Here is a 106,486-nt window from a genome sequence, read left to right on the forward strand (position 1 = left end):
AGTTCACCGGGGGAGGGCTGGAAATCTTTCAGCGGATCTTCCGCGTAAATGCGCACTTCCATGGACGCGCCGTTCAGTTCCGGCTGGAAGCTGGCCAGGTCCGGGCTTTCGCCGGCGGCGATTTTCAGCATCCACTCGATCAGGTCCAGGCCGGTGACAGACTCGGTCACCGGGTGCTCGACCTGTAAGCGGGTGTTCACTTCCAGGAAGTAGAATTCGTCCCGGTCGGCGTCGTAAATGTATTCCACGGTACCGGCAGAACGGTAATTCACCGACTGCCCGAGCGACACCGCCGCATCCAGCATGGCCTGGCGCGTGGCGGCGGGCAGATTCGGCGCCGGGGTTTCCTCCACCACCTTCTGGTTGCGCCGCTGCAGGGAGCAATCCCGTTCGCCCAGGGCCACCACATTGCCCTGACCATCACCGAACATCTGCACTTCCACATGGCGGGCCCGGGCGATGAAGCGTTCCAGGAACACGCCGCTGTCGTTAAAGAAGCTCTGGCCCTGGCGGCGCACGGTTTCGAAGGCATCCCGCAGTTCGTTCTCGCTATTGCAGCGTGTCAGGCCGATGCCGCCACCGCCGGCGGTGCTTTTCAGCATTACCGGGTAGCCCAGGCGCTCGGCGGTTTGCAGGGCTTCGTCCAGGGTTTCCAGCAGGCCGCTGCCCGGGGCCAGGGGTACGCCGGCGGCTTCCGCCAGTTCCCGGGCCCGGTGTTTCAGGCCGAATTCGCGCATCTGTTCCGGGGTGGGGCCGATGAACACAATGCCTTCGGCCTCGCAGGTTTCGGCGAAGTCGGCGTTCTCGGACAAAAAGCCGTAACCGGGAATGATGGCTTCCGCGCCGGTTTGCTTGGCCGCTGCCAGAATCTGGGCCTTGTCCAGGTAGGTTTCGCTGGCACCTTTGCCCACCAGCGCCACGGCTTCATCGGCGGTGGTTACGTGCAGGCTGTGGCGGTCTTCATGGGAGTGAACGGCAACGCTGCCGATGCCCATGGCTTTGAGGGTGCGGATGGTGCGGACGGCGATTTCGCCTCGGTTGGCGATGAGGACTTTTTTGAACATTTTGTTTGGTCTCCGGAGTAGGTGGATCAGGCCCTGGATTTAATGAAAGCTCGCCAGCCGCCGAATTCGGTGACGTCGCGGGCGCCGGTGAAGCCGTAGCCTTCGCAGATAAAGCCGTTCACCCAGCGGCCATCGGCCAGCTCGACGTTGCCGATGCCGAGGGGCGCGGGTATCAAGTCGACGAAGGAGCCGAATTCCGAGGCGGCCATTTCCCAGACTTCCAGCACAATTTCGGCGCCGCCGTCTTCCACCCGCTTCAGGCCCGGTTTGGGCGGAGTGGTGTTGGGCAGGGCGTACAGGCGGTAGTTGGGGGTGGTGGTGGTTTGCTCCAGCAGCCGGGCCTTGCGTTCGGTGAGCTGGGTGTTCAGGGGCATGCCAGACAAATGGGCGCCCACCACTGCCACCTGAATGGTCGGAACGGCCGGTTGGTAAGTAACCACTTCCTCCGGGCGGGCTTTGTCTGTGGCGCCCAGGGGTGTTGGGTGGGCATTCAGCCACTGGCTGGCGAGGGATTGCAGTTCCCGGTCTTTCCAGGCGCCGCTTATCAAGGTCACGCCAAAGGGCAGGCCGTCGTCCCGGAAGCCAGCGGGCACCGCCAGGGCGCACATATCCGCCAGGTTCACGAAGTTGGTGTAAGTGCCCAGCTGGCTGTTCAGTGCTACCGGGTCGGCATTCACCGCTTCAATGGTCGGGGCGATGGGCGCGGTGGGCACCAGCAGGCCGTCTACTTCTGCCAGGAGGCTGTCGATCTGCCGCAGCAGCTCTTCCTTGCGGTACTGGGCGTTGAAGGTGTCGGTGGCGGTGAAGCGTTCGGCTTTGCTGATAATGGAGCGCACCGTCTCGTTCATATCGCCGGCGTGGCCTGCCATAAACCCTTTAACGGCCGCGTGGCGCTCGGCCACCCACGGGCCTTCATAAAGCAGCGCGGCCAACTCCAGCAGCGGGCTGAAATCCAGCGGCAGCAGTTCAACGCCGGTGGTATCCAGCTGGCGCCACTGGCTCAGTGCGGTATTCCAGGCCGCTTCCGCCCGCTGGTCACCAAAGAACTCGGGGTGTTCAGGAATGGCCAGGCGCTGCACCGGGCCGGGGCGGCGAAGGGCAGGGGCATCGAGGGGCAGGGCGCTGGGTGCTTTCCGGGAAAAGGCATCGGCGGCATCAAAGCCCGCCATCACCTCAGCCACCAGTGCGGCATCGCCAATGGTCAGGCCGAACACCGAGACACAGTCCAGCGACCGGCAAGCCGGCACCACACCGTTAATGCTGAACAGGCCTTTGGTGGGTTTCAGCCCTACCAGGTTGTTCAGGCCGGCGGGCACGCGGCCGGAGCCGGCGGTGTCTGTGCCCAGGGCAAAGGGCACCAGGCCCCGGGCCACCACAGAGGCAGAACCAGAGCTGGAGCCGCCGCTGATCACCCTCGGGTTAACGCTGTTGGGTACCGCACCATAGGGCGACCGGGTACCTACCAGCCCGGTGGCGAATTGGTCCAGGTTGGTTTTGCCAATCACCACGGCGCCGGCGGCTTTCAGTTTGCGCACCACGGTGGCGTCTTGCTCGGGGGTGTAGGCAAAGGCCGGGCAACCGGCGGTGGTTTCAAAGCCGGCTGCATCAATGTTGTCTTTCACCGCGAAAGGAATGCCATAAAGCGGCAACTGCTCCAGATCACCGTCAACGGCTTCCAGCTGGTCTGCCAGTTCGGCCATGGCCTGGTGGAAGCCGTTTCCGTTCAGCCGGGAGATCCAGGCGCTGTCATCACCTTTCAGGTAATCCAGCAGTTTGCTGATCAGGGCTTCCGGCTCGGCGCCTTCTCTGTAGGCCTGTTGCCAGTCTGCGATCGTCCATCCAAGGGTGGTTGGCATGGGGTGGTGTCCTCATGTGTGGTCAAACTTGTATACATGAGCAATGGCAAGCTGCGTGCCAGACACCGGATAAAAGTCACTATTTCAATAAAAACAGTTAGTTAATGGTTTTTGTGTGATGATTGGGAAAAACCGGCGTGCACCAGTAAGGCGCAGAATCGCGCCAGAAGGCACCAAAATCAGGCCTTAATCCGGGTAAATCACCGGTCCTGGCGTCCTTTGGTGAGCTTGTATACTAGATAACTTGTTGGTTTCTCGTGCTTTTTGTAGGAGTTGGAACGGCAGATGCAATCACCCCGTTGCGTTTGACGACTCATAACCCAACGAAAAGGACGCACAACATGAGCATCAAAAAACACGTGAAAATGGGCCTATCTGCACTGGCACTGTCTGTCTCCTTCCACGCCATGGCGGCGGAAGACCCCATCAAAGTGGGCATTCTGCATTCCCTCTCCGGCACCATGGCGATCAGTGAAACCGCACTGAAAGACACCATGCTGATGCTGATCGAAAAGCAGAACGCCGAAGGCGGTGTACTGGGCCGCAAACTGGAGCCGGTAGTGGTAGACCCCGCCTCCAACTGGCCGCTGTTCGCTGAGCGGGCCCGGGAACTGCTGGAAAAAGAAAAAGTAGACGTGATTTTCGGAAACTGGACCTCGGTGTCCCGTAAATCCGTGCTGCCGGTGGTGGAAGAGCTGAACGGCCTGCTGTTCTACCCGGTGCAGTACGAGGGTGAGGAATCTTCTGAAAACGTCTTCTACACCGGCGCTGCGCCCAACCAGCAGGCCATTCCGGCGGTGGATTACCTGAAGAACGACCTGGGCGTTGAGCGCTGGGTACTGGCCGGCACCGATTACGTGTACCCGCGCACCACCAACCGCATCCTGGAAACCTACCTGAAAGACCAGGGCGTGGCGGATGCCGACATCATGATTAACTACACCCCGTTTGGGCATTCCGACTGGCAGTCCATCGTTTCCGACATCAAGAGCTTCGGCAGCGCCGGCAAGAAAACCGCCGTGGTTTCCACCATCAACGGCGATGCCAACGTGCCTTTCTACCGGGAACTGGGTAACCAGGGTGTTTCCGCCTCCGACATTCCAGTGGTGGCCTTCTCCGTGGGTGAGCAGGAGCTTTCCGGCATCGACACCGCGCCGCTTGTGGGCCACCTGGCTGCCTGGAACTACTTCATGAGCGTGGATAATGAAGCCAACTACGACTTCATCGACGCCTGGGTAGAGTTCAAGGGCGACGAAAAAGCCGTCACCAACGACCCCATGGAAGCCCACTACATCGGCTTCAACATGTACGTTGAGGCAGTGAAGAAAGCCGGCACCACCGATGTCGACGCCATCAAAGACGCGATCATCGGCGTAGCCGTGCCCAACCTCACCGGCGGCATTGCCACCATGATGCCCAACCACCACATCACCAAGCCGGTACTGATTGGCGAGATCCAGGACAACGGCCAGTTCTCCGTGGTCTGGGAAACGGCGTCTACCGTAGCTGGCGATGCCTGGTCTGACTTCCTGCCGGGTTCCAAAGACCTGATCAGTGACTGGCGCGCCCCGCTGCGTTGCGGCAACTTCAACGTAGTGACCGGCAAGTGCGGTGGTTCTGCGGAAGTGGCTTCCAACTAAGCGAACCAACCGGGCAGGTGAGCCTGCCTGCCCGGCTTTTCCACTCTCATTTCAACGCCAACAGGAATGAACCATGAGCATCTTCCGACTGCTCGCCGGGCTCGCTTTGGCCTGGTGCCTGGCCCTGGGGCCGGCGGTGGCCACTGCCCAGGTGCAGGACGACACCGCCCAAACGCTGTTGCAACGGCTCGCAGAAGCCAACAACGCCGAGAAAAGCAAGGTACTGAAACAGATTGCAGAAAGCGGCGACGAACGGGCCCGCAGCTGGCTGGAAGCCTTTGCCGGCGGCCGCCTGGCCACGGTGAAATCCTCCGGTTATGTGGTTCTGGTTACCAACAACACCGGGCGTAACTGGCAAGTGGCCAGCGCCGTGACCGGTGACAGCATGGGTGAGATGTCTCGCCGGGAGCTGGACAGCATTCGGGTGAACAACGCCCTGCGCAGCCAGGTGGAAGGCATTCTCTCGGTGGTAGACCTGACGGTAGCCGACCACCGCACCCGCCGCGCCGCCGCCCGCCATTTGTTGGGCCGGGTAGATGCGGTAACCGCGCCGTTGATTGAAGAACGGCTTGAGGTGGAAGAAAACGACCGGGTGCGCGATTTGTTGGCTAACGCCCTGGCCATCCACCAACTGGAACAAGGCGACATCAACGCCATCGAACAACTCTCTGGCAGCCTGAACTCCCGCGTGCGGGCTGCTTTGAACAACGCGGCCAGCAGTGACGACCCGGCCATCGCCGCGGCCGCCGAAAAAGCCCTGGCCAGCATCGAACAGAAACTGAAAATGAACCGCGCCGCCGAAACCCTCTACTTCGGCCTCTCCCTTGGTTCCGTACTGGTACTGGCCGCCATTGGCCTGGCCATCACCTTCGGCGTAATGGGCGTGATCAACATGGCCCACGGCGAACTGATCATGCTGGGTGCCTACACCACCTGGGGCATGCAGCAACTGTTTCCCGGCCAACCGGGCCTGGCGCTGATTCTGTCCATCCCCGCCGGCTTTATGGTGGCCGCGCTGGCGGGCATCATCATCGAGCGCAGCGTGATCCAGCACCTCAAAGGCCGCCCGCTGGAAACCCTGCTGGCCACCTTCGGCATCAGCCTGATTTTGCAGCAACTGGTGCGCACCGTCATTTCCCCGCTCAACCGCACCGTGGTTACCCCGGAATGGATGAGCGGCTCCATCATGATCAACGAAGCGTTGTCCCTCACCCTCAACCGCCTGTACGTGATCGGTTTTGCCCTGGTGGTGTTCGCCGGGCTGATGCTGATCATGCGCAGAACCCGCCTGGGCCTGGAAGTGCGCGCCGTTACCCAGAACCGCGCCATGGCCCGCTCCATGGGCATCAAGGCCACCAAAGTGGACATCATGACCTTCGCCCTTGGCTCCGGCGTGGCCGGGCTGGCGGGTGTGGCGCTTTCCCAGATCACCAACGTAGGCCCCAACCTGGGCCAGAACTACATCATCGATTCGTTCATGGTGGTGGTGTTCGGCGGCGTGGGTAACCTGTGGGGCACCTTAGTGGCCGGGCTGACCCTGGGCACCATCAACCAGATTCTGGAACCCTGGGCTGGCGCGGTACTGGCCAAGATCATGGTGCTGGTACTGATCATCCTGTTCATTCAAAAACGGCCGCGGGGACTCTTCCCGCAAAAGGGCCGCGCAGCAGAGGGTTAAGTTATGGCTTCATCACAAACCTGGCTGCTCCGGCCCCTGCAGGAGCGTTCCACCCAGATCTTCCTGGGCGTGCTGTTCGGCGCTTTGATAGTAGTCACTTTTCTGCACCTGTTCATGCCACAGGACAGCGCCCTGCACGTAAGTGCCTACACGGTAACCCTGCTGGGTAAATACCTGTGTTACGCCTTGCTGGCGGTGGCGGTAGACCTGGTGTGGGGTTACCTGGGCATTCTCAGCCTGGGCCACGGCGCCTTCTTTGCCCTGGGCGGTTACGCCATGGGCATGTACCTGATGCGCCAGATCGGCGACCGGGGCGTGTACGGCGACCCGGTACTGCCAGACTTCATGGTGTTCCTGAACTGGGACACGCTGCCCTGGTACTGGCAGGGCTTCGACATGGCCTGGTTTGCCTTCATCATGGTGCTGCTGGCCCCGGGCCTGCTGGCGCTGGTGTTTGGCTTCCTGGCGTTCCGCTCCCGGGTAACCGGAGTGTACCTGTCCATCATCACCCAGGCGCTCACCTTCGCCCTGATGCTGGCCTTCTTCCGCAACGAAATGGGCTTTGGCGGCAACAACGGCCTGACCGACTTCCGCGACATCCTCGGCTTCAACCTGCGCACCGACGCCACAAGGCTGGGGCTGTTCATCGCCACCGGCATCGCCCTGGCCATTGGCTATGTGATCTGCCGGGGCATTGTCACCAGCAAACTGGGCCGGGTAAGCGTGGCCTGCCGGGACGCCGAAGCACGCACCCGCTTCCTGGGATACCGGGTAGAACGGGTGCAGCTGTTCGTGTTTGTGGTGTCCGCCATGCTGGCGGGTGTGGCCGGGGCCTTGTATGTGCCGCAAGTGGGCATCATCAACCCCAGCGAGTTCTCGCCGCTGTTCTCTATTGAAATCGTGGTGTGGGTGGCCCTCGGTGGCCGTGCAACGCTTTACGGTGCTGTGATCGGCGCCATCCTGGTGAACTACGCCAAAACCGTTTTCACCGGCGTGATGCCAGACGCCTGGCTGTTCGCCCTGGGCGCGCTGTTTGTGCTGGTGACCGTGTTCCTACCCAAGGGCATTGCCGGCCTGTTGCAGAAGCGCAAAAAAGCCAAAGACGACGATGACCCCGCCACCGCCCAGGAGGCCACCGCATGAGCATGTTCGAACAACTGGCCAACCGCGACCGGGTATTTGAATTCCTGGCCCCCGCCGCCTCCCCGGTGGATGTGCGCCACGGCCCCATCCTGTACCTGGAAGACGTGAACGTGAGTTTTGACGGCTTCAAAGCCATCAACAACCTCAACCTCACCATCGACGACGGCGAGCTGCGCTGCATTATCGGCCCCAACGGCGCGGGTAAAACCACCATGATGGACATCATCACCGGTAAAACCCGGCCGGATACCGGCTCCGTATGGTTCGGCAGCCGCCACAACCTGCTGACCATGACCGAGCCAGATATCGCCAGCCTGGGCATCGGCCGCAAGTTCCAGAAACCCACGGTGTTTGAAGCGCTCACCGTGTTCGAAAACCTGGAACTGGCCATGGCCGCCGACAAGCGCATCCTGCCCACGCTGACCGCCATCATGAAACCCGAATACCGGGACCGCATCGACGAAGTGCTGGAGATGATCAAACTCAAAACCCTGCGGGACAAACCCGCCGGCATCCTCTCCCACGGCCAGAAACAGTGGCTGGAAATCGGCATGCTGCTGATGCAAAAACCAAGGCTGCTGCTGGTGGATGAACCCGTCGCCGGCATGACCGAACAGGAAATGGAACGCACCGCCGAACTGCTCACCAGCCTGGCCGGCAAACAGTCCGTGGTGGTGGTAGAGCACGACATGGGTTTTGTGCGCTCCATCGCCCGCAAAGTGACCGTACTGCACCAGGGCAGCGTACTGGCCGAAGGCACCATGGAACAGGTCTCCAACGACCCGGAAGTGATCAAGGTATACCTGGGGGAGGAGGCGTAATGCTCAAGATCCAGAAGCTCAACCAATACTACGGCGAAAGCCACACCCTCTGGGACCTGGACCTGGACATCCCCCAGGGCCAGTGCACCTGCGTAATGGGCCGCAACGGCGTGGGCAAAACCACCCTGATGAAATGCATCATGGGCGAGGAAACCACCAAAAGCGGCAGCATCGAATTTGCGCAGGACGTGGAACTCACCAAAAAGAAAATCGAAGACCGATCACGACTGGGAATCGGCTATGTGCCCCAGGGCCGGCAGATATTCCCGCTGCTGACCGTGGAAGAAAACCTGCGCACCGGCCTGGCCGTGCGCAAAGACGGCAGCAAGAAAATCCCCGAGCGGGTGTATGAGCTGTTTCCGGTGCTGAAGGAAATGAAGAACCGCAGAGGCGGCGACCTGTCCGGTGGGCAGCAACAGCAACTGGCCATTGGCCGGGCGCTGGTGATTGAGCCCAGGCTGCTGATTCTGGATGAGCCGGGGGAGGGGATTCAGCCGAACATCGTTGCTCAAATCGGAGAAGTGATCCGCAGGCTTATCGAGGAAGATGGACTGACCGTTCTACTCGTAGAGCAGAAGTTGCCGTTTGCGCGGAAGTATGCGGACCGGTTTGCGATTTTGGATCGGGGGCGGCGGGTTGCTGAGGATGAGATTGCGGGGCTGACCGATGAACTGATCAAGAAGCACCTGACCGTTTAACTGCTTCGGTACACTCATGCCCTGGCAGGCATAAAAGCCCAATCTTTCAGAACTCTGCGCTGAGCGTTGCTCGGTGCGGAGTTTTTGTTTTTTTGTAACCGCAGCAGGAAAAGGTCGCCTAGATGGGCTAGTGTAGGTAGCTATGCGATGCACACGCCGATAGTTAGGGAAGATGCCCGATGCGCCCGTCAGTGCTGTTCAAGCCTTTTCTTTTCTTTCTGCCGCTGGATGCTCCTTATTGGTGAAGTTAGCGATTAAATTAATCAAAAGTTTAAGGATTGTTTAAAATATGGATGGCGAAGAAGAAAGATTAAAGCCCGATATGCAGCGTAAGATAGACGCATTAGGTGGGTTTAAAGAGGACGATTTAACAAAAAGAATTTTGGTGCCTCTATTTCAAGCAATGGGCTATACCAGAGTTGAATTCAATGGCGGACCGAATGAACGCGGAAGAGATTTGATTGCGCAAAAAGATAATCCACCCTCGCCAAACCCTAAAACTATTTACGTACAAACAAAAAGGATTGATTCGGCGACAAAGTCTGCTGGTGGAGCTAAGTTTGATAAAATGGTTTTCCAAGTTCGTCAGTGCCTTAATGAGCCAGTAACAGACATCCACGGCAAAGAATATCGAGCTGATGAGGTGTATCTGGTATGCCCTGAACAAATAGGTTCAAGATTTATTGATGAGATTAAAAGTTCCTTCTTTGCGTCCGAGAATAAAAGCATACACCTGATTGATGGTGTTAATATTTTGGGATTAATTGATAGGTTTAAGCCAGATTTAGTGAATATTTTGTTAAACATAGAAGATAAAATAATCAGTAAATCTGGTTTTTCTCCAGGCAATAGCGATCTGCTGGAGGCAATCAAACAAGTTGGCCATAAAAATATTGAGAAGCTGTATAACGATTTGAGCTTTTTTGTTGGCTCCATTGATAGCAATTTATTGTTGCATTTCGAAATAAAGCTTTTGAAGAAAGTGCTTCCCGTCGAAGAAGAAAATTGGGATGAGATAAAAAGGCAGTTGCAGGGCTTTTGCGACCGACACAACGTTAAAATTAACCAGCGCTCTTTGTCTGAGGTTGAAGAAGAGTTTGTGAAAAAACTCAGTGAATTTAATTCTGAGGCCAATCAATCATTGATTTCGGAAAAGGTTTTTTTACAGGGTGCTGTGACCGATGCACGAAAAGGTATTGATGAGCTCTACTCTAATCTCATTTCAAGAGCGGAGAAATTAACTAAAACCAAAGAAATATCTGATGATGAAGCGAGAGAGTTAAAGAGATTGATAAAGGATGCATCTGAGGGTGCAAGTGTAGATAAGTTTGTGCATGAAGAGTTTTCAAAGGGACTAATATCTCTTGGTAGCTATAACAAAAAACTAAAAGAGTCCGAGAATCGATTGAGTGTTATAAATAAAAAAATAATACAAAGACCGAAGTATATTCTTGATTGCAATTACGAAGATGTCAAATCAAACATTAGTGAAAGGATAAATCGATATTTTTCTTCGATTGAAGATATAAATTCTGGAGAGATAACTAAAATTGAACTTAAAAAGTTCCTGTTAGAAACCGAGGAAACCTTAGCGCTTATTGATGAGTTGGTAACTTCTTGGATAGCTAAATGCTTCTTTGAGTTCTCTTTTTCCAGAGAAAAGCAAGATCGCGTTGCAATTTCGGCGCATGATATTTTCGAGACAGGGCACGATATTGCAGTATACGGTAGTGCTGGTGTTGGTAAGACAACGACTCTTGAGATGTACTCGAAACTTTGTGACGATGTGGGTAAAGATGTGGTATACGTTCCGCTCAATAGAACCGTTGATCGTTTATCAAAAATTAAGTCATCTAACCATGATGAGTTTGAGAACGGACAATCTGTTTTTGTTAAAGACTTGTTGATTAAAGCTGTCCTTGTAAGTAGAAAAATTGAACCTGATACGGATCAAATAGAGAGCGCAAAGCGTTTCTTTAGTAAAGGCCCTGCCCTTGTACTGGATGGTCTAGATGAGGCCTTTAGTGCGGTTAGTGAGCTGATTCCGGCAATAAAAAACTATAAGCATGATTTTCCGAAATCACAGATTATAATTTCCAGCAGGGACTGCGTAAGTTATTTAAAAGATATTGATTTCTTTGGTATCACGCTTTTACCCTTTACCAAAAAACAACTTTCAGATTTTATTAAGAATTGGTTTGAATTTGATTATAAAAAGTCGCAGTCGTTAATTGAAAGAATAGATAAAGATGAGGGGTTGGATGCCTTAAGAACGCCTCTGTTGGCTACAATCGTCTGTTCATTGGTTGAAAAGGGCGTGAAGGCCCCTTCTAGCGAAAGCGAAGTCTATTCTGAGAGGTTCCGTCTCTTGGTTGGCGACTACGACAAGCATAAAGGAATTTCTCGGCAATCAAACACGTCTTCTCGGTTATCGGAATTTGCATGCTATCTGGCTCTGGTGATGCATGAAAAGAGAGTGCGGTCTTTACCAATATCTACCATGAAAAGGCTGCTTCAGGAAAAAGTGGGTGGTCGATTTAGTAAAGAGTTGATTGACAGCTGCCTTTCTGAACTAATTGATCCCTGTTGCATATTGTTTCATGATCCAATTTCTAAAGAATACTCGTTTGGACATTTCCGGTTTCAGGAGCACCTTGTGGCAAAAGCGATCCGATCTGACCGAGGAATCAGCATTGCGGAAGTGACTGCTATCGATTGGTGGCGGGGCGCACTGTGTATTTATGCGCAAGAAGGAAATATCTCTAGTATTGTTGAGGATGTTTATCGTCTCAATGGAAATATTAAGAAATCGCTGATTACTCTCCGTGAGATGGCATCAAATGCTCCGCGCTCTGAACGATATGCTTTGAAAAGTATTATTGACTTGTACGCTGAGCAGGATGATTTAGAAAATTTGGTTTTGGAGGAGTACGGCTATGATTCCACACTTTCAGATTTAGACGATTTTGGGTTGTAGTCTTCGTCGAATGGAGTGAGGTTTCAGAAAGACTTATGGCTCGTCTCGTTAGTACTACCACGGGTCAACACAAGAGTGTCCGCCCGGAAACTGAGGTAGAGATCGGGAAATCGGGACAGAATTATTTTCTAAGCTCTGAAGGAGTTGGTTTGGAAAGTTTTAATATTTTTAATGCTTTAGCTGGTATAGCTTCTGTTTTGGGCGCCGTGGCTGTATATCAGTTCAAGCTGTCACAGAGTAAGAAAGCTAGAGCAGATTTGCTCGCTCAGCTAGACGATGCGATTGCACAGGAGAAGAAACACTCGGCGGGGGAGCTGTTTTATCTGTTGCACGATTTGAGAATGAACTTTGAGGACATCCAAGCAATCTGTAGCGATAGCAGGAGCGCAAAGATTGTTCACGCACTCAGAAAAACACCAGGGATCGTTACCCACGAAAAAGGTCAGTTTCAGTACTCTGGTTTATTTCAGAAGGTTTGGGTTCGTCGGATCAACAAACTTGCCATGAGAATGCTTGCCTATGCAATGGCTTCTATTGCTTTAGCTTCGATCGTTCTGATGGGATTTCTGGATGGCGCCGGAGCACTGGTACTACTGGTGCTCGTTGCGCCTTTGGCGGCCTTTTTTAGTATGCAGGTAAAAGATATCCAGCACGACAATATGGTGGAGAGTTTGGTGAGTTCGGACGAACCACAGTCAGCTTTCCACACGCAATGAGTCAAACCATGCCTGAAAGAGACAGACTGAAGCCACTCGAAGAGCTACTAAAGCCAGATATACGGAATTCGTACTTCGTCAGAAAGGACCCCAAGACAGGAGAGTATCTTACTGGAAGTCTTGAGAGCCACTACGCGGACATTGAACGTCATAGTCTGCATGACGAGGTACCTGACGACGTTGCCATCCAATTCGATGTCGCACGAAACCTATACCTTTTTGCCTGGTTTGAGTACCGTTTTTTCAATGTCGCCGAAGCCAATGCACTCAATGTATTGGAGTTGGCTATGAAAGAGCGCGCGGGAACAATTGAAATTGAGCATTACATCAAGCAGCGTAATGAAGAGCATAAAACTAAGACTGGTAAGAAAGGTGGACTCAAGAAAGGTATGAAAACCCTGATGGAATACTGCCGAGACCATCAGCTAGTAACAAATGAAGGGTTCACTCGATGGCATCAGCACGCCACTATGCAGGCATACCATCAAGCGCAGCATGAACAGGGTCTTTGGGCCATCAGTGAGATGAAAAGAACCGGTGTATCCGAGATCGAGCTTCCAGAGATTGATCTCAGAACACTACCTCCAGATCCGGACTACGATCACGTGCAGCATTTAATTGATAACGTCAACAAAATGCGTAACGACTATTCCCATGGCAGCACCATGCTGCACAATCAGGTGCTTGGCACTTTTGAAATGGTTTCAGAGTTCATTAACCAGCTTTACGCTGCGCGAACTACGTAAAGTGACGGGAAAATTGAGGCAACCTGTCCAAAAATTCGCGAAAATTGGAACAGATTTATTTCCCCCGACTGTCGGTAACAAATTCATGGATGAACTTGGAAAAACAGACCCATCCCGGTTTTGCTAAGATTATGACTCCACGTTCCTGAGTGAACAGCGCAGACACAGAAGCAGCATGAAGTATTTTGCTTATGGCTCGAACATGTCACTCCTCAGATTAAGAGCGAGGGTTCCAAGCGCGGAGCGAATCGGTATGTTCACGCTCGTTGAGCATGCCCTTCGGTTTCATAAGTGGAGCAGGAAAGACAAATCCGCGAAATGCGACGCACTGTTTACCGGCAATTCGGAAGACGTCGTTATTGGCGCACTGTTCGAGATACCGAGCAGCGAAAAAGGCCCGCTGGACAGGGCTGAGGGGTTGGGTTTCGGTTACGAGGAAAAGCGGGTCACGGTTACGGATGCCCTCGGCAATTCCGTTGATGCTTTCACCTACTGTGCAACGTCAACGGATCCCTCTTTGCTACCTCACTCTTGGTATTTGAATCACGTTATCGTTGGTGCGAAAGAAACAGGCGTTCCCGCCGTTTACCTCGATGCCATTTCAGACACGCCAAGCCAGGAAGACCCTGATCGAAAACGGGATGCGAGGGAGCGGGCTATCTACAAATAAAAGCGGTTCTCTATGGTCTAAAAAATAGGATCCCCCGTGGCTTTGACCGCATAGAACAGGCAATCGCTCTTGGCAATCACCGGGTTGGTGGTGATCATGAAGGCCTTGAGGGCCTGGGCGGGGTAGATTCGCCCGTCCCTGATTTGAAGCACCTGTTCCAGGTTTTCGGTCCGCTCCTGCTCGGAATATTCCATCAGTGCACCCGGGCGGAAAACCGGGACAGATCTATTTCTAAGGGCTTTTGATGAAGACAACGTTCTTTTCTCTGGTATCAATCTCGAACAACTCACTGGCCCGAATCAAATCACTCAGCTTTTTGTATCCGTAGTTCACCGGGGAGAAGGAGCTGTTGTTGGAAATATACTGCCCAACCTTGCCCAGATGCGCCCAGCCGTCGTCATCTGCGGTTTGTTCCACGGCCGTTCGCAGCGTCCGCACCAGAACCGTGTCACCCCTCAGCTCGTTGCGCGTGCGCTTTGCGGTGGCTGTGGGTTTCGTGGTGTCGCCGCTTTCATTGTCGCCTTGCTCTTCGGTGTCTTCCCGCAGGTTTTCCGTATAGATGAACTGGGAGCAGGCGTTGACGAATGGCATGGGGGTTTTGCGCTCGCCGAAGCCAAAGACCGGTAGGCCAGCTTCAAGAATACGCATTACGAGCGGCGTGAAGTCTGAATCGCTGGTCATCAGCGCGAAGGCGTTGACGTTGCCGCTATAGAGCAGATCCATGGCGTCTATGATCATGGATGCGTCAGTCGCGTTTTTGCCGGTGGTGTAGGCAAATTGCTGAATTGGCCGAATGGCGTTGGCGTGCAGTTTTTCAATCCAGCCCCCCAACTGAGGACCATTCCAGTTGCCATGGGCATGGCGCACGTTCACAGCGCCGTACTTGGCAAGTTCCTGAAGCACGCCCTCAATGGATTGATGGCTGACGTTGTCGCAGTCGATCAGGAGCGCAATCTTGTAGTTGTTGTTCATCTTGTTTGGGCTTTCCCTGTCTTGGATGAAACTAGCCTAGAGGGCAGAGCGGTAAACTTCCATTCGGAAATTGATTGTCACCTGGTTGCGGCATGCCATTCCCTAGTTAGCATTCTACTATCCCCCGATTCCTTTCAGGATCTCGTGTTCGATTTCTTCCCAACTGAAGTTGTCCAGTACCAGTTGAGTAAACAGGACCGGCTTATCCGGTGAGGTGAGCATGATGGTGGTTTTCTTCGGATTGAAAGCGATATAGGCGGTGGTCTTGCCCATGGTTACCACGCTGGTTTCCTTTTCTGCGGTCGGTTCCAGGGTCATTCTTATTACGCCTTCGAGCTCCTTCCGGAACTCGGGGTTCTGAACTGCACTGAGATCGCGATTGAAGATATAGCTGGGTGCCTCATTCATTTGAATGGCGGGATTGCCCCAGTCATCGGATGTAACCACCGTGGCAAAAAGACCTTTGTGTTTGTTGTACAGAATGAGCTCACCATCACTGCCGATGAAGGTTGCGCCGGCCAGTGATTCAAGGGGGAGCTTAATAGGGTGCGCTGTACGGCTGATGGTGACGCCGGAAGCCTCTGTGCGAGGTTCGACAGGGTCAAGCACACTGAGTTTGGGAGAGGCGCAGGCCGACGCTGACAGGCATAGCAGAAGGGCCAAAGTGGTTGTTCCGGGTCGCTTCATGTTCCGGTTCCTTTGGAGAAGTTTCAGTCCTTTGGGTGAAAGTCTAGTGTTTGAACATGCGGATGGAAAGGGGGGCGGTCCTGGTGTAATTATCACGACGCCTATTAAAGCAGGGTGGGCTTTTGGGATGACCTGGACTTTGCAGGCCGGGTTCTGTTCGCGCGGCTTGACGAGAAAACCGGGACAGATCTATTTTCTGGCTCTCAGCTCCAGAACGTGAAACCACCCCTTTAGCCAAGAAACACCTTTCGGGCCGGAAACAAAAGAAAGCCGCAGCCGCTTTTTCGGCAACACCACTATCTCCCACACACAATCCCCAAAAAACTCGAAAGTGATCCCACTGAAATCCTCGCATTTCAGGTTACGAAAGTGCCCGCTGGTGTAGGGTGCGCCGAGTGTCACTGTATCGATTCTGTCGAGGTCTTCATCCAACAAGTGGATGTGGAGCGAGTCTTCGAAGGGGATGCCGTCGGTCAGAAATAGAAGGTACCGATTACCATGCTGTATACAGGCTTCGAGAACGGTACCCTCCAGTGGTTCCTCAGACGTACGCCCAGCAATAGTTGCGAAGCTCGTTGCGAGTTCTTGATCGTTGCCTTCCCTTGCCAGTGTCAGGCTGGCATCTTCCCGGATGCATTGTTGCATGTAATAAACCTTACCAGAAAAAGCTGACGCCGAAGGCGGCCAATGCTCCACTTACGAACGCTCCGACGCCAACGCATACGGGCGCACACGGTCCGCAGGCCAGCCCCGCGATAGCACCACCGAAAAACCGGGACAGACTTATTTAATCCGTTGGCAACCAGTAATCAGATAGTTTGGAAGTCAGAGATGCGCCTCAGGATCCATCCTTTGGTGCAAGACCCGAAGAATGATAATGGACTGATTGTGCGCATCCTTTTCCATCTTAAGATAAAACTGATGGGGTGAAGCTTTGCCTTCCCTTGCAAGCGGATAGGTAGCGATTCCGGGCCGGATGTCAGGCCTTTGTTTCAGTAGTGGTGCGAGGTTTCCGGCTTCTTCAAGCTCCCTAATCGCTCTTTCGATTTGCTCGGTATATCGTTTTAGTTGCAGTGTGCCGAATTCTTCCAAGGTGGTTTCGAGAATAGCGTCGAGATCGGTTAGAGCAGCGTCTGTGAGAATAACCTTCCATGGTTTCATCGTAATCAGGTATCCCGTTTCTCCCTGATGGCGTGCTCCGCACGCTCTGAAAGGTAAGTAGCGAACTGGTCACCAGTGAACGTTGTGGTTCTGCCAGCCTCCAGGTCTTTCTGGCCCGCATCGATGGCGGCTCTCAGGTCATTCATTTTCGTGATGTAGCGGGACTCTGCTTCCTCGACCATTCTCAGGCCGGCGCGAAGTACCTCGCTCGCATTTTGATAGCGGCCTGAGGCAACCAGGTGATCGACGACCTGGGATTGATGGTTAGTGAGCACGATGTTTCTCGTTGCCATTAGAGTGATCCTGTCGGAATTGCATTGGCATAATATGCCAATCTGTGAAATTCCTGTCTAGGGGATGAGGTGACTCTGGTGGTTAAGTTACGAGAAAAAGCGGCTCGCTATGGTTTAGAAAATAGGATCGCCCGTGGCCTTGACCGCATAGAACAGGCAATCGCTCTTCGCAATCACCGGGTTGGTGGTGATCATGAAGGTCTTGATGGCCTGGGCAGGGTAGATTCGCCCATCCCTGATTTGCAGCACCTGTTCCATGTTCTCGGTCCGGTTGTGGCTGATGGCCGTGAGCACGTCCAGGCCTTTTTGCCCAACCCATCCGAGGGGCTCATCCGGCGACACAATCCCGAAATTGCGGTGTTCGATGTCGGGCGGAAAGGTGAGGTCCGCCTGCCCACTGGGCGTTAGTCGGTACTCGATGGTCGCATCGGGTGCCAACTCCACCCGAATCGGGTTGCGCAGAACCGCAACGTTCCATTCCGTTTTTTCCAGCGACAGCACGTCAGATTGTGAGGCATACCGAACCAGCCCTTCGTACGCCAGTTGGTGCGCGTGATCATCCTGAGCACCGCCACACTCGATGGTGACGGTGGGCACCTCCTGCTCGGAATATTCCATTAGTGCCCCCAGGCGAAGATCCGTCATGATCAGCCGGTCGGTAAACAGCGACGCCAGCGCTTGGTGGGCAGCGTCGTTGGTGATGGTCACGGCGAAGGCAGGGCCGGTGCCTGAGGTGTTGTGCACGTCCAGCAGGCACTCGGGGTTGGCGGTCTGAAGCTCGGCCAGCATAGCCTGGGCAATGGCGCCTTCCTCTCCTTCAAACGGTTCTTTGAAGCACCGGTTCAGGTCACGGCCGCCTGGCACTTGGCGCAGTGACAATACCGGCGGGATTTTCGCGGGGTGGACGCCGCCCAGAAGGAACAGCAGGTTGACCTCCGGGGTGTGTTGCTCCAGTAGCCATCGGTGAATCGCGAACAGCCCTGAGGGTTCGTTGCCGTGAAGCAGGGTTGCCATGGCCCGGGTTCTGGAAGGATCGCGGCCAGCAACGCGAACCACCGTGGGCCGTTGCAGCCGGTCCAGCCACTCCAGGGGCGAGCGGCCCAGGGTCTGGGGTGAGGGGTTGTTGAGGTAATCCAGGGTGTTCGAGCGGCTCATGGTGCCAAGGTCCATTCGTGCAGTGGTGTGTTTGTCTTCTGATGGCTCATGTATAGAGACAGCATACTCTTGAACGCCTCGTCGGTAGTCTGGGTCCTGTAAAAAGACTCCGTGATCTGGCGCTGCCATCGGGCGCCCGTCATCCTGGTTTGAATGCGGCCTTCGATCATCCCGAGCAGGCGCTGGATCTCCGCCTCGTCCACGGCGGTTCGTTGCAAGGCTTCCCGGGCGCGCGGCAGCAGGTCACGGGCAACGTTCAACAGGGGTGTATCCTGTAACTGTACCTGGTCTTTGTGGGGCCAGATGATGTCTGCACCGATGCCGTATTTGGCGGCACGATAGAAATTGTGTTCGGTGTAGTGAAAGGGAAGTATCGACGTCAGGTGACGGATATCCTCGAGTACCGCCAACGCCGCCCCGATGATGAACAGCCCGTTCGCGCACATATCCACGGCGGTTGGGCCGGCCGGCATGGATCGAATCTCGATGCGCAGGTGGCCGCCTTCTGTGTGATCAAAAATGGCCCGGTTCCACGGCCAGGTGGTGCCATGGTGCAGCCGCAGTTCGGCCAGTTCCGGTACCTCTCCCCGATCAATCACCGCCATCGGATCTTCTTCCGACATCAATGGCAGGATGGGGGGATACAAGGAGGCTGAGGCGGCAAACAGCTCCCAGGCGCTGCGTGCCCAGCCGTTGCCGTAATAAACCCTTGGCGGGTGTTTCCAGGTTCTGTGGTTGGGCGATCGGCTGTCGACGGACTGTTTGAACAGCGCGATGCGGGTTTCGTCCCAGAGGTGGTGGCCGAACAGGCTGGGCGAATTGCTGGCCAGAGCCAGCGCAATGGGCGTCACCAACTGCACGGCGTTGAAGTAGTCAGCAAAGCGGTGGGCAGGCACCCGCCAGTGCAATTGGAACGAGGTGGTCGCCCCTTCCATGGTGACGTCGTCCGCTTCCAGGTCGATGACGTCATTACCACCGATATGGATGCTGAATGGCTCGCCCCGTTGCTGGATCAAGGCGTTGGATAGCGCATGGTAGCGGGGTTCGTCTGTCATCACCTTCGCGCCCATATCGGACTGGCGCAACGTGGGTAGAATGCCGATGGGCACCAGTTCGCCATTCAATGGGGCGGCGTGCTGGTTGATTCGCCGCATGGCCTCGAGCAGTTCCTGCTCGGTTCTGGCAAAGGGGGCTCCCTTGAAGGCCTGGGGGCTGAGGTTGTATTCAAGGTTGAAGCGGTTGAGCTCAACCGTCAGTTGTGGATCCTGAACGCTGGCGGCTAGTTCCGTGTTGATCGGCTGAACACGCAGGTCCGGGTTTACGATGTAGAACTCGACCTCGGCACCAATGGAAGATTCCCCCTCACCAAAGCCGGGCCGGTTTAGAAGGCGGGTGAGTGCGGTAAGGTCCGTTCGCACCTTGGCCGCAAAACGGTCAAATTCTTCCGCCGTAAATTCCGATTGTTTTATCGACAGTCCCATAGCGGTTGTGTCTCTAGCACTGGCTTACTTTGATAGTAGCGGAAATGAGGTGTGGAAGCCGGGACAGATTTATTTTCGCAGTTTCCCTGATAGTTCAGTCGCGATTTTGAGTACTACCTGACAAACCTTCAGGGGTGGAAGGTTGGCATGAGTGAACCTATTTAGGTACACTTGGATTGCGCCAAGGAAGGGGTTGTATGACAAAGAAAACAGTAAATGTCGTATTTTACAGAACAGCCAATGGTCGAGAGCCGGTTAAGGATTGGTTGCTGAAGCTTGATAAGGAGGATCGTTCAGCGATCGGAACTGATCTGAAGACTGTGGAATATGGATGGCCACTGGGAATGCCCTTGGTAAGGGGGTTCTCTGGCAAGGCCAATTCAGACTTGTGGGAAGTCCGCAGTGATCTATCAGGCGGTCGGATTGCACGAGTCATATTCACAATGTTTTGTGGGGACATGGTGTTGCTAAACGGTTTCATCAAAAAGACTCAGAAAACACCAGATCAAGAGTTGGCAAAGGCGAGAGATCGTAAGAAGAATCTTGTCTGAATGGGAGCAGGAAAATGACACAGCACAAACACGTTGGCAGCTCTCTCGATGATCTGCTTGAAGCTGACGGCACACTTGAGCAAGTAGAAGCTGAGGCGCTGAAGCGGGTAATTGTCTGGCAGATTCAGCAGGCAATGGGGCAGATCGGTGTGAATAAGTCTCAGCTTGCCCAGAAAATGCATACCAGCCGTACGGTGGTTAACCGCCTTCTTGATGAGAAGGATACCGGTGTAACCATCACAACGCTTGTGAAAGCAGGGCGGGCTTTGGGGATGACCTGGACCTTGCAGGCCGGAGAGGATAATGGCTCTCCTCGTGCGGCTTGAGTGGAGGCCTTACCCCTTCTCAACGATTATCCTGACTCAGGGTTAGAACGCCCGATTGCTGGGAAAAGTTAAGCTGCCCGAGCACGCTCATGCCGAGCAACACCATGTCTGGGTCCATGGCGGGGTTGATGGTGCCGGGTACATTGTAGAATGTCATGTCGCCCAGGCGGAGTTCCTGAATGGTCGTGCTCCACACATTGACTGTACCAGCGGCGGTATGTGCACGGCCGGATTGGCCCTTTCTAAGGCCTGCTTTTTGGGCGAGGGATTCTGAGACTGCCACGGTTGTGGCACCGGTATCCAGAATGAAGGTGACACGCTGGTTGTTGATGGTGCCGTTCGCCAAATAATGGCCCTGGCGGTTGGCCTGTAGTTCAATCTCTGTGACGCTGCCGCGGGTTTGGCTGACCAGTTGCTGGTTAGGGTTGTTTTGTTGGGAGTCCCAGCTGCCGAAAAAATGCGTGACAGCGGCGAGCAATACAACCCAGAACACAGCGAAGTACAGGAGGTATCGGATTTCGGGTTTGATGATGCCAGGTTTGCTCATCCTGTTCCTTGTTGTGGGGCATGGGCAGGTTGTTCCAATACTACCTTGGCCACTCGCTCGGCGGTAGCATCTGGATTTCCCATACACAATCCTCGGACGTGCGGAAAACCGGGACAGATTTATTTTATGCACACTGTTTCTGGCGTTATCAGCCTATGTCGAAAAATATCTATCAAACAAGAGCTATCAAACAACCATGACGAGAAAGACATTAGGTTTAACCCGGAAACCAATTAGAGACGCCAAGCCAGTGGCTGAGAAAGCCGAAGTTATGGTTGAGGCTGATCCCCAAAAGCGTTTTTTAAACAGTGTGGTTATCAATCCAGCGCCGGCGATTCGTTTGGAGTCAGGTTCAGAAAAGCTCACGGTGCGTGCGATGGATTTGATCACGCCGATTGGCATGGGGCAGCGAGGTTTGATCGTTGCGCCGCCGGGGTCTGGAAAATCAACGATTCTAAAAGATATTTGCCAGGCGGTGGGAAAGGCCTATCCCGAGATTAAACTTTACGCGTTATTGATCGATGAGCGACCCGAAGAGGTTACTGATTTCAGGCGCAGCGTTCCGGCTGAGGTACACGCTTCTTCTTCGGATGAAAGCTATGCTCATCACGTTCGCGTTGCCGATGAGCTTCTTGATATGGCCCGCCAACAAGCTGGTGAGGGTCACAACGTAATGATTGTGATTGATTCTCTCACCAGGCTTTCCCGTGTGCATAATGCGGAGCGAAAGAGCAGCGGTCGTACTATGTCTGGCGGGATGGATGCGCGAGCGATGGAGATCCCGCGGAGGTTGTTTGGCGCTGCACGAAACATTGAGAATGGCGGCTCGCTGACCATTTTGGCCACCGTTCTGGTGGATACCGGCAGCCGTATGGACCAGGTTATCTTTGAGGAATTTAAAGGCACGGGGAACATGGAGCTGGTTTTATCAAGAGACGTTGCGAGCCAGCGAATCTTCCCCGCGCTGGACATTTCGAAAAGCAGTACCCGCCGTGAAGAGCTGCTGTTAGATCCGAAATATTTAGACAAAATAAGAGCGTTGCGCCGGGCGCTTGGCGGCCTCAAACCGCTAGAGGGCACAAGAAAGCTGGTTGAGCTGCTTGAGAAGTACCCCGCCAATGCGGAGCTTCTGAACAGCATCTCCGGAACAGACACCGATTGAAGCAGCGCTGTTAGTAGGGAAACCGGAGCCGTTTTAGTCTCCTTTCTTGAATTTCGCTTTGCAATTGCCGCTCATGCACATCGTGCAGTAGTGCTCACGGTCTTCGTGCTCGGCCATCTTCAACGGCTTCCAGCTTTACCCGAAAACCGCAGGCTGCAGCATATTTGCTAAGTGTTCCCCAGCTCGGATTGCTTCGGCCGCGTTCTAGTCTGGATATGTTGCTTTTGTTAGTTCCGAGCTTCTTCGCAACGTCCTCTTGGGTAAGGCCGGCTTTGGTCCTCATCGTAATCAGCTGATCGATGAGGCTGAATTCATCCTGAAGAGCATTATATTCCCGACGGACTTCCGGATTTTCCAGCGCTTTCTGCTTAAACTTTTTGAAATTCATGATTTTTGACCTCCTTCAATCGCTCATTGGCGAGCTCCAGGTCTTTCTTAGGTATTTTTTGATCTTTCTTTACAAAGACATGCAGAATGATAATTCGCTTGCCCTGCACGTAGCAGAAAATGCCTCTACCTATTCCTTCTTTGGCTTTTGCGCGGATCTCAAATAGTTCGCCACCCAGCGACTTTGTGTGTGGCTCCCCGAGGTTCGCCCCATGCTTCTCCATCAATTCCATCAGCCGAATCATTCTGGCTTGAATTTTGGGCGGCAGCTTTGCCAGTTCTTCATCTACTTTACCGTAGAATTCTATTTCCCAATCCATGGGGACTCCTTTATCTTTTGGTTATCATATACGATAACCATGGTCTCGAGAAGTGATTTGGAGACATGGAAAATTGGGTCAGATTTATTTTCTCAGGATCGATACCATGCCTATGCGAATGCGTGAGATGCGCGCGAGTAACTGAGCGAAGGAGACTTGCGATATGAACAGCGCTTCAGCGGCTTATCCAATCGGTACGCCCGGCATTCCCTGGGGCGATGCGGAACGTGCTCAGTGGCTTTCACGGCAGACCCGTCAACGCAGTTACGAGTCCGATGTGTTGAGCGTGATCGAGCGGCTGCGTTCGCGCTTTGATGTGCATGAGTATGGCTGTCTGGAATATGGCCCGGACGTTTATCCGCTGATGGCGATCCGCAGCCGCAACTGGCGTGCCGATCGGCCGGTGGTGCTGATTACGGGCGGCGTGCATGGCTATGAAACAAGCGGTGTGCATGGAGCGCTGCAGTTCGTTGAACAACATGCACTGGATTACGCGGGCCGTGTAAACCTGCTGGTCGCGCCTTGTGTCAGCCCCTGGGCTTACGAACGCATCCATCGTTGGAACGCGAACGCGATTGACCCCAACCGCTCGTTCCGTGATGACGGCCAGGCCGGGGAGTCCGCGGCGCTCATGCAACTGGTCGCTTCGATAGCTGAGCCAATACTGCTGCACATTGACCTGCACGAGACGACCGATACCGACGAAACCGAGTTCCGGCCAGCGCTTGCGGCCCGCGATGGCAAACCGTTTGAGCCGGGTGACATTCCGGACGGCTTCTACCTGGTGGATGACACCGAGAACCCGCAGCCTGAATTCCAGCAGGCGGTGATCGAGGCGGTGGAAAAGATCACTCATATCGCGCCGGCGGATGACAAGGGCGAGATCATCGGCTCACCGGCGGTCGCTCGTGGCGTGATTCAGTATCCGCTGGCGCAGCTTGGCCTTTGCACCAGCATGACCAACGCCCGCTACCGGACCACCACCGAGGTGTACCCAGACAGCGGCCGAGTAACCACGGAGCAATGCAATGCCGCGCAGGTTGCTGCGGTGTGTGCGGCGATCGACTATGCGTTGTCGGTAGGATAAGCAGGACCGTTTTGGGCCGGAAAATAGATCTGTCCCGGTTTTATGAGGAAGATGCCGAGGTTACAAAACTCATAAGGTGTAAATCGAAAGGCTGATTTATCTTTCCCATCTGATTGATTGAGAAAGGCACAACAAGGATGTTCGCGTGATGGATTTTGGTTCAACCTTCCAGGTCGTGCTTTCTGAATTCTGGTATCTGATTCTCCTGCTCATTATCTTGGGCCTGATCAGGACGCCGTGGTTCAAGGGCAAGACGGGGGAATTCCTCGTCAACGCTTCTGCGCGGTTGCTGCTCAACAAATCCCGCTACCATCTGGTCAAGAACGTTACTCTCCCCACGACGGACGACGGCACCACCCAGATTGACCACGTTCTGGTGTCAGAGTTTGGCGTCTTCGTTGTGGAAACCAAGAATATGAAAGGCTGGATTTTCGGCAACCCGCATCAACGTTTCTGGACCCAGAAAATTTACCGGTCCAACTATAAATTTCAGAACCCACTTCATCAGAACTATAAGCATGTAAAAACGCTGCAGGCCTTGCTTGGATTTGATGATCACCAGATGCATTCGGTGGTGGTGTTTGTCGGGGACAGTACCTTCAAGACACCGATGCCTGACCAAGTTACCCGCGGGTTGGGCTATGTTAGCTATATCAAGTCGAAGCAGGAGGCGGTACTGAGCCCTGATCAGGTAAAAGAGGCTCTGGAAAAGGTGGCCTCTGGTCGTCTTAAGGAATCATTTGCCACTGATCGGGCCCATGTTCGGCATGTTAGAGGCCTGGTATCTGAGCGCCATGGCGTTGCACCTCGTGAGTCACGCAGTGGGCTTCTCAAGATCCTGATTTTCCCGGTGTTGATGTTGGGAGTTGGTGCGATCGGCGTGAACGCGTATTCAAATTTCGTTTCGGGGGCGATGGCAATAGGTACAAAACGAGTGTCAGAACCGCGAGTTGAGCAAGCAGCTCGGCCTGCTGAGCCGTCTTCCAATAGCGTTGTTCAGCGTGTTCATCAATCTCCCTCCGAATTGTTTTTAGCACGGCAGGAATGTAATTCGCTGATAGCTGCCGCGATTGGCAATCAGGATCCGCGTCTTTTGAGAGACCGAGATAAGGCGTGTGCTCGATATAAGGCTTTACAGGGAGAAATTCATTGAATCAGAAAACGATGAGCTTGCGGCGGCAGTTGGGTTTTGATTTTTTGAGACCCCTGAGCTTCGATTTGGATCTATTCTGGAGTACAAGATTTTGGACCCTGTAAGTTTTGTGTTTTCCGCATACCTGAATACCGTTCAGTCGAGGGTATCCAATCATTTCAATGAAACCAGAAACCTTGAGATTACGCCGGTCGTTGTCGAATACGAGGGTGTTTCAGTTTCCTATCAGCATCAGTTGTGGCGGGTGCGCCCTGAAAGCATCTGTTCGAATTATCGACAAAACATCAGTCAGTTTTCCGGGTGTACCGTGAAGGCTTCTCAGCTGTTCCATGCGCTGTGTTCGGAATTGAGGCAGTCTGCGTCAGACGACTGGCGGCAGGTTCAGATCCAGAATATGTATTGCAATGCTGCTGTGTCTTTCAAACCCACTGTTGCAAATATAGACTCAGCCCCGACGCTTTCCGGGTTGGAGGAAGCCCGTCAGGCGTGCAACGCGGCGACGGTTGCGGCTATGGGGAATAGTGATCCCAGGTTGGCTCGGGAGCGAGACAAGGCGTGTGAGGTCTATCGGGAATCGAAAGGCCGGTGACAATCAGGTGTTTGTCTGATCAATAATCTCACACAACGCATCTAGCCCATCCGTCAGCGCCGCCGGCCCAGGCTGAAGAATCAGCGGTGATTTGATTTCATACAGGTGCTTGTTGGCCACGGCCGGTACATCGGCCCAACCGGGGCGCTCGCCGCTTGATTTCCGGCCATTTGACCCGATTAATTCAACCATCTGACAAATCAGAGGCCGACCAATCATGACTGACATTCGACACCTGGTGTGTCCCCATTGCCACAAAGTGAATCGCGTACCGGCCGACAAGCTGTCTGCCGGTGGCAACTGCGGTGCGTGCAAACAAGCTCTCTGGCCAGACCAGGTGCTGGATCTTACGGAGCAGTCGTTTGCGGCACACACCGGACGCAGCGATGTGCCGGTATTGGTGGATTTCTGGGCCAGTTGGTGTGGCCCCTGCAAAGCGATGGCGCCACAGTTCGAGCAGGCGGCGAAAGCCTGGCAGGGTAAAGTGCGCTTTGCCAAGCTGAACACCGAACAGTCACCGGGGCCTGCCGGGCAGTTTGGCATTCGCAGCATACCCACAATGATCCTGTTCCAGAATGGCCGGGAAGTGGCCCGTCAGAGCGGTGCTATGAATCAGGCGCAGATCAGCCAGTGGCTGCAATCGAAGGGTATTCGGTAGACTTAGGGTGTAATTGGCAGTCCTCGGGAGGCCTCAAGCCCTTTCAACGATTATCCTGGTTTAGGGGCAGGGCGTTTTATGCCTACACTCAAGTAGTCCCTTATTGATTCTGGAGACTACTATGGATTTCCACGCTTACCGCCAGGCTTTAGCCGACACCCTGGAAGGCAGCGAGCTACCCTTTCCGGCAGGTGAATTAAGTCTCCGTTTGGCGCGTACCCGGGCTCTGATGACTGAAGCCGGACGTGATGCCCTGCTGTTGACCGATCCTGCCGATATTTTCTACCTAACCGGCTATCATACCTTTGAGGTCTCCGTGCATACCGCGTTGTTGGTCACGGCGGAACGTGTTGTCCTGCAGGTACCGTCGATTGAGACTGGGCCGGCTGTTGTTACCGCAAGGGTCGACGAAATCATTGGTTACCGCTGGGAGGATATCAGTGAAGTCATCGAGCCTTTGCTGGCCTTGCTGTCACCCTGCCAGTACATAGGCCTGGATGCGAATTCTGCCGGTTTGCGCTACGCCATCATTCAACCCCTGTTAAACCGTCTGGGCAAGGCACGCTTTCACCATGATGGCGGCGCATTGCTGGATAGTCAGCGTCTGGTCAAAAGCGAGGCCGAACTGAACTGCCTGCGCGAGAGCGCACGCATCACCGCAATCGGTCTACGAGCTGCAGAAGCTATCATTGAGCCCGGCATTACCGACAATGAGGTGGCTGCCGAGGGTGCACGTGCACTGCTCGCGGCGGGCAGCGAGTTCATGAGCCTGCAGCCGATCGTGACCTGCGGTCAGCGCAGCAGCGTGATACACGTCAATCATAAACGCACCGTTATCGAGGCAGGGGATCCGGTGTTCCTTGAATTTGGTTCAGCTTATCAGCGCTATACCGCGCCGATGATGCGCACTGTTGTAGCGGGCGGAGCCACGGCTCAGATGCACCAGATCGCGGAAGTGTGCCAATGCGTCTATGCCGCCCTGAAAGAAACTATGTGCCCGGGTAATACCTTTGATGATGCAGCACAGGCTGCCGAGGCGGCCCTGGCACGCTATGCCGATCGAGTATTTTTCTCTGGCGTATTCGGCTACTCAGTAGGAGCGCAGTTCCCTCCCAGCTGGGTTGAAGGCACCGGCTACATTGCCCGCGGTCTCACCCGCCGCTTTGAGGAAAACATGGTTTTCCACCTCCCCCTGTGTCTTCGCCTGCCTGGGGAGTGGGGTATTGGCCTAAGTGACACGGTACAGGTCACTGCCAAGGGTGGTGTAGCCATTACCGACAATGATTGGCAGGTCAATGAACGGGTTGACCTCATTAAATCTTAAACGTACCTGGACCCGACATGTTTAAACCCAGTTGTTACAGCTGCCGAAAAAAGTTTGAGCCATCTGCGTTGCGTGTTTCTTACTCGAAGAATTACTGTGAGAGCTGCGGCGTTGGGTTGTTTGGTGAGGATTACTTCAGCTTCCCGCCAAAGCCGGCTCCAACTACCCGGAGGAACCTGGTGGTTCATGGTGCGGTACTTATTATAGGAGCTGCTTTTTTCGCGTTATGGCTGTCGTTTATAGGGTTCTGAGGGCCGGGTCTGCCAATGCCGATTCAAATATGGGCCAGTGCGCTCCTGGTTTGTGACAACCATCCCATCGTTTCCATATGAGGGCGCGTGGGTGGGCCGAGCCCGGGACGATCGGAAGCGGTTTTGCTATGGTTGGCGAAAATAGCCATGTTTGACGACACATAGAGGCGGAAAGGCGCCGCCCGGGTCCCCGCTCCCAACCACAAGGAAAGCAGCCATGCTGTCAGGCCCCGACGCTTTATCCGCCGTTTTCACTCCAGTTTCAGGGACCGCGCCGGTCACCCAGCTCGTGTTCGGGATCGCGCTCTCGCTGCTCGGTGTCAGCGCCTCCGCTGGGGTCTACAAATGCGAAACGGGCTCCGGTCAAGTTGCCTACCAAGCCATGCCCTGCGAGATCACCTCCACTCAAAGCGAGATAAAGATCCGCAACACCCGGTCGTCGACCCCGGCGAAGACTCAAGTCGCGCCGGACCCTGCCCTAGGGCAGGGATTACCGGAGCACCGTATTCAGTTCATGGCCGATGAGCCTTACATAGTCTTCCGGAAAGGAGAGCTCTGGGGCGGTTCGATTGCTCTGCCCACCGCCAAGCAAACCATTGTCAAAAGACAACAAGATTTGGCGCAAGCCGAGCAGTGTGACGTGAGGTGGAAGAAAAACATTGCGGAGCGGAAGAAGCGCCGTGAAGAAACGTTCCAGAAAGCCCATGCAGCCTGCAAACGCCAGCGCCATTCCCATTGCGATACGCGGGATCCGGACAAAATGATTGACTTGTATGAGGCGCGCAATAATGCCTATCTGGATGTGCCAAACAATCCCGATGAATATCGCCGACGCGCTATTCAGGTTGCCAGCGCCAAGCGCACGAATGAATTTAGGAACCGAGACAACCCGTGTCCGGATAAACGGACCCGGGATTATTGGCAGCAAGAGATTGAACGGCATCAACAAGCCGTGATGCTGATGGAAAACGCTTTGGTTGAACGCAACGAATCAAACCCGCAGGACTAGCCCGCGGTTTTTATGGCCAGGTCGATCTCAGTAATTCTTGATTTCGAACTGGTCGTCTTCCGGGTCAGCGGTGTAACGTCCTTCTACCTGATCCCAGTAATTCGTGTTGCCCATCATGTCCAGAATCCGGCTGTCATCGGTACTGGCGCTTGCGGCGTCGTTGCCGGTAGGGGTCCGGTTACCCCACCAGTTGATGGTGACTTCTTCTGGAGGCGCGGAGGCCATTGAGCGGAAGTAATTCGGCACAACGTGATTGTGCTTGTTTACTTCATCGGCCAGGTACCAGTAACGGTGCCACATCTCAGCCACCATGGCGCGCAGCTGCAGGTTTTTGTCACCAATCCACAGGTCATTGATGTTGCTTGAGTAATAGGCCGTTACCGGCGTGTTGTGGCGCTCGATCAGGTCTTGAACAATCCACCGAACTCGCTCACCGGTCCAGTCCAGTTTGCCGTCACCGTTGGCATCGCCCAGGTAGCTTTTGCCGTCTTTTGAGTAGAACGGGTCCAGCAGTTCCAGTCGATCAACCATCACGTTCACGCCAACATCACCGACATAGATCGCATCGCTGATTTTGCCGGCCACGATGGTTGCCAATTGGTTGCCCAGCGAGTGGCCAGACAGACGAACGTAGTAGGAGGTGTTGCCGGCCAGTGCTGCGGTCACCTGCTCAAAGGCAATATCGCCGACTGACTTGTTGGGTGAATGCTGAGTGCTGTAGCTGCCGTCACTGAGGCGGTACCGCATGCCGCGAGGACCGTTGGCGGTCCACATTTTGGCCTCGGCATCTTTGAGCTCCGATTCATCGGCGAACTGGTCCCAATAAAAATAGGCGATGTTCCAGCCTTTGCTCTTCCAGGGGCTGGAGGTGATGACGTCTTCGGAGCCCCAGACGAAGCGGAAGTCTTCACGGTCGTAGCCGTCGCCGCGGGTAGCGGAACCCGGCTGCCAGCCGTGGAAATGCACGATGGTCGGTTTCGACGGGTCGTAGAATTTGAGTGGTACATTGTTGACTGTGCCGTCGGCCTCTAACGCTTTGACGGAATTGTTGTCGCCGTCAAACCAGTAAAGCCCGTAATCGAGTGTGTCTGCTGCGGCGTGCGCGGCAAGAGGGAGAAACAGAACAGATGCCAATAGCATCAGGGAAATGTATCGGAAGGTTTTTAACATAGCGTATTTTTATCCATATTGTTTTTGTGTGGATACGGGCTATCGCCCGGATTTGAGGCTATCAGGGCCGACGCGGGATAAAAATGAACACATGTACAAATATACAATTTGTTACATGGTTAACGTTCGAACTTCGGACTGGCTCCCTCAGCGCTAGCCGATGCAAAGTTCACGGCCTAAACTTCATGGATTGGAGCCAGGAGGCGCTATGAACTACTCAGATAGGGTCAACGAAACCTGGTGCCACAGTGCGCCTGGCGCCTCACCTCAGGACTATCGGGAGTTGGTGCGGTACGCCACCTTAGCGGCCTCCAGTCACAATACCCAGCCCTGGATATTCGAGTTGGACGCCAACCGCATACGGGTGTTGCCTGATCTTTCCAGGCGTTGCCCGGCGGTGGACCCGGATGATCACCACCTTTACGCCAGCCTGGGGTGCGCCACGGAGAATCTTCTGCTGGCAGCGCAAGCTGTCGGGTTAAAGGGGCGTTGCCAGTTCGATGTATCGACATCCGGGGTGGTGATTGATTTTGAAGAGGCTATGGCCGCGCAGTCTGCGCTTTTCGAGGCGATTCCACTGCGGCAGTGCAGCCGTTCAGAGTATGACGGTGTGCCGCTTGCGGCTGAAGTGCTGGAGCAGCTTCAGGTAGCGGGGCAGGGTGATGGCGTGTCGGTGCTTCTGATGACCGATGCCGATCAAAAAGCGCTGGTCGCAGATTATGTCGTCAAGGGCAACGATGCCCAATTTGCAGACCCTGAATGGGCTCGGGAGCTTAAAGCCTGGATTCGGTTTAACGGCAAGGAGGCGGTGCTTTCCGGCGATGGGTTGTACGGGCCGGTTATGGGCAATCCGGCTGTGCCCCGTTGGCTCGGATTGCTGGCGATGAAGAGTTCGTTCTCTGCCAAAAACCAGAACAAAAGAGATCATCGGCAAATTCACAGTTCTTCCGCCATTGCCGTCATCTATTCAGAGGCCGATGACATTCCCCATTGGATTGAGGCGGGCCGGTGTTACCAGCGCCTGGCCCTTCAGGCTGCAGCTCTGGGCCTGCGTTCGGCGTTTATTAACCAGCCGGTGGAGGTGGCGACACTGCGCCCTGAATTTGCCCGCGCCATTGGAATTGGTGGCCGGCGCCCGGACCTGATTGTGCGGATTGGCCACGGCCCGCAGATGCCGCGCTCTCTCCGGCGGCCGGTTGAGGAGGTTATCCGGTGATTTTGCTGGGGGTACTTATTCTGGCCGGGCTGGTTTTGTCGGCCTGGCGGCTGCTGGACCACTGGGCGGACCGCAAAGCCATGCGCGAGCTGGTGGGTGCGCAGCTCGCACAGTCCCCGGTCTTTGCCGCCGAGATGGTTGCCGATCTTCCCGAGCCTGCAAGGCGATATTTTCTGTATACCATTGAACCCGGTACGCCGCTTGCGACGGTCGCCCGCATCCGGATGGCGGGGCGCTTCGGCATGGGTGACAAGGGCAATCCCAATTATCTGGATTTCGAGGCAACCCAGGTGTTGGCCCTGCCCTCCGGGTTCGTCTGGAAGATGCATGCGCGGCGCGGCCTGATGCGGCTGTCGGGTTCTGACAGCCAGCGATGGACGCGGTTCTGGCTGATGGGGTTGCTCCCTGTTGCCCGCTTTGGCGGCGACCCGGATCACACCCGCTCGGCGTTCGGCCGCTACGTTACCGAAGCCGTTTTCTGGACGCCTGCAGCGTTGTTGCCGGGCCCGGGCGTTACCTGGGAGGTTCTGGACACTGACAAGGCACGGGTTACCGTGGAGTATCGCGGCCTGTCACATTCTGTGGATATCAAAGTGTCGGCAAGCGGCCAGCCCGTTGAGGTCAGTTTTCAGCGGTGGAGTAACGCCAATCCCGAGAAGAAACACCGGTTACAACCGTTTGGCGGGTATCTCTCTGAGTTCCGGCTGTTCGGCGGGTTTCGTTTGCCGACACGTGTGGAAGCGGGCAATCATTTTGATACGGACCAGTATTTTCCGTTCTTTGTGGCGGATGTGAGCGCTGTTGAGTTCCCCCATGGGCCACCTGGATGTTGACCATGCCATTTGCCAAGCAATGGGCCTGGCGGTTGCACTATAATTCCACTTCAGTGAGCCTGCCTGTTTATTCTGTTTGGAAAAACGGTTCAGGTTCATCAAGTTTCAGCCGGTTTACAGCCGTCTATGGAAAGCAGTAGAACCGGAGATAACCTGGTGATTAAGTATCTCTTAAAAGAAATGGCGACGCGGTTATGCCTCGTGTTCCTGGTTGTATGGCTGGCGCTTCCCCGTGTCTCGGCGGGAAGCAGCATACTGACTTTTGCGTTCAGCGAAGCGTCCCCACCTTACAGTTCCTCATCTGATGGAAGGGCTGCAGGGTTGTTTCCGGATCTGGTGCAGCTGGCGTTCAGTTTTATCCCCGAATACACCACGGAAAGTGTGGTTTTGCCCTGGTCGAGAGCACAATACAACGTCAGGCATGGCGTTACCGATGGTCTTCTCACCTATCCCTCAATGGAGCGACAGGGCTATGCAATCTTTTCAGCTTTACCGCTATTCACGCAGGATTTCGGCCATCTGGTCTACTCGGCTGAAAACCCCAATATCGATGTGATTGAATCGGCAACCAGCTTTGCTGACTTGTCCGGTCTGACGGTGATTGTCGAGAGGGGTTCCAAATGGGAGGAAGACAATATTCCCGGCTATCTGGCGCGTGTGCCGGGCCCACACCTGAATACGATGATGCACCTTCTGATGCTGCGAGAGGCCGGGGATTTTATGGTGCAGCCTGCTGAAGATGCACGATTCGCCGCTCGCCAACTTGGCTATTCGAACAAGCTGAAAGTTCGGAAGGTTGATTTTATCCCTAATTCCCAGATCCCTTTTCACATTGGCGTTTCGCGAGAACTGCCGTTCGCTAGGGAGGTGATCGATAGGGTTGATGCGATTATGCAGAGCCCGGAATTCCAGGCACAGCGGAAAGTTCTGATCGAAAGCTATCGATAGCGCCGAATTATGCGACTAGGCTATTAGTGGTGGCTAGAGTGGTTGAAAGGCATTCGCCATAGGGTTTGTTATAGGGAACGCGGGAGAAGAGGAAAGGGCTTATGATCGGCGATCGCAGCGTAAACGTGTTCTACGACGATGTGATGCTCGGGCACAACCCGGAGGTGGATTTGCCTTTTATGCCCAGCCGGGTGGAGAAGCGTGTCAGGTCGATTCTCGAGGGGCTGAATTTCAAGTGGAGTTATCCGGAACATCCGGGGCGGCTCTCTGCCATCAAGGCGTACCTGGACGAGCACCCGATAGATGGCGTTCAGTTCTGCAGTGGAGCGGCCGCAGCAACCTATGAACAGCTGGCACGCGTGCACACCACGTCTTATCTGGATCATATTTTTTCCATGGCGGGTAAACGCGCCTGGCTCGATAAGGACACCACGGCGGTGTCGCCGGATAGCGTCAGCGCTGCCACGGCGGCGTCTGGCAATGCCATTGCCGCTGTAACCAGTGTTGTGAAGGGGGAGTGCCAAAGCGCTTTCGCGCTGGTGCGGCCGCCGGGCCACCATGCGGAACCGGTACGCGCCCGTGGCTTCTGTCTGCTGAACAATGTTGCCATTGCGGCGGCCCATGCTCAGGCCAAACTGGGCTGTGAACGGATTTTGATCATCGACTGGGATGCCCACCATGGCAATGGCACCCAGGATATTTTCTGGGCTGATCCGGATGTGCTTTTCTTCGATACCCATTGTGCGGCGCCGTTCTATCCTGGCTCTGGTCATCTTGAGGATGTGGGCGAGGGGTTGGGTGAGGGCTACACCATCAACGTTCCGCTGCCGGAGTCCGCGGGTGACGTTGCCTTCGAGAAGGTCTTTCGAGAGATCTTGATCCCGGCGGCTGATTACTTCGAGCCAGACCTTGTACTGGTTTCTGCCGGGTTTGATCCCCACCGTAATGATATGGCGCTGAACCTGACCTACGATGGGTTCAGGGCGATCACCCGTATTGTTCAGGATATTGCAGACAAACATTGTGACGGTCGGCTAGCCATGGTTCTGGAAGGCGGCTACAACCTGACTTCGCTCTCTAAAGGCGTTCATGCGGTGCTGGAGACCTTGGCGGGCGGCGATGCTCCCGAAATACGGGAAGTGGGTGTAAGAGAGGCGGAGCAAGCGGCGGAGTTTCATCGCTCGGCGTTTCAGGATCTTGAAGAGTAGTTGTTGTGGAGGGCCCGGCGTGTCGCGCCGTTAACAGCCCGCCAGAGCTTGGGCTTGCCAGAGTTGGTTCAGGTATGGGCGAGCGCCCTTACGCAGCGGTTAAACATCTCCGCCGAGAAAAAGCGGTGTTCGCCGGATTGCTGCGCCACGAACAGCTGGCCACCGGATTCGCGGATTCCCCCCTCGATCATCAGGTTATCGCTCATCTCGAAATCCTCAATGGTGTGGCCCAGTTCGTCCTGGCAGGTTGCACCCGCCCGTTGCTGATACAGCCGGCTGTCCAGGGTGAACCCGAAGGCGGGCTTGCCCTGGCCGATCATGTAACCCACCTCGAACACAGTACCCGGATCGGCGCTAATGCCGCGAAACGGTGTGAGGTTGGCAATGATGGCGTCGCAGCTGTCCATCAGTTCGCGGTTGGCCTGGTATATCCGGTGGCCACGCTCGTGTTTTGCCTCCTCATCCGAAAACTCGAGCGCTGTGTCCAGCGGGTCGGCGCCTTCGAATCCGGCGTTCCGGAGCAGGCGTTTTTTCTCGGCGACGATGGCCTGGTGTTCTTCCGCCGGGAAGAAGACTTCCGGGCCTGCGAGGTAGATGCGTTTTGTTTTTTGCATGTGAGTATTGTCTGTCAATTCGGCGTTGACTATTGGATACGAGCCGACCGATCGCTGGATAGGTGTGTTGGTAAGTTTAGTTCAATCCAGTCTTCTCGAGTCCCTTTGAATGTCATTCCTAAAGGCGATTGCTCAACTTTGAACATTGCGATGAACGGGCCATCTGGCAATCGATACCAGAAATCTCTGGGCACGCAGATTTGGAAATACATTCGGTCCAGTTGATCGTTCTCAAGTTGATAGCTGCACGAGTGGCGACCACCGCCACGGTATTTTGTGACTTGGTATGCTACCGTTAAGGTCTCGCTACTCAGCATCGTCCAGATGCGCGGGATCGTGTAACCGAAGGATAAGTGGCACATCATCCAGAGCAACAAGGGGCAACCTATGAAGGTGAGGCACTTTTTGCTAAGGCCAAACGAATGCCATTGGGGATCCGGAGTGATCTTTCCTGTATGAAGCAGGTACCCCGCCCAGAGCGATACCAAGAAGGTGATAAATGCCGATAGGTACAGCGCAATCTTGGCAACCTCTAAATCGGGACAGAAATTTTTAGGGCCGAAGATCTGAGGTACCGAGAGGATGACCATTGGCAGCAGAATGGCGCACAGGACTTTTTGGTGCCGATTCATGCTGGATTTAGGGCCAGTTCTTTTCATACATAATCCCTTACAGTCAGGCCGCGTAGTCCTTACGCAAGCGGGGCTATCGTACCAAATGCTTGTGTGTAGCACAGCATACCTTTGGCGGAGAGAACTAACCGCCAAAACATAAAATGCTCAAGGAGGAGCAAAGTGCTTATCAAATATTTCCTGGGCCACAAAAAGGCGCTCACCCTATGTGGCGGGTGCCTGGTGATTGCTCTGACGCTGTACCCGATGTTCTATCGCACCTGGGCTTTCGGTTCCGATGCCTGGGGGCTGACAGTCATAGCGCTTCTTGACCCCGACGAAGTGCCCTGGAGCCCTTCGGATTTCAATAGTCTGGCGATCCGGCCTGCGGTGGCCTACTGGCTTCTCACCAATTTCGACTGGCCCTATGAACGCTGCGGTAAAGCGATGACGGCGATGGGTGGCTGTTCGCAACCTTTGGTCAATTTCGTAGGCACCTCGTTGGATAGGCACGATGCTGATTCCATCATGACGCGCCGTGGCTATGCGTTACTTCGACACTTTGCCGCAAGGGGAGAGCCGTTAAACGGCTACCACAACGGGCTTGCTCCGGTGCATGAGGCCGTCCTTTACGCCGATGTGGGTTATCTTCGCGCCCTTCTGGAGTTGGGGGTGGATCCAAGCCTGCCGATTGATAGTCCGGGGAAGGACTATCATGGCTTTAACGCTTTTGAGTTTGCGGTGTTTTTGGAATCCCGGAACCAGGAAGTTTATCAGACTATCCGGGCAGAGCTTGATGCTCTATAGGCGGGCTCGATCGTCCTCAACCGCTTCCGTTGTTTTAGGGTTGTTTCGCGAGGGCTAAACTTATACTTACCACTCGAATTTCTCATCCAGGAGTTGCTTTATGGGTTTAGCCATCGCACTGCATGTCCTATCTGCCGTAATCTGGGTTGGCGGTATGTTTTTCGCCTACATGGCTATGCGCCCTGCGGTGGTTGAGGTGATTGATGCCTCCCAGCGAGGCGGGCTCTGGTGTGCCACGTTGTCCCGGTTTTTCCGGTGGGTATGGGCGGCGGTGATTCTATTGTTGGTCACCGGGTACTGGATGATTTTGAGTGTGTTCGGCGGCATGGCCGGTGCCGGTTGGCATATCCACGTGATGCAGGCGCTGGGTATTGTGATGATCCTGATCTACGCCCATGTTTACTTTGCCCCCTTCCGGCGGCTGAAACAGGCAGTGGCCAATCAGGACCCTCAGGAGGGCGGGCGCCAGGTGGGGCAGATTCGCAAGCTGGTTGGGACTAACCTGATTCTTGGGCTGATTGTGGTGACGATTGGGGCTGGCGGGCGGTATTTGTGAGCGCGTTGAATCAGAAAGGAATGCTCACTGCCTGGAATGACGCCAAGGGTTTTGGTTTTATCTCGCCGGAGGGTGGCGGTGAGCGTGTGTTTGCTCACATCAGCAGTTATGCAGGCCGGGGCCGGCCGGTTGCTAATCGCAAGGTGACATTCAGCACCACGAAAGATGACCAGGGCCGTTTGAGGGCTGGTCGGTTCCAATATGTTGGGGCAGCAAAGGTGGGTGCCAGCATTGCGCAGGGAGTCTGGGTGGCGGCCGCTGTTGTACTGGCGTTTTTCAGTGTGCTCGCTGGCCTGTTCTATCAAGGTTATCTGCCGGTCTCGATCCCCGCCGCCTACGTCGGGGCGAGTCTGGTTCTGTTTGTCATGTACTGGATTGACAAAAAGGCTGCCCAGCGAGGAGCCCAGCGTACCGCTGAGAAAACGCTGCACCTCTTTGAGCTCTGCTGCGGTTGGCCCGGTGCACTCATGGCGCAGCAGGTTTTCCGCCACAAAACGCGGAAAGGCAGTTATCAGTTTGTGTTCTGGTTGGCGGTGTTGGCCAATCTGGGCGCGTTGGGCTGGTTGCTTGTGGCTCCGGAGGCGATGGGGTTGCGGCAGCAATTGGGCTTTGATTTGTCCAGGTCTTTGCGGCCGCTAATCTGGTAGGTGGGCGTTACGCTAAACAATCTCCCTTTTGCTATGGTGAAGATATCAAGAAGCCAAAAAAGGAACTTTGTTATGTGGTTTCGCAGGACGATGTTACCGCTTTGCGTGTTCTTTATGTCCCCTTTGCCACCAGCCTCTGCTGAAGTTTATAAATGGGTAGATGATGCTGGCAACGTTCACTTTGGAGACCGCATTCCGGAACAACACAAGCAGTCAGGAGAGTCTGTCGACCTTTCAGTTCGCATACCTTCTGCTGAAGAACAGCGCCAGGCTGAAGCTCGTGCTGAGTCGTTGCAACGCGTAGCAGGAGAGTTGGGTGAGCAGCGACGGGAAAAAGAGCGCTTGGAGGAGTCAGAACAAGTACCGGCGCAGCAGAATGTGTCTACCCTGCCGGAGGAGGTGAAGCCGGGTCAGGGGCGCCTGACCCGTGAGCAGCGTATGGCCAATTATGAAGCGGAGATGCAGCGGTATAGGGAAAGTATGGCGTGTTTCGGCAAGTACCAGATCAAGGGCGGTGGTACCAGGGGGTATGCCTTTGAGGAATGCGAGTCCGTTAAGAAGCCGCGCTATCCCGATGTACGTTAGTTCTGGACCACACCCTGGTCAGTCCATACCAGGTAGGTCAGCGTTTGGTGCGAGGAACCTGATGCTGAAGCTGTGATTGCCGCTTTAAGACCTGTAGTAACCCCTTAATACCCGCCCCGACACCACCGCTGCTAATGTTTCCTGACCTGGCAATACAAACACAAGGAGACAGCCATGAGCGGGAAGAAGATTCTGATGATTACCGGTGATTTCACCGAAGACTACGAAACTATGGTGCCGTTCCAGGCACTGCAGGCCGTTGGCCATACGGTTCATGCCGTCTGCCCGGACAAGAAAGCGGGCGATACGGTCGCCACGGCGATACATGATTTCGAGGGTGACCAGACCTACACTGAAAAGCCCGGCCACCGGTTCGCCTTGAATGCGGATTTTGACGGACTGAATCCGGCAGATTACGACGCGCTGGTGGTGCCCGGCGGCCGTGCTCCGGAGTACCTGCGGCTTAACCAGGATGTGCAGAAGCTGGTTCGCCATTTCTTTGAAGCCAACAAGCCGGTGGCGGCGATCTGCCACGGTGCTCAGTTGCTGGCCGCAGCAGGGGTTCTGGAGGGCCGTAAATGCTCTGCCTATCCGGCCTGCCAACCGGAGGTTGAGCTCGCAGGCGGCACCTTCGCCAGTATCGAGGTTGATCAGGCGGTCACCGATGCTAATCTGGTAACAGCACCTGCGTGGCCTGCCCATCCGGCCTGGCTCGCGCAGTTCTTCAAGTTGCTGGATCAGTAACGCAGCAGGGGCCAGGGCGCTGGCCCCTCAGTACCCTCAAGCGCCATCAACCACATTCGGGGAGGCCGTTATGTGCAAGCTCTTTATTAACGCCGATTCGGAGCTTTGGGGTAGCCGCACCCACTCCCTGCGAATTGACGGTATGGTCACCAGTGTGCGGATGGAAAACGCCTTTTGGCAGGTGCTGTCGGAGCTGGCTGAGCGCGATGGTATGAATCTGCCGCAGATGATCACCCGGCTTTATCATGAGTCCATTGATGCGGGCCATGATCTGGGCAATTTCACATCCTTCCTGCGGGTTTGTGCGTTGCGGTATCTGGAATTGCAGCTGAGTGGTGACGTGCCGAGGGATACCCGGGTGCCGATTGCTTCACTAGATGCAGATCGTATTCTCGCTGGTAAACGCGGTAAATCGGCAACACCGAAAGTCGTGAGTAAGGCAAGCCACTAGGCGCGCGACAACCCATATTCGCGGATACAGCCCCTGATCCTCAGTCTGTCGGTTTTATACTGGTCGCATGCACTGGAACAAACACCAGCATCTCGTTGTTTGCCGGCATTGCATAATCTTCCCGCAGTACCAACCCCACCGCCTTGGCCAGCGCAGACAGATCCTCGATATCGCGGATGCCCATGTGTTGCGCCTGAGATCTGAGTGACTGGTCAAACGCCCGATTGCTTTCACTGGTGAACTCGCCCTGGTGCCTGAACGGCCCATACAGGCAAAACGCGCCGTCATCAGGCAGGCTTGCGCCGATGCCCTGGAACATTTGTTCCACTTCTGTCCAGGCCATGATGTGGGCGGTGTTGGCGGAGAACGCCCATCGGAATTCCCGTGTGGGCCATGGGCTGTTGGCCACGTCCAGCTTTCGCATGGGGAGAATATTTGGCAACGCAGCCTGTTCCAGCCGGGAAACAGCCAGGTGCGCGGCCGTGGGGTGGTCCGTTGGCTGCCACTGTATGTGGGGCAGGGCTGCTGCGAAATGCACGGCGTGCTGGCCGGTGCCGGTGCCTATTTCCAGCACGGTGCCCGGTGCATTGAAGACCTCGCGCAGTCTTTCCAGTATGGGGCCCTTGTTGTTTTCGCAGGCTTGGGAAAAGGGCAGGTGGTTGGTCATCAATGCGTTTCTCCTATTTCAGAACGGCTGGCCAGTTCGCATCGGCCTCGCGAATGAGTTGGTTGGTGTTCGCCAGCCAAGACGTCTGTACCGATTGGTTGTAGTTCAGAAACAACCGTCCGTCCCTTATGCTCCAGTGCTGTGGGTCGCCTTTGGCGAGGTAGCCCTGGCTGACAGCCCAGGCGCAATAGCCGCCGTATGCCGGTGCGAATTTTTCAGGGTTGGCGTTGAACTGTGCAAGATTTTCCGCATTGGCGAAACGCCAGGTCGCACCCTGGTACTCTGCAGTGTAACGGGGCGAGCCTTTGACCGGTTTGCCCTGTGTGAAATAGCCCACGGTGTCGTACCCTCCGGCGCCAGTATTGCTCAACAGGCCGGTGTAAACGGGCGGTTCAGCAGCCCAGGCCATGCTGGCCAGGAGCCAGAAGGTAGCAATCAGTGTGATGCGTTGGTTCATGTCAGGTCCTCCCTGGTAGTTAGGTGTACGATAAACCTGACAATCGAACCTCCGATTTGTTACGCAATAAATGCCTTGGTCAAAACGCCCAGGTGTTGCCTTAGGGTGTCTGAAAACTCCAGTTGGAACACGGTCAGCGGTTCTTTCTGCATGGCCTTGCGGGCCGGCTCCGGTGGGTGGCACATGTGCCAACTGCCGATCAGCGCCTGCTGGCATTGCATCAGGTACCGCAGGCAGGCGGCTTCTTCCTGGCCGGTAGCTGCCCCGATAATCGTGCTGATGCGGCGGGTTTGAGCCAGAAGGAAGAGTTTGAACTCCCGGGCTTCGTCTTCGCTCAGGCCGGTTTCCAGGGCAATGTGCAGGATTGCGGTCAGGCCGCAGAATACGGGATGAGCCAGAATGTGATCAACAAACCGCTCCGGGAAACCTGCCGGGCCGGAGGCTTCCACTTCTGACACCCAGTCCGACATGGCTCGGCGGTACACCGCAATGAACAGTAGCTCCTTGCTGCGGAAATAACGGTACAGGGCGGCTTTGGTGACCCCGGTTTCCCGGGCCACGTCTGCCAGCGTGACGCCATGGAACCGATGCTCCAGAAACAGGTCTTCCGCCGCATTGAGTATCTGTTGTTCCCGCAGCGCCTTATCCGACTCGGAACGGGCGCGCTGTTTACCACCGCATAGTCTGTACTTCAAAACCACCTCAAATCACTCGTTTGTTGGCCGCGTTCAGGCTTGTAGCCAGCCGGCCAGGCGCCGTGTTACGGCCCGGGGCGAGAGTTTACCAGACCATACCATCAGCAGGTTACGCAGCCCGGGAATCACGATGGCTTTTCGGCGCTGGGCAAGGGACTTCTTGACCACCGCTTCAGCGGACATGGTGCCGGCTTTAAACAGTTTGGTGTTGGTCATGTGGGCTTCCTGGGCAAATTCCGACTCTGTGGCACCCGGGCACAGCGTACTGACGGCAACGCCTGAGCCCTTTAGCTCCTCATGCAGTGCCTCGGAGAAGGAGAGTACGAAGGCCTTGGTGGCGTAGTAGATGGCCATATTGGGGCCGGCTTGGAACGCCGCCAGAGACGCTACGTTAATTACAAAGCTGCCTGGCTGCTTGCGCAGCGCCGGCAACAACTGCCAGGTGAGGGAGACGAGGGAGGTAACGTTCACCTGGATCATAGCCAGTTGCCGTTCAAGCTCGATGTCGGCAAAGGCACCACGATCGCCAAACCCGGCGTTGTTGATCAGGCCATTGAGGGCCCAGCCGCCATCGTTCAGTTGCTGGGCCAGTGCATCGGTGCCTGCTTGGTTTGCCAGATCGGCTTTCAGAACAATGGCGTCTATTCCGTGCTGTTGCTTCAACTCGGCAGCCAGCGTGTTAAGGCGCTCTTCCCGACGGGCTACCAGAATCAGGTTTTGTTTTTCGGATGCCAGTGCTCGGGCGAAACACTCACCAATTCCGGCGCTGGCGCCGGTGATAATCACGTATGACATGCTCTTCTCCATTTAAGTGAACTGTGGTTATTTAATATACGCCGGCGCTTTCGGCATGTAAATAACCTTTGGTTACTTATGTTTTGGGGCCAATCCGGGGAACCGAAGTCTTCCGTGCTGCTTTGCTGGGGAATCTGTCCTAGTCTGGTGACAGGGCATCCTCGTATTTGCTCAATAGGTTGATGTAAAACCTGAGTGATTGCTTTGACACTATCGCGACAGGAGGACTAATCATGCCTCAGCTTCGTTTCATCTTTCTGCTGAGTACTGCCGTGTTTGCTGTATTTCTGGCCACCTCGACAGCTCAGGCACATCACGGTTGGGCCTGGGCCACAGATGAGGAATTCGAAATCACTGGTGTTATCCAATCGGTGCGCCTCGGGAATCCCCATGGCGAGGTGACGATACGCGCGGATGGTGAGGATTGGGTGGTGGAAGTGGGTCAGCCCTGGCGTAATGAGCGGGTTGGACTGACCAGGGAAATGTTGAGCGAGGGGCGGGAGATTACCGTGCATGGTCACCGTTCGGCCCGGGAGGGTGAACGGTTAGTGAAGGCCGAGCGCGTTGTGATCGACGGTCAGGACTTCAATCTTTACCCTGGCCGTGCTTCCTGAGCCCGGGGATGATTGAACCGGCGTTGAGCCTCATCCAGGAGTTGGCTTTGGTCTCGGCCTTGCGTAATTCCACGTTCATGTACCCGTTGGTAAACGCCGGGCATATTCTCGGGGTTGCAATGCTGGTTGGCGGTATCGTGCCGCTGGATCTGCGTTTGCTGGGGCTTTGGCGCAGGTACCCCGTGACAATGTTCGTCGATGTACTTCGAATAACATCGGCGATGGGCCTGGTGTTGGCGATTGTTTGCGGGCTGCTGCTATTTGCCACGGCAGCCGCGGACTACGCGGGTTCGTGGCTGTTCCAGGCCAAGATCGCGCTGGTGGTGTTGGGCGTATCGAATGCTTTGATACTGGGTAAGGTATTGAAGCGCCGGGATGTGGAGAACCTGCCTCTGATGGCGAAAATGCCTTTTCCTGTGCGAGTGGGGGTGGCGTTGTCTTTGTTTGTATGGATTGGTGCGCTGACTCTTGGGAGGTTATTGGGGTATTTTTGAATCGATACTGAATAAATGCAGTAAAGAGGTTTAAGTCTTTTGCTCACACACCTTCGCCCCTACCAGCAGGAAGCTGTCGATGCCACGCTGAATCATTTCCGCAAATCGGACGAATCTGCCGTGATCGTGCTGCCTACCGGCGCCGGCAAAAGCCTGGTGATTGCCGAACTGGCCCGCCTTGCTCGCCGTAAGATTCTCGTACTCACGCACGTCAAAGAGCTGGTGGAGCAGAACCATTCCAAATACGAGGGGTATGGGTTAGCCGGTGGCATCTTCTCCGCCGGGCTGAAGCGCAAGGAGAGCCAGCATCAGGTCACCTTTGCCAGTGTGCAGTCGGTAGCTGCGAACCTGGATCAGTTCCGGGATGAGTACTCGTTGGTGATCATTGACGAGTGCCACCGGGTCAGCGGTGAGGAAACCAGCCAGTATCAACAAATCATTGAGTTACTAAAACAGCAGAACGACTCCCTCAAAGTACTTGGGCTGACCGCGACGCCCTATCGCCTGGCCATGGGCTGGATCTATCGCTATCACTACCGGGGTTTTGTTCGCAGTGAAGATGACAAGCCCTTTCAGCGCTGCATCTACGAGCTGCCGCTAAGCTACATGATCAACCGCGGCTATCTCACCCGGCCGGAGTTGGTGAATGCAGCGGTGGCGCAATACGATTTCTCGTCGCTGGCTCAGGACCGCTTTGGCGAATACGCCGAGAAAGACGTCAATCAGCTGCTGAGCAAACACAAGCGAGTGACCCGCGCCATCATTGAGCAGGTGGTGGAACTGGCCGCGGACCGCCAGGGCGTGATGGTTTTCGCTGCAACGGTAGAGCATGCGCGGGAGATCACCGGCTATCTGCCGGAGAGCCAAACCGCCCTGGTGACCGGCGCCACCGACCAGAAAGATCGGGACCTGCTGATTCAGCGCTTCAAGCAGCGGCAGCTAAAGTACCTGGTGAATGTGTCTGTGCTCACCACGGGTTTCGATGCGCCCCATGTGGACCTGATCGCCATTCTTCGCCCTACCCAGTCGGTGAGCCTGTATCAGCAGATGGTGGGCCGTGGTCTTCGCCTGGATGAGGGCAAAAAGGATTGCCTGGTGATTGATTACGCCGGCAACCAAGTGAACCTTCATCACCCGGAGGTTGGGGAGCCGAAACCGAATCCAGACAGTGAACCGGTGCAGGTGTTCTGCCCGGGCTGTGGGTTTGCAAACATCTTCTGGGGCAAAACCGACAGCGACGGCCGGGTAATTGAGCATTACGGGCGCCGTTGCCAAGGGCTGCTGGAGCCCGTGGAGGGGGAGAGCGCGCGTGCCTTGCAATGCGACTACCGTTTTCGCTTCAAGGAGTGCCCCCACTGTGGGGGCGAGAACGATATTGCAGCCCGCAACTGCGGGCACTGTCACAAAGCGATTATCGACCCGGACGATCAGCTAAGGGATGCCCTGAAACTCAAAGATGCCATGGTGATTCGTTGCGCCGGTATCACCCTGGGCCTTGGCGGAAGCAAGCTGAAGATGACCTACCACGGTGAGGATGGGGAGGAGCTTGGCGAGTCGTTTGATTTCAGCAAGCCAGCACAGCGCCACGTGTTTAACAAACTGTTCGGCCGCAGATTTGCTAACGGCCAGGCTCCGAAAACCTTCGGTAAGGCGGAGGAGGTACTAGAGTTGCAAGCTCTGTTGCCGGCACCGGATTTTGTGATTGCCCGTAAGCAGAAGCATTATTGGCAGGTCCAGGAGCGGATATTTGATTATCGGGGGCAGTATCGTAAGGCGAATGAGGTGTGATGCTTTAAAAGGGGCGCATGGTTGCCCACGAGTTCGGCGAAGTGGGTGCCAACCCTCCGATGGCCGGTCAGCTCTGCCATTTTCCAGGAATGCAGGTTCCTCTTCGGGCGTTAACGCAGAACCTGCAACCCTTGCAGGCCATGAAGCACCCGTGACGGCGCGATGCCAATCATATCCTGAAACATCCGGCTGAGGTGTGCAGAGTCGTGCAGGCCCGCGCTAAGGGCTGCCTCGGTGAGCGACTGGTCCTTCGCTACGTGGTAGAACACGGAACGCAGGCGCGACCAGCTTCGGTAACGCCGGAAACTGATGCCCACTTCCTCCCGGAAAAGATGGTTGAATCGCGATTCCGATAAGTGCACCTGGTTGGCCAGATTGGCGCGGTTGAAGGGTTGGTCTCCCGCTTCCCGCAAGTAGTCAAGGCTTCGGGCAATGCGGTTGTCCAGCTCGGCTCGGTGCCCAAGCGCCGACGCGGGGAGGAGTTGGGACATGTCAAAGGATTGCAGCCTTCGCTCCAGACTTCTCGGCCGCGCGGGAGAGGGGATTGGGTCGAACACCAGCGGGCGATCACTCAGCCACCCTGCTTTCAGGAGTCGGGTCTCCGGCGCATCCGGTTCCAGGTAGAGGGAGGCTATGTACTCACCTCCGCTATCCAGCCCGTGCTTCACATCGGCATTCACCAGGGCGCTGTGGCAGGTCTCACGGCGACCATCCGGGAAATGCAGCGTGATGGGGCCACTCAGGCCAATCAAGAGCACCGGCGCGGCATGTGCGTGCATTCTTGCCGGAGGGAGCTCACCCAGGAACAGAGCCCGGTCATGCGCCAGCCAGATGCGTTTTTCCTGTGTCATCGAATAGCCCAAACGTACAAGTTGTACCGGAGCTTGTCCGGCATACTTCAGCCTCACAACTATAACCAAGGAGTAAATGTATGTCTCTGGCCGAAAAGATCTGTCTTTCAGCGGCGTTCCTGTTCTTCATGGCGGGGCTTCTCACTGGCATCTGGAAATACCGGCACATGGCCCGAAGCGAGGACGCTTCGTCGCCGACCTATGTCGACATCGCTCACCGCAGTTCACTACTTTACAGCTTTGCGGCACTGCTGTTGGCTGCGTTCAGCGCCCGCAGTGTTTTTGCGGACTGGGTTAACGTTGTGGCGGCTGTCTCGGCCTTAGCGTTTTTCGCGTTTGCCATCGGCACCTATATCCTCCATGGCCTGCTTCAGGACACCGACAACCAACTGCGCCGCCCTCACCGCTTGGGGAAGCGACTTCTACCGCCCTGGATGACTGGGGTATTCATGGTGCTGCTGATACTTGGGGAAGTGGGGGGTAGCCTGGTTTTGGGACTAGGAGCGATGCTTGGCATCTGGCAGGGCTAGAGAGGCTTGTTTGCCATTCGTCACTGCAGCACCGCTGGAGTCGTTGCTGCAGGTTACAATGGGGCATTTGAAGCGCCGCGGAGCCCCTGATGTCCCTCAAGAAGACCCCAGATCTCTATGAAAAGTTGATTGTCCAGGCATGGGATGAGAACGGGAGGGCCTGGATTGATGCCGTTCGGGATCACGGAATCCGTGCGCCGGGCGTGGCGTCGCGTGACGCTTTGCTTGCCGCAATCAATGACCATGTTCAGCCGAACTCTCGGGTCCTGGATGTGGGATGCGGAGAGGGCTGGTTAGTGGATTTACTGACCGGGTCCGGTTTTCGTGCCGTCGGCGTGGATGCATCCCGCGAGCTAATCGAATACGCCCAAGAGCATCGCAAGGGGCATTATGTGGTTGGAGATCAGTCTGATCTCGCTAAGTTGGGGCTTGGAATATTTGACTTGGTCGTCTGTAACTTTTCACTGTTTGGCGACGAAACTGTGCGCCGATGCGTTATGTCTGTCCCTCAAATGCTGACCCCAGGCGGCGTGTTGATTATCCAGACACTGCACCCGATGATGTTCAGCGGAAACGAGGTGGCCAAGAGCGGTTGGCGGGAAGGTACCTGGGCCGACTTGCCCGGCGATTTCGGTGAACCGTCTCCTCTTTATGTTCGGACACTGGACGACTGGAGCCGGTTATTCAGTGAGGCGGGTTTAGGCGTTTCCCGGATGCTGGCACCAACTGCAGGAAATGCCGATCCCAAGAGCCTGATTTTTGTTGTTTCCCGATGCGAGAGGACGGGCCAGTAAACGTCGGCTGGCTTGGCAAGGAGTAACAGGGCAAGAATCGGATGGAAACGCCTGGCATTGTCCGTTGTAATAGCCCTGAGCTTGGCGAATATAGGGGAATGACATGCCGTTGCCAGTGGAGCAGGAGATGCGGGCTGCCTTGGAATCCGGGGATGATTGCCAGGAGGGGGATTCACGAATGACCCGACTGGTAAGAATCGCACATTATATTGAAACGCACGCAGACGAGCCTCTGACGCTGGCAGGCTTGGCGGCTATTGTTGGGCTTTCTCCCACGCGGTTACAAAGGCAATTCAAAGAAGCGTTTGGCGTTTCTCCCAAAGCCTATCAGGACGCGGTGCGGATGCGCTACTTCAAGCAATCCCTGAAAAATGGCGATAAGGTCACGGATGCGATCTTTGCCTCTGGGTTTGGTTCCGTCAGCCGGGTATATGGGGAAGCGCACCGCAATATTGGAATGCCGCCCAGGGCCTATCGGGCCGGGGGGGAGGGTGAGGTCATCGTCTACGCTTGTCGACCCACCTCTCTGGGCTTGATGGCCATGGCCGCAACGGATAGGGGCGTCTGTTTTGTCCAGTTTGGTGACAGTGAGTCCTCGTTGGTGAGTGGTCTGAAAACGGAATTCCCCAAGGCCGAAGTGAGGGCGTCACCGGCCCGGAATGCCCCGGAGCTTGATGCCTGGGTGGAGGCTTTGGATCAACACATCAGCCAAGGCGCCCCGAGGCCGGATCTGCCGCTGGATATGCGAGGGACGGCTTTTCAGATGAAGGTGTGGCAATTCCTGTTGAGCATCCGGGAAGGCGATGTGCTTAGCTATAGCGAATTGGCCGCGAAGATCGACAAGCCCAAAGCGGTGCGGGCCGTGGCCTCTGCCTGCGGCAAAAACCGGATAGGCGTACTGATTCCCTGTCACAGGGTGTTGCGGGGTGATGGCGGGCTTGGTGGGTATCGTTGGGGCTTGGAGAGAAAGCGAGCGTTGCTTGACGCAGAGCAGAAACAGCAGAGAGCTGACGACGGTTCTTAGGGAGGCTACGTTGGCGACCAGACTTCTCCATGTTGCATTACCCGAAACTCCGATTCGCTCAACCCTTGTCTCTCCAGCGCCAGCCGCAGTCGCCGTGGTGGCTCATCCATGGGCTCATCAGTGAGTACGAAGGTGCCCCAATGCATGGCGACGGATTGGCGGGCGCCAATGTCCTGATGAATCCTGACCGCCTCTTCCGGTGCCACGTGCACCGGGGCCATGAACCAGCGCGGGTCGTAAGCGCCGATCGGTAGCAGCGCCAGATCAATGGGTGAGAACAGCTCGCCGATATGCCTGAATATTCCGCCGTAGCCGGTGTCCCCGGCGAAATAGAGACGGAAATCGTCGATTTCCAGAAGCCAGCTACACCAGAGCGTGGTGTTGGTGTCCGTTGCGGTGCGGCCGCTGAAGTGCTGGGCTGGCAGGCAGAACACCTCCTGATCGTCGGCTATACGGTCAGACTGCCACCAGCCCAGTTCTACCAGGTTATGGATGCCGCGTTTTTCAAACCAGGGGCGCAAGCCCATGGGAATACAAAAGCGCAGGTGTGTCCCGAAGCGCCGGTGCAACTGGCGCACGGTTGCTTCGTCCAGGTGGTCGTAGTGATTGTGTGAGATCAATACCAGGTGGATAGGCGGCATGTCTGCCACGGTCAGGGCCGGCGGTGTGTGCCGCTTTGGCCCGATCAACTGGAAAGGGCTGGCACGGTCTGACAATACCGGGTCGGTCAGCACGTTCAGGCCCCGATGCTGGAACAGGAAAGACGAGTGCCCCAGCCAGACCAGTTGTGGCTTTTGGGGTGGCTTTGCCAGCAAATGGCCATCCGGGCGTAGCAGCGTGAAGCGTTTACCCTGCGGGAAGCGGCGGCCTGGCGCCAATTGCCAGCGCAGGAAATCCCCCAGGCCGTGGCGGGGCACCGGCTCCAGGTTTCGATACCTTCCCCCATTGCAATGGGGTTCTGCGGCAAGGGCAGCAAGGCGTTCACGGTTGATGGTCATGGGTTAGGCTCGCCGGTTGGAATCAGTTCAGCATTATATTTTTGTTTCAGATAGACTGGGAGCGCTGATTCTGGCACTTAAGCCAAGACTTGATATGGAAAACAATATGAGTAAGAAAGCTGTTAAAGCTACCTTAACATCTGCCGAAATTGAAGCGCAGACTGCAGCCTTTTTAAAGTCCGGCGGTCGTGTTGAGCAGGTGGGCAAAGGTAAAAGTGGGCAACTGACTTCCACCGGCACAAAGCAGATCAACCTGAAAAGCAATTGATGATCTCGGGGTAACCCGGTTACTCGGCATCCGGCTCCAAGAGCCGAGCCCCGGGGCCTCGCTCGCCCAATTCATCCCAGGGGTTCCTTAGCCGGCAGGCGTCGATAGACAGGCAGCCGCAGCCAATGCAGTCGCTGAGTTGGTCCCTCAGCCCGGTGAGCATGTCTATGCGGCGGTCCAGGTCTGCCCGCCAGAGCTCTGAAAGGTGTTTCCAGTCGTCAGCGGTAACCGTGCGATCCGTTGGCAGTGCGGCCAGGGCATCGCCGATCTTGGCCAATGGAATACCAAGCCGCTGCGCCACCTTGATCACGGCGATTCGCCGTAACACATCTCTCTGGAAGCGCCGCTGGTTGCCCGCGTTGCGCCAGCTCTTGATGAGCCCCTTTTGTTCATAAAAGTGGATGGCCGATACCGCCACGCCGCTGCGTCTGGCAACTTCCCCAACACTGAGCGTGGCTCGTAGCTCCTGGTTGTTTTCTGTCTTCATGATTGCCTCTGAGGTGCTTGGTCTGGCTATTCTCCCGATAGCCATTTTCCATGATTCTGTTCGTTGACCTCAACTTAACTTTAGGTATTAGGCTGGCGGTGCAGTGACTAACTGTTCAATCAGTGACTATTCAGGAGGATGTCATGAAACAGATTTTTCCAGACCTTTGGCAAACTGACGTAGAGAATCCATTCCCCGGACTTACCACCCACGCCTATCTGCTGACGAGAGAAGAGGGCAACGTGCTCTTCTATAACACCGGTCACGAGTATGAAATTGATGCCATGGCCACCCTAGGTGGCGTTGATTGGCAATTGTTGAGTCATCAGGATGAATTGGGTAAGTCGCTCTTGCGGGTGCGTGAACGCTACGGAGCCAAGCTGGGCGGGCATGCACTTGAGCGGGAATCCTTCGCGGAGATCCTGGAGCCGGATGTTCTGTTCACTGGAAGACAGACTCTGGCTGGCAACATCGAGGTGATTTCAACCCCTGGCCACACACCTGGCAGTACTTGTTTTCAGGTGAGATCGGCGACTGGTAAGACCTACCTTTTCACGGGCGACACGGTTTATCGAAACCGAAAAGAGCAATGGAGCAATGGCTTCATAAAGGGTTGGAGTGACTGTGACACTCTGGTGGCCAGCTTGCGGATGTTGCGTGAGTTGCAGCCAGATGTGGTTATTTCCAGTGCATTTGCCGACAAGGACGGTTACCAGGAAATGTCGCCAAACGATTGGGCACGCCACGTGGATAGCGCACTGCAGCCTTTGCTTACGGCTGGGTAAGTCGGGTTATGGGTCGCACTGCTATACTCGATGAACAGTTGAGGTCGTTAGTGGGGCAAGCGAAATGGATGGAGGAAGTGGCGAGCCGAAGGCCGATTCGAGCCGGAGGACGAATCCGGCGGCCTTCTTTCGCGGATTCCTGCGGGAACCGGGCCAGGTGGGCTCTGTTATCCCCAGTTCAAGATTTCTGGAGCAGCGAATCGTTGAGGCGTCTGGTCTATCTGTCGCCCGACAGGTCGTAGAGCTGGGCCCCGGTACGGGCGGCACCACGCGCGCGTTTCTTCGTCACCTGGGGCGAGACGCGCGGCTTCTCTCAATTGAGCTGAGCCCTTTCTTCCATAAGTTGCTTGGCGACATCGTTGACCCCCGCTTTTGCAACCACCTGGGCAGCGCCGAGGATCTCACCGAGATCCTGGCTGTTTACGATATGCAACAGCCAGATGTGATCATCTCTGGGATTCCCTTCTCAAAGATGCCGGCGGCTGTGGCTCATCGTGTCGTGCAGGCAGTGAATGACAACCTGGTAGAGGGCGGGCGGTTTATCGCCTACCAGTTCCGCCGAGATGTCGCCCGCTTTACCGATCCGGTCATGGGGGCCCATACCAGCTGTACGCTGGAACTGCTGAACATTCCGCCCATGCGGGTATACAGCTGGATTAAAGGTGGGGGTGGTTGAGTTTTTCATAACCGGGAAAGTTAACCTACTATTAGGGAGTGGTTCACTCACTGAAGGAATAGGTTATGAACACCATGATCAGGACACAGCGTGTCACGTTTGGTTTGATCCTTGCCGCTTCGATGGTCGCCGGTGCCCATGGAGCAACGCCTGCGCCTGAGGGGGCGGCGGTGTATTTTGTGACACCGCTCGACGGGCAAACCGTGAGCTCTCCGGTGACGGTAAGGTTTGGCCTGGAGGGCTTGGGCGTTGCGCCGGCGGGCGTGGAGCGTGAGAAAACCGGGCACCACCATTTGCTGGTTGATGTGGACGACCTGCCCCCGATGGACAAACCGATCCCTGCGGATGAACGGCATATTCATTTTGGGGGAGGCCAAACCCAGACCACGCTGGAGTTAGAGCCGGGCGAACACACACTCCAGCTGTTGGTTGGTGATCACCTGCATATTCCCCATGAGCCGCCGGTGATGTCTGAGAAAATCACCATCACGGTGGAGTAGTGGGCGCAAACCTAGTCGCTCAGATGCAGGCCCATATCCCAGAAGTCGATTTCTAGCCGGGTGGCATCCCGGAAGATGTGGGATAGCTGTTCAAATCGGCTCGGGGTTACGTCCGCCAGCCGTTCATCCAGCCAGCGGATTTCCGCCTGCATGGCTCCCTGGAATTCGTCGCTTTCGTACATGGCGATCCAGGCATCGTAGGGGTTGCCCTCGCCCCGCAGGGTTTCTGAGCGCCGGTTCAGCCAGTTGGCGATCTCGCCGTAGCCGACCATGCAGGGTGACAGGGCCACGTGCAGGTCCAGCAGGTCGCCGCGATTGCCTGTATCCAGCACGTAGCGGGTGTAGGCGAGGGTGGCGCGGGCTTCGGGCAGGTTGTTCAGTTCCTGCTCTGAGATTCCCCACTCTTTGCAATAACTGATGTGTAACCCCAGCTCGGTATCCAGAATGGCCAGCAGCCCGTCTTTGGCTTGCAACAGGTCAGCCAGGGTCGGGCTTTTGTAGGCCGCCAGGGCATAGGCCCGGGCAAACTGGATCAGGAACAGGTAGTCCTGTTTCAGGTAATGCTGGAAGGCTTCCGGCGCGAGTGAACCGTTGCCCAGCTGTTGCACAAAACTGTGTTCGATGTAATCCCGCCACTCGGTGGGAAAAGCGTTTTTGAGATCTTCGAACTGGTACGGCATTGAAACTCCATGGCGGTGGTTGTCGAGTTGGTTTTGAGGGCCTGGGGCTGGTTCTTTGATATTATGCCCACACTCTTTTTCCTTCAAACAGGAGCCCAACCATGGCACAAGCATCTCTCAAGGAACAGCTCGGCAATGCGGTGAAAGACGCAATGCGCAGCAAAGACAAGGACCGGCTGGTTACTCTGCGTATGGCCCAGTCTGCCATCAAGCAGATTGAAATTGATGAGCGCCGCGAGCTGAGTGACGATGATGTGCTGAAGGTGTTGGACAAGATGCTGAAACAGCGCCGGGATGCCGCCAGCCAGTACGATGACGCCGGCCGGGGCGAGCTGGCGGACAAGGAACGGGCGGAAATGGCGATTATTGAGGAGTTCATGCCGGCGGCACTATCTGAGGAAGAGCTGGACGGTTTGATTGCTGAGGCGATCAGCTCAACCGCTGCAAAGGGTATGCAGGATATGGGGAATGTGATGAACGAGCTGCGCCCGAAAGTGACGGGCCGGGTGGATATGGGGCAGTTGAGCAAGAAGGTGCGGGCTGCACTGGCGGGCTGAGCACCAGCCCTGGTTTGTTAAGGCGAGGGCCGTTGGCCCTCGCCGCTATCCTCAGGCGAAGTCGTACTCGCCGCCTTTCTCAAGGGCCCTCTGGTAAGCCGGCCGGGCGTGTACTCGCGCCACCCAGGCAGAAATGTGCGGGCGGCTTGCACCCACAATACCCCGTGCCACCGAGGCCTCCAGCGGGAAGCTCATCTGGATATCGGCTGCGCTCAGTTCGTCCCCCAGAAACCAGGTATTCTTCGCCAGGTGGGCTTCGACAAAGTCCAGATGGGTTTTGATCATAGGGCCAATGAATATCTGGTTCGTTTTGTCGGCGATGCCTTTCGCCACCGGCCGGATGAAAAACGGCATCGGGCTGGTTTTCACTTTTTCAAATACCAGGCGCATGACCAGCGGCGGCATCAGTGAACCCTCGGCGTAATGCATCCAGTAGGTGTAATCCAGCCATTGCTGGCCGCCGTTTTCGGGCAGCATGCTGTCTTTGCCGTAAGTGTGGGCCAGGTATTCAATGATGGCGCCGGATTCTGCCACCACCAGATCACCATCGGTAATCACCGGTGATTTCCCCAGCGGGTGTACCTGTTTCAGGCTGGCGGGGGCCAGCATGGTTTCAGCGTCGCGCTCGTAACGCTGGATTTCATAGGGTACGCCCAGTTCTTCGAGCATCCAGAGAACCCGTTGTGAGCGGGAGTTGTTGAGGTGGTGGACTGTAATCATGCGGAAGCTCCGTTCCCGTTAAAAAGAGTGTTCGGGTAGTAGAATAGTGTGCCAGCGGCCTTTTGGTTCACCTTTGATGTAATTCATTTTTAATGATGCTTCTGAATAAACCGCTTTTGTGGCTTGAATTGCGTTCAGCGGGCACTCAACTATAAAAGATACATACGCTGAACAGCGAAGCAGGAGGTCTACATGCACGTGTTTATAGCAGGCGCCAACGGGCAGATCGGGCAACATCTGTTGCAGGAGATGGCAAACAGCGATCACGAGGCCCGTGCGTTGGTCCGTCACCCGGATCAGGGGCCGGAATTGCAGAAGCTGGGTGCCACCGAAACCGTATTGGGTGACTTGGAACACGATTGTAGCGAGGCCATGCGCGGCTGCGATGCCGTCATCTTTACCGCGGGCTCCGGCCCTCATACCGGCCCGGATAAAACCATTGATGTGGATCAGGACGGTGCTATCCGCCTGGTAGACGCTGCCAGGGCCATGGGTATAAAGCGGTTCATCATGGTGAGCAGCATGCGCGCCGAGGAGCCCGAGAAAGGCCCCGAAAAACTTCAGCACTATCTACGGGCCAAGCGAAATGCCGATGAACACCTGAAGAACAGCGGCTTGAATTACACCATTGTGCGGCCGGGGCGGCTGACCAATGATGAAGGTACCGGCAAGGTGGCGGTGAGTGAACGGCTGGCGTCTTTCGCGGAGATTCCCCGGCAGGATGTGGCTCGGGTACTGCTGGCGGTGCTGGACTCGGATAATACCGACAACCGGGTGTTTGATGTGGTTTCAGGCGACACGCCGGTGGTTGATGCCCTGGCAAAGCTTTAATGCCTACCAGCTGAGCATCACCCGGCCGAAGACACTATCGCCGAGGCGAATATCCAGGTTACCCGCGTTCAGATCCTGGTATCGAACGCGGGTGTCGATACTGGCGCCTAGCCCCAGCAAAACCGCAGGCCAAGAATCATGGCCAAAGCCGAGCCGGTAGCTTAGTTCCGCCCGCCATTCCCGAAGATACAGCGCGCTTTCAACCTCGCGGGACTTGTCGAGTGTGGCCCAGCGGTCGCCCGCGCGCTCCATCCGAACGCCCCAGCTCTGGTCCGGGCTTTGCCACTGCGCCAGAACAGGCAGGTCCACCTGCCAGTGACCGTAAACCGTGGACTGCGCCCATCTCAACCGCGGCAGCCAGCGGAACGAACCGAAGCGATGATCGCCGCCAACACCCACGCTCAGGTCTGAGCCCTCGTGCCAGGCCCTGAACACAGCGAGGCGGCCATTGAGCACCTGGCGGTGGAAGTCCTGGTGTTTGAACATATTGGAGCTGCCGGCGACGCCCACCTCAGTCTCCAGGTGATAAAGGTTGTGTTGCCAATCGCCCCCGAATGTCAGCCGATGCAGGTGGCCGTTGTGGGCCGGAGTGCCCGTGCGAATGCGAAGCGGCTGGTAATCGTAGTCGAGGCTCACGGTGGAGGTTGCGCCCTGGTATCGCCAGCCCAGGCCCCGCTGGGAGCGGCTAATGTCTTTGGCGGTGGGCTCGTCATTGGGCCAGCTATATGGCTGCCAATGCCGATACTGCAGGTAGAGGGTGCCGGCAGCACTGGCCGGACCGGGCAACGCGATTGCGAATAACACTATGGCTGTCGCAATTACTTGCGCTGCTAGTGCATGATGTCTGGTTCGGGCACCGGATTCGCGGAATACCATAGGGCGTGCTATCGCTCGGGCTGTACACTAACCATAGCGGCTGTTCAGGCAGCGTGCTGTCTTTCCTGATAGGCTTCAGTATATGCATAGCCGCTTCGGGCGGTGAAACCGGTATTGGTTCCCTATAATGGAGTTTTCATGAGCGATAACCCCTTGGCCCAGATTCTTGAGATGGATGGCGAGGAACGGTATGACTACTTTCTGGATGCCGTTGCCGACGAGCGCGAAATCTGGATTCTGATCAATGCCGATAACCAGTTTCTGAAAATTGTTTCGGAAGAGGACGGTGTAGGGTATCTACCGGTTTGGCCGGGAACTGAGTTTGCGGCGGATTACGCCAAGGATTCCGGCGACCTCTCACCGAAGGCGGTTTCTCTGCCGGACTTCTTCAAGAAGTGGGTGCCAGGTTTAACCCGGGACGGCTTGGAAGTGGGTGTCTTCCCCGGTGGTGAGGGTGAGTTATGGATTACCCCTGCGGAAGAACTCAAGCGTGACCTGCAAGAGGTGATGTCCAGCTCATTCTAGTTCCGAATGGAAGGTGGCGGAGGCTTATGGCTGATAAAGAGCTACGTACCAAATCCGATAAACAGGCCATCGACCAGTTTATCCACCAGGTTCGCACGCTGCCCGCGAAGGGGGGTGGCGAGGGGCGCCTGATCTTCGCTCTGGATGCCACCGCCAGCCGGGAGGCAACCTGGGATCAGGCCTGCCATTTGCAGAGTGAGCTATTCATGGCTACCGAGGATTTGGGCGGCCTGGCCATTCAGCTGTGTTATTACCGTGGCTTTGGTGAGTTCAAGGCGACCAGGTTTGTGAATGAGACCGGCCAGCTGCTGAACCTTATGAACGGCGTGTCTTGCCTGGGTGGCCGCACCCAGATTAGCCGGGTGTTGGCCCATGCGGTGAAGGAAACCCGGGCAAAAGCAGTAAAAGCCGTGGTGTTTATCGGCGATTGTTGCGAGGAGCCTGTGGATGAGCTTTGCCACTCCGCGGGCGAACTGGGCCTGTTGCGAACGCCGGTGTTCATGTTCCACGAGGGGCACGATCCCCACGCCAAGGCGGTGTTCCAGCAGGTCAGCAAGTTGTCTGGTGGTGCCTACGTACCTTTCGATCGGAACAGCCCACAGGTACTGAAGGATCTTATGGCGGCTGTTGCGGTCTATGCTTCCGGGGGAGCGAAAGCCCTGGAGGATTTTTCCAGCCGTAGTTCTGCGGAAGTGAAACGCCTGACTCAGCAAATTCGCTAGCACTTGCTGAGTAGGCTGAGAGAACCCGGAGTATCTGAGTGCCACTAACGCTGTTGGTTATTGTGTTAACGGTTGTTGCGTGGGTCTGGCTGCGCAGCCAGCCGGCCAGTCAACGCAAACCGGCGATTATCAAACTGGCTTTGTTTGCGGGTACCGGTTTGATGCTGGTGATGGCAGTGACCGGCCGGCTGCATTTTCTGTTCGCGTTATTGGCGTTTCTTTACCCGCTGTTGCGCAGGGTGTTGCCGTCAATACTGACTGGGAACCTACCGGGCGGTGGCCAGGCGAAAACGGGTAATCAATCCCGGGTCGCCAGCGATATCCTGGAAATGAGCCTGGACCACGATTCCGGAACCATGAGCGGCAAGGTTCTGAAAGGCCCAATGGCCGGGCGAGCGTTGTCGGATCTGAGCGAGAGCGAATTTCTTGAGCTTCTGCAGTACTGTCGTATGGAAGACGAAGACTCTGCCCGCTTGCTGGAAACCTATCTGGACCGCCGGTTTGGTGATTCCTGGCGCGCGGATGATCAGGGCGATACCGCTGGCGGTGCCTCCGGCCAGCAGTCACGGGCGGGCGGCCCGCTTACCGAGGCCGAAGCGCTGGATATCCTTGGCCTGCAACCCGGCGCCAGCGAGGAAGAGATTGTTCAGGCCCATCGCCGGATGATGCAGAAAATGCATCCGGACCGTGGCGGTAGTAATTATCTGGCGGCACGTATCAATGAGGCGAAGGAGCGGCTCTTGAGTTGATGCGTGCACAGATGGTCTGCCAGTCTTCCTTACTGGATTTGCTGCTTTAACGGAGTGACTTCCGCTTCTGCCTATATATTCGACGCCACAAGCGTGCTAAAACGTCTCCGCCCAGCGGCTGCAGGCGTTGTACTGGCTTCTGGCTATCTTCCGTTCACCAGGATATCAGCATGTCAGACAAGTTCTTTTATAAAGGCCGGCAGGATGCTCGTCAGCATCACACCGATTACGGCGGGTTCAAGACCAAGGCCAGTCAGAAAAGCGGCAGCAAGAAATTTCCGCTAACGCTGGTGGTCACCAGTGAGGCACGCAAGCAAGAGATCGAAGCCCAGGTGGCCGAGGCCGGGCTACACGCCAACATTACGGTAGACGACCGCGAGGGTGCGGTTGAATCCATCGCCGAGCTGACGGTACTTGTGAACAAGGTTGCGACGGTCGTCACCACGAAAACGCCGTCTCGTAACGACCCGTGCAGTTGCGGTAGTGGCTTGAAGTTCAAAAAGTGCTGTGGCTGAAGGTGCGGCGAGCAAAGAGAGCAATATTATGATTATTTGTGGCGTTGAACTTACCGCGAGCGACGCAGTGCTGTGTTTGCTGAAACTGGATCGGGGGCTGATCAGCTTGCCGGAATGCAAGGTGCGCAAGCTATCGCTGGTTAAAAACCACACCCGCGAAGACCTGAAGCAGTTCCAGGCGGCGTTCGCGGAACTGATGGCAGAGCACGAGGTAACCCGTGTCGCGATCAAGGAGCGCATGCCCAAAGGCAAGTTTGCCGGCGGAGCCATCAGCTTCAAACTGGAGGCGACGATACAGCTGATTGCCGACCCGGATCTGGATGTCAGGTTGCTGCCTCCTGCTCTGATCAAATCTACGCTGGCCGCCAACCCGCTGCCCATTCATTTTGACGCGACCGGTTTGAAAGCCTTCCAGGAAACCGCCTTCACCGCAGCCTATGTTGGATTGATGGCGAAGTAATGGGGCGTTATCCGCAGAACGGCGTTTGGAGTGAGCATGGCGAAGCAACCCACTGAAGCCCAGCAGCGGGCTACGTTGAAGCGGCTGGATAGGTTCAGCCGTTTGATGGACAGCAGCATTGGCATTCCCTTTACCCGCTTCAAGTTTGGCGTCGAAGCCGTGATTGGGCTGGTGCCGGTGGTGGGAGACTTCGTAGGCTTGGTGTTGTCGAGTTATGTCCTGATCGAAGCGCATCGGGTTGGCGCAAGCAAATCCGTAAAGCGACGCATGCGGCGCAATATGATTATCGATTTTGTGGGTGGTTTGTTACCGGTGGTGGGGGATGCTTTCGATGCCATCTACAAAGCCAATACCCGTAACACCGCATTACTGAGAACGTACCTGGAGCAACAGTTGGCCGTTGAGCCAACACCACCGCCATTCCCCTGGAAGACGCTGATAGGGTTGTCGATTCTGCTCGCGCTGTTTACCGGCGGGTTGACGTTGATACTCTGAGACCTGTTTTGCGGCGATAATCGTCCGCGCTTGAGCTATCCTGATTAGTCTCAGGCCAGACACTGCATCGCATTTGATTCTGGCCAATGCCCTGATAATAACAACACCAGTGAAAGGGAACACCGCTATGGCTCACTACGACTTCATTATTGAAGGTGGCCGCTATTTCGATGGCACCGGCGCCCCGTCTTCCATCCGCAATCTGGCGATCAAGGATGGCCGAGTTGCCAGGGTCACTGATGAGGCCGTCGATCATGCTGAGGCGGATCGCGTGATTGATGCCTCGGGCAAATGGGTGACGCCGGGGTTTCTGGATACCCACACTCATTATGATGCCGAGCTTCTCGTAAGCCCCAGCTTGTCTGAATCCGTGCGCCATGGTGTAACCACCGTGCTGGTGGGCAGCTGTTCCCTGAGCATGATCTGCAGTGAGTATGAGGACGCTTCCGACATTTTCACCCGGGTGGAAACCGTGCCCCGGGAACGGGTGCTGCCGATTCTGAAGGAACACAAAACCTGGTCTACCCCCAAACAATGGGTGGAACATGTCAAACAGGTGCCGTTGGGGCCAAACGTGATCAGTTTTCTGGGGCACAGTGACCTGCGGGTAGGGGTGATGGGACTCAGCCGGGCCACTGACCTGGCGATTCAGCCCACCGAAGAAGAAATGCAAACCATGGAAAGGTTACTCAAAGAGGCCCTGGATGAAGGCTTCCTGGGGCTCTCCACCATGTGCCTGAAATGGGACAAGGTGGATGGCGACCGGGAATGGTCCAAGAGCCTGCCCAGCACCTACGCCAAATGGAAAGAGGTGGCGCGCCTGAACAAGCTGGTGCGCCAGTATAACCGGGTGCATCAGGGCGCTCCGAATGCCGCCACGCCGCTACAGATTCTGCAGTACGTGCGCGAATGCCTGGGCTGGTTGCGCCGTCCCCTGAAGACCACACTGATCAGTCAAATGGATCTTAAAGGCAGTGCCTACCTCACCAACCTGACCCGGCTAACCTCTGTGTTTACCAATGCGTTACGGGGGGATTTCCGCTGGCAGGTGCTGCCCACGCCGTTCACGGTGTATGCAGACGGCATCGATGTGGTGTTTTTTGAGGAATTCGGTGCCGGCGAAATGGCCCTGGACCTGAAAGACGCGGTTGAGCGCAACCAGCTCCTGAAAGACGAAGCGTACCGGCGTAAGTTCCGTAAGTTCTATGGCGAAAAACTAAGCCCGAGGGTGTGGCAGCGAGACTTTGGTGACGCCATGATCATCGACTGCCCGGACCAATCCCTGATCGGCAAGAACTTCGAGGAAGTGGCCAAAGCCCGGGGTGTGCACGTGGTGGACCTGTTCCTGGACCTGGTCGTGGAGTTCGGTAAGAAAATTCGCTGGTACACCACCGTGGGTAACCATCGGAAACAGGTGCTCAAGCGGATCGTCAAAGACCCCCGCTCGCTCATTACCTTCAGCGACGCCGGCGCTCATATCCGCAATATGGCGTTCTACAACCTGCCGCTGCGCATGCTGAAGCTGGTGCACGAATCCATTGAGGAAGGCGACCCGATCATGACCATGGAGCAGGCCGTTCATCGCCTGACCGGAGACCAGGCCGACTGGTTTGGCATCGAGGCCGGGAAAATCCGGGAGGGAGACAGGGCCGACGTGGTGGTGCTGGACCCGTCAGGATTTAACCAGAACTTGGAGCAGGTGCACTGGGGTGACATGGAGAATTTCGACCTTCAACGACTGGTTAACCGTAATCCCGGTATCGTGAAAACTGTGATTATCAACGGCAAGCTGGCGGTGGATGACGAACAGCTGGCTCCCGCGTTAGGGCGGGAGATGGGTTATGGACGGTTTATTGCTGCTTGTTGAGCTTAACGCGGCCTTTCCAGATGGTAACCGCCAAAGCCTGTCGTGTCGGCTAACATGTACGGCCTGTTTGTTCGTGTTCAGCCAATGGCGGTGGGTAGGTTCTGGTTATGGCCAAGAGGTCTTTTGTTCGCAAATCGTTGCGTCTGGTGGCGATGGCGCTCGGTGTCGTTATCGCACTGCTGTTGCTGGCTATTCTGCTGTTCCGCTTTGTGAACCCTCCCACGTCGGCGTTTATGCTGGCGTATCAACTCGATAACCCGCCCCGGCCGTTACGGCATGAGTGGGTGCCGCTGTCGGATATTTCTCCGTGGATGCCGCTGGCGGTGGTGGCCAGTGAAGATCAACGGTTCCCCCATCATCGTGGCGTGGATGTGGATGCTATCCGCAAGGCTGTGTCGGAGTACAAGGCGGGGGAGGGGCTGCGGGGCGCCAGCACAATCACCCAGCAAACCGCCAAGAATCTGTTTCTGTGGAACGGGCGCAGCTTTGCTCGCAAGGCCATTGAGGCGGGCCTGGCCGTGACCATCGATGGCCTCTGGCCCAAGCAGCGAGTGCTTGAGGTGTATCTGAATATCGCGGAATTCGGCCCGGGTATCTACGGTGTGGAGGCGGCCAGCCAGGCCTACTTCGGCAAGCCGGCACGTTATCTTTCCCAGGCCCAGGCTGCACGCCTGGCCGCTGTTTTACCAAACCCGAAGGTTCTGAGCGTGAACTCTCCGTCGGCCTATGTGCAGGAAAGGGTCGACTGGATTCAACGGCAAATGGCCCAGCTTTCCGGGCTGCGGTATCTTGAGGGGCTGTAATAGCCGGCTGCATCGCAGTCGGCTAATCAGTCCCTGCAATTTTTACCGGTCCAGGTACTGTGACAGGTGGAGTGCAAAGCTACCGTTGCTCTCTGCACTGTAGCCGGCGTAAAGCTTGTTACCATCAATGGCAACGCTGCCGGTGGTAATCTGTACGTTGCGATCTACTTTTGATTCCGCCACGCGGCTGCCGTCGCTTTCGTACTTGGCGTTGAAACCACCGCCAACCACAAACAGGTCAGACCCTTTCAAGGCGGCATCTTTAATGATCCCGTTGCGTGATGTTTTATTCCAGACGGTCCTGCCGGCGCTGTCGAGTTTGACGATGCGGTGGCCATCAGCGTTGGAGGCCGTCAGCAGCAAGTCGCCGCGATAGTCCTCAAACACCAGGGCTGGCCCGGGCAAGCCGTAACTCTTGTAAGCCGCGCCGAAGGTTCTGGTCCACAGCTTGTCGCCCGCCGGCGTGTAGCGGGAGATGCGGGCGCCGCCGTTGTCTGCCAGCAGGTTGGTGGCCACAACGTCGCCATTCATGGTGAAGATGACTTCGCCGGCCGGGTACTCACCGGTTACACCGGTTTGCTGCCAAAGTTGCTCTCCGTTTGCGTTGAACAGGCTGACAGCCTGGCCGCTGGCAATGACGAAATGACCGTTGGCACTGGCGGTTACCGAGTGCGCGGTATGCCCCGGATGCTCAATGTGCAGCAGAGGCGTGCCCTCCAGATTGAATACCCGGGTGTTGGGCCCGGTTACGTAAAGCATGTCGTTGCTGAGACTCAACGCGCGCATTTCGCTGTTGTCACTGAGCTTATAGCGCCAGCGTTCGTTGCCATTGGCATCAGCGCTGATCAGCCAGGCACCGGCAGACGACGTATTTTCATCGAGAACCTTGAACTGATTGGCCAGGATGTACACGTTGTCCTGGCCATCAATAACCATGGCAAGGGCGCTGTCGTCACTGCGGTAGTCCCCGGTGGCCAGATCGAAATCGACCGCCCAGAGCCGTTGGCCGTTATCGGAGTAACGGACAAGCAGAATATCCTGCACTCGATTGGCCAGACCGGTGCGAATGGTCGTACCTGCGACCATGACATCACCGTAGCTGTTGACCGAAAGATCTTCCAGCCAGGTCAGGCGATCGGGTTCCACGTTGGCTTTGTGGTTATACAGTGCGGTCCACTCGGGCTTGATGGTTGCGGTACAGGCGGCGATCAGAACCAGGGAGAACAGAAGGGTAAGGGTTTTCTTTCTTGCAATAGTGCGCATAGAACAACACTCCGTTGTATCAATAGATGTCCATGGGTTACTGCGCTCACGGAAGCGATGTTGTTCTTGGGTTGGCTTGGTAAGCAGGCGTGAAAAGTTTATGGAAGGGAATTAGGTAATACACACTAGGTTGCGCGGCACCACCAATCAGATAGCTTCCACCACTAAAACGGTGCGACGCCGAACGCCCATTGATGAACCCAAAGTACCATTATGACATACGCGGCAAGGCCACCGACCACGGCTATAACGTCGTTTGCTTTGGTGGCGGGCAGGGTCGCGATAGGCCGCTGTGTTCTGCGTTTCATGGAGATTCGGTCCGCAACCGCCCAGGCCAGGAAAGAGCCGAACAGAAGAACATCATGCAGCATGCCATTGGCCAGAAGGTGGGCCAGCGCCCAGAGTTTGACCGCAACGAGCATTGGGTGACCGATCTTAGTTTTGATCCGGCCGGGAAAGTAAGCAGCGAAAAGTAGCGGGAAAACGGGGATCAGTAGCAGCAGCGACAGATGCCTTAGCCAGGTGGGCGGCACGTAAAGGACGCTAGGATCAAGACGCGCAGCGCCGTAACCCCATATGATCAGCAGCAGGCCCGCGAGAGAGGCGAGGGAGTAGAGCCCCTTGAATGCCGCCTCCCCCATAGACGCGTGCAGTCGGTCCCGCAGCGGTTCATTCACGATAGACAATGAGTGAACGCCCAGAAACAGGGCCAGTCCCAGTATCAATGTTGTCATCGGCGTCCTCTCCTTAGCCTTGTGAAGGCTTCACCCGCTCTCTGTGAAGCGTCTTAATCCCGACAGATCTGGTTAGTATAGTCACCTGTGCGCTAACTACGAGCTGATAAACCTTTGGCGTCAGCTCGCCACCTTGGTAATGGTACCTTGAGCCACGGCGACCATCCTCTCTTCGCCGTTATCCGTCGCCACAATCTCGCACTGGCACACGGCCTGGCGCTTGCCATAAGAGAGTACCCGTGCCCTGGCGATCAACTGGTCCCCAATAGCGGGGCGGAGGTAGTTGATCTTGTATTCGGAGGTGACTGAATCCCCCAAAACCGAACCTCCGGCATAGGTCAGTGCATTATCAGCGAGGTAGCTGACCACTCCGCCGTGGACAAAACCGTGCTGTTGCTTGAGCTCTTCTTTCACGATCAGGCTCAGTTCCGCTTTGCCAGGTTCAAATGCTTTCAACTCAGTGCCCAATAGTACGCTGAACGGTTGTTGGGCCAGGATCTGTTTGCCAAATTCGAAAAGCTCCCCCATGGCGGGTTCCTCCTGTGCGGTGCGCCGGTTAGCGGGTATGTTTGATGTTCATATCGATCAGGGCATGAAACACCTCCTGGCCAGAGGTATCCGTCACAGAGACAGGCACCCTGACCGTACCCTCCTCGGACCAGTCGAGGCTGGAGCCGTCGGCGGTAGCAGTGAGGTCGGTTTTGGCCTTCTTGAGATATTTGACGGTCATGCCAGAGGGAATCCAGCGTGCCCCCTTGGGAATTGAGGCGTCGGTGAGCAACCCGCCGGCCAGTTCCGCCATGTTGCACATGGCAATCGCATGAACGGTTTTCAGGTGATTGGTGACCTTTCGGCGTTTTTTCATGGTGACCACGCAGCGGCCCGGGGCAAGAGTCTCTACCGTTGGTGAGATGCTGGAGAAGTACGGTGCGGTCTGGCAGACCGCGCGGCTGAACAGGGTTTTGCCCATGGGCAGACGGCTAAGCCGGTTGTAGAGGCTGACAACATTCATAATGCATTCTCCTGCGCTAGAAAAGGGCGGTCAGGAGATAGTGCCAACATTTGGAATTTATTTCTAGAATAATATTCTAGCTTTTTGACAGGACTCGCCAGGCGGCCTCTGCAAAGAGCATGGCATGTTCCGACGGCGGCGTTGGTACCCGCCCGGCCAGCCAGGCCCGACAGTAGTTCTCAGCTTGCCCAAGCAGCAGGGAGGCATAGGTTTCCCGTGGCAGGGATCGAATGTCGCCCTGGCTTTGGCCCTCGGCCAGCCAACGGTGTATCACACCGTATTGCTCACGGTTCCTTTGCGTCAGTTCCTCTCGGAAGGGGCCTGCTGCCACACTGGCCCGCGCCAGAAACATGAAGCGAGCAAGTTCCGGTTCGTTGGTAACCCAGTCCATATAACGGGTAACCAGCGCTTCAATAACCTGTCGAGTGGTACCTGCGGCTTCTATCTCTGGCCATACGTTTGCCCTGTGATCGTCCAGGGCCGTGAAAAACAGCGCTGCGGCCAGGCCCTCTTTGTTGTGAAAATGGTGGTACAGGGTGCCAACACTGGCCCCGGAACGCTGGCGGATGATATCAATGGTGGTGGATTCAAGGCCGTGCTCAAGAAAGCAGGTCAGCGCGCAGCGAAGTATATGGCGTTTGTTGGCTTTGCGGGCACCGGGTAAAACACGGTCAAAAGCGTCCAGCGGCATGGGGTTCTCATGTCATGGTATTTAGAAGGTTATTCTAGAGAAATCTTCTGCCAGTTGTCGCGGTTTGTGGGGCGGGTTCGGTGCTGAGGGAGGTGTTTATGAACGCTCAGTGGTTTCAGATACTTGCAGACTTGTTGCTAGTGTTTCACACCCTGTTGGTTGTGTTTGTCATCTTTGGTCTGGTGGCTACCCTGGTCGGTTACTTTCGCCAGTGGAATTGGGTTCGAAATCTCTGGTTCCGGCTGAGCCATCTTGTGGTTATTGGTATTGTCGTGCTTCAGGCCTGGCTTGGCGTGCTGTGCCCGCTGACGATCTGGGAAATGGAATTGCGTGCAAAGGCCGGGCAGGGTGGTTATGAGGGCTCGTTCATTCAGCACTGGCTGGAAACCATTCTGTACTACAACGCGCCGGACTGGGTTTTTATTCTGGTCTATACCCTGTTTGGGACGTTGGTTGTGGCAAGCTGGTTTCTGGTAAAGCCCCGACGCTGAAAGCAGTATCAGGGTTGCAAGGTAAACCGCTCAGTAACGGTATAAACGGAGCCTCCCGGCCCAGGTGTGCTCTTATAAAGTACGAAGTCTTGAACCGGCATCAATCCAAACAGGGTGCCTTGGTGGCTTTCAAACAGCGAGGCCACCGAACCCGCCGGATGTCGAAAACGGCTAAGCGTGATATGCGGTTTGAAGCTCGGGTTTTCGAGTGTGAACCCGTTGTCGGTCAACGCGGTTGCCAGATTTTTCTGGAGCTCTCTGAGTTCATTCTCCGGAGATACGCCCGCCCAGAGGATCTTGGGTTTTTCCGGAGAACCGAAACACCCCAGCCCCTGCACATTAAGCTCAAAGGGCGATTGGGTAACTCCCCTGGCTAGGTCACAGGCCAGGGCCACCTTCTGCTCTTCCACCTGGCCGAGGAAGGCCAGGGTCAGGTGCAGTTGCCCGCGGCTTTGCCAACGGGCTCCCGCCACTTGTGTTTTGACTTGCAGGAGGCTCGTCTTGATGGCCTCGGGAATCTCAAGCCCGAAAAACAGCCTTGGCATAACGCGTTCAGTAACAGGAGTTGGGGGAAGTGTCCGGATTAATCTCGCCGGCCACTTCCTCCGGGTCAATGCCGTGACTGACCAGTACCTCCCGGACGAAGTTCACCTGCGCCAGAATGCGGTCGGCGTCGTCGCCGTATTCGTAGCGGTTGATCTCGACCGGCTGGGGCATGAAGGTGAACGCGGTTTTCAATGCCGTCAGGGTGTCTTCGTCAGTCATCAGTATCCTCCAGAGTGAGGCGGCTCCAATTGGAGCTGCTTTGGTTCATCGCGTTTGTAATCAGTTATATGAGCGGACTTCAGTGTCCTGTTGTTGGCTGCAGCACGTCAACCCGGAATATTTAACTACCCATACATGCAGACGGCGGGAATGGACAATGTCTCACGCGTGCACGGGGCGATATTGGACACAGATCAAGGACATGATCTGTTAGGGTGCCGGGCCTTGGACAGATCAGCTTGCTGGTCATCATTTCTGGAAAGCAAATTAAGGACTTCCTGCTGTGCAAACTCACGATGAAAGTAATTCCTACCAACCCGTTTCTGTTTCACCGCGCAAAGTAAAAGCGGGGCCGCCACTGAACTGGATTTCAGGGTCTATAAAACTGCTCCGTGACAACTGGGGCGTGATTCTGCCGGCATACCTGCTGGTGATTGTTGCGCCAGTGCTGATTCAGCTGGTTTCGTTCGAGCTGATGTTTCGAGGCAGTCTTATTACGATGGTTCTGATCGTTTCTGCGATCGCGGTTCTGACACTGGTACTGAACGCCGGGATGATCGCCGTTTTTCACTCTGCAGCTGAAGGGCGTCCTCGATTCACCAGTTTGTTTGCTGCGTTTGGGGGGCACAGTATCGTTCACCTTGTGCTTATGTTGCTGATGATGGCTTTGGTCGCCTTGGCTATGGCATTGGTGGGTTACTGGATTGTGGGTACAGCAGATCTTGAGCGTGCGCTTTTCGGCACCGGCTACTACGGTGACGCCATGAGTTTCGGCTTGGGAACCCAAAACTTCATGTTGCGTGCCCTGTTCGTGTTCCTCTCGGTGGTGGCGGCTGTGACCCTGTTCGCTGCGCTCTTCTGCTATGTCGTGCCGTTGATCGTGATTGCTCGTGAAGGCGTCTTTGCGGCGATTAGTCACAGTTTTCGGGCGAGTTTCAAGAACCTGTTCGTGCTGATTTTCTTCGCCGTGAATGTGATGGCGCTGAGCCAGCTCTTTTTCTTCCCCCTGTTCACGATCAGTGCGTCAACGGCATCAATGAGTTTCTGGGTGGTGGCGATGATTCTTGCGGCCATAGTTTGGGGGGCAGTGCTTACCGGTGCTTATTACCTCTCGTTCCGGGATGTGCTGCTGGCGGATGAGCCACCCCTTGGTGAGCCGGCTCTGGACACTGCGGTAGCTGCGTAGTCGGCGTTTGGTCAGAACAGCCCGATTTGCGGCGTTGCAACGTGTACTGGCAGAGGCTCCAGCTCCGGAAGCTTTTCCCGCAGAAGCTCCGTCCAGAGTGAGGCCAGTGCCACTGCGTGGCCGTTGTCGGGCATGTGCATGAAGACATAGGGCTGAATTCCGTCTTTGATCCAGGCTGCGACTCGCTGCACCCAAGGTGCAAGAAACGCCCGGTTGGCCTCCAGGTCTGGATGCCCGATGTAGCGAATCACCGGCGGTGCGTTGCTGGGGAGGATGTGCACCGGAACCCTGGGCTTCTTGCGCTGGGCATCGACGGTTGATTCGCAGTCGGGAGTTGCCGAGAACAGCGCCCGGCTATCCAGTGCCACCCGGGCGAGCTTGCGGGCCCGCAAACCCTGATTCAGGGCCCGCTCCTCCTCACCTTTGGCGAAGAACGCCGGGTGCCGGACTTCCACCGTCCAGTCCAGATAGTCTGGTGCTGTGTCCAGAAAACGCCAGAGTTGGTCCAACCTCTCCGGGCCGAAGCCTGCGGGTAGCTGCAGCAACATGGGGCCAAGCACACCGTTCAGCGGCTCAATCAGCGACAGAAAGGCGTCCAGTTCATCGCCAGCGCCGTTCAGGAAGCGTTCGTGGGTGATGGTTCTTGGAAGTTTGAACAGAAATCGAAAGTTGTCCGGAACTTGCTGCCGCCATAGCCGGCACTGTTCACGGCTGGGGCTGGCGTAAAAGGTGGTGTTGCCCTCAACGGTGTTGAATATCCGGGCGTATCGCTCCAGGGGGGTGCCGCCGGGGGGCAGTTGGTTGTTCCAGTTCGGATCTTGCCATTGAGGGCAGCCAAGAAAGTAGGGCAATGCCATCGCTCTTCCGTTGCTGTGCTGTGGATAAATTGATCACTTAAAGCGGGCGGATGAACCGGTTGATCAAATAACCTACGCATTCCACCAGCCCTTGTGGTTAAAGGGTTTGCACTGCCTATCCTTTCGTTCCTAACAAAGTTATCCACAGATGTTGTGGGTAAAACAGACCGTCAAAGCTGAACTTTTCCCCTGAGTGCCTTGGTTTTGCCCTTTTTCGTTTTACTGTCCACTCGCCGCCTTTGCGACCCCTTGGTAGGCTTGGTTGGGCGCCGGGCCTTTTGTTGCTTTACCGCTTCCTGAATGAGCTCTTTCAGTCGCTCCAGGGCATCCTCCTTGTTTAGTTCAAGAGTCCGGAAAGACTGGGCTTTGATCACGATGATGCCGTCTTTGCTGATGCGCTGATCTGACAACGCCATCAGCCGTTCCTTGTAAAACGGTGGCAGGCTGGAGTTAAGGATGTCGAACCGCAGGTGAACGGCGGATGCCACCTTGTTGACGTTTTGCCCGCCAGCGCCTTGCGCGCGTATCTGAGTGATCTCAATTTCCCAGTCTGCCAGTTCAACGGCATTGGAGATTTTCAGCATGGGTTTCCATTTAACTGCACATAGTGGATTCTGGTGTTACGGTGAGCCTAATCAATTTTCAGGGGTGTGTCATGAACGTTCTGGTATTGGGAGCCACAGGCCTGACCGGTCGCCTGGTGGTCGAAAAGTTGCTGAAGCGCTCCGGGGTAACATCCGTGGTGGTGCCGGTGCGCCGTTCGCTGGGTATTGATAGCCCGAAGCTGGTGGAGCATGTGGTCGACTTTGAGGCGCTGGAGTCCCGCGCTGATATCTTCAAGGTTGATGCCCTGGTCTGCTGTCTGGGCACCACCATCAAGAAGGCGGGCTCGCAGGAAGCATTCCGTAAGGTGGATTACGAGTACGCATACAGGGCGGCCAAATTGGCCAAGGCGGGGGGCGTGAACAGGCTTATCCTGATGTCTGCCATTGGTGCCTCCTCCCGGTCTACGGTTTTCTACAGCCGGGTGAAAGGTGAGCTGGAGGATGCGGTGCGGGGGCTTGGGTTTGATTACCTTTCCATTTATCACCCAAGCCTGTTGCTGGGAGACCGAAAGGAGCATCGTACCGGCGAAGCCATCGGCATGGCGGTTATGCCGTTAGCCAACCGCGCCTTGATTGGCCCGCTACAAAAGTATCGGGCCATTGAGGCCGAGACGGTTGCCGAGGCGATGGTGAATGACCTCATGGAATCCGATAATGGCAAAGGCGCCCGCCCCGTGGTTGTGGTCTGGGAGTACGATGACATCCGTAGCTTGGCCCGGGGCATTCAGGCCAGCTGTCCTTGATTGAGCCTTTCAAAGCTTTTCGGTAAGAGTCTGCGACAGGCCTGGTTCAGGGGCTTTTCAATGGCTTTAGGCAGACGCAGGCCCAGCGGGTTGGTCTCGGCATCGTCTTGATTGGCAATTACCCGGGTGCCCATGATGTAGTCGAACCAGGGGCGGGTGACGCACCAGTTGGCATCCTGGTTAGTGTTCATGTGATGGTCGTAGTGCCAGGGAATCGCTTTTTTGCCCCACTCAGGCTCAAGGTGTGAGCGCCGGTGCACGTAGAAATAACGAGCAGCAGCATAGTAGGTGCCCAGGGTGAAAAACGGCGCTACCGGCATGGCCAGCGATGTGATCGCCGTGAGCTTAAGCAGAGACACAACTTCATCCCGCGTGCGCCAGTTGCTCAGGCCTTCCGCGTAACCGTCATCCTGATAATCGGTGGTGCGCACGATTTTGTGGTGCTGCCAGTGGCTCTTCATGGACTTGGGAATCGGGCTGTGGCGAGGCTGCCCCGGCCGGGGCGTGCCATGCAGAATGTATTTGTGGGCATACCACTCGAAGCCGTTGGCAAAGATCAGGGCGATGGGAAAACCAATCATGGTCTGGCCTCTTTTAGTGATTGTTGTTCTATCCTGTCATAGCCTTGGATGAAACCTTTTATTAATTTGCGCCAGGTTGGCGGCTTCATTGGCGGAATATGACAGTTCGATCGGGTGGAAAGACAGCGATGGTGTGCCGGAACAGTCTGTTGGTGTCCGGCATGGTTCTGTCAGGGGCTGTGTTGGGGGCAGAACCTACCGAAGAGCCGTGTGTTGTCAGCAATGTTCAGCCGGCGATGATTGATCTGGACAAGCCTCGAGATCAATTGGCGCGGCAGAGTGATCTGGTCATTCCTCCCGGTGCCACAATTGGCAGTATTCGGGTTATTCAGCGCCCCATTTTCGATACCACTGATCCGGATCAGGACAATTTCCTGTATCGAGCCCTCAATACTCTCAACACACCGACCTGGGAGTCGGCCCTTCGTTCCCAGTTGGTGTTTGTTGAGGGCGACACCTACAACCCCGGGTTGCTGGAAGAGTCCGAGCGGGTCTTGCGGCAGCGGGAATATCTGACAGCGGCCTGGGTGGGGGTTACCCGCCTTTGTGGCGACGAGGTAGAGGTGAGTGTTCTGGCCCGGGATACCTGGACGCTGCTTCCGACCTTGGGTATTACAAGGTCCGGTGGTGACAATACCACCAATGCCGGTATCTCCGACCCCAACTTTCTGGGCTCGGGCAAGAGCCTGGGTATTTCCTACACCAAGGACCCGGACCGCTCCGAAACCAGTGTGTTTGTGGACGATCCCAATGTTGCCGGCTCTCATTGGCAGGCGGGCTTTTCCTACGATGACCGCAGTGACGGGCGGGGGCGGAGCGCCTATCTGGAACGGCCGTTTTTCAGCGAGCGCACCAACTGGCGCTTTGGCGTGGCTGGCGTGGACGATGTCCGGGAGGAGTCCCGTTACGTGGGGGCGCAAGCCATTGCCGATTATCGCCGCATCCGCGAATATTTCAGTATTGACGGCGGCTGGCGCCTGGCCGAACGCAATGAGCGGCAACTTCGGTTGTTGGCGGGGTATCGCTACGAGGCGTTCGGGTTTCAGTCATTGCCCGACCAGCCGGCTCTGGATGTGTTGCCGGATGATCGAACCCTGAGCTATCCATGGATTGGTTTTGATTACCGCCAGAACCGCTTTCGCGAGATGACCAATCTGACTCGTTTACAGCGGGTCGAAGACGTTCGGGATGGTTTTGTGTGGCGCACGGAATTTGGCTATTCAGGCACCGGGTTGGGGGCCACGGAAGACCGGATCGTCCTGAACATGAGTTTTCAGGACTCCTTGCTGGCGACGGAAACCAACTACGCCAGCTATGGTCTGGAGCAGAGTGGCACGTATCGGCTTGACGAAGACCGCGTGGAGAATCTCCTGGGCACCCTCAGCCTGGAGTACTTTCACGGTGGATCGGTTCGCTGGACCGGCTGGTACACGAGTCTTGCCTTTACCGCTGCTCGCAACCTGACCGCCGACCAACAACTGTTGATCGGAGGTGAAAACGGGCTGCGTGGCTATCCCAGCGAATATCAGCAAGGGGACCGCAGGGTTTTGTGGACACTCGAGCGCCGGTACTTCCCCGACTGGCATCCATTCAAGTTGTTTCGGATGGGCGGGGTGGTGTTTGTTGATGCTGGCCGCGCCTGGTTTGCTGACGGTCAGAGTAACGGGCCGGACGGCGGTGTGCTGAGGGATATAGGGGTTGGCCTGAGGCTGGCATCCAGCAGGGTTGAAGTACAGCGAATGCTGCACTTTGATCTGGCGTTTCCCCTGGATGGGGATGACAGCATTGATGCCTTACAGGTGTTGCTGCGGGGGAGGAGCCGGTTCTGAGTGCATTACTGATCTTGTCTCAGCTGCATGCTGTATTGGGGATTCTTGAAGTAACGGTCATAGCGGCCATCATCCCGGAAGGCCTGAAGTCTTTGATTGAAGCGTTTTGCCAGTTGCGGGGTGTCTGGTCGTGTTTTTGGGAATAAAACGAAACTTTCGTTCTCGAGAAGGGAGCGGGGGTGGTGGGTGATACGGCTGGATTCCTCAGGGTCAAGTTCACGGCGCAGAATGTGATAGCCCACGTTGATCTCTTCGGGGAACGCATCGATGCGGTCGAACAAGAGCCTGCGGAAATTCAGCACGGTACTGGCTACCCATTCAATATTGAGTAAATCATCCTCTACGGCTTGATCAAAAGCCGAACCGTAACTGTAGCCAATACTGCCCCCGAGCCTGAGGTCAGACAGGTCTTCCACCGTGGACCAACTGATTGGCTGGCTTTTGAGGTGAAAAACCACAAATCTCTCTTTAAGGACCGGATCGCTGAACGTGAAGTCCTGCTCACGTTCTTCCGCATGCATCCACACCGCTGTGGCATCGTGTTTACCCGTTGCAGCCTCATAGTAGGCTCGTTTCCAGGGGAGGAAGTGGTAGGAGACCGTAAAGCCTTCCTCGGCAAACACATCCCGCAGCAATTGGGCGACAATCCCCTGATCGGATGCCTCCTGATCAAAATACGGCGGCCAGTCACCAACCGCTATGCTCAGGTGTTGTGTATCATCTGCGGTGACTGCCTCAATCCATGTAAACAGCGATACCAGCAGCATGGTCAGGTATCGTTTCATCTCTAGGCTCCGGGAGTTGCCCGCGAATAAGCCATCGGCCGGGGAGCAGGCGATTATCTATGAAAATAGCAGCCTTTTTCGGGGTTTCCCAGTTTTAATCTGCGCCTTCCGCGAAGGGTCCTTTGGCGGGCAAAGCAGTGGCCTCGAATCTCTCTTGGAGGTCAGCTATAAGCAGAGGTAATAGACTCTTGCTTATAGCTGCATCTAGCTTGGGTGATGTGCGCTATTCGCTGCAGTCTGCGGATGACCGCGAACGAATCCTGGCAAGGACCTGTTCGCCACTGCTCTGTCCGTTGCTGATGCCAGCTGCTTTCAGTTTCGAATCCAGGGAGTCGTTCTCCTGTTCCCGGTCCAGCTCTGTCAACGCCGCCTCGATATCTTCCGCTTCGGCCTGTCTTGCCTGAATGCGGGATACGGACTGGTTGAGGTCTTCCATATGACTGCTCAGCCCCCGGGCGTGTCCGCGGAGTTGGCGGTTAACCTGCTCGGCGTGGCGGTTGGCCCTGGCCAGCCGGAGTTCACTGTGGAAATGCTTGAGCGCCCGGCCAGAGTCTCGCAGCTGTTTGCGCAATCGGTTTTCCTGCTGCTGCAGTTTGTCGTGCTGCTGTTGCTGACGTTCAAGAAGTGGTTCATCTTCTGCGATCAGGTTGGCCAGTTCCAGCGCCAGCTCTTCCTCGTTCTTTTTCAGCGCTTCGGTTACCTGATGCTCCCGTTTGTCGAGGGTTGCCCTGAGGTGTTCGTTGTCCTTGGCCAGCCGGGTTTTTTCCGACATCAGGCAGGCGAGCTCCCGCTTGGAGCGGGCGATGGCCTGTTCGGCATCGCGCAGCTCCTGTTCGAATATCTGGATACCGTTGGCATCCACCAGTTTTGCTACCGGCTCCTGGGCCGATGCCCGGAACAGGGTGTCCAATTTGCGCCAGATGCTCATGGTGTTACTCCCCGTATTCTTTCAGCAGTTGATGGGTGCGTGCCTCGGAGATGCGGTTGACGATGCGCTGGTGCTCGTGCTCGTCGCGGATGGTTTTGGAGAGCGTGATGGTGGTGCTGACCAGAAACAGGGCGCTGATAGCCATGTAGCCCTTGAGCACCAGATCCACCGGTGCCAACACTACACCGGCGGCAGCTGCAAAGAGTGCGATAGCAAAGGAAACCTTCACAAAGAATACCCACCCGGCGGAATTGCTTTTGAGTTCGCTGTCCATGATTAACTCCTGATGACGTTGTTGTTGGAACGGCTTCACTGTGCGTGAACCAGGGAAGGCGGGCGAGGTTTTCTATAAAGGTAGTGCTGCCCTATACATCAGGTATCGTATATTGATACGTTTGGCTGGATGGCTGGTAAGAAAGGGGACGGTTATGGCGCAAACTAGCGCGATTGTCAGTGAATTGAAACGCCAGCTCAGGGCGCACGGGCTGACCTATCAGGATGTGGCGCAGGCGCTGGCTCTGTCAGAGGCCAGTGTGAAACGGTTGTTTTCAGACCGCCAGTTCTCTTTGAAGCGCCTGGACCAGATATGCGGGCTGATGGGGATGGAAATCACCGATCTGGTCCGCAAGCTGGTCCCCGAGCCCCGGGTTGAACAGCTGAGCGAAGAACAGGAACGGGAGCTGGTGTCTGACTTGCGCCTGTTGCTGGTGGCGGTGTGTGCCATGAACCGCTGGCAGTTTGGCGAGATACTCCAGAACTATCAGATAGAGGAGCCGGAGTTAATCCGCTATCTGGCCCGGCTTGATCGCATGGGGCTGGTGGAGCTGTTGCCCGGTAACCGAATCAAGTTACTGGTCAGCCACGACTTCGCCTGGCAACCCCGGGGGCCAATCCAGCGGTTTTTTGAAACGGAAGTTCAGCAGGATTTCCTGAAATGTCGATTCCATCAGCCGGGTGAGATACGGCTGTTTGTAAGCGGTATGCTGTCGCCCCAATCGAACGAATCTGTGCAACAGAAACTGAAACGTCTGGCCCTTGAGTTTCGTCATTGCCATGAGGAAGACCTGGCTCTGCCATTAGAACAGCGTTTCGGAGTCAGCTTGCTGATGGCCATGCGGCCGTGGGAGATTGACGCCTTCGCAAGCCTCCGGCGGCCAGAGGCGAGGAAGGCGTATCCCGGTGTTACACGGAATTAGACACTGACTCCTCCCTTGGTGGAGTGGTGGCCTCAGGCTGCCACGATGCGGTTCCTGCCTTGGTGTTTCGCCTCGTACAGGCGCTGATCCACAAGCCCCAGAAAGTCAGTGAGTGAATCATTTCTCGCTGGTGTGATTGTGCCAACGCCGATGCTCAGCGTGACCAGCTGGCTTGCGCTATTGCCACCATGGGCAATCTGTTCTCGTAGCAGATGTTGGTGGCACCGTTCGGCAATTTTCAGTGCTGCTTCAGGGTTGGTTTCCGGCAGAACGATGACAAACTCTTCGCCACCAAAACGGGCAACAAAGTCCTTTGAACGCGTTGCTGCACCCATGAGTACTTTGGCTATGCGTTTTAGGCACTCATCACCTTGCAAGTGTCCATGAAGATCGTTGTATTGCTTGAAGTTATCGATATCCAAAAGGAGCACCGAGAGCGGCTGCTGGTTTCTCACGGCATTATGCCAGGTCTCATCCAGGAATGAATCAAACATTCGGCGATTCGCTACGCCGGTGAGGCCATCCTGAAAAGAATATTCCTCAAGCTTTTTCTGCAGAGCCACGACTTTCTCTTCGGTTTTTTTGCGCTCACTGATGTCGAACATGAAACCGATCAGCGCCTCGACCTCTCCATGGTCATCTCGGGAAACATGCACCACATCCCTAATCCAGACGTAGTGACCGTCTTTGTGCAGTGCCCGATAGTCAGCTTCGTGATCGATGCCGGACTTGGATTGAGCGACACAGAAATCCACGACCCAGCCCTGATCATCCGGGTGCATGCGGGTGGCCCAATCTTCCACGCTCTGCCAGCTTTCCGGTGTCCAACCAAGTAACGCCTCAATCTGAGGGCCAATGTAGGCGAACTTCATGGTTTTCCAGTCGATCTTCCAGGGAATGGCCCTGGTAGATTCCAGCAGGGTTTTGTAAACCGAGCTGTCGGTGGCCGGTTCTTCAGATTTGTTTTTCACGACCGTACCTCCAGGCTTGGCTACTCGGGGTGGAGTCTTCGGTGGATGGATTTGAGAGTATGGGATATGTCGCAGTATAGGGCATTGGCGTCTGGAGGGAAGCTACTCTTCGGTGGATAAATTATGACCCGGTCATTTTGCGGCCATATTGCTTGAACCCCCGGTTCTATTGGGCTCAGGCCGGCTATCCTTGCGCTACGCACAAAGTTATCCACAGATTCTGTGCGTAACCTTGGGTGATGCATGACGAAGCCGCTTGGGGTAGGCTGCCTGCATGTCTATCACCCGGCGTTGTCGCCGCATAAACGGAAAGCGTTAATGAAGTTCCCCATTGTTACGGTTGCCATGGTGTCTGTTGCCCTCGTCTACGTGTTCTGGGGCCAGACTCAGGAATCCTCTGATCCGACCGATCCCGCCCGCTTTGCCAATCTTCAGGCTAACCCTGCCAAAAGCAGTGACGTGGTGGACTGGGCAATTACCCAGATTCCGGAGGTTTGCGCGCAGGCGATAGGGCAGCCTGCCGGCAGTGACGCAGTTAACGATTGCGAGAAGCGTGCGCAATCCCGAACGTCCACCTGTCGCCGGGCTGTGTACGACAACTTCCCGGACCGGGTGACCTCCGAGGCGATGTTCCGGGATGTCTCTATCTCGATGATGAATTGCCTGGTGCCCCAGGGCGGTATTGTTCGGCCATGACCGTTGGTGCGCGGCGGTGGCATGGCGATGATCAGGGCTTTACCTGATGCCCCAGATCGCCCACAATCTTGGGATTCTGATGTTAACAAACACTCACTTTAATAAAACGCAGTAGATGAGGATGCACAGGTGACTGAACTCGTAAGCTACGAACTGAACGACGGCATTGCCACCATCAGCCTGAACAACGGCAAAGCCAATGCCTTGAGCCACGACGTGTTTGCCGGGCTGAATGCCGCTCTGGACCAGGCCGAGCAAGACAAGGCCATTGTGATTCTGACTGGCCAGCCGGGTATGTTCTCCGGCGGCTACGACCTTAAAGAAATGCAGAAAGGCCCGAAAGAAGCAATGGCGCTGGTGAAGGTGGGCTCAACCCTGACCCGTCGCCTGGCGGCGTTCCCGCTCCCGGTGATTGGTGCTTGCAGTGGCCATGCCATCGCCAAGGGTGCGTTTATCCTGTTGTCTGTGGATTACCGCATTGGTGTAGAGGGCGGTTTCAAGCTGGGCCTGAACGAAGTGGCTATCGGTATGACCATGCACCACGCTGGTATCGAGATTGCCCGCCACCGTATGCCGGCGCCGTATTTCTACCGTTCGGTGGTGAATGCCGAGATTTTTAACCCGGAAGGCGCCGTTGCGGCTGGTTTCCTGGATGAGGCGGTGGCTCCTGAGCAGCTGATGGAGCGAGCGGTAGCGGTTGCAACTCAGATGAAGCAGCTCAACCTGAATGCGCATAAGCAAACCAAGCTGAAGGTGAAAGGCGATTACCTGACGCTGCTGGACCGTTGCATCGAACAGGACGCTGCTCACTTTGATCTGATGGGTTAACCCGAGCCCACCTCTTTCTGGAACTGGCTGGCAGGTTTGATTCTGAACAGCCAGGCCAGAAGAGGTTTCGCAGAGTTTGTGGGTAAACACGAGAGGGGGCGAGTGAAATGTATGAAAAGCCGGGTAAGCCGGTGGCGGCATCCGCCATCGACAAGCATGTGTACAAGGTTTTCCCCAACGATATGAACTCACACAATACAGTGTTTGGCGGCATGATCATGGCCAAGTGTGATCGCCTGGCTCTGGTTGTGGCAGAGCGCCATTCGGCCCATGTTTGCGTGACTGCTGCGGTGGATTCCATCCACTTCCGGGCCCCTGCCAAGGGGAATGACACACTGCTATTCAATCTGTCTCTGAACCGCAGCTGGGGCTCGTCGATGGAGATTGGTGCCCGTGTAGAGGCCGAGAACAGCTATACCGGTGAGACCCGCCACATCCTTTCCGCATTTTTCACCTTTGTGGCCCTGGACAAGAACGATCGGCCTGTTGAGGTGCCACCGGTGATTCCGGAAACGAAAGACCAGATTCGTCGTTACGAGAAAGCCGAAATTCGCCGGGAAGGGCGGCTGAGAACGCGAGACGCGCTTTCAAAAGCAAATGGCTGAGAGACTATCGCTTATTGATTCCAGTCATGGTATATCAGCGCCACAGAAAACCCTTTTTATCGGAATCGGATGTTATGCCTAAAGCGAGTGAGATCAAGAAGAACCAGGCCGTTGAATACGACGGACGCGTCTATTTTGTGAAGGATATCGAGCGCTCGGTACCTCAGGGCCGTGCTGGCGGCAGCTTGTACCGCATGCGCATGTACGATGTAGTGACTAACCAGAAGCTGGATGAGACCTTTAAAGACTCTGACATGCTGAATCTGGCGGATTTGGTGCGTCGTCCGGTCATGTTCTCCTACGCCGATGGCGACGAGTACGTGTTCATGGATAACGAAGACTTCACCCAGTACATGCTGAACAAAAGCGCCATTGAAGACGAGCTGTTGTTCATCACCGAGGATACCCAAGGCGTGATGGCGATTCTGGTCAGTGAAACGCCGGTGGCCATTGATCTGCCGCCGACCGTTGAGCTCACCATTGAAGAAACCGACCCGTCTATCAAGGGCGGTTCGGCAACGGCTCGCACCAAGCCAGCCCGCCTGACCACCGGCCTGGTGGTTCAGGTGCCTGAGCACATCTCTACCGGTGATCGCATCAAGGTGAACGTGGAAGAGCGTAAGTTCCTCAGCCGCGCCTGAGGTTTTGATCAGCTCCGTCAGCCGACGGAGCTGATTTCGTCGCCGCTGAGGTGACGATACCCACCAACTGGAAGGTCCGGGTCCAGTACCAGGCTGCCCATGCTTTCCCTGTGCAGTGATGTGATCCGATTGCCGACCGCGTGGAACATGCGCTTTACCTGGTGATACCGCCCCTCAAAGATGGTTACCCGAGCCTCGCGGTCATTCAGTTGCTCCAACCGGGCAGGGGACGTTGTCAGCTGTTCGTATTCGAACCAGATGCCCTCGGCAAAGCGCGTGGCCGTTTCAGGGCTGATGGGTGACGCGGTTGTGACCCGGTAGGTTTTCGGTAGTTTGATGGCAGGCTCGGTGAGCCGGCGGGACCATAGCCCGTCACTGCTCAGAATAAGAAGCCCGGTGCTGGCCCGGTCCAGGCGGCCGCCGATGTGCAAGTGCTCCCGTATTTCCGGCGCAATCAGTTCCATGACGGTCGGGTGTTGGTCATCCTGAGTGGCGCTCAGGTAGCCGGCGGGTTTGTGGAGCATCAGGTAATAAGCGGGTTCGGCTTGCTGGATGATGTTCTGGTCAATTCTGACTTCCTGAAACCGGGAAACCTCCTCTGCGCCGTCCTGACACCTCTGGCCGTCCACGCTCACCCGGCCAGAAGCCAGAAGCTGTCTTGCATGGCGACGACTGACACCGTTCTGGTTGCTGATAATACGGGAGAGCTTCATGGCTCGCTTGGGGTAACGGCTGGCACCAGCCGGCTCAGCTTCTTGATCAGTTTCCGCCAGCCAATGGGCAGGCGCTCTTCCAGGGCGTTCAGCCGGGATTTGTCGATGGACCAGGGGTCAAAGTCCTGTTTGCGCCCGTAGATCACCCAATTGTTGGTCCGGCTCTTGAACACCAGAAGTAACGGGAACTGGCGCTTGAGTTCCCGCAGCAGATTGCCATCTGGTTCCGGCATTCGGTGGTAGTTAAGAACCAGCCAGCCGGTAGAGGATAATGCCCGGCTGCAGGCTTTGATAAACTGCCGCTGGCTTTGCGCCGGGCTCATACGGTCAGCACTGTACAGGTCCGTCAGGATCATATCGGTGCTGGCTTCGGGTAGCTGGTCGACGGCCAGGCGGGCGTCGGCAATATGCACCCTTAGCCGTTCTGAATCGGGTAGTGCAAACCAGTCCTTTGCGATTTCCGCAACCTTTCGCCGAAGTTCATACACATCAATGATGCTGTCCGGAAGCAGCGTGAACAGACCATGGGCCAGTACGCCACCACCCAGGCCCAGCACCGTTACCCTGCCGGGTGAGGCAAAAGCGATTGGCAGCAGCATGGCGCGGTTGTATTCATGCACTGGCACGTTGGGGGATGCGCGCAAGATCTTGCTTTGCTCAAACACCGAATCAAAGCTCAGAATCCGGTGCTTGCGGTCATCGATCACCAGGATGTTGCCATGGGGGTCGCTTTCCACATGCACGATATCGCCCTTGATTTCAGGGCGCTTGATAATCGTGCCCATCAGTTGCTGGCGTAGCGTTGGTGCAGAATGCCGACCCGTTCGACGTAGGCCTTGGTTTCCGCGTAGGGTGGGATGCCATTGAAGCGCCCGACGGCGCCAGGGCCGGCGTTGTAAGCGGCGGTTGCCAGCCGGACATCGCCATTGAAGCGTTTGAGCATGCGGGCAAGGTAATCGACCCCACCACGTATATTGTCTTCAATGGCAAATGGGTCTCTCACGCCCAGTTCATCTGCGGTGCCGGGCATCAACTGCATCAGGCCCTGGGCGCCGACCGGCGACACGGCCTTCGGGTTGAACGCAGATTCGGCATGAATGACCGCCCGAACCAGAGCCGGGTCGACATCGAACTCTTGAGCGGCTGTCAGGATTTCATCCCGGAACGGACTCACGAACAGAGGGGTTTTGTGCCAGTCCACTTTGGAACCCGGGTCGCAGGCGTAGCAGTGAAACCGGATAACCTCGACGTCTTCTGTGCTGGGCCGTTGGCTGCTGTACGCGACCACACCGTGCTCATCGGTGTAGCGGTACACGGTTTCGTTGCGGGTTGAAGCCCGGGGCTGGCTCGGGCTTTTCACGTTGGTGAATTCTACCCGGCCATCCGGATGGACAATGCGCTGGATGCTGTCGGCATGGGCGATGCCGGTCGCCAGAACGAATCCGGTGAGAAGGGCGATCGTTATTCTGGCCAGTAGGGAGATACCGCTTAAATTCATCAAAGACCCGGTACGTTTATTCTGCATGACAATCTGCCGATATTATCGCGGTAGATGCCCCTGTAAGTGTAGGAGTTTCGTGCCTTGATGATACCGATTGTTCATGGGGTCACAAACTTACTGTGGGCCTCAGGCCTCATCGGGCACCGGTTCGGGTTGGTCTGGTAATCGTTTGCCCGACCAGTTTTCCATCAGCCGGCAAGCGACCAGATCACCGGTCACGTTGATGGCGGTGCGGCACATATCCAGTATCCGGTCCACGCCCATAATCAAGGCAATACCTGCGGGCGGCACGCCCACTGATTGAAGCACCATGGCGAGTATGACAATACCGACCCCCGGTGTAGCGGGCGAACCGATGGATGCACCTACGGCCATGGCTACCACCAGCGCCATGCTGCCAACGCTCAGATCAATGCCATAAACCTGGGCCAGAAACACTGTGGCCACGGCCTGGTAGAGCGCCGTACCGTTCATGTTGATGGTGGCACCCAGGGGAATGACAAACTGGGAAACGGAAGGCCGCACACCCAGTTTGTCTTCCGCGGTGCGAATAGACAGTGGCATGACGGCGGCCGAGCTGGAGGTTGAAAAGGCCAGCAGCAACACATCGCGGGTGTCTTTCAGGAATTGAAGTGGCCGCACCCCTGCGAGGAGCTTGAGAAGGGCGAGGTAGAAAACCATCAAAATGGCCAGGCCAAGCAGTACCGTGGCAACGTAGGAGGCCATGCCCAGCATCGCACGGAACCCGAGCGTGGTGGTCAGTTGTGCCATCAATCCGAAGACTGCATAGGGCGCCAGGCGCATCGCCCAGCGAACCACCGTCATGCAGATTTGTTGCAGGGAGTCGAGCAGGTCCAGCATCGGCTTGGCCTTGTCCCCCGACATACTGACCAGTGCAACGCCGATGATGATAGAGAAAATAACCACCTGCAGCATCTGCCCTTCCACCATGGCATCGAGGGGGTTGCCGGGCAGCAGGCCAATGAGAGTCTGGGGGATTGCATCCAGGCCGGGGATGTCGGCGGCAACCGGCACAGCATCGACAGGCGGTGCCGTCAGGCCGGTCATCAGATCGCCCGGGTTAACAAGGCCGCCCACCCAGAGGCCAATGGTCGCTGCAATCGCTGTCGTGATGACAAAGAACAGGGTAACCCGGACGCCCATCTTGCGCAGTTGTTCCAGGTTGTCGCTGGCGGCCAGGCCTCTTACCACCGAGGCTATCACTAGCGGTATCACAATCATCTGGATGGTGGCGAGGAACAGTTGCCCGGGAAAGGCCAGCCAGTTGCCGATCAGCGTGCCGGTTTCCGGCTCGACCAGTCCAACAGAGGGGCCGAGCAGGGTGCCCACCACAAGGCCCAGTCCCATGCCAATCAGCACCTTGAGCCAGAGCCTGCCTTTAACCAGTGTGGCCAGGTAGACGCTCAGGTGACGCAGGGGGCGGGGGTAGTAGTCGGCCTGCTGGCCGTTCGTGTTATCCATGGTCAACATGTCCGTGTTGCGATCAGCCAGTGCCAGCTTTGTGCAATTAAAATAATGAAGTGGTGAACGTAACAATAGGATATTCAGGGAAAATATGCACCTGGATCAATTTCTTCTTAATTCCGCCATGGCGCTCCGGTATTTAAGCTAAACTGCAGATAATTCGAACGATAAGGAGCTTTTATGCCGTTCTCTCCGAACCATCTTGCTGAGCTGAACCTGTTGCTGCAATTTCCCTCGATTTCTACTCAGGAGGGTATCAAGGTGCATGCCCATACGGCGGCGCCTGAAACGGTTCGAGCGGCAGAGTCACTGTTTGCAAAAGGTCTGATCAGCCAGAAAGACGGGGGTTATCTGACCCCTCTGGGCTGCGAGGCCGTTGAGTTTACCCAGAAATTGCAGTCGATGTTGACGAGCGCCTGACTGTAATGGTTGGTTAGCGGAGTTCTGTGTCTGTCTGGCCGGGTTCTGGCAGGGTATAGTCTCCTGCCAGGTTTCCTATCAGCCGAGCTTTGAGCCATGCCCCCGGTTTTCTTTTCCTTTTTTGTTCCTGCCCTGTTTGTCTGGCTCTGGAGCACCGGTTTCATTGGTGCCAAGTACGGCCTGCCGTATGCAGAGCCTTTTACGCTGTTGTTTATCCGCATGTTGTTCACGCTATTACCTTTGGCAGTCTTGGCCATCGTCATGCGTGCCCGATGGCCGGGCTGGCGCAGCGCTGGTCATGTGGCAGTCACCGGTATTTTGGTGCACGGCTGCTACCTGGGAGGGGTGTTCTACGCCATTGATCAGGGTATGTCATCAGGGTTGGTGTCGCTCATTGTGGGCTTGCAGCCGTTGGTAACAGCGCTGGCTGCTGTGGTGTTTCTGCGTGAGGCGGTTTCGCGAAAGCAGTGGGCGGGATTGGTCTTGGGGCTTGTGGGTGTTTCGCTGGTAATCGTAGAAAAGTTTGGAGGAACCAGTACCGGCGATACAGGGTTACCCGGGCTGACGCTGGTCTGGGCAGGGCTGGCGCTGATCGGAATCTCCCTTGGCACCGTTTACCAGAAACGGTTTGGCACGTCGGTTGATCTGGTATCCGGCACCATGATTCAGTACACCGCAGCGGCCGTCTTGTTTGGTGTTGGTGCGATGGTACTGGAGTCCCGAAGTGTGGAATGGTCGCTGCAGTTCAAGCTGGCCCTTGGCTGGCTGGTGTTTGGCCTGTCGGTCAGTGCCATTTTGCTTTTGATGTGGTTGATTCGACGCGGCGCAGCCTCTCAGGTGGCGAGTTTGTTCTACCTGGTGCCACCGGTCACGGCACTGGAGGCGTTTATCCTGTTTGATGAGCGCTTGGGGCCAATGGCCATGGCCGGCGGGGTTGTTGCGGTGGCTGGCGTGGCCCTGGTTGTTGCTCCAGGGCCACGAAAAGCCAGGTCTGCCTAGTCAGATTTTTGGGCCCCGACCTCGTAACGCGTTGGCGAGGAGTGAAACAACCAACAAGACCAGAAAGATGAAAAACAGGATCTTGGCAAAACCCGCAGCCGTTCCGGCGATGCCTCCGAAACCCAGAACACCTGCAACAATTGCAATAACAAGACACACTACCGCCCAATAGAGCATTTCCTATCCTCCTTTTTACGGTTCCCTTCCAACGTGGCACATGGCCAAAGAATGCGCAACGAAACAGCTGCTCTATTGAGAAATGGTAATTGCGGATACAGGTTTGGCTAGTGTCCCGTCTGGCGCTGGGCCAGGCCGATGGGCAGTTCAGTCTGTGCTCCGGGTGGGGTGAACTGAGCGAGATAGCGTGGGCTCGCAGCCAATCACCCTGCGGGCCTGCTTGTGGGCATGCAGGTACCACCTCTGGCCGCCACGGGTGAAGGTGTCCGCACGCACCTGAAAGTCGGCAGTTTCAACGGTGGCGGGTATCGGCGTGCCATCGGCGTGTCGATAAACGCAACTTGTGCCTATGGTGAGAGGCTGTCGAAGGGGGAGCTCGATAAAGTCGTCGTCCCTGACTACCGGTGCCTGACCGTTGATTTCAATAACTTTCAGGCAAGGGCCGAAGTGAATGCGGTTGACGTCGTCCACGGATTCCTCAAGGCAGTGGTGAGCTTTGAGAAACGCTACGTCGCTGTCCAGACCCTCCTGGCGATCTGGCAGATTCTGGCAGGCTGTCAGGATCAGCATAAGGGCAGTCAGTAAAGCTACTCTCGTCATCAAGGCCTCCGTGGTGTTGGCATCAGCGCGCCTTGGGGATCTGAACGGAGCGCGTCGATCAGCCGCTGATCTCGTCCATAGATGTCGTTCCGGAACTGTATCACTCCTGATTGATCAACCCACACCGTCCAGTATTGCAGATGAACCGGTATCGGCGTTCTCAGCATCGCATTGACTGGGTCTCTGAGTTCAATGGCCCGGTCTATATTCGCCCGCGACCAGTTGCTGTTACCTGCCAGCAGATGCTCCGCCAATTCAAAGGGCCGCTCAACCCTGATACAGCCGGAACTGAACGTTCGTTCAGCTCGGCCAAACAGGGCCTGCCCCGGGGTGTCGTGCAGGTAAATATCATACTGGTTGGGGAACATGAATTTTATCTGTCCCAACGCATTCATCGGCCCGGGTTCCTGAACCAGCTGGTACGGGAAGTTGTTGGCAGACAGAGTGTGCCAGTCGATAGTAGCCGGGTCCACTTCCACGCGATCAGCGCCCCACCCCCGATAGACCTTAAAATTCATGCGCTCAAGGTAGCCGGGATCGCTGCGGATAATTGGTAGCTGGTCCTGGATCATCAGCTTCCGTGGGACGGTCCAGGTAGGGTTGAATACCAGGTAGCGAATGCGGTCACTGAATACCGGGGTTTGGCGGTAAGGGCGCCCGACGATCACCCGCTGGCGGAGGATTTCCTCACTGGAGCGTACCATGGTCATCTCGAAGCCGGCGATGTTGACCAGTAAGTAGGTATCACCAAGATCGTCCGGCAACCAACGCCAACGCTCCAGGCTGGCATCCAGTTGGCGGATGCGCTCGACAGGTAATCTATTCAGGGCAGCAAAAGTCTGGCGCCCGATGATTCCATCCGGTTCAAGGCCATGCCGGGCCTGGAACGCGGGAAGGGCGATCAACAGCTCGTCGTCGTAGCTATCACTTTCGACCGACGCATCGTAGGCAGCCGGGCGATCATGGTCGGCACTCGGGATATCGCCAAGAAGGGCAAGCCGGCGACGTATCTCGGGGATGCGCGGGTCGTTGTCTCCCGGTCGGAGTGTGGGAGTGGCGGCGAGTTCGTGCCAGGGCTGCCCCAGCAATGCGGTCAGGGTGCGGCGCGCCGTGACCAGTTTCTGGTAGGCTGGCGCTGAAGGTTTTAGCTGTTGCAGGGTCTGGTAAACGGAATTGGTGTCCAGTGCTTGTGCAAGCACGGTGTGGGTTTCCAGATCCTGGCGATTGGCGGTCCATTCAGCGTGAATGGTCCTCGGGTTGACTTTCCCCGCCTGCAAATGGGAGGAAAGCAACAGGAATGCGTCTGACAGTACCAGGTCCAGATCGGCCCGCACTTCTTCCTCGACCTGATCCGTCGGTTGCAGGGCCAGGGCGGCAATCGTTTCGTGGTGATAATCCAGCGGGTTTAAACCCTGATCAGCCACCTCACTGATGGCCTGGGCCAGTTGACGTCGGGCATTGTAGGAATCCCAGGCCAGGTCAAATTCCCTGAGCTCGTAGAAACGGGTCAGGGCCTCCTTTGCAAGTATCGGTGCGTCGAGAACCGTGACAGGATGCCCGGCCTGAAGGGCTTCTATGCGATTGATGATGCTATCGTCACTGAAGACGGGGGGGCATGCCAGTAGAAGAATCAGAGCCAGGCCGCGTGATCTGAGATACTTCCATCGTGCGTCTCTCATAGTGGCGCTCCTGGCTCCTTTATAGACGATTCAATCGGTTCGCGTGTCCTCCAGTATAGCCTTTTGGTCTTTACGTGGCTTTCCTGACTTAGCCGGCCCGGCCAAACATGCGTTCCAGAAAGCCAAGCTCCCGAACATCTGCCACCGGTACTGTGTCCAGTTCCTGCATGGCTTTGCGCCAGAAAGCCTCTGGGCTATCAAGATGCGAGACCAGCTTTCGTTCCTCCGGACTATAGTGGTTGTGATCGCCAGAGATACCAGCGTCCATCAGCTGCTCGGCCCACAGATAGAGCGCTGCCCGAAGGGTTCGGAGTAGCCGGCAGTAAACCTCCCGGCTGAGGTTGATGGCCAGTTCGGCACTGAGATTAATCTGCTTTTGCAGGTCTGACATGGCCTCTTTATCCAGCAACACTCGATTGCCATTGCCTTTCTTGCAGCTTAAACAGGTATGTTCGAGTTCTTTTACCCCTTCCATCAGATTCAGGTGCCCGAACTCCCTGGTTTGGGTGTCATTCACCGGTGCAGGAATCCAGCCATACTGCGGGGATTTGGCAACGATGTGTCCGGGCAGGTCGAGCCGATAAGGTGGTGCTTTGTCTATATCGGGGTATCCATCAAACTCAGCCCTTAGCCAGGCTGCCATCTGGCGATGTCGGAGCATGGTTGCCAGGGTTATGGCTGATGGCACGATATCGGCGAGCAGATCGCTGGCATCCTGGGTGCGTTCCATCAGGTGGTCGACAGATGTAGACATGATTATCTCCCTGAGCGTGAGGGTTAAACCCTCGCCGTTATTTTTGTTTTTGGTTCTCCTCATCCGTGCAGAGGAGTAACCTGTGGGTAAAAAGTAGACAGTGGTTAAAGTTTGCGCTGTTGTAAAAGCGTTATGGCTTTGTAACGACGGGTAATCAGGGAGGGGCCGGTGATGAATGAACGGGTTCCGGATTTCAACAACCTGCGCGCAGACATGGTTCGGTATCAGCTTGCCGGCAGGGGGATATTCGATTCAAGAGTGCTGGAAGCCATGGACAGGGTGCCCCGAGAACGCTTTATTCCCGAGCATCTGGCTGGCGAAGCCTATGAAGATTACCCCTTGCCGATTGGTTGGGGGCAGACAATTTCCCAGCCCTATATCGTGGCGCTGATGGCGCAGGCGCTTCAGCTGGAGGGGCGGGAACGGGTGTTGGATATTGGGACTGGATCGGGTTATGCCGCAGCCGTTTTGGCCAGCCTCGCCCTGGAGGTCTTCAGTATCGAGCGGATTCCTGAGTTGGCAGAGCAGGCCAGGAGGAACCTGGAGCGGGCGGGGTTCAGCCAGGTGCATGTTCGCTGCGGCGACGGAACCCTTGGTTGGCCGGAGGCTGCGCCCTTTGATGGCATCTGCGTTGCTGCAGGTGCTCCCGCCGTACCTGAGACCCTTAAACAGCAGCTTGCCGTCGGTGGCCGGTTGATTATTCCGGTGGGGTCGGAGCATTCCGTGCAGCGGCTGGTGTGTATTACCCGCCGGACGGATGCTGACTTCGAGCGCGAAGACTTCGGTGATGTCCGGTTCGTGCCCCTGTTGGGTGAGCAGGGATGGTCCTGACGTCAGTGCCAGGAGGCGCCGAAGTCAGTTTGACGCATGGGTACTCTCGAAGATCTTGTCTGCAGACGCCGCCACAAAGCCGGAGTACAGGTTGCCATCCGGTTTCCGATAGCGCAGGGCGAATTCATAGAAACAGCTGGGTACCGTGGCCACCTGATCAGTGAACTCCAGGGCGACCCGGTCTGCCAGGGTGGAGGATTGCTCGAGCAGTTCCTGAGGTGACCCCTTTACTTCACCCCCGGAGGTGTTTATGGCGAAGCCGTGGTCTTTGAGCAGTTGGTTGATCTGCGCAACGGTTTTGATGCTCTCAAGATGATTGATACTGACCGTAAAATGGTTGGCTCGATAACCCCAGGCTGCGGTCCATGCAGCGTATTCGCTTTCCTCCAGAAGTGAACGGTAAGTGCCGTAATCCAGTTTCCAGTGGCGGCCGGAAGTCAGAAAATCATCGGCATCTACCGCGCCCGGATTCGTTTGGGCCACAAGGCCAGAAACGATGGCCTGCAGTTGCACTGAACATTGATCCACCAGTAGCTCAGAGATGAACACCTTGGGAACATCCGGGTCAGGGTGCTCGTAATGCCGTGCGTAGAGCTTTTTGGCTTCAAAATGATATTCGCCACCCGGCTGATAGCCCAGCTTGAGAAAGTGGCCGGCCAGTTTGTCCAGGCGTACCGGGGCCAGGTTAAAAGTGCGCAGTGCAATGTGATCATTCACGATGGGGTGGCTTTCGCGTTCGCCCAGCAACTGATGAATACGCTCAGCCGAGGGCGTCACCCGTCGATAGGATTGCCAGAGCCGGGAAAAAAGCGCGTTCAGATCATTGTGCATGACGGAACTCCTGGTGAGCACTCATCTCACTTGTGTTCAGTGTGGGGCGGTTTTTGACCAGGGGTAGTGCGCACACCGGGTCTCCACCATTCAAGCCCAGCTTCCGCTGAATGCCAGTCGGTAGGGGAACTTGCTCCGGCTCGTCTCCCCCTGACAGTGAATCGATGATCGTCGCACGGAATCCGGAACACTGGCCGTTGGCCACAATCAAGGGGAACCCGGTGTGGGCGGTAATCCGGGTGCCGCCATATAAACCCCGGTATAGCCCGCTGTTGCGAACACTGGTAATGGCATCCCGTGCGCATTCAATGGTCGGCCCGGCATCGAAAAGATCCACCAGTCCACGATGCCGGAATCCTTCCTGTTTCAGCAAGTGTAGCGCCGGGCGGGTGTCCGGGTGAACCTGGCCGATGACTGCCTGAGCTTCAATGGTCATGTCTGCAATGTCGAACGGACCAGGGGGAACAAGTTGTTCCAGAAAACGAGCATCACTCTGGGCGGAGAGTTGCGTTACCGTGGAAAAATCCAGATCGACCACCTGATGTCTCAGCCAGTTCCAGAAAGGCGAGTGGCCATGAGTGTCAGACACCCCCCGCATCTCTGCTATCACGGTGTTTGCAAAACGCTCGGGGTGCAGTGCCATAAACAGAAACCGGACTTTTGACAGGAGTTTGCCGGCATTGGCCTGGCGATAGTCCGGGCGAAGGTACAGCGAACAGATTTCGGTGCAGCCCGCGTAGTGCTCGCAACGGGTCAGGGTTTCCCTCGCGAGGCCTGCTGGCCCGATCGTTCTGTCGCGTTTGAAGTGGTGCAACGGCCGGTCGAGCCCAACACTGGCCTGGATGCCAGTTGTGCCCATGATCTCATGGCTGTGCTCATCCTCAAGTACAAACAGATACTGCTCGTTTGTGGGATTGTCTACGCGCCGCTCAAAGCTCTTCATGGAATGCTCGATCTTCTGTGCCAGCGCGTCCCGGTCTGGCATCAGGGATGTGAATCCCGGTCCGGATTCAACGGCAATCTGATAAAGGGGATCAAGATCCCGAAGCGTGATAGGGCGGATCAACATGGCCGACATCCTGAACGTTGTTTAGGTCCAGTATGGCGGCTGGTTATGCCGATCTGTAGATTCAAATTGGTCGATATGGTCTAGAATTTAGCCATATTGACGAATCAGGTAATCAAAATGATTAGTATGCAAGACCAGAAATTGTTGGGACTGCTCCGGCAGAATGCTCGCGCCAGTGTGACTGACCTGGCCAAGGGGTTGCATGTTTCCCGTTCCACCGTACAAAACAGACTGGCGAAACTGGAGGCGCAGGGAATCATTCGCGGCTATACCTTACAGCTGGGCGGTGAGTACGCCGCCAATCAGGTGGAGGCCCATGTGTCGGTCAAGGTGCATCAGAAACTCACTGCCCGCACCAACTCTGAACTGGAGCAGATTTCTCAGGTCTGTCAGTTGTTTTCGGTTAGTGGTGAATACGACTTGATTGCCATCGTCCAGGCTCAATCACTGGAGGAGTTGAGCCGTGTATTGGATGACATCGGGAACCTTGAAGGGGTTGAGCGAACTAACTCGGCAGTCGTGCTTGAGACCCGGTTCAGGCGTTAGCCAGCTTTCAGGAACCAAGAAAGCCCGCATAGGCGGTATAGAGAAATGCACCAGAACCGATAAGAATCACGGCCCAGGCGGGGAAGATCAAAGCAGAGCGAGTCGAGGTTCTCATAGAGCGACAGTCTCCTGTGGTATTGGTTATCAATACGCGGTACTTCTCAATCTAGACCAGACTTGATGGATGTCACGAACTATTTTGGGAGGTGCGTCTCAGCTTCGAGCTAAATGGTCAACGCCCGGGATGTTTATTGCTATTGAGCACGCGGGAAAGTTGGCTAGTATGAATGCAACAATAAAAAGCGATTCCAGACAACCGAAGATAACAACAACAAGGAGCCACCATGGCTATAGACCCACAAAAGCAGACGTCTTTGCACTGCCTGTACTACTGGGCCCAGCACACTCCCGATAACGTTTACCTTACCCAGCCGTTCCCGGATGGCCGGGTGGAAGACATTACCTGGGCGCAGGCCGCTGACCAGGTGTCCCGGATGGCCGCCTACCTGAACAGCCTTGGTCTACCGGAGCACAGCAATATCGGAATCCTGGGCAAGAATAGCGCGCATTGGATACTGTTGGATCTGGCCATTTGGGCAGCCGGTCATGTCAGCGTGCCGCTTTACCCGACCCTGAATGGTGAAACAGCCGCTTACATTCTTGAACACAGCGAGGCTAAACTGTTGTTCCTGGGTAAGCTGGACGGTACGGCCGACGGCTGGAACGACATCAAGCATCATATTCCTGATGACCTGCCCATCGTGTCTCTGCCTTTGTCGCCGCGCGATGACACTCCCAAATGGCAGGAGATCATCAAAGAGCAATCACCGGCTGAGCCGAAACTGCCTGATCCGGATGCGCTGGCCACCATCGTGTACACCTCTGGCAGTACCGGCCGGCCCAAGGGCGTGATGCACAGCTTCCGCACCATGATTTCGGTGGCCGATGGCCTGCAGCAACTGTTCCCAGTGTCATCCAACGAACGCATGTTGTCTTACCTCCCGCTGGCCCACGTGGCGGAGCGGGCAGCGGTTGAAACCCAGTCCCTTTACTACGGTTTCCACCTGTACTTTGCCAACTCCCTGGACACCTTCCAGGAAGACTTGCAGCGGGCCCGGCCCACGTTGTTCTTCTCGGTACCGCGCCTGTGGATGAAGTTCTATCTGGGCGTGAACGCCAAGCTGCCACCGAAGAAGCAGAAAATCCTGTTCAATATTCCGATCCTTAACTCGCTGGTTAAAAAGAAGGTGCTCAAACAGCTGGGCCTGGACCATTGTCGGGCCGCCCTGACGGGCGCGGCACCGTTGTCTGGAGAGATTATCGGCTGGTATCGGGGCCTTGGTCTGGAATTGCTGGAAGTGTATGGCATGTCGGAGAACTTCGGTTACTCCCACGCCAACCGCCCCGGCCAGGCCAAGGTGGGTACGGTCGGCATGGCAAACCCCGGTGTTACTCACCGCATTGGCGAAGGTGGCGAGGTTCAGGTCAAGAGCCCCGGTCAGATGCTCGGCTACTACAAGAACGAAGAGAAGACCAAAGAGGACCTGACCGATGACGGCTTTCTCAAAACCGGCGATATGGGTGAAATCGACCAGGATGGTTGCCTGCGTATCACTGGCCGGGTGAAGGATCTGTTCAAAACCTCCAAGGGCAAATACGTAGTGCCCGTGCCAATTGAGAACCGGTTCAATCATCCGAAAGCCGAAGTGGTGTGTGTGGCCGGCGCCAACCAGCCTCAGCCGTGCCTGATGGTGTTGTTGTCAGAAGAGGCCCGGGATGAACTGGATCGTGGTGGTGACCGGGCGGAGCTGGAACAGGAACTGGCCCGGGAGCTTGATGCCGTTAACGCCCAGAGCGAAGCCCATGAGAAAGTGGCTTTCGTAGTAGTGGTCAAGGAGCCCTGGACCATGGAAAACGGCATGTTAACGCCGACCATGAAGATCAAGCGCAATGTGATCGAGGACTTCTACAATCAGAAGATGGACGAGTGGTTTGGTAAGAAGAGTAAGGTGATCTGGGAGTTCTGATCAGGGCGTTAAACACTCACCAAATAAAAACGCCGGCATGGAAACATGCCGGCGTTTTTATTTGTGCTTCGGTTACCGGGTTCCGGTAATCTCAGTGACCGCCCTGTACCTGGGGCATGTCTGGGGCAACCGCAGCCGCTTTGCGGTTGAAAATCCGCACCTTACGGCTGAAAAACTGCATCGCCTGCTGTGCAGCAGCGCGGGTATACTGGCGCCTGACCTCGGTACTGTTGTGGAGGATACTTGACGGCAGCGGGTTTACGGTTGCGATATGGCTCTTGGTCATAGCGCCTTCCTCCTTTGTCTGGTGGATTAATTAGCGATCTATCTTTAATTTAACGACTATTCTAGGAGTTCTTATTTGCAGTTTGAATACGTTAAAATCCGTACTCACGTTGCGAATATGCAGTAACTATGGACTGGGATTATCTTCGATATATACGGGCTCTGGCAATAGGTGGAACGCTGGCGAAAGCCGGTGAATTGCTGGGTGTACACCAAACCACTGTTTTAAGACGACTTGATCAGATGGAAGAGTCGTTGGGGGTGCAGTTCTTCGAGCGCAACCGGGATGGTTTGCAGCTCACTCCGGTTGGCGAAATGGCGTTTCGGGAGGCCCAGCGGCTGGCTACCGATGTGGAAAACCTGGAGCGCAAACTGGTAGGTGACGATGCCGCGCCGGTGGGTAAGGTCCGGGTGGCGGCCGAAGATGCCATGATGAATGAACTGCTCGGACCGATCCTGGCGGAGCTGGTTCACGCCTATCCGGATATCGAACTGGAGGTGCTGACCGATAACGATGTGGCGAACCTCAGCCACCGGGAGGCAGACCTGACCTTGCGGCCGGAGAACAAACCCCAGGCGACCCTGGAGGGCGAGCGCATTGCCGCTGTGGATTCCGCTGTCTACGGGGCCGCCCGATACTGCCGTCGACACCGCAATATGGATATCGAGAACCACCCGGAAGATTGCACCTGGATACTGCCGGATGAGAGTTTCAGCCATCTGGCGACCGGGCGTTGGTACCGAAAGCACCTGAAGAACGTCTCCTCGGTGATTCGCTGCAACAGCCTGCAATCCATGGCAACCCTGGCCAGGTCTGGAGCGGGGTTGGCGGTGTTGCCCTGTTATCTGGGCGAGGCCGCGAAAGAGCTGCGCAGGCTATCAGACCCGCTGGAGGGCGAGAGCGTGGATTTGTGGCTGCATGTAAACCAGGATACCCAGCAGATGGCCCGGGTGCGCATTGTCATGGAGTTTCTGGTTGAACGCCTGAAAGCGCTGGAATCTGCCATTGAGATAAGCGCGTCGCTCTGAACCTAATCGTCGGCCTTGCAGAACGGCCAGAACTGGTACCAGCGCCAACATTGGAACTCCGCTTCGCACTGCTTTAACTGGTTGTCGTAGCGGAAGGCGCGGTTCTGAACCCTTCGGGCCAGGGACTGTATGGCCGGTTTCTGTTCGAACGAGCGGCGTGCGTAGCCGCCCCGACCTTCATGATAGGCCAGGTAAAGCTGCCGGGGTGCGCTGAATGGAATGCCCAGCTCGCGGTTGCTGAGGTGGTTGTACCAGCCGACAAAATCCAGCGCGTATTGCATGTCGGTGCGTACGGTTCGCCAGGATGCGTCGTTCGCCACCAGGTATTCGCCCCAGGCGGGGTCAAGGGCCTGGGCATAACCGTAAGCGGTGGTGGGGCGCTTCCAGGGAATCAGTCCCCAAAGCCGGGTGCGGGGCGGCCGGGCATGGCTCCGGAAAGACGATTCGTAATAGACAAAAGCCAGCTGTGTGGCGATGGGGGTGCCCCATTTCTCCTCGGAGGCCCGGGCATAGTCGTACCACACCGTATGTTCCCTGAAGATCTCACAGATGTTTTCCGGGTTGGCCGGAGGTTCCGGGGCCAGCAGACTGAAACGCAGGGTGGCCCAGGTGCCGATCACCAGCCCCAGCAAAGGCAGGCCGTACCAGCTGATGCGGGAGCGCCATACATTAAACCGCTTGTTGCGGATATTTCGAGATTTTCGGGTTCTTCTGCGCCACATCCCTACCAAACTGTCATCTCCAAAGGCCTTGGGGCACTTGCCGTAATGGCTTCAGGCGTGTCATAAACAGGGCCGTTGCAGTAACAGGATAATAGAGAAATGAGACTGATCACCCTAGTTAAACCTCTTTTAGTTGCCGGGCTTATATCGTCAGGAATGGCCCATGCATCAACGGATGCCCGTGACGTTCTGGCGGCATCGCCCATTGATGACATCGTGGGCCAGTATCCGGCCATGATGAGCCAGGGTATACGGGACGGTCTCAAACAGAGCGGCCAGGTGCCGCCGATGGTGGCCGACACCATTGGTTATGTGGTCAGCAGCAGCTACAGGGCCGAGGACATCGAGCGTAAGCTGGTGGACAGCCTGGATGAGTCGTTGACGAACAAACAGCTTGAGGAGGTTCATGCCTGGTACCAGACGCCTGTTGCGCAGAAGATATCCCGTGCGGAGATTGCTGCGTCTGCACCTGCCGCCTGGTCAGAGGTGCGAAGCCGCGCCGGAGAGCTAAACGAAGCCTACAAGGGCACCACCCGGGAAAAGCTGTTTGACCGTTTTGACCGGGCTTCCCGCGCAACGGAAACCACAGTGGATACTACCATTGCCGTGCAGTTGGGTTTGGCAACGGCCATGGCGGCCCTGAGCAGTGACTCGGTGCATTACGAGCGGTTACGTCAGCGTTTGGAGAACCAGCGTGGGATGTTGCAGGGCATGGTTGGGCAACAGGTATACGACAGCTATTTGTTCACCTACCGGGATATCAGTGTTCAGGAACTGGGTCTGTATCTGGACTTTCTGGAGAGTGAGTCGGGTAAACGCTTTACCGAGGTGGTCACAGAGAGCATTCAGGCGTCGATTACGGACCCTATTGAAACCATCGGTAGCCAATTGGCGCGGTTCAGGAATTTCGGGACAGGCGAATCCCGATAACCAACGCCTGCTGTCTGCGCAGTCAAGCGCAGACAGCAGTTGCACTGGCTTAGCTGCGGGAAGTCACTTCCAGCAGGTGATACCCGAACTGGGTCTTGATCGGCCCAATTACGGTGTTCAGGTCGCTGCTGAACACGGCCTTGTCAAACTCGGGAACCATCTGGCCAGGGCCGAAGGAGCCCAGGTCGCCGCCGTTACGGCCAGACGGGCAGGAGGAATGCTGCTTCGCCACTTCGGCGAAATCCTGGCCACCTTCAATAGCCTTCTTCAGTTCTTCACATTTTGCTTCGCTGTCTACCAGAATGTGGCGTGCAGTTGCTTGTGCCATGATCAAGTTCCTGTTGTCGGATGGAGGAATGGACGGAAACGTCTGACACGAATGCTGCCCGCACAGCGTGCTGCTGGCAAGCCCTTTTTATCCGTGTTTCTGCGGCCTCACAGTCTTGCGCCCAAACCTGTACAATGCCGGCTTTTATTTGCCGGCTTGCTGCTGGCCCTCACGCTGACAGGTTCTTTTCTTGATCTCCACCGCCAATCTCACCATGCAATTCGGGGCCAAGCCCCTGTTTGAAAACGTATCCGCCAAGTTCGGCAACGGCAACCGTTACGGTTTGATCGGTGCCAATGGCTGCGGCAAGTCCACCCTGATGAAAATCCTCGGTGGCGACCTGGAGCCGTCCGCCGGCCAAGTGATGCTGGAGCCCAACATCCGCCTCGGTAAACTCCGCCAGGATCAGTTCGCCTACGAGGACTGCACGGTGATGGACACCGTGATCATGGGCCATGGGGAACTGTGGCGGGTGAAGAAAGAGCGGGACCGCATCTACTCCCTGCCGGAAATGAGCGAAGAAGACGGCATGGCGGTGGCGGACCTGGAAGTGGAATTCGCCGAAATGGACGGCTACACCGCCGAATCCCGCGCCGGCGAACTCCTGCTGGGCCTGGACATTCCGCTGGAACAGCACAACGGCCCCATGAGCGCCCTGGCCCCAGGTTGGAAACTGCGCGTGCTGCTCGCCCAGGCCCTGTTCTCCGACCCGGACGTGCTGCTGCTGGACGAGCCCACCAACCACCTGGATATCAACACCATCCGCTGGCTGGAAAACATCCTGGTGGCCCGTAACAGCACCATGATCATCATCTCCCACGACCGCCACTTCCTGAACAGTGTGTGCACCCACATGGCGGACCTGGATTACGGTGAACTGCGCCTGTTCCCGGGCAATTACGACGAATACATGACTGCCGCCACCCAGGCCCGCGAGCGCATGTTGTCAGACAACGCCAAGAAAAAGGCCCAGATCGCTGAACTGCAGCAGTTCGTCAGCCGCTTCTCCGCCAACGCCTCGAAAGCCAAGCAGGCCACCTCCCGCGCCCGCCAGATCGACAAGATCCAGTTGGAGGAAGTGAAGCCGTCCAGCCGGGTGAGCCCGTTCATCCGCTTCGAGCAGGGCAAGAAACTGCACCGTCAGGCGGTCACCCTGAAAGGCCTGACCAAGGGCTTCGACGAAGGCCCCCTGTTTAAAAACCTGGATCTGCAGATTGAGGCGGGAGAGCGGGTGGCTATCATCGGCCCGAACGGAATTGGTAAAACCACCTTACTGCAGTGCCTGGCCGGCGCCTACGAGCCGGATGCCGGTGAGGTGAAATGGACCGACAGTGCCGAGGTAGGTTACTTCGCCCAGGACCACACCGCCGACTTTGCCCGGGATGACACCCTTACCGATTGGATGGCGCAGTGGACTACCGGTGGTGAGCAATTGGTGCGCGGTACGTTGGGACGGATGTTGTTCTCCGGGGATGACATCGGTAAGTCGGTGAAGGTGATTTCCGGTGGTGAACAGGGGCGGATGCTGTTTGGTAAGCTGATTCTGCAGAAGCCGAATGTGATGTTGATGGATGAGCCGACGAACCACCTGGATATGGAGTCCATCGAGGCGTTGAACCTGGCGCTGGAGAACTATCCGGGCACGCTGATTTTCGTCAGCCATGACCGGGAGTTTGTTTCGTCGCTGGCGACCCGGATCATCGAGTTGAAGGCGGATGGGATTACCGACTTCAGCGGCAGTTATGATGATTATCTTCGGAGTCAGGGTTACGTCTGATCCTGAATCATTCGACCTTGGGAGTTTGCGGACGGTTGGGTAGGCCTGTCCAAAAAACGCTCCTTCGGCACATCCCTGTGGCGCTTGGGCTCCGCCATCCATGGCTCCGCACATTTTTGGACAGGCCTACCCAACCGTCCGCTCGTACCTTTGAGTGGTCATCCAGAGAATAAAGGACAAACTGATGAGTGAGTCTCCGGTTGTGATCGCAACCCGAAAATGGGTTGAAGACGTCGTCGTTGGCTACAACCTCTGCCCCTTCGCCAAACGGGAACTGGTCAAGAACCGGGTTCGGTTTACGGTGACAGACGCCAACAATGAAGACGACCTCCTGCAGGCCCTACACGCGGAATTGCAGCGCCTGGAAGACGAACCGGAAATCGAAACCACGTTGTTGATACACCCGGGCGTACTGCAGGATTTCTACGCCTACAATGAGTTTCTGGACGCTGCCGATGCGTTGTTGGCCTACCTGGAGTTGGAGGGCGTTTACCAGATCGCCAGTTTCCATCCGGACTATCAGTTCGCTGACACCGAACCGGGGGCTGATGAGAATTACACCAACCGGTCTCCGTACCCCATGTTGCACCTGTTGCGGGAGGCGAGTCTGGAGGCGGCGATTGATAGCCATCCGGATGTGGACGGGATTCCTGATCGGAATATCGCACTGATGAATGAGCTGGGTGCGGAGAAGATGCGGAATACTTTACTGAGCTGCTTAGAGCACGCATCGAATCCAGCTGAGTAGTTTGAGGAGCCAGCGGGGTAGGGCTTTCCAAAACTGTGCGGAGCCATGGATGGCGGAGCCCAAGCGCCACATGGATGTGCCGAAGGAGCGTGTTTTGGAAAGCCCTACCCCGCTGGCGTTAACGCCAAAGCCGCGGTACTGAGCACCTGAAGGGAGTAAAATTATGGGACTGCTTTTCGAACAAATTGACAGCCAGCCCTCGGTGATCGGGGAAATCACGCTTCGCCGCCGCAGGATTCCGGCACTGGGTGACCGCGATATCTACGAAGTGAAACTGGGCGAAGAATTCCTCATGTCCAGCATGTTTGTAGACGCCGAAGTGGCCCTCTCAGACATCGGCCTGGGCGAAACCGAAGGCGACAAGCTCAGTGTTGTTGTGGGCGGACTCGGCCTTGGCTACACCGCCGTGGCCGCTCTCAAGCATGAGCGCGTCAGCGAACTGCTCGTGGTCGAATACCTGAAACCCGTCATCGGCTGGCATCAGCAAGAAAAAGTGCCCCTCGGCAAAGACCTCAACGCCGACCCCCGCAACCGCTACATACACGGCAGCTTCTTCGACCTCGCCATCGCTGACCCCGAAACCGGCGGCTTCGACCCGGAAGCGCCGGGCAAACCGTTCGATGCCATCCTGCTCGACATAGACCACTCGCCCAGGGCCCTGCTGCACGACTCCAGCGCCAGCTTCTACACCGCCAACAACCTCCGCTTCATGGCCCGGCAACTCAAGCCCCGGGGCGTGTTTGCCATGTGGTCCAACGAAGGTGAGGACGACGAATTCATGGCGACTCTGCGGGAAGTGTTTACCGACATAGCCTGCCACGTGGTCAGCTTCTACAACCCCTTCCAGAACCGCGAATCGTTTAACACCGTCTACGTGGCCCGCAAGCCGGACTGAGCCCGGCGAGCAGGCGCTGGCATCAGGCGAAGTTCAGCTGCTTGCGCCACTTGTGCAGCAGGAATTCGGTGTCGTGCTGCCACGGGTGGAAGTCTGGTTTGAAGTAATCCAGGTATTCCGGAATGATCGCGGTGAACATGCCCTTGCGGCCCCAAACCCGGTTCAGGCCTTTGGCCCAGGACTTCAGGTTCAGTAACTGCTTGTCTTCGCGCATCAGCTCAATGATGAACGAGTGGATCGCTACCATGATCAGCGTGGTGATCAATGCCATGACACCCATGCGGATGGCGTAGTCCACTACGGTTTTATCGTAGAGTTGTTCATAGGTGTCGAAGGCCACCGCTTTGTGTTCGTTCTCTTCGACACAGTGCCAGGCCCACAGGGTTCGCATGGACGGGTCGATGGCATTCACCAGGTCTTCGCGCTTTAGCAGCTGCGCTGAGAGGATGCCGGTGAAGTGCTCAAGGGCAACGGTAGCGGCCAGATGCACCCGCTTGTTGTTGAGCAGCGGCAGGTCTTTCGCGGACAGGAAGCCTCGGGTCCAGCCTTCCAGTTTCTTGATATCGAAACCCTGATTGATGGCACCGTCGTTGAAGTGGCCATGCTCCTTCGCGTGCATGGCCTCCTGCCCGATAAAGGCGCTGATGTCCTTCTGCAACTGAGGGTCGTTGATCTGGTCACGTACTGCCCGAACACTGTCCACGAAGAAGCGCTCACCGTCTGGGAAAAGTGCGGAGAGGGCGTTGAACAGGTGGGTCATGAACGGGTCACTGTCGACCCAGTGCCGCGGTACATCCTCAAAACCAAAGTCCTGACGGCGTACCGGAAAAGATGCTGTGACTGCTGACATAGCGACTGCCTCGATTGTGTTTGTCTTACAATCACACATTACGCGCCAAGAGCCGTAAAAGTCCGGTCAGAAAGGGACAGATGTTTATCAATTGGTATGTTGGTGCCCAGAATAGGCAGGGAGGGGGCGCCCGGGCAGCGCGCTGCCCGGGCGATCGGGGTTACATCAGGTTGTAGATAAACACAATGGCAACGGCCACCGGGGTAACAAACCGCACGGTGATAAACCACAGGTTGAACATGGTCGGTGACAACGACAGTTCGTTCTCCATGGCCTGGCGGGACATCACCCAGCCGGCAAACAGTGCGACCAGCAGGCCACCTAGCGGCAACAGGATGTTGGCGGTGAAGAAGTCCAGCAGGTCGAAAATGGTTTTGCCTTCCAGCATGGGAATGAAGCCCAGCGGAGCAACGTCCGCCCACAGGTTCAGTGACAGCACGGAGGCAATACCCAGAGCCCAGCATACGCCGCCAGCGGCGATGGTGCTGATGGTCCGGTTCATGCCTTTCTGCTCTTCCAGCCACTCCACGATGGGCTCCAGCAGGGAGATGCCGGAGGTCCAGGCGGCGAAGATCAGCAACACGAAGAACAGGGTGCCGAACAGTGTACCCATGGGCATCTGGCCGAACGCGAGGGGCAGTGTCTGGAAAATCAGGCCGGGGCCGGCACCGGGTTCGAGGCCGTTGGCAAAGACAATGGGAAAGATCGCCAGCCCGGCCAGCAGTGCTACGCCGGTGTCGATGACTGACACCGTGATGGAGGTCTTGGCGATGGAGATTTTCTTCGGCAGATAAGAGCCATAGGCCATCATTACCGCCATACCCAGGCTCAGGGTAAAGAACGCGTGGCCAAGGGCGACCAGCACGCCGGAGGTGGTCAGCTTGGAGAAGTCTGGCTGGAACAGGAAGGCCGCGGCCTGGCCGAAGTGGCCGGTGGTCATAGCGTAGCCGACCACCAGCAGCAACAATACGAACAGCGCTGGCATCAGGATACTGACGGCCCGCTCAAGGCCGGAGCGGACGCCCCGGGCGACGACCACCATCACCAGGGCCATAAACACCGTGTGCCAAAGCAGCAGGGTGGACGGATTGCTTAGCAAGCCGGAGAAAATGGCTCCCACAGCTTCGGCGGATTGCCCGGCCAGCTGCCCGCTGGCAGTTGTACCCACGTAGGATATTGCCCAACCACCAATCACCGAGTAGAACGACAGTATTAAAAAGCCAGCAAGAACGCCGATAGCGCCCACCAGTTTCCAGGCCGGTTTGAGTCTGTCCCGTTCGGTAATCAGTCGGATGCTGTTGACCGGGCTGCGACCACCCCGGCGGCCGATCATGACCTCGGCCATCATGATGGGAATGCCGACAACGGCGATGCACAGCAGGTACACCAGCACAAAGGCGCCGCCACCGTTTTCGCCGGTAACGTAGGGGAATTTCCAGATATTGCCAAGCCCGACGGCGGAGCCGGTGGCAGCCAGAATAAACGCGAACCGTGAGGACCATAGCCCTCGTTTCGCATTGGAGCCCTCAAGGGCATCCGAATAGGTGGCGGAGCCGGATGAAGTGACAGACATAGTGATCTCCCGAAGGTGTTGTTTTTGTTTCAGGGGTTAAAAGGGGAGCCGCAGAACCCTGCGGCCCCCAAGGGGAAGCACCGGTGTCAGGTCACCCGGCGCAAGCCAGCCGCCTGGGCGCCAGCCCAGCACGCGCGGCGTGCTTTCTAAAGCGCTCTTCTGCAAGTTCATTGGCGATCTCACCGGTGGGGAGCCCGGTGCGATCAGAGCGCTGGAATATTTCCGACAGGGTGTCACCGATGGTGTCTACGTGGGCGCGGATTTGCTCGGGTGAGCCTCCGGTGCGTTCGTAGAATACATCGATGATCCCGCCGGCGTTGATGGCGAAATCCGGAGCGTAGAGGATGCCCCGGTGTTTGAGGGCCGCATCATGTTCGGGGCGGTCCAGGAGATTGTTCGCGGCGCCGGCAACGATGGCCGCCCGGATGGCCGGAATGCTCTGGTCGTTCAGCACTGCACCCATGGCGCAGGGGGCTACAACATCCACCGGCAGGCTCAGGATGTCATCGGAGCCAACGGGCGTTGCATCAAACTCGTCCACTGCGCGCTGGAGGTTGTCGGCGTGAATGTCTGTCACCCACAGTTCTGCACCGGCCTCTTTCAGATAGCGGGCCAGGCGGTAGCCAACATTGCCGATGCCCTGGATGGCCACCTTCAGTCCGGTCAGGTTATCCGTGCCGAGCTTGTGTTTTACGGCCGCTTTCAGGCCAATAAAGGTGCCGTAGGCGGTTACCGGTGAAGGGTCCCCTGTGCTGGGCTGGCCATCGAACCCGGTGCGGGTGGTTACGCCGGCCACGTGCCGGGTATGGCGGCCCATCACTTTCAGGTCTGGCACGCTGGTGCCGGAGTCTTCAGCGGCAATGTACTGGCCGCCGAGGCTTTCCAGGTGCCTGCCCATGGCCTCGAGCAAGGCTTCGGTCTTGTGCTTACGCGGGTCGCCGATTATGACGGACTTGCCGCCACCCAGGTCGAGATTGGCCAGGGCAGATTTATAGGTCATCCCCCGGGACAGTCGCAACACATCCCTCAACGCTTCCTCATCGCTGGCGTAGGGAAACATTCGGCAACCGCCGAGTGCTGCACCCCGTGACGTATTGTGGATGGCAATGATGCCCTTCAGGCCGGTTTCGGCGTCGCAGACAAAAGACAGGTGTTCGTGGTGATCGAACTCCGGATGGCTGAATACGTTCATGGCGTTTCACCTCTGTTCCGTGGCCGGCCGCTACCCTTGTGGGGCCTGCGGCGGCTGTTTTTGTTTTAGACCGCCGCGTTGGCGATTTGTTGGTGTGCCCGTTCACCGGGGTTCAGTTCAGCCCGGTACTGCGCCCGTTCTTTTCGGGTGGCTTGATAGGCCGCTTCTTTGACCGGGCCGTAACCGCGGATCTTCGCAGGCAGGCTGGCCAGGTTTCGTGCGGCATCGGCGTGGTCTTTGCTCAGGTGCTTGAGCAGGAAGGCCACATCAGTTTCGTACTCCCGGATGATCTTGCGCTCCAGGCGGCGGTCCGCGGTGTATCCGAAGGGGTCCAGGGGTGTGCCTCGCAGGCTTCGGGCTTTCGCCAGCCATGCGAACACGGTTTCCATCCAGGGACCAAAGGTGTGTTTCTTAGGGCGTTCGCCATTTTTGCTCCGGCTGAGCAGCGGCGGTGCCAGATTGAACTCCAGCTCAATGTCGCCCTCGAACTGCTCCTCCAGCTGCTTGCGCAGGCTGCCATTGCTGAACAGTCGCGCCACTTCGTACTCGTCTTTGTAGGCCAGTACCTTGGCGTAGTTGTCGGCGATGGCTCGGAACAGCAACGGGTCACGGCCGAGTTTCTGGGAGATGGTGTGTTCCGCCTGGCGCACCAGCCTTTCATAGCGCTTGGCCAGGGCGGTGTTCTGGTAATCGCTCAGGTGTTCCATGTTGCGCTGGATCAGTTGATCCGTGGTTTCCATCACCTGCACAGGTGTGCCTTTGGGTTTCGGGAACGCCAGGGCCATCACCCGGTCCAGATGATGGGCAGCCCGGCGGCCCCACAGAAATGCCTGTTTGTTTTTCTCGACCGCCACGTTGTTAAGCTCAATGGCCCGCTCGATGGCTGCGGCACTGAGCGGAAGCAGCCCCTGTTGCCAGGCAAAGCCGACGGTGAACAGGTTGACCGCCATGCCGTCACCCATCAGGGCTTTGGCGAGGTCACCCGCGTTGAGGAACCAGCTGCCATCCGGCCGGCAGGCCTCCTTGACGGTCTGCTCCATGGATTCCCCGGGGAACTGGATGTCCGGGTCTCGGGTAAAGGCGGCGGGCATGGCCTGCTCGGTATTGACCACCGCCCGGGAGAATCGGTTATCCAGCTTGGCCAGGGCGTCGTCGGTGGCGGCGACCATCAGATCAAAGGCGATCATCAGGTCGGCCTCGCCGGCGGGAATGCGCACCGCGTGGATGTTGTCTTGCCGGTCACTGATGCGAATGTGGCTGACGACCGCGCCGAACTTCTGGGCCAGGCCGGCCTGGTCCAGCACGGAGACGCCTTTGCCTTCAAGATGAGCCGCCATGCCCAGCAGGGCGCTGACGGTCACCACGCCGGTGCCGCCGACGCCGGTCAGCAGAATGCCGTAGGGATTGTTGCCGGTGACGGGTGTCGGTTCCGGAAGCTCCGGGAAGTCCACGTCTGCGCTGACGCCGGCAGGCTTTTTCAGCTTGCCACCTTTGACGGTAACAAAGCTCGGGCAGAAACCGCGCACGCAGGAGAAGTCCTTGTTGCAGGAGGACTGGTCAATGGTGCGTTTGCGCCCGGCGTCTGTGTCTTTAGGCAGAATCGACAGGCAGTTGGACTGGATGCCGCAATCACCGCAGCCTTCGCACACGTCCGAGTGAATCATCACGCGCTGGTTTGGGTCTTCCATGGTGCCGCGCTTGCGGCGTCGGCGCTTTTCGGCCGCGCAGGTCTGGTCATAGATGATCACCGAACAGCCTTCGATCTCACGCATTTCCCGTTGCAGGGCGTCCAGGTCGTCCCGGTGATGGAAGGTGGTGCGATCCGCGAAATCGGCCCGCGACGGGTATTTGTCGATATCGTCGCTGACCACCGCGATACGTCGCACGCCCTCACCATACAGCTGATGGCTGATCTGCTGCACCGTCAGGGTGCCATCCACCGGCTGGCCGCCGGTCATGGCCACGGCGTCGTTGTAGAGAATCTTGTAGGTGATGTTGGCACCGGAGGCGATGGCCGCGCGAATGGCCAGTACGCCTGAGTGAAAGTAGGTGCCGTCGCCCAGATTCTGGAACACGTGTTTCTGGTTGGTAAACGGTGCCTGGCCAAGCCAGGTGACGCCTTCACCACCCATCTGCGTGAAGGTGTCGGTACCCCGTTCCATCCAGGTCGCCATGTAGTGACAGCCAATGCCGCCGAGGGCGCGGCTTCCTTCCGGTACCTGGGTGGAGGTGTTGTGGGGGCAGCCAGAGCAGAAGTGCGGAGTCCGCTCCAGTCGCTCCCGGGGTTGCGCCAGACTGTTTTCTTTTTCGGTCAGGAAACCGAGACGCTGTTGCAGTTTATCGTTGCAATAACGGCCATCCAGGCGGGAGGCGATGGCCCGTGCCACCATGGCCGGTGTCAGTTCGGCGATGGTTGGTAGCAGGTCGTTACCCTGGTCGTCCCGCTTGCCGATGACATTGGGGCGTCGGCCATCCTGCCAGGTGTAAAGCTGGGTCTTGATCTGTTCTTCAATCAGTCCCCGTTTTTCCTCGACCACCAGAATTTCCTCCAGCCCCGAGGCAAACTCAAACATGCCCTCGGGTTCCAGAGGCCAGGGCATGGCGACCTTGTAAACCGCCAGCCCGATGGCTTCACGCTCCTCATCGCCCAAGCCGAGGTCTGCCAGCGCCTGGATCACATCCAGGTAGGCTTTGCCGGTGGTGACGATACCCAGCCGGGGCTGTTCAACCGAAAGCACCGTGCGGTCCAGGCGGTTGGCCCGGCAAAAGGCCTTGGCGGCTTCCAGCTTGTGCCGGTGCAGGCGCTCCTCCTGCGCCATAGGTTTGTCTGGCCAGCGGGAGTTCAGGCCACCTTCCGGCATGGGAAACTGTGTGGGAATGCGGATGTTGATCCGGCTGAGATCCAGGTTGGCAGAAATGGACGAATCCATGTTTTCGGCCAGGGCTTTGAAGCCAATCCAGCAGCCGCTAAACCGCGACATGGCCCAGCCGTAGAGGCCCAGATCCAGAATGTCCTGAATGCCGGCGGGGTTGAGCACCGGCATACCCGCATCCAGAAACGCATAATCACTTTGATGGGGCAGGGTGGAAGATTTGCAGGCATGGTCGTCGCCAGCGACGGCCAGTACCCCACCAAATCGGGAGGTGCCCGCCGCGTTAGCGTGCTTGAACACATCACCGGTGCGGTCCACACCCGGGCCTTTGCCATACCAGAGGGCAAACACGCCGTCGTAACGGGCACCTTCAAAGATGTTGACCTGCTGGCTGCCCCAGACAGCGGTGGCGCCAAGGTCTTCATTCACCCCGGGTAAAAAATGGATGTTGTTTTCTTTGAGGTGGTCCCGGGCTTTCCACAGAACCTTGTCAAAACCGCCAAGGGGAGA

General features: G+C 56.4%; 124 protein-coding genes (2 of these 124 only partly in view). 66 read left to right on the top strand and 58 right to left on the bottom strand.

Features of this window, described 5'->3' with window-relative positions; genetic code table 11:
* A protein-coding gene (gene uca, locus ACZ5Q2_RS08765; protein ID WP_432210226.1) for an urea carboxylase crosses the window boundary here: on the bottom strand, nt 1–1,064 show its 5' portion. 2,569 nt of this gene lie to the left of the window's left edge; 1,064 of the gene's 3,633 nt are visible here — the first part of the coding sequence; the start codon lies at nt 1,062–1,064; its stop codon lies off the left edge, out of view.
* A 26-nt stretch (nt 1,065–1,090) separates the two neighbouring features.
* Nucleotides 1,091–2,920, bottom strand: a complete 1,830-nt coding sequence (atzF, locus tag ACZ5Q2_RS08770; protein WP_432210225.1) for an allophanate hydrolase — start codon at nt 2,918–2,920, stop codon at nt 1,091–1,093.
* A 341-nt stretch (nt 2,921–3,261) separates the two neighbouring features.
* On the opposite strand from atzF, the gene urtA reads away from it, so the two are divergent.
* The 9 genes from urtA to ACZ5Q2_RS08815 all read left to right on the top strand — a co-directional run bounded on the left by urtA (nt 3,262) and on the right by ACZ5Q2_RS08815 (nt 14,009).
* Nucleotides 3,262–4,560 carry an urea ABC transporter substrate-binding protein gene (gene urtA, locus ACZ5Q2_RS08775; RefSeq protein WP_230713772.1) on the top strand — a complete coding sequence of 433 codons (1,299 nt, stop codon included), beginning with the start codon at nt 3,262–3,264 and terminating at the stop codon, nt 4,558–4,560.
* Nucleotides 4,561–4,633: 73 nt separating this feature from the next.
* Nucleotides 4,634–6,238 (top strand): urea ABC transporter permease subunit UrtB, encoded by a 1,605-nt coding sequence (gene urtB, locus ACZ5Q2_RS08780; RefSeq protein WP_230713771.1) that lies wholly within the window; start codon nt 4,634–4,636, stop codon nt 6,236–6,238.
* 3 nt (nt 6,239–6,241) lie between these two features.
* Complete coding sequence (gene urtC / locus ACZ5Q2_RS08785; RefSeq protein ID WP_230713770.1) at nt 6,242–7,381, top strand: urea ABC transporter permease subunit UrtC; 1,140 nt, start codon at nt 6,242–6,244, stop codon at nt 7,379–7,381.
* Nucleotides 7,378–8,202: an urea ABC transporter ATP-binding protein UrtD gene (gene urtD, locus ACZ5Q2_RS08790; protein ID WP_432210224.1), complete on the top strand. Its 825-nt coding sequence runs from the start codon at nt 7,378–7,380 to the stop codon at nt 8,200–8,202. The genes urtC and urtD overlap by 4 nt, the downstream gene beginning before the upstream one ends.
* Entirely contained in the window at nt 8,202–8,900 is a 699-nt protein-coding gene (urtE, locus tag ACZ5Q2_RS08795; RefSeq protein ID WP_432210223.1) for an urea ABC transporter ATP-binding subunit UrtE, read from the top strand. Before urtD ends, urtE begins: the two co-directional genes overlap by 1 nt.
* A 289-nt stretch (nt 8,901–9,189) precedes the next feature.
* Nucleotides 9,190–11,877 carry a restriction endonuclease gene (locus tag ACZ5Q2_RS08800; RefSeq protein ID WP_374815969.1) on the top strand — a complete coding sequence of 896 codons (2,688 nt, stop codon included), beginning with the start codon at nt 9,190–9,192 and terminating at the stop codon, nt 11,875–11,877.
* 149 nt (nt 11,878–12,026) lie between these two features.
* Entirely contained in the window at nt 12,027–12,593 is a 567-nt protein-coding gene (locus tag ACZ5Q2_RS08805) for a hypothetical protein (RefSeq protein WP_432210222.1), read from the top strand.
* A gap of 8 nt (nt 12,594–12,601) precedes the next feature.
* Entirely contained in the window at nt 12,602–13,339 is a 738-nt protein-coding gene (locus tag ACZ5Q2_RS08810; RefSeq protein WP_374815966.1) for a hypothetical protein, read from the top strand.
* Nucleotides 13,340–13,514: 175 nt separating this feature from the next.
* Nucleotides 13,515–14,009 (top strand): gamma-glutamylcyclotransferase family protein, encoded by a 495-nt coding sequence (locus tag ACZ5Q2_RS08815; RefSeq protein ID WP_432210221.1) that lies wholly within the window; start codon nt 13,515–13,517, stop codon nt 14,007–14,009.
* Nucleotides 14,010–14,026: 17 nt separating this feature from the next.
* Here the strand turns inward: ACZ5Q2_RS08815 and ACZ5Q2_RS08820 are convergent, their stop codons facing one another.
* The 8 genes from ACZ5Q2_RS08820 to ACZ5Q2_RS08855 form a co-directional block, all read right to left on the bottom strand.
* A complete protein-coding gene (locus ACZ5Q2_RS08820; protein WP_374816353.1) occupies nt 14,027–14,203 on the bottom strand; it encodes a hypothetical protein in 177 nt (58 codons plus the stop codon).
* 37 nt (nt 14,204–14,240) lie between these two features.
* Complete coding sequence (locus ACZ5Q2_RS08825) at nt 14,241–14,981, bottom strand: NYN domain-containing protein (RefSeq protein WP_061333921.1); 741 nt, start codon at nt 14,979–14,981, stop codon at nt 14,241–14,243.
* Between the two features lie 117 nt (nt 14,982–15,098).
* Entirely contained in the window at nt 15,099–15,668 is a 570-nt protein-coding gene (locus ACZ5Q2_RS08830) for a hypothetical protein (RefSeq protein ID WP_374812543.1), read from the bottom strand.
* 189 nt (nt 15,669–15,857) lie between these two features.
* Nucleotides 15,858–16,364: a hypothetical protein gene (locus ACZ5Q2_RS08835; RefSeq protein ID WP_374812541.1), complete on the bottom strand. Its 507-nt coding sequence runs from the start codon at nt 16,362–16,364 to the stop codon at nt 15,858–15,860.
* Nucleotides 16,365–16,493: 129 nt separating this feature from the next.
* Complete coding sequence (locus ACZ5Q2_RS08840; protein ID WP_230715900.1) at nt 16,494–16,829, bottom strand: type II toxin-antitoxin system RelE/ParE family toxin; 336 nt, start codon at nt 16,827–16,829, stop codon at nt 16,494–16,496.
* Nucleotides 16,830–16,834: 5 nt separating this feature from the next.
* The gene (locus ACZ5Q2_RS08845; RefSeq protein ID WP_230715897.1) at nt 16,835–17,122 is read right to left on the bottom strand and encodes a type II toxin-antitoxin system ParD family antitoxin; all 288 of its coding nucleotides are present in this window, start codon (nt 17,120–17,122) and stop codon (nt 16,835–16,837) included.
* Between the two features lie 114 nt (nt 17,123–17,236).
* Complete coding sequence (locus ACZ5Q2_RS08850; RefSeq protein ID WP_230715896.1) at nt 17,237–18,277, bottom strand: M14 family metallopeptidase; 1,041 nt, start codon at nt 18,275–18,277, stop codon at nt 17,237–17,239.
* The gene (locus tag ACZ5Q2_RS08855) at nt 18,274–19,758 is read right to left on the bottom strand and encodes a glutamate-cysteine ligase family protein (protein WP_230715894.1); all 1,485 of its coding nucleotides are present in this window, start codon (nt 19,756–19,758) and stop codon (nt 18,274–18,276) included. Before ACZ5Q2_RS08855 ends, ACZ5Q2_RS08850 begins: the two co-directional genes overlap by 4 nt.
* Nucleotides 19,759–19,955: 197 nt before the next feature.
* Here ACZ5Q2_RS08855 and ACZ5Q2_RS08860 point away from each other — a divergent pair, with 197 nt between their 5' ends.
* Nucleotides 19,956–20,309, top strand: a complete 354-nt coding sequence (locus ACZ5Q2_RS08860) for a type II toxin-antitoxin system RelE/ParE family toxin (RefSeq protein ID WP_061333935.1) — start codon at nt 19,956–19,958, stop codon at nt 20,307–20,309.
* A gap of 14 nt (nt 20,310–20,323) precedes the next feature.
* A complete protein-coding gene (locus tag ACZ5Q2_RS08865; protein ID WP_061333936.1) occupies nt 20,324–20,635 on the top strand; it encodes a helix-turn-helix domain-containing protein in 312 nt (103 codons plus the stop codon).
* A 19-nt stretch (nt 20,636–20,654) separates the two neighbouring features.
* On the opposite strand, the gene ACZ5Q2_RS08870 is transcribed toward ACZ5Q2_RS08865, so the two are convergent.
* Nucleotides 20,655–21,182, bottom strand: coding sequence for a retropepsin-like aspartic protease family protein (locus ACZ5Q2_RS08870; RefSeq protein ID WP_061333939.1), 528 nt, complete (start codon nt 21,180–21,182; stop codon nt 20,655–20,657).
* Nucleotides 21,183–21,378: 196 nt separating this feature from the next.
* Here ACZ5Q2_RS08870 and rho point away from each other — a divergent pair, with 196 nt between their 5' ends.
* Nucleotides 21,379–22,344: a transcription termination factor Rho gene (rho, locus tag ACZ5Q2_RS08875; protein WP_230715843.1), complete on the top strand. Its 966-nt coding sequence runs from the start codon at nt 21,379–21,381 to the stop codon at nt 22,342–22,344.
* Between the two features lie 94 nt (nt 22,345–22,438).
* On the opposite strand, the gene ACZ5Q2_RS08880 is transcribed toward rho, so the two are convergent.
* Together ACZ5Q2_RS08880 and ACZ5Q2_RS08885 are read right to left on the bottom strand one after the other, a co-directional pair.
* Complete coding sequence (locus tag ACZ5Q2_RS08880) at nt 22,439–22,732, bottom strand: helix-turn-helix domain-containing protein (RefSeq protein ID WP_061334061.1); 294 nt, start codon at nt 22,730–22,732, stop codon at nt 22,439–22,441.
* A complete protein-coding gene (locus ACZ5Q2_RS08885) occupies nt 22,713–23,051 on the bottom strand; it encodes a type II toxin-antitoxin system RelE/ParE family toxin (RefSeq protein ID WP_061334064.1) in 339 nt (112 codons plus the stop codon). The genes ACZ5Q2_RS08880 and ACZ5Q2_RS08885 overlap by 20 nt, the downstream gene beginning before the upstream one ends.
* Nucleotides 23,052–23,214: 163 nt before the next feature.
* Here ACZ5Q2_RS08885 and ACZ5Q2_RS08890 point away from each other — a divergent pair, with 163 nt between their 5' ends.
* Nucleotides 23,215–24,138: a M14 family metallopeptidase gene (locus tag ACZ5Q2_RS08890; protein ID WP_061334066.1), complete on the top strand. Its 924-nt coding sequence runs from the start codon at nt 23,215–23,217 to the stop codon at nt 24,136–24,138.
* 148 nt (nt 24,139–24,286) lie between these two features.
* Nucleotides 24,287–25,291: a nuclease-related domain-containing protein gene (locus ACZ5Q2_RS08895; protein ID WP_432210715.1), complete on the top strand. Its 1,005-nt coding sequence runs from the start codon at nt 24,287–24,289 to the stop codon at nt 25,289–25,291.
* A 592-nt stretch (nt 25,292–25,883) separates the two neighbouring features.
* Here the strand turns inward: ACZ5Q2_RS08895 and ACZ5Q2_RS08900 are convergent.
* Nucleotides 25,884–26,072 (bottom strand): hypothetical protein, encoded by a 189-nt coding sequence (locus ACZ5Q2_RS08900; protein ID WP_230715841.1) that lies wholly within the window; start codon nt 26,070–26,072, stop codon nt 25,884–25,886.
* 25 nt (nt 26,073–26,097) lie between these two features.
* Here ACZ5Q2_RS08900 and trxC point away from each other — a divergent pair, with 25 nt between their 5' ends.
* The 3 genes from trxC to ACZ5Q2_RS08915 all read left to right on the top strand — a co-directional run bounded on the left by trxC (nt 26,098) and on the right by ACZ5Q2_RS08915 (nt 29,122).
* A complete protein-coding gene (trxC, locus tag ACZ5Q2_RS08905) occupies nt 26,098–26,538 on the top strand; it encodes a thioredoxin TrxC (protein ID WP_061333637.1) in 441 nt (146 codons plus the stop codon).
* 121 nt (nt 26,539–26,659) lie between these two features.
* Nucleotides 26,660–27,862, top strand: coding sequence for a M24 family metallopeptidase (locus tag ACZ5Q2_RS08910; protein WP_061333640.1), 1,203 nt, complete (start codon nt 26,660–26,662; stop codon nt 27,860–27,862).
* Nucleotides 27,863–28,330: 468 nt separating this feature from the next.
* Nucleotides 28,331–29,122 carry a DUF4124 domain-containing protein gene (locus tag ACZ5Q2_RS08915; protein WP_061333641.1) on the top strand — a complete coding sequence of 264 codons (792 nt, stop codon included), beginning with the start codon at nt 28,331–28,333 and terminating at the stop codon, nt 29,120–29,122.
* Between the two features lie 27 nt (nt 29,123–29,149).
* Here ACZ5Q2_RS08915 and ACZ5Q2_RS08920 read toward each other — a convergent pair whose 3' ends face one another.
* On the bottom strand, nt 29,150–30,292 hold the full coding sequence (locus ACZ5Q2_RS08920; protein ID WP_061333643.1) for a hypothetical protein: 1,143 nt from the start codon (nt 30,290–30,292) through the stop codon (nt 29,150–29,152).
* 208 nt (nt 30,293–30,500) lie between these two features.
* Here ACZ5Q2_RS08920 and ACZ5Q2_RS08925 point away from each other — a divergent pair, with 208 nt between their 5' ends.
* The 4 genes from ACZ5Q2_RS08925 (at nt 30,501) to ACZ5Q2_RS08940 (ending at nt 34,497) form a co-directional block, all read left to right on the top strand.
* Entirely contained in the window at nt 30,501–31,508 is a 1,008-nt protein-coding gene (locus ACZ5Q2_RS08925; protein ID WP_061333646.1) for an Acg family FMN-binding oxidoreductase, read from the top strand.
* Nucleotides 31,505–32,341, top strand: a complete 837-nt coding sequence (locus ACZ5Q2_RS08930) for a DUF6544 family protein (protein WP_230715910.1) — start codon at nt 31,505–31,507, stop codon at nt 32,339–32,341. The genes ACZ5Q2_RS08925 and ACZ5Q2_RS08930 overlap by 4 nt, the downstream gene beginning before the upstream one ends.
* A gap of 156 nt (nt 32,342–32,497) precedes the next feature.
* Nucleotides 32,498–33,289, top strand: coding sequence for a substrate-binding periplasmic protein (locus tag ACZ5Q2_RS08935; protein WP_156471788.1), 792 nt, complete (start codon nt 32,498–32,500; stop codon nt 33,287–33,289).
* Nucleotides 33,290–33,390: 101 nt separating this feature from the next.
* Entirely contained in the window at nt 33,391–34,497 is a 1,107-nt protein-coding gene (locus ACZ5Q2_RS08940) for a histone deacetylase family protein (protein WP_061333651.1), read from the top strand.
* Between the two features lie 68 nt (nt 34,498–34,565).
* Here ACZ5Q2_RS08940 and ACZ5Q2_RS08945 read toward each other — a convergent pair whose 3' ends face one another.
* Nucleotides 34,566–35,111, bottom strand: a complete 546-nt coding sequence (locus ACZ5Q2_RS08945) for a nucleoside 2-deoxyribosyltransferase (protein WP_061333653.1) — start codon at nt 35,109–35,111, stop codon at nt 34,566–34,568.
* 29 nt (nt 35,112–35,140) lie between these two features.
* Nucleotides 35,141–35,770, bottom strand: a complete 630-nt coding sequence (locus ACZ5Q2_RS08950) for a hypothetical protein (protein ID WP_061333655.1) — start codon at nt 35,768–35,770, stop codon at nt 35,141–35,143.
* Nucleotides 35,771–35,905: 135 nt separating this feature from the next.
* Here ACZ5Q2_RS08950 and ACZ5Q2_RS08955 point away from each other — a divergent pair, with 135 nt between their 5' ends.
* The 6 genes from ACZ5Q2_RS08955 (at nt 35,906) to ACZ5Q2_RS08980 (ending at nt 39,512) form a co-directional block, all read left to right on the top strand.
* A complete protein-coding gene (locus ACZ5Q2_RS08955) occupies nt 35,906–36,529 on the top strand; it encodes a hypothetical protein (protein WP_061333657.1) in 624 nt (207 codons plus the stop codon).
* Between the two features lie 100 nt (nt 36,530–36,629).
* Nucleotides 36,630–37,085 (top strand): CopD family protein, encoded by a 456-nt coding sequence (locus ACZ5Q2_RS08960; RefSeq protein WP_061333659.1) that lies wholly within the window; start codon nt 36,630–36,632, stop codon nt 37,083–37,085.
* On the top strand, nt 37,082–37,732 hold the full coding sequence (locus ACZ5Q2_RS08965; RefSeq protein WP_227510296.1) for a DUF1294 domain-containing protein: 651 nt from the start codon (nt 37,082–37,084) through the stop codon (nt 37,730–37,732). The genes ACZ5Q2_RS08960 and ACZ5Q2_RS08965 overlap by 4 nt, the downstream gene beginning before the upstream one ends.
* A gap of 72 nt (nt 37,733–37,804) precedes the next feature.
* Nucleotides 37,805–38,317, top strand: coding sequence for a DUF4124 domain-containing protein (locus ACZ5Q2_RS08970; RefSeq protein WP_061333661.1), 513 nt, complete (start codon nt 37,805–37,807; stop codon nt 38,315–38,317).
* A 174-nt stretch (nt 38,318–38,491) separates the two neighbouring features.
* A complete protein-coding gene (locus ACZ5Q2_RS08975) occupies nt 38,492–39,061 on the top strand; it encodes a DJ-1/PfpI family protein (RefSeq protein WP_061333663.1) in 570 nt (189 codons plus the stop codon).
* Nucleotides 39,062–39,131: 70 nt separating this feature from the next.
* Nucleotides 39,132–39,512: a ribbon-helix-helix domain-containing protein gene (locus ACZ5Q2_RS08980; RefSeq protein WP_061333665.1), complete on the top strand. Its 381-nt coding sequence runs from the start codon at nt 39,132–39,134 to the stop codon at nt 39,510–39,512.
* A 40-nt stretch (nt 39,513–39,552) separates the two neighbouring features.
* Here the strand turns inward: ACZ5Q2_RS08980 and ACZ5Q2_RS08985 are convergent, their stop codons facing one another.
* Genes ACZ5Q2_RS08985 through ACZ5Q2_RS09000 form a run of 4 tightly spaced genes read right to left on the bottom strand, consistent with a single transcriptional unit; the run spans nt 39,553 to nt 42,126 of the window.
* Nucleotides 39,553–40,179: a DUF938 domain-containing protein gene (locus tag ACZ5Q2_RS08985; protein WP_061333667.1), complete on the bottom strand. Its 627-nt coding sequence runs from the start codon at nt 40,177–40,179 to the stop codon at nt 39,553–39,555.
* A 13-nt stretch (nt 40,180–40,192) separates the two neighbouring features.
* Nucleotides 40,193–40,636, bottom strand: coding sequence for a YHS domain-containing (seleno)protein (locus tag ACZ5Q2_RS08990; RefSeq protein ID WP_061333669.1), 444 nt, complete (start codon nt 40,634–40,636; stop codon nt 40,193–40,195).
* A 59-nt stretch (nt 40,637–40,695) separates the two neighbouring features.
* Complete coding sequence (locus ACZ5Q2_RS08995; RefSeq protein WP_061333671.1) at nt 40,696–41,337, bottom strand: TetR/AcrR family transcriptional regulator; 642 nt, start codon at nt 41,335–41,337, stop codon at nt 40,696–40,698.
* Nucleotides 41,338–41,364: 27 nt separating this feature from the next.
* Entirely contained in the window at nt 41,365–42,126 is a 762-nt protein-coding gene (locus tag ACZ5Q2_RS09000) for an SDR family NAD(P)-dependent oxidoreductase (protein WP_061333672.1), read from the bottom strand.
* Between the two features lie 233 nt (nt 42,127–42,359).
* Between ACZ5Q2_RS09000 and ACZ5Q2_RS09005 the strand changes: the two genes are divergently transcribed.
* From ACZ5Q2_RS09005 to ACZ5Q2_RS09015, 3 genes are read left to right on the top strand one after another with little or no spacing between them, the layout of a single operon-like run.
* Nucleotides 42,360–42,740 carry a DUF6152 family protein gene (locus ACZ5Q2_RS09005; RefSeq protein ID WP_061333674.1) on the top strand — a complete coding sequence of 127 codons (381 nt, stop codon included), beginning with the start codon at nt 42,360–42,362 and terminating at the stop codon, nt 42,738–42,740.
* Between the two features lie 8 nt (nt 42,741–42,748).
* Nucleotides 42,749–43,234, top strand: coding sequence for a hypothetical protein (locus tag ACZ5Q2_RS09010; protein ID WP_061333675.1), 486 nt, complete (start codon nt 42,749–42,751; stop codon nt 43,232–43,234).
* Between the two features lie 39 nt (nt 43,235–43,273).
* Entirely contained in the window at nt 43,274–45,022 is a 1,749-nt protein-coding gene (locus ACZ5Q2_RS09015) for a DNA repair helicase RadD (RefSeq protein WP_061333676.1), read from the top strand.
* Between the two features lie 110 nt (nt 45,023–45,132).
* Here ACZ5Q2_RS09015 and ACZ5Q2_RS09020 read toward each other — a convergent pair whose 3' ends face one another.
* Nucleotides 45,133–45,873 (bottom strand): AraC family transcriptional regulator, encoded by a 741-nt coding sequence (locus ACZ5Q2_RS09020; protein WP_061333679.1) that lies wholly within the window; start codon nt 45,871–45,873, stop codon nt 45,133–45,135.
* Nucleotides 45,874–45,953: 80 nt separating this feature from the next.
* Between ACZ5Q2_RS09020 and ACZ5Q2_RS09025 the strand changes: the two genes are divergently transcribed.
* The 3 genes from ACZ5Q2_RS09025 (at nt 45,954) to ACZ5Q2_RS09035 (ending at nt 48,221) form a co-directional block, all read left to right on the top strand.
* Nucleotides 45,954–46,403 (top strand): hypothetical protein, encoded by a 450-nt coding sequence (locus ACZ5Q2_RS09025; RefSeq protein ID WP_061333681.1) that lies wholly within the window; start codon nt 45,954–45,956, stop codon nt 46,401–46,403.
* 89 nt (nt 46,404–46,492) lie between these two features.
* Nucleotides 46,493–47,197, top strand: coding sequence for a class I SAM-dependent methyltransferase (locus ACZ5Q2_RS09030; RefSeq protein WP_061333683.1), 705 nt, complete (start codon nt 46,493–46,495; stop codon nt 47,195–47,197).
* A 103-nt stretch (nt 47,198–47,300) separates the two neighbouring features.
* A complete protein-coding gene (locus ACZ5Q2_RS09035) occupies nt 47,301–48,221 on the top strand; it encodes a bifunctional transcriptional activator/DNA repair enzyme AdaA (protein ID WP_432210220.1) in 921 nt (306 codons plus the stop codon).
* A 5-nt stretch (nt 48,222–48,226) separates the two neighbouring features.
* On the opposite strand, the gene ACZ5Q2_RS09040 is transcribed toward ACZ5Q2_RS09035, so the two are convergent.
* Nucleotides 48,227–49,219 carry an MBL fold metallo-hydrolase gene (locus tag ACZ5Q2_RS09040; RefSeq protein ID WP_061333685.1) on the bottom strand — a complete coding sequence of 331 codons (993 nt, stop codon included), beginning with the start codon at nt 49,217–49,219 and terminating at the stop codon, nt 48,227–48,229.
* Between the two features lie 106 nt (nt 49,220–49,325).
* Between ACZ5Q2_RS09040 and ACZ5Q2_RS09045 the strand changes: the two genes are divergently transcribed.
* A complete protein-coding gene (locus tag ACZ5Q2_RS09045) occupies nt 49,326–49,487 on the top strand; it encodes a hypothetical protein (protein WP_171040041.1) in 162 nt (53 codons plus the stop codon).
* Between the two features lie 19 nt (nt 49,488–49,506).
* Here ACZ5Q2_RS09045 and soxR read toward each other — a convergent pair whose 3' ends face one another.
* A complete protein-coding gene (gene soxR, locus ACZ5Q2_RS09050; protein WP_061333687.1) occupies nt 49,507–49,974 on the bottom strand; it encodes a redox-sensitive transcriptional activator SoxR in 468 nt (155 codons plus the stop codon).
* Between the two features lie 143 nt (nt 49,975–50,117).
* Here soxR and ACZ5Q2_RS09055 point away from each other — a divergent pair, with 143 nt between their 5' ends.
* The 3 genes from ACZ5Q2_RS09055 (at nt 50,118) to ACZ5Q2_RS09065 (ending at nt 51,935) form a co-directional block, all read left to right on the top strand.
* Nucleotides 50,118–50,759: an MBL fold metallo-hydrolase gene (locus ACZ5Q2_RS09055; RefSeq protein ID WP_061333689.1), complete on the top strand. Its 642-nt coding sequence runs from the start codon at nt 50,118–50,120 to the stop codon at nt 50,757–50,759.
* A 64-nt stretch (nt 50,760–50,823) separates the two neighbouring features.
* A complete protein-coding gene (locus ACZ5Q2_RS09060) occupies nt 50,824–51,435 on the top strand; it encodes a class I SAM-dependent methyltransferase (protein WP_061333691.1) in 612 nt (203 codons plus the stop codon).
* 65 nt (nt 51,436–51,500) lie between these two features.
* Nucleotides 51,501–51,935 carry a DUF4399 domain-containing protein gene (locus ACZ5Q2_RS09065; RefSeq protein WP_061333693.1) on the top strand — a complete coding sequence of 145 codons (435 nt, stop codon included), beginning with the start codon at nt 51,501–51,503 and terminating at the stop codon, nt 51,933–51,935.
* A gap of 11 nt (nt 51,936–51,946) precedes the next feature.
* Here ACZ5Q2_RS09065 and tenA read toward each other — a convergent pair whose 3' ends face one another.
* Nucleotides 51,947–52,615 (bottom strand): thiaminase II, encoded by a 669-nt coding sequence (gene tenA / locus ACZ5Q2_RS09070; protein WP_058092641.1) that lies wholly within the window; start codon nt 52,613–52,615, stop codon nt 51,947–51,949.
* Between the two features lie 101 nt (nt 52,616–52,716).
* On the opposite strand from tenA, the gene ACZ5Q2_RS09075 reads away from it, so the two are divergent.
* Nucleotides 52,717–53,172: a GatB/YqeY domain-containing protein gene (locus ACZ5Q2_RS09075; RefSeq protein ID WP_058092640.1), complete on the top strand. Its 456-nt coding sequence runs from the start codon at nt 52,717–52,719 to the stop codon at nt 53,170–53,172.
* A 51-nt stretch (nt 53,173–53,223) separates the two neighbouring features.
* Here ACZ5Q2_RS09075 and ACZ5Q2_RS09080 read toward each other — a convergent pair whose 3' ends face one another.
* The gene (locus tag ACZ5Q2_RS09080) at nt 53,224–53,892 is read right to left on the bottom strand and encodes a glutathione S-transferase (RefSeq protein WP_058092639.1); all 669 of its coding nucleotides are present in this window, start codon (nt 53,890–53,892) and stop codon (nt 53,224–53,226) included.
* Between the two features lie 192 nt (nt 53,893–54,084).
* Here ACZ5Q2_RS09080 and ACZ5Q2_RS09085 point away from each other — a divergent pair, with 192 nt between their 5' ends.
* Nucleotides 54,085–54,723 (top strand): SDR family oxidoreductase, encoded by a 639-nt coding sequence (locus ACZ5Q2_RS09085; RefSeq protein WP_058092638.1) that lies wholly within the window; start codon nt 54,085–54,087, stop codon nt 54,721–54,723.
* Between the two features lie 3 nt (nt 54,724–54,726).
* Here ACZ5Q2_RS09085 and ACZ5Q2_RS09090 read toward each other — a convergent pair whose 3' ends face one another.
* Nucleotides 54,727–55,527: a hypothetical protein gene (locus ACZ5Q2_RS09090; protein WP_061333695.1), complete on the bottom strand. Its 801-nt coding sequence runs from the start codon at nt 55,525–55,527 to the stop codon at nt 54,727–54,729.
* Nucleotides 55,528–55,737: 210 nt separating this feature from the next.
* Here ACZ5Q2_RS09090 and ACZ5Q2_RS09095 point away from each other — a divergent pair, with 210 nt between their 5' ends.
* From ACZ5Q2_RS09095 to mtgA, 8 genes are all read left to right on the top strand, one after another.
* A complete protein-coding gene (locus ACZ5Q2_RS09095; RefSeq protein ID WP_058092221.1) occupies nt 55,738–56,124 on the top strand; it encodes a DUF2750 domain-containing protein in 387 nt (128 codons plus the stop codon).
* Between the two features lie 26 nt (nt 56,125–56,150).
* Nucleotides 56,151–56,846 carry a hypothetical protein gene (locus ACZ5Q2_RS09100; RefSeq protein WP_058092220.1) on the top strand — a complete coding sequence of 232 codons (696 nt, stop codon included), beginning with the start codon at nt 56,151–56,153 and terminating at the stop codon, nt 56,844–56,846.
* 38 nt (nt 56,847–56,884) lie between these two features.
* Nucleotides 56,885–57,595 (top strand): DnaJ domain-containing protein, encoded by a 711-nt coding sequence (locus tag ACZ5Q2_RS09105; protein ID WP_061333697.1) that lies wholly within the window; start codon nt 56,885–56,887, stop codon nt 57,593–57,595.
* A gap of 170 nt (nt 57,596–57,765) precedes the next feature.
* The gene (locus ACZ5Q2_RS09110) at nt 57,766–58,110 is read left to right on the top strand and encodes a PBPRA1643 family SWIM/SEC-C metal-binding motif protein (protein ID WP_374787372.1); all 345 of its coding nucleotides are present in this window, start codon (nt 57,766–57,768) and stop codon (nt 58,108–58,110) included.
* 28 nt (nt 58,111–58,138) lie between these two features.
* Nucleotides 58,139–58,570, top strand: coding sequence for a DUF3010 family protein (locus tag ACZ5Q2_RS09115; protein WP_061333044.1), 432 nt, complete (start codon nt 58,139–58,141; stop codon nt 58,568–58,570).
* 36 nt (nt 58,571–58,606) lie between these two features.
* A complete protein-coding gene (locus ACZ5Q2_RS09120) occupies nt 58,607–59,065 on the top strand; it encodes a DUF4112 domain-containing protein (protein ID WP_058092216.1) in 459 nt (152 codons plus the stop codon).
* A 127-nt stretch (nt 59,066–59,192) separates the two neighbouring features.
* Nucleotides 59,193–60,932: an N-acyl-D-amino-acid deacylase family protein gene (locus ACZ5Q2_RS09125; protein WP_058092215.1), complete on the top strand. Its 1,740-nt coding sequence runs from the start codon at nt 59,193–59,195 to the stop codon at nt 60,930–60,932.
* Nucleotides 60,933–61,039: 107 nt separating this feature from the next.
* A complete protein-coding gene (mtgA, locus tag ACZ5Q2_RS09130) occupies nt 61,040–61,735 on the top strand; it encodes a monofunctional biosynthetic peptidoglycan transglycosylase (protein ID WP_374812448.1) in 696 nt (231 codons plus the stop codon).
* A gap of 42 nt (nt 61,736–61,777) precedes the next feature.
* Here the strand turns inward: mtgA and ACZ5Q2_RS09135 are convergent, their stop codons facing one another.
* The 5 genes from ACZ5Q2_RS09135 to ACZ5Q2_RS09155 all read right to left on the bottom strand — a co-directional run bounded on the left by ACZ5Q2_RS09135 (nt 61,778) and on the right by ACZ5Q2_RS09155 (nt 65,435).
* Nucleotides 61,778–62,998 (bottom strand): outer membrane protein assembly factor BamB family protein, encoded by a 1,221-nt coding sequence (locus tag ACZ5Q2_RS09135; protein ID WP_432210219.1) that lies wholly within the window; start codon nt 62,996–62,998, stop codon nt 61,778–61,780.
* A 164-nt stretch (nt 62,999–63,162) separates the two neighbouring features.
* On the bottom strand, nt 63,163–63,732 hold the full coding sequence (locus ACZ5Q2_RS09140) for an NnrU family protein (RefSeq protein WP_432210218.1): 570 nt from the start codon (nt 63,730–63,732) through the stop codon (nt 63,163–63,165).
* A 120-nt stretch (nt 63,733–63,852) separates the two neighbouring features.
* A complete protein-coding gene (locus ACZ5Q2_RS09145) occupies nt 63,853–64,260 on the bottom strand; it encodes a PaaI family thioesterase (protein ID WP_432210217.1) in 408 nt (135 codons plus the stop codon).
* Nucleotides 64,261–64,288: 28 nt separating this feature from the next.
* Nucleotides 64,289–64,744, bottom strand: coding sequence for a hotdog fold domain-containing protein (locus ACZ5Q2_RS09150; protein ID WP_072676570.1), 456 nt, complete (start codon nt 64,742–64,744; stop codon nt 64,289–64,291).
* Between the two features lie 76 nt (nt 64,745–64,820).
* Nucleotides 64,821–65,435, bottom strand: coding sequence for a TetR/AcrR family transcriptional regulator (locus ACZ5Q2_RS09155; protein WP_432210216.1), 615 nt, complete (start codon nt 65,433–65,435; stop codon nt 64,821–64,823).
* Between the two features lie 98 nt (nt 65,436–65,533).
* Here ACZ5Q2_RS09155 and ACZ5Q2_RS09160 point away from each other — a divergent pair, with 98 nt between their 5' ends.
* Nucleotides 65,534–65,926 carry a DUF2784 domain-containing protein gene (locus ACZ5Q2_RS09160; protein ID WP_061333051.1) on the top strand — a complete coding sequence of 131 codons (393 nt, stop codon included), beginning with the start codon at nt 65,534–65,536 and terminating at the stop codon, nt 65,924–65,926.
* Nucleotides 65,927–65,934: 8 nt separating this feature from the next.
* Here the strand turns inward: ACZ5Q2_RS09160 and thpR are convergent, their stop codons facing one another.
* Nucleotides 65,935–66,471, bottom strand: a complete 537-nt coding sequence (gene thpR / locus ACZ5Q2_RS09165) for an RNA 2',3'-cyclic phosphodiesterase (protein WP_061333052.1) — start codon at nt 66,469–66,471, stop codon at nt 65,935–65,937.
* A 7-nt stretch (nt 66,472–66,478) separates the two neighbouring features.
* Entirely contained in the window at nt 66,479–66,691 is a 213-nt protein-coding gene (locus ACZ5Q2_RS09170) for a hypothetical protein (RefSeq protein ID WP_061333053.1), read from the bottom strand.
* Between the two features lie 283 nt (nt 66,692–66,974).
* On the opposite strand from ACZ5Q2_RS09170, the gene ACZ5Q2_RS09175 reads away from it, so the two are divergent.
* Complete coding sequence (locus ACZ5Q2_RS09175; RefSeq protein WP_061333054.1) at nt 66,975–67,877, top strand: hypothetical protein; 903 nt, start codon at nt 66,975–66,977, stop codon at nt 67,875–67,877.
* Between the two features lie 11 nt (nt 67,878–67,888).
* Here ACZ5Q2_RS09175 and ACZ5Q2_RS09180 read toward each other — a convergent pair whose 3' ends face one another.
* Both ACZ5Q2_RS09180 and arfB read right to left on the bottom strand, forming a co-directional pair.
* The gene (locus ACZ5Q2_RS09180) at nt 67,889–68,734 is read right to left on the bottom strand and encodes a DUF72 domain-containing protein (RefSeq protein ID WP_061333055.1); all 846 of its coding nucleotides are present in this window, start codon (nt 68,732–68,734) and stop codon (nt 67,889–67,891) included.
* A gap of 170 nt (nt 68,735–68,904) precedes the next feature.
* Nucleotides 68,905–69,318 carry an alternative ribosome rescue aminoacyl-tRNA hydrolase ArfB gene (arfB, locus tag ACZ5Q2_RS09185; protein WP_058092204.1) on the bottom strand — a complete coding sequence of 138 codons (414 nt, stop codon included), beginning with the start codon at nt 69,316–69,318 and terminating at the stop codon, nt 68,905–68,907.
* 71 nt (nt 69,319–69,389) lie between these two features.
* Here arfB and ACZ5Q2_RS09190 point away from each other — a divergent pair, with 71 nt between their 5' ends.
* A complete protein-coding gene (locus ACZ5Q2_RS09190; RefSeq protein WP_058092203.1) occupies nt 69,390–70,082 on the top strand; it encodes an NAD(P)H-binding protein in 693 nt (230 codons plus the stop codon).
* On the opposite strand, the gene ACZ5Q2_RS09195 is transcribed toward ACZ5Q2_RS09190, so the two are convergent.
* A complete protein-coding gene (locus tag ACZ5Q2_RS09195; RefSeq protein ID WP_058092202.1) occupies nt 70,064–70,663 on the bottom strand; it encodes a sterol desaturase family protein in 600 nt (199 codons plus the stop codon). The genes ACZ5Q2_RS09190 and ACZ5Q2_RS09195 overlap by 19 nt on opposite strands.
* A gap of 98 nt (nt 70,664–70,761) precedes the next feature.
* On the opposite strand from ACZ5Q2_RS09195, the gene ACZ5Q2_RS09200 reads away from it, so the two are divergent.
* Entirely contained in the window at nt 70,762–72,492 is a 1,731-nt protein-coding gene (locus ACZ5Q2_RS09200) for a BamA/TamA family outer membrane protein (RefSeq protein ID WP_227510232.1), read from the top strand.
* Between the two features lie 5 nt (nt 72,493–72,497).
* Here the strand turns inward: ACZ5Q2_RS09200 and ACZ5Q2_RS09205 are convergent, their stop codons facing one another.
* From ACZ5Q2_RS09205 to ACZ5Q2_RS09215, 3 genes are all read right to left on the bottom strand, one after another.
* The gene (locus ACZ5Q2_RS09205; RefSeq protein ID WP_061333056.1) at nt 72,498–73,277 is read right to left on the bottom strand and encodes a substrate-binding periplasmic protein; all 780 of its coding nucleotides are present in this window, start codon (nt 73,275–73,277) and stop codon (nt 72,498–72,500) included.
* Between the two features lie 223 nt (nt 73,278–73,500).
* The gene (locus ACZ5Q2_RS09210; protein ID WP_061333057.1) at nt 73,501–74,205 is read right to left on the bottom strand and encodes a PspA/IM30 family protein; all 705 of its coding nucleotides are present in this window, start codon (nt 74,203–74,205) and stop codon (nt 73,501–73,503) included.
* A gap of 4 nt (nt 74,206–74,209) precedes the next feature.
* Nucleotides 74,210–74,479: a YiaA/YiaB family inner membrane protein gene (locus ACZ5Q2_RS09215; protein ID WP_058092198.1), complete on the bottom strand. Its 270-nt coding sequence runs from the start codon at nt 74,477–74,479 to the stop codon at nt 74,210–74,212.
* A 154-nt stretch (nt 74,480–74,633) separates the two neighbouring features.
* Here ACZ5Q2_RS09215 and ACZ5Q2_RS09220 point away from each other — a divergent pair, with 154 nt between their 5' ends.
* Nucleotides 74,634–75,401 (top strand): helix-turn-helix domain-containing protein, encoded by a 768-nt coding sequence (locus ACZ5Q2_RS09220; protein ID WP_061333058.1) that lies wholly within the window; start codon nt 74,634–74,636, stop codon nt 75,399–75,401.
* Nucleotides 75,402–75,433: 32 nt separating this feature from the next.
* Here the strand turns inward: ACZ5Q2_RS09220 and ACZ5Q2_RS09225 are convergent, their stop codons facing one another.
* Nucleotides 75,434–76,372, bottom strand: a complete 939-nt coding sequence (locus ACZ5Q2_RS09225) for a sensor domain-containing diguanylate cyclase (protein ID WP_058092196.1) — start codon at nt 76,370–76,372, stop codon at nt 75,434–75,436.
* Nucleotides 76,373–76,615: 243 nt separating this feature from the next.
* Here ACZ5Q2_RS09225 and ACZ5Q2_RS09230 point away from each other — a divergent pair, with 243 nt between their 5' ends.
* From ACZ5Q2_RS09230 to efpL, 4 genes are all read left to right on the top strand, one after another.
* Nucleotides 76,616–77,068, top strand: coding sequence for a hypothetical protein (locus ACZ5Q2_RS09230; protein WP_286251246.1), 453 nt, complete (start codon nt 76,616–76,618; stop codon nt 77,066–77,068).
* Nucleotides 77,069–77,197: 129 nt separating this feature from the next.
* The gene (locus ACZ5Q2_RS09235) at nt 77,198–77,896 is read left to right on the top strand and encodes a crotonase/enoyl-CoA hydratase family protein (RefSeq protein WP_432210215.1); all 699 of its coding nucleotides are present in this window, start codon (nt 77,198–77,200) and stop codon (nt 77,894–77,896) included.
* A 107-nt stretch (nt 77,897–78,003) separates the two neighbouring features.
* Nucleotides 78,004–78,501, top strand: coding sequence for an acyl-CoA thioesterase (locus tag ACZ5Q2_RS09240; protein WP_432210214.1), 498 nt, complete (start codon nt 78,004–78,006; stop codon nt 78,499–78,501).
* 74 nt (nt 78,502–78,575) lie between these two features.
* Nucleotides 78,576–79,142: an elongation factor P-like protein EfpL gene (gene efpL / locus ACZ5Q2_RS09245; protein WP_058092192.1), complete on the top strand. Its 567-nt coding sequence runs from the start codon at nt 78,576–78,578 to the stop codon at nt 79,140–79,142.
* A gap of 17 nt (nt 79,143–79,159) precedes the next feature.
* Here the strand turns inward: efpL and ACZ5Q2_RS09250 are convergent, their stop codons facing one another.
* The 4 genes from ACZ5Q2_RS09250 to ACZ5Q2_RS09265 all read right to left on the bottom strand — a co-directional run bounded on the left by ACZ5Q2_RS09250 (nt 79,160) and on the right by ACZ5Q2_RS09265 (nt 82,838).
* Nucleotides 79,160–79,855, bottom strand: coding sequence for a pseudouridine synthase (locus ACZ5Q2_RS09250; RefSeq protein ID WP_106694905.1), 696 nt, complete (start codon nt 79,853–79,855; stop codon nt 79,160–79,162).
* Nucleotides 79,852–80,640, bottom strand: a complete 789-nt coding sequence (locus ACZ5Q2_RS09255; protein WP_432210213.1) for a spermidine synthase — start codon at nt 80,638–80,640, stop codon at nt 79,852–79,854. The genes ACZ5Q2_RS09250 and ACZ5Q2_RS09255 overlap by 4 nt, the downstream gene beginning before the upstream one ends.
* Nucleotides 80,640–81,353 carry a lytic transglycosylase domain-containing protein gene (locus tag ACZ5Q2_RS09260; RefSeq protein WP_286255705.1) on the bottom strand — a complete coding sequence of 238 codons (714 nt, stop codon included), beginning with the start codon at nt 81,351–81,353 and terminating at the stop codon, nt 80,640–80,642. Before ACZ5Q2_RS09260 ends, ACZ5Q2_RS09255 begins: the two co-directional genes overlap by 1 nt.
* A gap of 129 nt (nt 81,354–81,482) precedes the next feature.
* Complete coding sequence (locus tag ACZ5Q2_RS09265) at nt 81,483–82,838, bottom strand: dicarboxylate/amino acid:cation symporter (protein WP_106694907.1); 1,356 nt, start codon at nt 82,836–82,838, stop codon at nt 81,483–81,485.
* A 183-nt stretch (nt 82,839–83,021) separates the two neighbouring features.
* Here ACZ5Q2_RS09265 and ACZ5Q2_RS09270 point away from each other — a divergent pair, with 183 nt between their 5' ends.
* On the top strand, nt 83,022–83,261 hold the full coding sequence (locus ACZ5Q2_RS09270) for a TIGR02647 family protein (RefSeq protein ID WP_106694908.1): 240 nt from the start codon (nt 83,022–83,024) through the stop codon (nt 83,259–83,261).
* A gap of 96 nt (nt 83,262–83,357) precedes the next feature.
* The gene (locus tag ACZ5Q2_RS09275; RefSeq protein WP_286251235.1) at nt 83,358–84,260 is read left to right on the top strand and encodes a DMT family transporter; all 903 of its coding nucleotides are present in this window, start codon (nt 83,358–83,360) and stop codon (nt 84,258–84,260) included.
* Here the strand turns inward: ACZ5Q2_RS09275 and ACZ5Q2_RS09280 are convergent, their stop codons facing one another.
* The 4 genes from ACZ5Q2_RS09280 to ACZ5Q2_RS09295 all read right to left on the bottom strand — a co-directional run bounded on the left by ACZ5Q2_RS09280 (nt 84,261) and on the right by ACZ5Q2_RS09295 (nt 87,470).
* A complete protein-coding gene (locus tag ACZ5Q2_RS09280; protein ID WP_072676589.1) occupies nt 84,261–84,437 on the bottom strand; it encodes a DUF1328 domain-containing protein in 177 nt (58 codons plus the stop codon).
* A gap of 147 nt (nt 84,438–84,584) precedes the next feature.
* Complete coding sequence (locus ACZ5Q2_RS09285) at nt 84,585–85,037, bottom strand: hypothetical protein (RefSeq protein WP_061333063.1); 453 nt, start codon at nt 85,035–85,037, stop codon at nt 84,585–84,587.
* Entirely contained in the window at nt 85,037–86,716 is a 1,680-nt protein-coding gene (locus ACZ5Q2_RS09290; protein WP_061333064.1) for a L,D-transpeptidase family protein, read from the bottom strand. Before ACZ5Q2_RS09290 ends, ACZ5Q2_RS09285 begins: the two co-directional genes overlap by 1 nt.
* Nucleotides 86,717–86,804: 88 nt before the next feature.
* Nucleotides 86,805–87,470: an AbiTii domain-containing protein gene (locus tag ACZ5Q2_RS09295; protein WP_061333065.1), complete on the bottom strand. Its 666-nt coding sequence runs from the start codon at nt 87,468–87,470 to the stop codon at nt 86,805–86,807.
* Nucleotides 87,471–87,641: 171 nt separating this feature from the next.
* Here ACZ5Q2_RS09295 and ACZ5Q2_RS09300 point away from each other — a divergent pair, with 171 nt between their 5' ends.
* Nucleotides 87,642–88,301, top strand: coding sequence for a protein-L-isoaspartate(D-aspartate) O-methyltransferase (locus tag ACZ5Q2_RS09300; RefSeq protein WP_061333066.1), 660 nt, complete (start codon nt 87,642–87,644; stop codon nt 88,299–88,301).
* A 24-nt stretch (nt 88,302–88,325) separates the two neighbouring features.
* On the opposite strand, the gene ACZ5Q2_RS09305 is transcribed toward ACZ5Q2_RS09300, so the two are convergent.
* Both ACZ5Q2_RS09305 and ACZ5Q2_RS09310 read right to left on the bottom strand, forming a co-directional pair.
* Nucleotides 88,326–89,132 (bottom strand): DUF1338 domain-containing protein, encoded by an 807-nt coding sequence (locus ACZ5Q2_RS09305; protein WP_061333067.1) that lies wholly within the window; start codon nt 89,130–89,132, stop codon nt 88,326–88,328.
* Entirely contained in the window at nt 89,122–90,201 is a 1,080-nt protein-coding gene (locus ACZ5Q2_RS09310) for an arginine N-succinyltransferase (RefSeq protein WP_061333068.1), read from the bottom strand. The genes ACZ5Q2_RS09305 and ACZ5Q2_RS09310 overlap by 11 nt, the downstream gene beginning before the upstream one ends.
* A 117-nt stretch (nt 90,202–90,318) precedes the next feature.
* Here ACZ5Q2_RS09310 and ACZ5Q2_RS09315 point away from each other — a divergent pair, with 117 nt between their 5' ends.
* Both ACZ5Q2_RS09315 and ACZ5Q2_RS09320 read left to right on the top strand, forming a co-directional pair.
* The gene (locus ACZ5Q2_RS09315; protein ID WP_061333069.1) at nt 90,319–90,747 is read left to right on the top strand and encodes an Lrp/AsnC family transcriptional regulator; all 429 of its coding nucleotides are present in this window, start codon (nt 90,319–90,321) and stop codon (nt 90,745–90,747) included.
* A 344-nt stretch (nt 90,748–91,091) separates the two neighbouring features.
* Nucleotides 91,092–92,774: an AMP-binding protein gene (locus ACZ5Q2_RS09320; protein ID WP_061333070.1), complete on the top strand. Its 1,683-nt coding sequence runs from the start codon at nt 91,092–91,094 to the stop codon at nt 92,772–92,774.
* Between the two features lie 91 nt (nt 92,775–92,865).
* Here ACZ5Q2_RS09320 and ACZ5Q2_RS09325 read toward each other — a convergent pair whose 3' ends face one another.
* Nucleotides 92,866–93,060 (bottom strand): hypothetical protein, encoded by a 195-nt coding sequence (locus tag ACZ5Q2_RS09325; protein WP_061333071.1) that lies wholly within the window; start codon nt 93,058–93,060, stop codon nt 92,866–92,868.
* Nucleotides 93,061–93,188: 128 nt separating this feature from the next.
* Between ACZ5Q2_RS09325 and ACZ5Q2_RS09330 the strand changes: the two genes are divergently transcribed.
* Nucleotides 93,189–94,088, top strand: a complete 900-nt coding sequence (locus tag ACZ5Q2_RS09330; protein WP_061333072.1) for a LysR family transcriptional regulator — start codon at nt 93,189–93,191, stop codon at nt 94,086–94,088.
* 2 nt (nt 94,089–94,090) lie between these two features.
* On the opposite strand, the gene ACZ5Q2_RS09335 is transcribed toward ACZ5Q2_RS09330, so the two are convergent.
* Nucleotides 94,091–94,810, bottom strand: a complete 720-nt coding sequence (locus ACZ5Q2_RS09335) for a transglycosylase SLT domain-containing protein (RefSeq protein WP_061333073.1) — start codon at nt 94,808–94,810, stop codon at nt 94,091–94,093.
* Nucleotides 94,811–94,966: 156 nt separating this feature from the next.
* Here ACZ5Q2_RS09335 and ACZ5Q2_RS09340 point away from each other — a divergent pair, with 156 nt between their 5' ends.
* A complete protein-coding gene (locus ACZ5Q2_RS09340; protein WP_227510236.1) occupies nt 94,967–95,740 on the top strand; it encodes a DUF2059 domain-containing protein in 774 nt (257 codons plus the stop codon).
* Nucleotides 95,741–95,789: 49 nt separating this feature from the next.
* On the opposite strand, the gene ACZ5Q2_RS09345 is transcribed toward ACZ5Q2_RS09340, so the two are convergent.
* Nucleotides 95,790–96,068 carry a peptidylprolyl isomerase gene (locus ACZ5Q2_RS09345; RefSeq protein WP_022987955.1) on the bottom strand — a complete coding sequence of 93 codons (279 nt, stop codon included), beginning with the start codon at nt 96,066–96,068 and terminating at the stop codon, nt 95,790–95,792.
* A gap of 190 nt (nt 96,069–96,258) precedes the next feature.
* Between ACZ5Q2_RS09345 and ACZ5Q2_RS09350 the strand changes: the two genes are divergently transcribed.
* The 3 genes from ACZ5Q2_RS09350 (at nt 96,259) to ACZ5Q2_RS09360 (ending at nt 99,488) form a co-directional block, all read left to right on the top strand.
* Complete coding sequence (locus ACZ5Q2_RS09350; protein WP_061333075.1) at nt 96,259–97,845, top strand: ABC-F family ATPase; 1,587 nt, start codon at nt 96,259–96,261, stop codon at nt 97,843–97,845.
* Nucleotides 97,846–98,029: 184 nt separating this feature from the next.
* Complete coding sequence (locus ACZ5Q2_RS09355; RefSeq protein ID WP_061333076.1) at nt 98,030–98,593, top strand: DUF1415 domain-containing protein; 564 nt, start codon at nt 98,030–98,032, stop codon at nt 98,591–98,593.
* Nucleotides 98,594–98,756: 163 nt separating this feature from the next.
* Nucleotides 98,757–99,488, top strand: coding sequence for a polyamine aminopropyltransferase (locus tag ACZ5Q2_RS09360; protein WP_061333077.1), 732 nt, complete (start codon nt 98,757–98,759; stop codon nt 99,486–99,488).
* Between the two features lie 22 nt (nt 99,489–99,510).
* On the opposite strand, the gene ACZ5Q2_RS09365 is transcribed toward ACZ5Q2_RS09360, so the two are convergent.
* The 4 genes from ACZ5Q2_RS09365 to ACZ5Q2_RS09380 form a co-directional block, all read right to left on the bottom strand.
* Nucleotides 99,511–100,338, bottom strand: a complete 828-nt coding sequence (locus ACZ5Q2_RS09365) for a metal-dependent hydrolase (protein ID WP_061333078.1) — start codon at nt 100,336–100,338, stop codon at nt 99,511–99,513.
* Nucleotides 100,339–100,498: 160 nt separating this feature from the next.
* Nucleotides 100,499–101,911: a sodium-dependent transporter gene (locus ACZ5Q2_RS09370; RefSeq protein WP_061333079.1), complete on the bottom strand. Its 1,413-nt coding sequence runs from the start codon at nt 101,909–101,911 to the stop codon at nt 100,499–100,501.
* 91 nt (nt 101,912–102,002) lie between these two features.
* Nucleotides 102,003–103,103, bottom strand: a complete 1,101-nt coding sequence (locus ACZ5Q2_RS09375; protein ID WP_061333080.1) for a Leu/Phe/Val dehydrogenase — start codon at nt 103,101–103,103, stop codon at nt 102,003–102,005.
* Nucleotides 103,104–103,168: 65 nt separating this feature from the next.
* Nucleotides 103,169–106,486, bottom strand: the 3' portion of a protein-coding gene (locus ACZ5Q2_RS09380; RefSeq protein ID WP_061333102.1) for an indolepyruvate ferredoxin oxidoreductase family protein. The gene runs 186 nt beyond the window's last position; 3,318 of the gene's 3,504 nt are visible here — the last part of the coding sequence; its start codon lies beyond the right edge, outside the window; the stop codon is at nt 103,169–103,171.

This window comes from Marinobacter alkaliphilus (assembly GCF_055394375.1).

Excerpts from the sequence above, each read along its gene's own strand:
- ACZ5Q2_RS08980 (WP_061333665.1), top strand. The coding sequence starts at position 39,132 with ATGTGCAAGCTCTTTATTAACGCCGATTCGGAGCTTTGGGGTAGCCGC.
- ACZ5Q2_RS08970 (WP_061333661.1), top strand. The coding sequence starts at position 37,805 with ATGTGGTTTCGCAGGACGATGTTACCGCTTTGCGTGTTCTTTATGTCC.
- trxC (WP_061333637.1), top strand. The coding sequence starts at position 26,098 with ATGACTGACATTCGACACCTGGTGTGTCCCCATTGCCACAAAGTGAAT.
- ACZ5Q2_RS09320 (WP_061333070.1), top strand. The coding sequence starts at position 91,092 with ATGGCTATAGACCCACAAAAGCAGACGTCTTTGCACTGCCTGTACTAC.
- ACZ5Q2_RS09270 (WP_106694908.1), top strand. The coding sequence starts at position 83,022 with ATGCCGTTCTCTCCGAACCATCTTGCTGAGCTGAACCTGTTGCTGCAA.
- ACZ5Q2_RS09010 (WP_061333675.1), top strand. The coding sequence starts at position 42,749 with ATGATTGAACCGGCGTTGAGCCTCATCCAGGAGTTGGCTTTGGTCTCG.
- ACZ5Q2_RS09370 (WP_061333079.1), bottom strand. The coding sequence starts at position 101,911 with ATGTCTGTCACTTCATCCGGCTCCGCCACCTATTCGGATGCCCTTGAG.
- ACZ5Q2_RS09095 (WP_058092221.1), top strand. The coding sequence starts at position 55,738 with ATGAGCGATAACCCCTTGGCCCAGATTCTTGAGATGGATGGCGAGGAA.
- ACZ5Q2_RS08950 (WP_061333655.1), bottom strand. The coding sequence starts at position 35,770 with ATGAAAAGAACTGGCCCTAAATCCAGCATGAATCGGCACCAAAAAGTC.
- ACZ5Q2_RS08870 (WP_061333939.1), bottom strand. The coding sequence starts at position 21,182 with ATGAGCAAACCTGGCATCATCAAACCCGAAATCCGATACCTCCTGTAC.
- mtgA (WP_374812448.1), top strand. The coding sequence starts at position 61,040 with ATGGCCAAGAGGTCTTTTGTTCGCAAATCGTTGCGTCTGGTGGCGATG.
- ACZ5Q2_RS09305 (WP_061333067.1), bottom strand. The coding sequence starts at position 89,132 with ATGCACAATGATCTGAACGCGCTTTTTTCCCGGCTCTGGCAATCCTAT.
- ACZ5Q2_RS09100 (WP_058092220.1), top strand. The coding sequence starts at position 56,151 with ATGGCTGATAAAGAGCTACGTACCAAATCCGATAAACAGGCCATCGAC.
- ACZ5Q2_RS09250 (WP_106694905.1), bottom strand. The coding sequence starts at position 79,855 with ATGAAGCTCTCCCGTATTATCAGCAACCAGAACGGTGTCAGTCGTCGC.
- ACZ5Q2_RS09355 (WP_061333076.1), top strand. The coding sequence starts at position 98,030 with ATGAGTGAGTCTCCGGTTGTGATCGCAACCCGAAAATGGGTTGAAGAC.
- urtD (WP_432210224.1), top strand. The coding sequence starts at position 7,378 with ATGAGCATGTTCGAACAACTGGCCAACCGCGACCGGGTATTTGAATTC.
- ACZ5Q2_RS09215 (WP_058092198.1), bottom strand. The coding sequence starts at position 74,479 with ATGGACAGCGAACTCAAAAGCAATTCCGCCGGGTGGGTATTCTTTGTG.
- ACZ5Q2_RS09035 (WP_432210220.1), top strand. The coding sequence starts at position 47,301 with ATGCCGTTGCCAGTGGAGCAGGAGATGCGGGCTGCCTTGGAATCCGGG.
- ACZ5Q2_RS09240 (WP_432210214.1), top strand. The coding sequence starts at position 78,004 with ATGTATGAAAAGCCGGGTAAGCCGGTGGCGGCATCCGCCATCGACAAG.
- ACZ5Q2_RS08925 (WP_061333646.1), top strand. The coding sequence starts at position 30,501 with ATGAACTACTCAGATAGGGTCAACGAAACCTGGTGCCACAGTGCGCCT.
- ACZ5Q2_RS09280 (WP_072676589.1), bottom strand. The coding sequence starts at position 84,437 with ATGCTCTATTGGGCGGTAGTGTGTCTTGTTATTGCAATTGTTGCAGGT.
- ACZ5Q2_RS09030 (WP_061333683.1), top strand. The coding sequence starts at position 46,493 with ATGTCCCTCAAGAAGACCCCAGATCTCTATGAAAAGTTGATTGTCCAG.
- ACZ5Q2_RS09190 (WP_058092203.1), top strand. The coding sequence starts at position 69,390 with ATGAACGTTCTGGTATTGGGAGCCACAGGCCTGACCGGTCGCCTGGTG.
- ACZ5Q2_RS09040 (WP_061333685.1), bottom strand. The coding sequence starts at position 49,219 with ATGACCATCAACCGTGAACGCCTTGCTGCCCTTGCCGCAGAACCCCAT.
- ACZ5Q2_RS09345 (WP_022987955.1), bottom strand. The coding sequence starts at position 96,068 with ATGGCACAAGCAACTGCACGCCACATTCTGGTAGACAGCGAAGCAAAA.
- ACZ5Q2_RS08945 (WP_061333653.1), bottom strand. The coding sequence starts at position 35,111 with ATGCAAAAAACAAAACGCATCTACCTCGCAGGCCCGGAAGTCTTCTTC.
- ACZ5Q2_RS09080 (WP_058092639.1), bottom strand. The coding sequence starts at position 53,892 with ATGATTACAGTCCACCACCTCAACAACTCCCGCTCACAACGGGTTCTC.
- ACZ5Q2_RS09290 (WP_061333064.1), bottom strand. The coding sequence starts at position 86,716 with ATGAGAGACGCACGATGGAAGTATCTCAGATCACGCGGCCTGGCTCTG.
- ACZ5Q2_RS09265 (WP_106694907.1), bottom strand. The coding sequence starts at position 82,838 with ATGGATAACACGAACGGCCAGCAGGCCGACTACTACCCCCGCCCCCTG.
- ACZ5Q2_RS09160 (WP_061333051.1), top strand. The coding sequence starts at position 65,534 with ATGAACGCTCAGTGGTTTCAGATACTTGCAGACTTGTTGCTAGTGTTT.
- ACZ5Q2_RS09335 (WP_061333073.1), bottom strand. The coding sequence starts at position 94,810 with ATGTGGCGCAGAAGAACCCGAAAATCTCGAAATATCCGCAACAAGCGG.
- ACZ5Q2_RS09075 (WP_058092640.1), top strand. The coding sequence starts at position 52,717 with ATGGCACAAGCATCTCTCAAGGAACAGCTCGGCAATGCGGTGAAAGAC.
- ACZ5Q2_RS08850 (WP_230715896.1), bottom strand. The coding sequence starts at position 18,277 with ATGAGCCGCTCGAACACCCTGGATTACCTCAACAACCCCTCACCCCAG.
- ACZ5Q2_RS09260 (WP_286255705.1), bottom strand. The coding sequence starts at position 81,353 with ATGAATTTAAGCGGTATCTCCCTACTGGCCAGAATAACGATCGCCCTT.
- ACZ5Q2_RS09295 (WP_061333065.1), bottom strand. The coding sequence starts at position 87,470 with ATGTCTACATCTGTCGACCACCTGATGGAACGCACCCAGGATGCCAGC.
- ACZ5Q2_RS09285 (WP_061333063.1), bottom strand. The coding sequence starts at position 85,037 with ATGACGAGAGTAGCTTTACTGACTGCCCTTATGCTGATCCTGACAGCC.
- ACZ5Q2_RS08820 (WP_374816353.1), bottom strand. The coding sequence starts at position 14,203 with ATGGAATATTCCGAGCAGGAGCGGACCGAAAACCTGGAACAGGTGCTT.
- atzF (WP_432210225.1), bottom strand. The coding sequence starts at position 2,920 with ATGCCAACCACCCTTGGATGGACGATCGCAGACTGGCAACAGGCCTAC.
- soxR (WP_061333687.1), bottom strand. The coding sequence starts at position 49,974 with ATGAAGACAGAAAACAACCAGGAGCTACGAGCCACGCTCAGTGTTGGG.
- ACZ5Q2_RS09325 (WP_061333071.1), bottom strand. The coding sequence starts at position 93,060 with ATGACCAAGAGCCATATCGCAACCGTAAACCCGCTGCCGTCAAGTATC.
- ACZ5Q2_RS09230 (WP_286251246.1), top strand. The coding sequence starts at position 76,616 with ATGACGAAGCCGCTTGGGGTAGGCTGCCTGCATGTCTATCACCCGGCG.
- ACZ5Q2_RS09055 (WP_061333689.1), top strand. The coding sequence starts at position 50,118 with ATGAAACAGATTTTTCCAGACCTTTGGCAAACTGACGTAGAGAATCCA.
- ACZ5Q2_RS08865 (WP_061333936.1), top strand. The coding sequence starts at position 20,324 with ATGACACAGCACAAACACGTTGGCAGCTCTCTCGATGATCTGCTTGAA.
- ACZ5Q2_RS08845 (WP_230715897.1), bottom strand. The coding sequence starts at position 17,122 with ATGGCAACGAGAAACATCGTGCTCACTAACCATCAATCCCAGGTCGTC.
- ACZ5Q2_RS09060 (WP_061333691.1), top strand. The coding sequence starts at position 50,824 with ATGGATGGAGGAAGTGGCGAGCCGAAGGCCGATTCGAGCCGGAGGACG.
- ACZ5Q2_RS09170 (WP_061333053.1), bottom strand. The coding sequence starts at position 66,691 with ATGACTGACGAAGACACCCTGACGGCATTGAAAACCGCGTTCACCTTC.
- ACZ5Q2_RS09110 (WP_374787372.1), top strand. The coding sequence starts at position 57,766 with ATGTCAGACAAGTTCTTTTATAAAGGCCGGCAGGATGCTCGTCAGCAT.
- ACZ5Q2_RS09155 (WP_432210216.1), bottom strand. The coding sequence starts at position 65,435 with ATGCCGCTGGACGCTTTTGACCGTGTTTTACCCGGTGCCCGCAAAGCC.
- ACZ5Q2_RS08840 (WP_230715900.1), bottom strand. The coding sequence starts at position 16,829 with ATGAAACCATGGAAGGTTATTCTCACAGACGCTGCTCTAACCGATCTC.
- arfB (WP_058092204.1), bottom strand. The coding sequence starts at position 69,318 with ATGCTGAAAATCTCCAATGCCGTTGAACTGGCAGACTGGGAAATTGAG.
- ACZ5Q2_RS08915 (WP_061333641.1), top strand. The coding sequence starts at position 28,331 with ATGCTGTCAGGCCCCGACGCTTTATCCGCCGTTTTCACTCCAGTTTCA.
- ACZ5Q2_RS09330 (WP_061333072.1), top strand. The coding sequence starts at position 93,189 with ATGGACTGGGATTATCTTCGATATATACGGGCTCTGGCAATAGGTGGA.
- ACZ5Q2_RS08810 (WP_374815966.1), top strand. The coding sequence starts at position 12,602 with ATGCCTGAAAGAGACAGACTGAAGCCACTCGAAGAGCTACTAAAGCCA.
- ACZ5Q2_RS09000 (WP_061333672.1), bottom strand. The coding sequence starts at position 42,126 with ATGTCATACGTGATTATCACCGGCGCCAGCGCCGGAATTGGTGAGTGT.
- ACZ5Q2_RS09140 (WP_432210218.1), bottom strand. The coding sequence starts at position 63,732 with ATGACAACATTGATACTGGGACTGGCCCTGTTTCTGGGCGTTCACTCA.
- ACZ5Q2_RS09255 (WP_432210213.1), bottom strand. The coding sequence starts at position 80,640 with ATGGGCACGATTATCAAGCGCCCTGAAATCAAGGGCGATATCGTGCAT.
- ACZ5Q2_RS08985 (WP_061333667.1), bottom strand. The coding sequence starts at position 40,179 with ATGACCAACCACCTGCCCTTTTCCCAAGCCTGCGAAAACAACAAGGGC.
- ACZ5Q2_RS09210 (WP_061333057.1), bottom strand. The coding sequence starts at position 74,205 with ATGAGCATCTGGCGCAAATTGGACACCCTGTTCCGGGCATCGGCCCAG.
- ACZ5Q2_RS08910 (WP_061333640.1), top strand. The coding sequence starts at position 26,660 with ATGGATTTCCACGCTTACCGCCAGGCTTTAGCCGACACCCTGGAAGGC.
- ACZ5Q2_RS09365 (WP_061333078.1), bottom strand. The coding sequence starts at position 100,338 with ATGTCAGCAGTCACAGCATCTTTTCCGGTACGCCGTCAGGACTTTGGT.
- ACZ5Q2_RS09375 (WP_061333080.1), bottom strand. The coding sequence starts at position 103,103 with ATGAACGTATTCAGCCATCCGGAGTTCGATCACCACGAACACCTGTCT.
- ACZ5Q2_RS09065 (WP_061333693.1), top strand. The coding sequence starts at position 51,501 with ATGAACACCATGATCAGGACACAGCGTGTCACGTTTGGTTTGATCCTT.
- ACZ5Q2_RS08885 (WP_061334064.1), bottom strand. The coding sequence starts at position 23,051 with ATGGATTGGGAAATAGAATTCTACGGTAAAGTAGATGAAGAACTGGCA.
- ACZ5Q2_RS09205 (WP_061333056.1), bottom strand. The coding sequence starts at position 73,277 with ATGAAACGATACCTGACCATGCTGCTGGTATCGCTGTTTACATGGATT.
- ACZ5Q2_RS08920 (WP_061333643.1), bottom strand. The coding sequence starts at position 30,292 with ATGTTAAAAACCTTCCGATACATTTCCCTGATGCTATTGGCATCTGTT.
- ACZ5Q2_RS09025 (WP_061333681.1), top strand. The coding sequence starts at position 45,954 with ATGTCTCTGGCCGAAAAGATCTGTCTTTCAGCGGCGTTCCTGTTCTTC.
- ACZ5Q2_RS08890 (WP_061334066.1), top strand. The coding sequence starts at position 23,215 with ATGAACAGCGCTTCAGCGGCTTATCCAATCGGTACGCCCGGCATTCCC.
- ACZ5Q2_RS08860 (WP_061333935.1), top strand. The coding sequence starts at position 19,956 with ATGACAAAGAAAACAGTAAATGTCGTATTTTACAGAACAGCCAATGGT.
- ACZ5Q2_RS09310 (WP_061333068.1), bottom strand. The coding sequence starts at position 90,201 with ATGTTGATCCGCCCTATCACGCTTCGGGATCTTGATCCCCTTTATCAG.
- ACZ5Q2_RS09360 (WP_061333077.1), top strand. The coding sequence starts at position 98,757 with ATGGGACTGCTTTTCGAACAAATTGACAGCCAGCCCTCGGTGATCGGG.
- ACZ5Q2_RS09020 (WP_061333679.1), bottom strand. The coding sequence starts at position 45,873 with ATGACACAGGAAAAACGCATCTGGCTGGCGCATGACCGGGCTCTGTTC.
- efpL (WP_058092192.1), top strand. The coding sequence starts at position 78,576 with ATGCCTAAAGCGAGTGAGATCAAGAAGAACCAGGCCGTTGAATACGAC.
- ACZ5Q2_RS09135 (WP_432210219.1), bottom strand. The coding sequence starts at position 62,998 with ATGCGCACTATTGCAAGAAAGAAAACCCTTACCCTTCTGTTCTCCCTG.
- ACZ5Q2_RS09045 (WP_171040041.1), top strand. The coding sequence starts at position 49,326 with ATGAGTAAGAAAGCTGTTAAAGCTACCTTAACATCTGCCGAAATTGAA.
- ACZ5Q2_RS08990 (WP_061333669.1), bottom strand. The coding sequence starts at position 40,636 with ATGAACCAACGCATCACACTGATTGCTACCTTCTGGCTCCTGGCCAGC.
- ACZ5Q2_RS08815 (WP_432210221.1), top strand. The coding sequence starts at position 13,515 with ATGAAGTATTTTGCTTATGGCTCGAACATGTCACTCCTCAGATTAAGA.
- ACZ5Q2_RS09195 (WP_058092202.1), bottom strand. The coding sequence starts at position 70,663 with ATGATTGGTTTTCCCATCGCCCTGATCTTTGCCAACGGCTTCGAGTGG.
- ACZ5Q2_RS09005 (WP_061333674.1), top strand. The coding sequence starts at position 42,360 with ATGCCTCAGCTTCGTTTCATCTTTCTGCTGAGTACTGCCGTGTTTGCT.
- urtC (WP_230713770.1), top strand. The coding sequence starts at position 6,242 with ATGGCTTCATCACAAACCTGGCTGCTCCGGCCCCTGCAGGAGCGTTCC.
- ACZ5Q2_RS09220 (WP_061333058.1), top strand. The coding sequence starts at position 74,634 with ATGGCGCAAACTAGCGCGATTGTCAGTGAATTGAAACGCCAGCTCAGG.
- urtE (WP_432210223.1), top strand. The coding sequence starts at position 8,202 with ATGCTCAAGATCCAGAAGCTCAACCAATACTACGGCGAAAGCCACACC.
- ACZ5Q2_RS09180 (WP_061333055.1), bottom strand. The coding sequence starts at position 68,734 with ATGGCATTGCCCTACTTTCTTGGCTGCCCTCAATGGCAAGATCCGAAC.
- urtA (WP_230713772.1), top strand. The coding sequence starts at position 3,262 with ATGAGCATCAAAAAACACGTGAAAATGGGCCTATCTGCACTGGCACTG.
- ACZ5Q2_RS09120 (WP_058092216.1), top strand. The coding sequence starts at position 58,607 with ATGGCGAAGCAACCCACTGAAGCCCAGCAGCGGGCTACGTTGAAGCGG.
- ACZ5Q2_RS09115 (WP_061333044.1), top strand. The coding sequence starts at position 58,139 with ATGATTATTTGTGGCGTTGAACTTACCGCGAGCGACGCAGTGCTGTGT.
- ACZ5Q2_RS08975 (WP_061333663.1), top strand. The coding sequence starts at position 38,492 with ATGAGCGGGAAGAAGATTCTGATGATTACCGGTGATTTCACCGAAGAC.
- rho (WP_230715843.1), top strand. The coding sequence starts at position 21,379 with ATGACGAGAAAGACATTAGGTTTAACCCGGAAACCAATTAGAGACGCC.
- ACZ5Q2_RS09275 (WP_286251235.1), top strand. The coding sequence starts at position 83,358 with ATGCCCCCGGTTTTCTTTTCCTTTTTTGTTCCTGCCCTGTTTGTCTGG.
- ACZ5Q2_RS08960 (WP_061333659.1), top strand. The coding sequence starts at position 36,630 with ATGGGTTTAGCCATCGCACTGCATGTCCTATCTGCCGTAATCTGGGTT.
- ACZ5Q2_RS08900 (WP_230715841.1), bottom strand. The coding sequence starts at position 26,072 with ATGGTTGAATTAATCGGGTCAAATGGCCGGAAATCAAGCGGCGAGCGC.
- ACZ5Q2_RS08830 (WP_374812543.1), bottom strand. The coding sequence starts at position 15,668 with ATGAAGCGACCCGGAACAACCACTTTGGCCCTTCTGCTATGCCTGTCA.
- ACZ5Q2_RS09300 (WP_061333066.1), top strand. The coding sequence starts at position 87,642 with ATGAATGAACGGGTTCCGGATTTCAACAACCTGCGCGCAGACATGGTT.
- ACZ5Q2_RS09150 (WP_072676570.1), bottom strand. The coding sequence starts at position 64,744 with ATGAATGTTGTCAGCCTCTACAACCGGCTTAGCCGTCTGCCCATGGGC.
- ACZ5Q2_RS09200 (WP_227510232.1), top strand. The coding sequence starts at position 70,762 with ATGACAGTTCGATCGGGTGGAAAGACAGCGATGGTGTGCCGGAACAGT.
- ACZ5Q2_RS08855 (WP_230715894.1), bottom strand. The coding sequence starts at position 19,758 with ATGGGACTGTCGATAAAACAATCGGAATTTACGGCGGAAGAATTTGAC.
- ACZ5Q2_RS08940 (WP_061333651.1), top strand. The coding sequence starts at position 33,391 with ATGATCGGCGATCGCAGCGTAAACGTGTTCTACGACGATGTGATGCTC.
- ACZ5Q2_RS08895 (WP_432210715.1), top strand. The coding sequence starts at position 24,287 with ATGGATTTTGGTTCAACCTTCCAGGTCGTGCTTTCTGAATTCTGGTAT.
- thpR (WP_061333052.1), bottom strand. The coding sequence starts at position 66,471 with ATGCCAAGGCTGTTTTTCGGGCTTGAGATTCCCGAGGCCATCAAGACG.
- ACZ5Q2_RS09340 (WP_227510236.1), top strand. The coding sequence starts at position 94,967 with ATGGCCCATGCATCAACGGATGCCCGTGACGTTCTGGCGGCATCGCCC.
- ACZ5Q2_RS09085 (WP_058092638.1), top strand. The coding sequence starts at position 54,085 with ATGCACGTGTTTATAGCAGGCGCCAACGGGCAGATCGGGCAACATCTG.
- ACZ5Q2_RS09145 (WP_432210217.1), bottom strand. The coding sequence starts at position 64,260 with ATGGGGGAGCTTTTCGAATTTGGCAAACAGATCCTGGCCCAACAACCG.
- ACZ5Q2_RS08880 (WP_061334061.1), bottom strand. The coding sequence starts at position 22,732 with ATGAATTTCAAAAAGTTTAAGCAGAAAGCGCTGGAAAATCCGGAAGTC.
- tenA (WP_058092641.1), bottom strand. The coding sequence starts at position 52,615 with ATGCCGTACCAGTTCGAAGATCTCAAAAACGCTTTTCCCACCGAGTGG.
- urtB (WP_230713771.1), top strand. The coding sequence starts at position 4,634 with ATGAGCATCTTCCGACTGCTCGCCGGGCTCGCTTTGGCCTGGTGCCTG.
- ACZ5Q2_RS08825 (WP_061333921.1), bottom strand. The coding sequence starts at position 14,981 with ATGAACAACAACTACAAGATTGCGCTCCTGATCGACTGCGACAACGTC.
- ACZ5Q2_RS09125 (WP_058092215.1), top strand. The coding sequence starts at position 59,193 with ATGGCTCACTACGACTTCATTATTGAAGGTGGCCGCTATTTCGATGGC.
- ACZ5Q2_RS08800 (WP_374815969.1), top strand. The coding sequence starts at position 9,190 with ATGGATGGCGAAGAAGAAAGATTAAAGCCCGATATGCAGCGTAAGATA.
- ACZ5Q2_RS09315 (WP_061333069.1), top strand. The coding sequence starts at position 90,319 with ATGATTAGTATGCAAGACCAGAAATTGTTGGGACTGCTCCGGCAGAAT.